This is a genomic window from Ruegeria sp. CDSA077, assembly GCF_059612265.1.
In genome coordinates, this window is the sequence record NZ_JBXWQG010000007.1 from 55251 (window position 1) to 165950 (window position 110700).

Below are 110700 nucleotides of genomic sequence, written 5' to 3' on the forward strand. Positions count from 1 at the left end.
ATCGAGGATACCCGTTGTCAAAAGGCTTGTGGCCCATATGGAAACCACTGTTTCAGAGTTTCCCAAGCGCAAACGATCCGATTCAAATCCCTGATATTATCCCATGTCCGCCCTGTTTCCGCCCAGATTTGACGTAAAGATCAGTTAAAGAACCTACACCTGGGGAACAAGAATGGACCGACTGACCGAAATGGAAGCCTTCGCCAACGTGGTGGACCAAGGCGGTTTCACCGACGCGGCCAAGAAAATGGGCATCTCAAAATCGGCTGTGTCCAAGCACGTTTCCAGCCTGGAAGCACGCCTGGGCGCAAGACTGCTGAACCGCACGACGCGCCGCGTGTCACCAACCGAAATCGGGCTGGCCTATTATGACCGGGCCCGCCGCGTTCTGAATGACGCGGGCGAGGCTGATGCGCTGGTCACCTCGATGCAATCTGCCCCCTCTGGTCTGCTGCGGATCAGTGTGGCGACAGATTTCGGCGTGAATCACCTGTCTCCGGTTCTGTCGGGATTTCTAGCTGCCTATCCCGACATCACGGTGAATATGGTGCTGAACAATCGCTATGTCGAGCTGATCTCGGAAGGGTTCGACGTTGCCGTGCGGATTGGTGAGCTGGAAGACAGCACATTGCGCGCCCGCAAGCTGACCGAAACCGTCAAGCGGATGGTCGCCGCGCCCACCTATATCGAGAAATTCGGGCGTCCGCAAAAGATCGACGACCTGAACGAACACAAGCTGTTACATTATTCCAGCCAGTCTTCGGGCAATGTGTGGAAACTGACTGCACCTTCGGGTGAAAAACGTCAGGTCCGCACCGCCGGGTGGCTCAGCGTGAATGATGGGCAATCCTTGTTGAACGCTGCGGTCTCGGGGCTTGGGATCGCGCATCTGCCCAGCTATCTCTATTCCGACGCGCTGAAGTCGGGCGAAGTTGTCGACGCAATGCCGTCGCTGCCCGATGAAGTGCAAGGCGTTTATGCCGTCTACCCGCCCGGTCGCTTTACGCAGCCCAAGGTGCGGGCATTCATTGATTTCCTCGTCGATGCCTTCAACGAAAAAGGTCCGATGGACTGGTAATTCAAATTTCTCCCGGTGGAAACTGAACGGCCCGCACATGTTGTGTGGGCCATTTTTTTAGTCGCTGATCACGGCCAGCCCCATACTCTGCGCGACCGTACGCAAGGATTGGATCAGGATATTCTGTCCGGGCAGATCAGCTTCTTTTCTGCGGGAAAGAAGCGCGATATCGCGGTTGGCATTTGCGATTGTCAGCGGGCGCAGACGGACCTCATCGCGGTAAATGCCCTGACGCCTTGCATAGAGGTCCGGCAATACTGCGACCCCAACCCCCGAAGCCGCCATCAGCACGATGGAATCAAGCGTGGTGCCCTCGTATTCATCCGACACCACCCCGCCGCATTCCGCCGCAAGCGCATAGACGATCCGGGACAGACGGTGGCTTTGGTCCAGGGTCAGGATCAGCCGGTCTCGCAAATCCTGGGCGGTGACACCTTGCGTATCACCCGCCAGCACATCATCTACAGCGACCCCGATCCACAGGGATTCGTTGAACAGGCGCTGCTGGATTGTGTTCGGATGGTCCTCGGGCGTGGACAGGATCAGATCGAACCGACCGGATTTCAGCCCTTGTTCCAGATCACGGGTGTTTTCCTCGCGCACGACAACGCGCAGACCGGGGCGATCCTGATGGACCTTTTTGATGACCTGAGGCAGCAGATACGGCCCGATTGAGGGCAACACGCCCAGCCTTAACCGTCCCGAAACCGGTGTCTCGCTGCTCATCGCGTGGCGCAGATCCCGGACATCGGCAAGGATCTTCTGGGCGCGTTCGATGAACTCTTGGCCTTTGGCCGTGACCTGAACACCGCCCCGGTTGCGATCAAAGATGCGCAGGCCAAGCTCTTGTTCTACAGACGCAATTTGTGCCGAGAGGCTAGGCTGGCTGACATTCAGAACCTCGGCCGCCAATCCAAACCGGCCCAGTCGGCTAACCGTAACGATATATTCCAGCTGTCTTAATGTTGGGCGCATTTCATAGCTTCTAACTATCCTAAATTTAGAAAGATAGTATTGGGATAACAAAAATAGGCAAGGCACTTAGCCCGCACTACCGGGACAGGAGCCAAAAATGCCCAGCGTGATCGAAACCCTTTCCAGCAACCTGCTGGTGCCGACCATCCTATTCTTCGTCCTCGGGCTGCTCGCGGCTTTTGCCCGCAGCGATCTGTCGATCCCCGGTGGGGCAGCCAAGTTCATGTCGCTGTATCTGCTGCTGGCCATCGGCTTCAAAGGCGGCAGCAGCCTGGCCGAGCATGGCATCCACATGGATCTGTTCCTGACTTTGCTAGGCGGTGTGGCGTTGTCTTTTGTCATCCCCTTTGTGGCATTCGGCCTGCTCCGGGTCATGACGCGGCTGGACGCGTTGAATGCGGCGGCTGTTGCCGGGCATTATGGATCAATCTCAATCGTGACCTTCGTCACCGCAACCAGCCTGCTGGATTTGGTGGGTCTTGATCATGACGGCTTCATGGTTGCTGTCGCCGCCGCGATGGAGGTTCCCGCCATCCTTTCGGCCCTTTGGCTGGCGCATAAAACCAGCAGCAAGGGCGTCAATGACAATGGGCTGTGGCGCGATCTGTTGGCAAACGGGTCGATTGTCCTGTTGACCGGGGCCTTCCTGATCGGCGCTGTTACGGGTGGCGAAGGGATGCAGATGATTGCGCCCTTCATCGTCACGCCCTTCACCGGCATCCTGTGCCTTTTCCTGCTGGATATGGGCATTTCCGCGGGGCGCAGCCTGATCAAGAACCGCGATAAGCTTTCGCTGGGTCTGTTTGCCTTTGGCGTGCTGATGCCCCTGATCGGCGCTGCGATGGCCTGGGTGGTCGGGGCGGTGATCGGTCTGCCCGAAGGCAGCCTGTTCCTGTTCATGGTCCTGTCCGCATCGGCCTCGTATATCGCTGTGCCCGCTGCGATGAAGATCGCGCTGCCAAAGGCAGAGGCTGGGATCTATCTTACCCTGTCGCTGGGCGTGTCCTTCCCGTTCAACATCACGATCGGACTGCCGCTGTACCTGTGGTGGGTGATGTAGGGATCAGTTGATCAGCAGAACCGCCTCGACCCGGCGGTTCAGTTCGCGACCTTCAGGCGTTGCATTCGAGGTGATCGGAGCCAGATAGCCGATCCCCCGCGCCTCGACCCGGTCGGCGGCCACGCCGTATTTCTCGATCAGCCGGGCGCGCACAGTCTGCGCCCGGCCGGTGCTGACCGATATGTTGGCCTCGAGTGCGCCGGTATCATCCGTGTGCCCGACCAGAGCCAGCCGCGTTCCGGGATTGTCCGACAAATACTGCGCAATCTCATTCAGAGAGTCGAAAGGCCCCTCACCCAAGGTTATTTCACCCGTGCGAAAATGCAGATCGCCCAGTATCACGTGGCCCTCTTGGGCAAGCTCTGCCAACAGCCCCTGCGCCTGATCGACCGCTTCTTCGATCACCAGCGGAGGCGCGGCTTCGGCCCCTTCAGGTGACACGCGGATCATCTGCACATAGCCATCGGGCGGGTTTCGGCTGACCAACAGGCTCAGAACTTCGTCGCCCTTGGCAGCGGACAAAAAGCGATAGTCCTGGATGGCCACATACATGTCAGGCGTGGGGACAACTTCGGTTCCAAAGCGAAAATCGAAGCCGCCGCAACTGCGGGCGTCGCAGTCAAAGAGAACCTCATACCCCTGGGCTTTGATCTGTTCCCGCAACGGGGCTAGCAGCTGCAAAGTGGTGCTGGACCCGGCCTGCAGCCGCCAGGTATAGCGCTCGACCCGCCCTTCGACCCGGCGCGCCGGGACTGCTCCGTCGGTATAGGGGCCAGTGGGCAGGTCATAGCTGTCCAACGGGCTCGTGCGGTCGCTGACCAATCGCGTACCCGAAGGAAGCGTCAGCTCCTGCCCGACAACAGGCGATGCCATGAGCAACAGGAATATAACGAGACGGCGGATCATCTTGATTGGGCGTGATACTCGGGGTTGGGGGACATCGCGGTCGCGCTTGCAACACGGTTCGACATGTTGAAAAAGCCGGTCACGTTGGCAATGTCCCAGATATCGCGGTCGCTAAACCCAGCAACCCGAAGAATTTGTCGGTCGGGCTCTTCGATCTTGGTGCTTTCGGTGGTCATTTTGGCCGCGAAATCCAGCATGGCACGCTGCCGCTGATCCAAAGGCGCAACCCGGTAGTTCATGACCAGCATTTCGCCCAGTTGCGGATCACCCGACAACTGCCTGACAGCCGCCCCATGTGCGACAAGGCAATAGAAACACTTGTTTATTGCCGACACGACCACCGCGATCATCTCGCGTTCAAGCTTGGACAACCCACTATCCGCTAGCATCAGATCATTATACATCGCGGTGAACGCGTTCAGCTTGTCGATGTCAAAGGCATAGGCCCGCAGAACGTTGGGCACAAAACCCAGCTTTTCGACGCAAATGTCGAAATATTTCTGCGTCTCCGGCGGCAGCGGATCCACCATCGGAAGGTTCAACGCGGTGGGTGGGGTAAGATCGGTCACTTTGGGTTCTCTCCTTCAGCCAGCTGACGGTAATGGTATTCTCCGGCAAGCTCCATCCCAAGCGCGCGATAAAGGCCATTGGCACCCGCATTCGCCTTGGTGCAAATCACGCTGAGCGTCACGGCGCCCTGATCCTGTGCCCAGAGCGCAGCCGCGCGCATCGCCCATTGGCCCAGGCCCTGACGGCGATGAGCGGGCAAAATCTCAAGTGCGTGGACCATGGCCACGTCCCCGTGCATCGCAACAAACCCGGTACCAGCAGGTTGGTCACTATGGCGAAGCAGCAGGCCGGTCTTTGGACCCGGGGCTCGCTCCATCACGGCCAGCCGCTCTGGTCCAATCCCGCCCTCGGCCCAGATCTCACGCATGATTGCCAGCGGCTCCCATATCGAGAACACCGTTACGCGGGGGAGCGGAAGATCAGTCAGATGCTCAACCGGGCAGGTGTAAATATTGACCGGATCCAACACGGAATAGCCCCGGCCTTCAAGCTGCGTATCCAGCGCCTCGTCCCCTGGCCACAGGCAAAAGATGCGCTTTTGCCCCAGTGCCTGCATCGCGACCTCGGCCGCCGCGATATCCTCATCCGAGGCAGGCCCCAGCGCATTGGCCGCACTTACCCGCGATCCGCCGCCCAGACCCTGACGCACCAGAAACGGCCCCAGCTTTTGGCGCTGCGCAGATGGCCATGTACCCTCGACGACGTCAGGCCAGGTAACGCTCACAGACCAAGCTCTTTCGCCAACCGGGTTGAGGCCGCGTCGATCCGGGCACCTTCGGTTCCGCGAATGACCACATTGGCGCCAAACACACCGTTGATCTGAAACGGATAACACCCGATGGACAGATCCTGAAAATCCGCGGCGAGTGCCGCAAGGGGGGCGGCGATATCGCCTTCGCCGCGATCCACCCGCAAGGTCTGGGACAGCAGAGGCACACCGCCGGTCAGACCCGGCAATACACTCGCCACCATCGCCTGAAAGACCGAGGGCACCCCAGCCATCACATGAACATTGCCGATGGTAAAGCCTGGCGCGGTCGAAACCGGATTGTCGATCAGCGCGGCACCATCAGGGATGCGCGCCATGCGCAAACGGGCAGCGTTCAGTTCCAGCCCGGATTTCTCGTAATGCGCTTCAAGCAAAGCGCGGGCATCGTCGCGGATGTCGATATGCGCGCCAAAGGCACGGGCGATGCAATCGGCGGTGATATCATCATGGGTCGGTCCAATCCCGCCGCTGGTGAAGACATGATCAAAATTTGCCGACAACGCCTGAACGGCGGCTTCGATTGCAGCGGCGTCATCGCTGACCACACGGACCTCTTTCAGGTCGATCCCCTGCTTGGTCAGCTCCTGCGCGAGATAATGCATGTTTGCGTCGCGGGTGCGACCCGACAGGATTTCATCCCCGATCACCAGCATGGCTGCGGTTGGATTTTGCATGGCCTGCGCCCCCTTGATCGACCCTTTCCGCAGGTATAGGCCCTGAAGCATGCGATTTGAAACCCCTCTTGTCCCCGCCCACCTGATCCGCCGCTATAAACGCTTTCTAGCCGATTGCAGGCTTGAGGACGGGCGCGAGGTGACAGCGCATTGCGCCAATCCCGGCTCGATGATGGGACTGGCCGAACCGGGCGAGAAAATATGGTTGGAGCCCAATGACGACCCGAAGAAAAAGCTGAAATACGGATGGCGGCTGGTCGATCACGAAAACGGGCATTTCACCGGCGTGGATACATCCGTCCCGAACCGGGCGTTGCGCGCGGCATTGATCGCGCGGGAGATCCCCGAACTGGCAATCTATGAAACTGTGCGCCCCGAGGTGAAATACGGCGAGAACAGCCGCGTTGATTTCCTGCTGACCCAGCCGGGCCTTCAGGACGCTTATGTCGAGGTCAAATGCGTGACCCTGTCTCGCGAACCCGGTCTGGCCGAATTCCCCGACAGCGTCACAGCGCGCGGAACCAAACATCTAGGGGAACTGACAGCTATGGTGGACGAGGGGCATCGCGCAATCCTGCTGTATCTGGTCCAGCGCACCGATTGTGAGCGAATTGCATTGGCCGCAGATATCGACCCGACCTATGCAGCGGCGTTCGAGGCGGCCCAAGCTAGGGGTGTCGAGAAACTGGTCTACGGCACACGGATATCGCCTGAAGGGGTTTGGGTAAACGTGACCGAAAGCCAATCGTTCATGCAGAAGCGTTGAAAAGGCCCTTTGATCCCATCCTGTGAATTCGACCTTCTAGCAACGTGGGATTCTCTGCGTGAGCAAGAAAACCGGGGCGCTGGCCCTCCCTGATCTGAACACCCATTGTCTGCCGTAAGAAGTGGGATTGCGGCGAATGCGCTGCCTGTTTGCCGCTGGCACATCCGGCAATGACAACAATGTACGATCATTGGGTCAGCAGTCACGACCAGGCAGATATCTTCCATGAGTATCTGAGGAATGCTTCATTACACGCAGTGCTTTTATAATCAGTCCCCAACCTTGATCCAGTCATTGTGGGTCGAGTTGCAGGACCATGAAGGTTAGCCAATCCGCCATTTCCTCGCTGACATCATAATAGGGTTTGATCGGCTTAAAACCGAGCTTTTGATACAATCCTCGTGCCTCGATTTGTTCTGGGCCGGTATCAAGATACATTCTCGAGCACCCAAATTCGCGGGCACGGTGGGTAAGATGCGTTGCAAGAGCCTGACCTACGCCTTGCCCGTGAAATTTCGGAACGACGAACATGCGCTTCATTTCGCAATATTCTGTATCGAGTGCGCGCAGTCCGACACACCCAACGAATTCCTTATCAATGGTTGCGATTAACAGCGTTCCTGTGGGCGCTCCATATATGCAACGCAGGTCTGAGAGCTCTCGTTCAAATTCAACCGGGTCGAACTAGCGAGCGACAAGATCGCGATAGGCGTGATGGCGCACGAACAACCAATCAACCAAGGCGCGCATCATGTTTTGTATGGCGGCGATTTCAGCGGGTGTCTGGGCGGTCTTGACGACCACGCGCTGCAGAGCTGCGGTTTTCATTTGGGTGTTCCTTCGCTGGTTCTGGGTGTCTCTGATCGGCGTGGCGACAGATACCAAAGCACCGCAGCCATAACGATCAGGGCTGGGATATCGCCCACCAAATGACCGATCTCCATATGGTCCCGGCTGACTTGAGCGGCCATAATCGCTGCGTGGACGATACTGGACCAAATGGTAAAACTGATCAGGCTCTTGTGGTTCTGCGGGGCTGAGGATGCCCCGATCAGGAACCATCCCAGAACCGCGTAAATACCGCAGATCATCTGGAAATAGTGCTGACCTCCGCCACCATGCCAGACCCACCCCGAAGGCCAGATAACGGCCAGTGGATAGATCAGAAAACAGATGGTCCCAAACAGGGCCAAGGCGATCTTTAATCCCTTTGCGCGGCTTTCGGGGCTCATGCTGCGTCTGCCTTAGGAGTCCATGCATAGGGCGCAAATTCCGCGTCTAGCGGCAGGTCCAGTAAGTTGGCTGTCATGTTGCTTAGCGTCTTGTTTGCAACGCCTATGATTACCTCCAGCGCCTGCTCTGGGTGATAACCTGCCGCTAAAAATCCCGCGTATTCTTCGGTGCAGTCACGACCACGGTCTGTTGTGAGTTTCCGGGCAAAGCGCGCCAAGGCTCCAAGACGATCATCATCAGGGTCGCACCCTTCACGCATCGCCTGAACGTGGGTGTCACTCAGTTCGGCATCAGCAGCAAAAGCTGTGTGACCCGCGACGCAGTAGCGGCACTTGTTGGCCACGCTAACCGCAAGTTGGATCACCTCGCGTTCGGCGGGCGACAGGCTGCTGTTCCCAAAGGCGCCGGTCAGCCCGGCAAACCCGGTCATCGCATCAGGAAGACCGCCATAGACGGCATAAACGTTAGGAACAAAGCCACGTGCCTGCGTGATCGCGTTGAATATCGGACGTGATTGTGGGGCCGCTGTCTGGGGCGTGTGTATGGATAGGGTCATAAGCACTCTCTGTTTTGCAGATCCGCAGTTGGGCTGCTTGATGTCATGAGATCTATCTGACGGCGTCCCTACGCGATGCTTTACAGATTGGAGCAAAGCACTATACCGATTGGAGTGCCTTACTACACTTTCTGGAGTAACTTTGATGTCGCACAGCTATGGCCAATGGTGCCCCATCGCCAAATCAACTGAAATCTTGGGCGAAAAATGGACCATGCTGATTGTACGCGAACTGTTGATGGGCAGCACACGTTTTTCAGAGCTCCAGCGTGGGTTGGGCGCGATCTCTCCCACGCTTTTGACGCGCAGATTGGTCACGCTCGAGGAGTATGACCTTGTCTATAAGCGTCGTATTCAAGGCGGTCGGGGGCACGAATACCTACCAACCGCAAGCTGCCGGCAGCTGCAGCCAATCCTACTGGCACTTGGAAGTTGGGGCATGGAATGGTCAAAGGCGTTTATGAGCGACGCGGATTACGACGTCGAGCTTTTGATGCTTTATCTTCAACGAAGTATTGTTCCCGAGAACCTGCCCGGCAGCAGAACGATCGTGTTGTTCCAGTTTACGGATTTCGCTGAGCAACCGAAATGGTGGATCACGGTTGAAGGTGGCAATGTTGATGTCTGCACAACCGACCCCGGTCTGGACGTGGACGTATTCATCACAACCAAGGTGCGCGCGATGGCGGATGCCTGGTTGGGTCACACGACTTATAAGGCTGCCAAAGCCTCTGGCGCGATGGAGATCATCGGACCGGCGGCTCTGACACGTAATATATCAAGCTGGCTTTCCGATTGCATTTTTGCAAGCTTGCCGAATGCCGAAGAGATTTTGGCAACACGTTAGGACAATCTTAGCGCAGCGCCGGCCTGTGCCATAATACTGTCGATAATCGTTCCAGCAGGTTCAGTGCTGTTCACCAGGCCAACGCTTTGACCTGCCCACATCGATAACGCTTCAATCTCACCGGTCATCGAATGATGGGGTGTCGTGGATTGATAGGCCTTGATTGGGGTGATGCCTCGCATTGCAACCGTTTCACCGGACCGGTGACGTGCCCGATTGCCGGGGCGACCCTCTGCTAGCCAACGATCCGCTACGGCGTTACGCAGCACGCGATGTGCAGCATTTGACCATCCAACATTATAAAGATCGGTCTCATGGACTGTGTCTGAATGCTGGGCCGCTAAAAGCTGTGCGATGTATTCGGAATGCGCCGCACTTTCTGGGGTTGCCAGAAAACGAGTTCCCATGACAACGCCGCTGGCCCCCAAACAGAGGACCGCAGCCAACCCGCGCCCGTCCGAGATACCTCCGGCCGCCAGAACTGGCACCGATCCTGCCACATCCACGACGGCCGGGATCAGCGGCAGGGTCGCAACGGTCCCACGAACATGCCCTCCTGCTTCCCAACCCTGTGCGACCAATACATCAACGCCCGCATCAACGGCGCATTTAGCCTCATTCGCAGACGAGACGGTTTGGATTACCAATGCCTCGCTGGCATGCACTTGTTTTACGAAGGGCGCTGCATCCCCCCAGAAGAAATGCACAGCATGAGGGCGATGCGATAGGCAAAGCTCTAATCGGGCTTCTTGCGGCATGTCGAGGCAAAGGTTTACGGCAAATGGCGCACCGGTCTTTGCCCGCAGGTTTGTAAGTTCAGCCTCAATAGTCTCTCTGCTGCTCCACGAGAAGGGCATGATCGGATAGCCGCCTGCATTGCCAACAGCAGCAGCCAAGTCGCTTTCCACGGCGCCGGCCATGGGGGCCAGCGCGATAGGGTGATCAACCGCAACCAGATCTGTAAACGCCGTTGAAATTGCGTGGGTTTTGATCGCCTTGTTCATGATTGAACTCCTTCAAGCCGCGTGGCGGTTTCGATTGGCAATAAGGTGATCGGAAAGGGCCTGCGCATCACCGCCCACGCCATCAATCAGCGCCGACTTCCGACGCCGCATGAAGGGCAATCCCAGGACGTATAGACCGGGTGCAACGATGCCCTGATCGTGGACCAAAATGCTTTTCCGGTCGAACACAGGAAGCTTCAGCCAACTGAATTCGGGGGAATAACCCGTTGCCCAGATGATGGTGCAGATCGCTCCGTTTCTCAGATTGGACATGAGGTGTGGCGGGTTGGACAATAACGTCGGGGGCAACAGCTGCGCATCGGGAAGGCCTGTAATGTTCACGCGTTCGGCCCAGTCGTCGAAATGCTTAAGAAGGCGGCCGATCTTCAAGTCCGACATGGCACAGTGATTGGCAACTGAGCCGGAAAACTGCGCCATACCGTTTTGAATGCCGACCAGTCGACCCGTTACTGCAACCCCCATCGCCTGAAGCGTATTCAGGTCAATGGAGCCTATTCCAGAATCACCCATCAGTTGGAACGAGGGCACGCGGCGGGCGCGTTCGATATCGTCCACTTCCTTGACGCGGACGTCCAGAATGCCGCTACGATCCATCCACCATTGAATATCCCGCCCACGATAACGCCGCGGCGCACGGATATGCTCCCCAACGGCAAGGGTCACAGCATGCCCCGCTTTGCAGAGTTCAGCGGCAATCTGCACGCCGCTGGCTGACCCTCCAACCACCAGCACACCGCCCTTTGCAACTTGATCAGGCGATTTATACGTTCCGAGCGACAGCTGCGTGACGCCTTCCGGAACAGCGCCCGCCAACTGAGGCAGTTTAGGCCGTGCGCAAGCCCCACTGGCGACAACGACATGGTCGCAGATCCAATCGCCCTTGTTGGTGCGAACCAAATAGTTGTTCCCATGAAAGGTCACAGAATGAACAGCTGTGTGCTCTTCGACCGGGGCATCGATCGCATGGGCATAGTCACGCAGATAACCAGTGATCTGGGGCATGTTCATATACCCGTCCGGATCAGGTCCTTTATACCCATACCCCGGCAACCTTGACTGCCAATTTGGAGTAAGCAGCCGCAGGCTGTCCCACCTGTCTTTCATCCAGGACTGCGCCACCTCGCCCCGCTCCACCACAACATGCGCAACGGAACGGTCCGAAAGACACTTGCTCATTGCGAGCCCGGCTTGCCCGGCGCCAATGATGACAGTCGAAATATGTCGCATGACGCTCGCTCCTGTAGCAATCGCGGCCTAGGCGACGACCACATGTACGTTGGTCGGATTGGTCATAAGATCAAAAACAGTGGATCGTTTTTGTGACTGTGCGACCAAAGCGCGAATGTCATCGTCGCTTGCGTCCGCATCGATATCAAAGGTCACACGGACTGCGCTGAAGCCGTTGCGAATGTCGGGGTCCATGCCCAATATCCCGCGCATATCCATATCACCCTCGACAACGCATTGTACGTCATGCAGTTGGATGCCCCGATGTTGCGCGACTGCAGCGATGCCACCGGTCAGGCAGCTCGCCAATGCGGACAATGCGATTTCCGGGGGGGTCGGCGCGCTGTCACGAGCAGCGAAAACTTCTGGATGGTCCGAGCAAATTGAAAAAGTTTCTTTGCGTGTGTGTTCTTCACCCAGGCCAAAATAGCCATTGATGGTGTTGCGGCTTTCACTGCCGTCGACCCAGTCGCAAGTGCTGCGGAATGTGAAGGACGCAGCTTTTGGCATCTCGGCAAATGCGCCCCGTGCCCCGATCAGGGCCTCGGTATTTACGCCATTTGAAACGGGCTTGTCTTGGGGTTGCGTGGTCATTGTGTTGTTCCTTTAGAAGTGTGTTGAGCTGTCGGTGCGGCTCGATACGACGACTTCTAGGGAACACGCGCTCTGCGTGATACTTCACGGTCGAAAGCAATCCACTACATATTTGATAGTAAGAAAAAGAAGCTAACGCCGCTAGCATTGCGAAGGATGGATTTGGCGAAATTGGCTATTTGCCTAAGCCGATTTGTTCTGTGCCTTTTTGCCTGTCTTGGTAGGCCGCTCCCCATGTTGTCCGGCAGTACCGTTGAGCGCTTGATGCCAAGCAGGCTTCTTGACAGGGTTTGCACCCGGGCGCCTCGCCTTGGGCTTTTTGGATTTAGGCATTGGGTGTCCTCTCTTGGTTGCAGGCAGGCATATTAGGTTTGCGACCGGATTGATACCACCGAGTTCAGGCTTGGACATGATGTTAGGCAACTGGAATCAAATCAATCCGATCGTACCCTTAAGTAGAAACTCATCAGGGATTGATTTGCCCCAACAACAAAACTGATCCTCTATGAATGCTGCGCCATGTATCAACGGCGGCAATGGCGGGCTGCACCGCAGCATGACAGGGCCGGATCGAGTGGCTGCTCTAGGCCGTCCTCATCCAAGTAAATGTGACTGAACCCCGAATTTCCTTCTGCCTCCGAGGTCTGGTCCAGCCCTACAAAGTCGAAAGCAATTTCTATACTTAAGTTCAACTGGGCAAACCGGCTGCGCGTAGGCCAGCAGCAAGGTGTTCGAAATCATCTGGTTGCCGCCACATCGTCTGAAACCCATGAGCGAGAGTGGAAACGGTTTCTTCATTCAATAGGATATCTCGGCTCATGAGTTCGTCGCGACGTTCGGCTGTAAAATCAACGAGGGCTGCTTCGGCCTCTGCCTGACGATCAAGCTTTGCGTAGGAGGCCGCCACGAATGCAGTCACAAGGAATTGAGCCGAGCCTCTCCCATCAACAAACCGAGTGCCGCTTAGAAGTCTTCGCAGAAGAATTGTATCTGTCCCATAATCCAATCGATGGCCGGGGGGGGGGTGCAAAGGATCCAACTGCATTGCCTCAGATACGACGTCACGCGCCTTCTCATGCCTCCAGAGCAAAAAAAGGCGTATCCACACCAAGCCATGGACTCTGCCTCGTTTTCGATCAAAGACAGCGTTTGTTCAAACTGGGTCTCAGCCTCTTGCCAAAGGCCTGCGCACTAATAGGCGAAACCGAGTTGGTCCTGGATGTAGACATCCCGGTTGTCCGGTGCCGCCCTCTTTTTTGAGCAATGTGCAATACATGGTTGGTCGCTTCGGTAACCGCTAACCCTAGCCAAATATCAATGACATAGGTATCTGAAAGGTACATGAACGATCGCGCTATTGACGAGTCGAGGGCTACCGCCCGTTCTAGCAGGGCCCGTGCCTATGCCGTATCTCGGGCATTCAGGCCCTCGCGAAGGGCTTTGCCCTTTAGCATTAGCTCGTAAGCCTTCATTTCATTTTCTGGCTTTCGGGTCGAACGATCGGCAACATCGTGCTGAACCCGCCCGGGGAGGACCGCCACGATGCTTCGTGTCACATCGTCTTGAACCTCCAAAACATCCTCTAATTCACGATCATTTCGATCCGACCACAACTGCAATCACCAAAATTGCGTCGGAGGACTGCTCCGAAACTCTGACCCGGCTCCCTGCTTTTCGCACACTACCTTCGACAAGATAATCCGCGCCCAAAGTCGCCGCAATTTCAGCTGGATCGGCTTCCTTGCCTCTGAAGCGAAAAGAGGCGTTCCTTGAGACCAACTGAAGCGTGCAAAAGCGCGACAATCCCGTGATGACGTCTTCTGTAATACCATCACTGAAAAAACTGTTCTGGATCATCGCTCAGGTTGTGGAATGGCAAAACGGCGATTGTGGACGAATTGCCATGGCCGCAGATATCGACCCGACCTATGCAGCGTCGTTCGAGGCGGCGCAGCTAGGGGTGCCGAGAAACTGGTCTACGGCACGCGGGTTTCGGCTGAGGGGGTCTGGGTGAACTTAGCCGAAAAACTATCGTTCATGCAGAAGCGTTGAAGGGGTAGTTTGAGCCCTAAGTTACTGCACATCTTTTAGTAAAAATTTGCAAAAAGCGGTGCCTATGAGTCTTTTGAATAGGAACGCAGAAAGTCAGAACCGTGAAGAAATGGGCTCTAATTCCACTCATCATTTTTGGGCTATCTTGGATGTTTTATCCTCGGGTTCACAAGACCTCCGCAACGCCGGAAGAGTATCTTCAGATCACAATGTCGATATGGCCTATGCAAGGGTTTCACAGCGACTGGCACCGAAAAGTTTTGATTACATACAACGGTCAACGGATTTCTAAAGAACTATTCGGAGACACGGGATGGTGGCGCGGTTCCAATTTATATCGCCATATTTCAGGAGCTTATGTAGTGCATGAGGGGCAGGGTTGGTGCTTTGGATTCACCCTTGAACCTTTGGAGTTTAACAGAACCCTCGAAGATTTCTGTATCAAAGGCCAAATCACAAAAGAAAACTTGAATGGACATTCGCGTTACTACCGTGACTTAATCTATTTGGGGCACTTTTATGAAACTTGGCGCGATGAAAAAGGTATAAGAATCCGATACACTACGGCTGATCAGACACCCGAAGTTGAGTTGCCTGACGGGCCATGAACTACATGCCTCAAGCCTAAGAAATTTGGATGTGCTCAATGGCAGCAATGTCCGCCAAGCCGACATTAGCACCCCCTCTGACTGGGCAATGTGCTCAGAAAAAGCACGCGCCCAACAAAGGCGATCCGACCAATCCTTGAAGCCACGGCATTGATCCCCATCTTAACCCGCGACCGTGCGCCCTCTGGTACTTTCTGCACAAGCAGCGTAAAAAGGGTGCTGCGCGAAATATTTGGAGCCTCGCATCGATGAAAGAACATCGTGGCCGTCTGACCAAGGACGGTATCCGTATCTATGAACAGGGTGACTTTGCCGGCATGCAGGCGGCAGGGGCTTTGGCTGCGCGGATATTGGATGATATTGCCGATCATGTGTTCGTCGGCCAGACCACTGGCGCGATTGACGGGCTCATCACGCAGATGGTCGAGGATGCAGGCGCAACTTCGGCCACGATTGGATATAAGGGCTATCAGCATGCCAGCTGTATCAGCGTCAATCATGTGGTCTGCCACGGCATTCCCGGCGACAAAAAGCTGAAGGATGGCGATATCCTGAATATCGACGTGACCGTTATTGTCGACGGCTGGTTCGGGGATACCTCGCGCATGTATGTAGCGGGAAAGCTGCCGCGCAAAGCCGAACGGTTGATCCAGATCACTCATGATGCCCTGTTCAAGGGCATCGAGATGGTCAAACCCGGCAACACGTTCGGCGATATCGGCCACGCGATTCAATCATTTGTCGAGGCACACCGGATGAGCGTAGTCCGCGATTTTTGCGGCCACGGGCTGGGCCGGGTCTTCCATGCACCGCCAAACGTTCTGCACTATGGCCGTCCGGGCACTGGTGCGGTTCTGGAAGAGGGCATGTTCTTTACCATCGAACCGATGGTCAATCTGGGCCGCCCCGAGACCAAGACGCTGGCCGATGACTGGACCGCCGTGACGCGCGACAAGTCACTGTCGGCACAGTTTGAACACTCGGTCGGTGTAACGGCAGATGGGGTCGAGATCTTTACCCTGTCGCCAGGCGGCAAGTACCACCCGACTTATTCTTCCTGATCCGCGGCCTGTTCCCGTAGCAGCTTTAGCAGCAGGGTTTCCGGCCCCCATGGCGTGACCGCATCATGGATGAAAACCGGCGCGCGCAGAGGCGTGCGCTGGGGATCGGTTGCGGTGTCAGCCTCTTGCGGAAGTGACCAATTCGAAGGGGTCAGTGCACGGTCCATACCCCGCAGGGTAACATGACCCGGTCAAATCCCCAAAAGCGCCGGAACCTGCGCCATGTTAGAGAAGACTTCGCCCCCCGCAGCGGCCAGTTTTTTACCGCCACCATGCGGCGCATAGGCCAGACAGCGCATATGCGCGCGGCTTGCTGCGGTCACACCGCTGAGGCTGTCCTCGATCACCACGGGGCTTGCGGCGTTGAACCGGCCTGCCGCGGTTAGAAACAATGTCGGGTCCGGCTTGGCCGTCCCCAGAACATGGGCCGAAAAGGCGACATCGCGAAACCGATCCCATAACCCGTTCTGACCCAAAGTGATCTGCATCTTGTCCGGGCTGCCGTTCGAGGCGACACAGAAGGGCAACCCGTTTGCCTCGAGAACCGCCAGCAGGTCCGCCACGCCGGGCATCAGTTGAACGCCAAGACGGAGCCGGTCATAGGTTTCCGCGTAGACCTCATCAACCCAGCCTGTGGGCAGCTCCGCGCCCAGCGCCCGGGCTTTGTCCCGCACCCCGGTCATGGTGCCCCCGACGAACAGCTTCATACTGTCTTCGATTGTCAAGTTCAGGCCATAACGGGCAAGATTGTCGACCAGTACCTGATTGGACAGCGGCTCACTGTCGACCAGGACTCCGTCGCAATCGAAGATCACCAGATCATGCATCCGGATCGCCATTCCACATCAGGGTGATATGCGTATCGCCATATTTGCGGCTGTTTTGCAGGACGAATCCTTCGGGCGGCTGCATGGGCGCGTTTTCCTCCCAGACCAAAAGGGCACCTTGTGCGAACCAGCCCTCTGACAGGGCAGCAATCGCCTTTTGGCCAAGGGATTTGCCATAGGGCGGGTCTAGGAAGATCAGGTCATAAGGCGTTGCAGGATTGGCCCCCAACCGCGTGGCGTCGCGACGGATCAGCTCGGTACAGTCAGAGCTGCGGGTCAGGTCGATATTCTTGCGGATCAGGCCCTGTGACATGCGGCCATCATCGACAAAGCTCACATGTGCCGCACCGCGCGACAAGGCCTCAAGCCCCAGCGCACCGGTGCCTGCGAACAGGTCCAACACGCGCAGCCCGTCAAAATCAATCTGATGGGCCAGTACGTTGAACAGGCTTTCGCGTACCCGGTCTGTGGTCGGGCGCAGATGCGCGCCGGCGTCCCCCTTGCCGACCGAGGCCAAAGCCCGACCTCGGAAGGCTCCGGCGATGATCCTCACGCTTTGAGCAGCGGTTTCAGGTCCGCATCCGGGTCGGCAACAATAGCAGGATCAGCTGTTTTTCCACTTTCAATCAGACGCTTACCAACCATATAGGCACGCGGATCGTTCATCGCGTCGACCGCGATCAGCTGATCGCCCTTATAGTACCAAAAGGACACGGTCTGCCCGTCACCATTGCGGGTCACCACCCGGTCATACCCGGTGTTCAGGCCCGCGATCTGCAGTTTGACGTCATACTGATCCGACCAGAACCACGGGGTCGCAGTATAATCCTTTGCCGCGCCCAACATGTTCTGGGCAACAATCTCGGCCTGATCAATCGCGTTTGGCACGCTTTCCAGACGGATACGCCCGCCAGCATGCGGGAATGAGGCGCAATCGCCCGCCGCCCAGATCGACGGATCAGAGGTGCGCCCATGCGCATCGGTCTTGATGCCATTGTCCAGCTCAAGCCCGGCCATCTCGGCCAGTTGGGTTGCAGGAGCGATGCCAACGCCGACAACAACGAAATCGACCGCCAGTTCTGTTCCATCGGTCAGCACCGCGCCGGTGACCTTGCCGTTTTCACCCAGCAGTCGCTCCAACCCGACACCTTCGCGGATATCGGCGCCATATTCGGAATGCAGCGTTCTGAAATAGTCACTGGTTTCGGGGGCGGCGACCCGTTGCAAAATGCGGTCGGCCATTTCGACCAGGGTCACCTTGACCCCGCGCTTGGCGCAAACGGCTGCGGCCTCAAGCCCGATGTATCCCCCACCCACGATCAGCGCACGCGCGCCTTCGGACACATAGGGTTCCATTTCGTCCACATGGGACAGATCACGCACCACATGCACCCCGTCCAAATCGCCGCCAATAGCGGCTGGAAGGCGGCGCGGATCCGATCCAGTGGTCAGGGCCAGCTCATCATAAGAAACAACCTCATCACCCAGCGTCACCGTCTTGGCCTGCGGGTCAATACCGGTCACACGCTGACCAAGGCGCAGGGTGATATTGTTATCGGTATAGAAGTTTTCGGGGCGCAGGAAGAGGCGCTCTAGCCCCATCTCACCCAGAAGATAGGCCTTGGACAAAGGCGGTCTCTGATAGGGCAAATGCGGCTCTGCGCCAATCAGAGTAATCTCGCCGTCGAACCCATCTTTGCGCAGCCGGGCGACAAGCGAAGCACCTGCCTGGCCGGCGCCAATCACGACAATATGGCTCATATTCCCCTCACCCTGTCGAATTCCCGTGGTCACTTTTGTTAGCTCACCTATATTGCGGCTAGGCCCGACTCTGCAAATCCAAATGACAGGAGCGAAAAAATGATTTCAACAGGTGACACTCTGCCCGACGCCACATTGACCCAAATGGGGGCAAATGGCCCTGAAGAGGTCCGCGTTTCGGACAAGACCAAAGGGCGCAAGGTTGTCATTTTCGCCGTGCCCGGCGCCTATACCGGCACGTGCACAACGGCGCATGTTCCAAGCTTTATGCGTACCAAAGACCAGTTCGATGCAAAAGGCGTGGAAGAAATCATCTGCATCTCGGTCAACGACCCCTTTGTCATGAGCGCCTGGGGCGAGTCCACCGGCGCAACTGCGACTGGCCTAACCATGTTGGCCGATGCGGCGTCTGAATTCACCAAAGCCATCGGGATGGATTTCGACGCCCCGCCCGTTGGTCTGATCGGCAGGTCCAAGCGCTATGCGATGCTGGTCGAAGACGGCAAAGTGGTCGCCATGAACCTGGAGGAAAACCCCGGCGTCTGCGAGATTTCCGCAGGTGAAGGGCTGTTAGAGGTTATCTGACCTGATCTGGCCCCAGTGCTGCTGGGGCCATTTTCGCAATTTAACTTGCGACACTCTTATGATGGGCGAATACTTGGTACATATTCATCAGGGAGTTTGTTTATGAACCTAAAGACATTTACCTTTCTTTTAGGTCTGACCGGCGCACTTGGCGCTTGTGGACCGGCCCCCACCCAACAGCAACAGGCCGCACGACAGCATGAAATCGCCTGCCTGAGCGGCACAGTGGGTGGTGCCTTGCTGGGCGGCGTCATCGGCAATCAGTTTGGCGGCGGTTCCGGGAAAACCATCCTGACGGCAGCGGGTGCTGCGGTCGGCGGCGTTGAAGGTCAGAGGTTCGCATGTTGAGAGGGATGAAGATGAAAACCGCAATCGTCCTGTCGATGTTGTCCCTGGCGGGTGCCGCTACGGCCGAAACCGTGGCAGAGCTGCATGAGAATGAGCTTAAGGCCATCGACACCAATAAAGACGGCTTCCTGTCGAAAGATGAGTTCGACGCCTTTTCCGACTATGCGTTCCAGACGATGGATGAGGACAAGAACGGCACATTGGGCCTGGATGAAGCCAAGCCGTTTCTGGATATAAAGCAATTCCAAAAGGTTGACCGGGACCGGGATAGTAATATTTCAAGAACGGAATACGATCAGCATATGACCGAAGATTTTATTTCTGCTGATCAGAACAGCAACGGACAACTGGACTAGGCTCTGCGGCCTTGGGCCAGACAGGAGTATGCAATGACCAAATGGAGCGCTCTTTTTGCGTTGGGGTTGCTTGCGGCATGTGATGTGCCGCAGGCCCCTATTGTGACCGGCCCTGATGGCCAACCGAGGATAGAGATCAGTACCAATGGCCTGACTTGCTATGACCGGCATTGTCTCGACATCAACCCCGTAGCACGGTCCGTGCGCATGATCGGCAACAGAACTACCCGGATACCTGCCGAAATCGACGTTAGTGACAACCTGGTCACCCCAGCCGAGTTCAGGCGGCTGGGTCAGGTTGCCAGCCTTGCCGGTGGTGTCGGATCACGCGGTGACAGCGGTTAGACCAGGCTGTCCATCTTGCGGGCCAGTTTGGCGTCCAGCGCCGAAAGCCCGCCGACATCATGGGTGGACAGCGTCACCTCGACCGTGCGGTAGACATTGAACCATTCGGGATGATGGTTCCATTTCTCGGCAAACATAGACACTTGGGTCATCCAACCAAAGGCGTGGACGAAGTCCTCGAACATAAAGGTCTTGGTAATCGCATCCCGGTCCTTGACCATGGTCCAGCCGCTTTTGAACAGCGGGTCCAGCAAGGGGCCACGGGTCTCGGTCGACAGAAGTTCAGTCATTGGTGTTCCTCCGGGTTCGACTTTCTGAACGGGCCATAATCAGTCAGAATCTCGATTTCTTCTCCCACTGCTTGGGCCTCGGCGTCCAGATATTTTTTGATCGCATCGGCAAAGCTGGGGTCATTGACCCAGTGCAGGCTGTGCGTGCGTGTGGGAAGATAGCCGCGCGCCAGCTTGTGTTCGCCCTGCGCCCCTGCCTCGACCCGTGCCAGGCCTTGCGCAATGGCAAAGTCGATTGCCCTATAATAGCACAGTTCGAAATGCAGGCAGGCATGATGTTCGACGCAGCCCCAGTAACGGCCATAAAGCGTCTTGCGCCCGATAAAGTTCAGCGCTCCCGCAATCGGATAGCCGCCGCGCTCGGCCAGAACCAATGCCATGTCATCCGCCATGGTTTCCTGAGCGATATCAAAGAATTGCCGCGTCAGATAGGGCACGCCCCATTTCCGAGCGCCGGTATCCTGATAGAACTCCCAGAACGCGTCCCAATGTTCGGGGCGCAGGTCATCGCCGGTCAACGCGCGGATTTCGCCGCCAAAGGCGCAGGCCTGCGCGCGTTCCTTGCGAATGTTCTTGCGTTTGCGCGAGGATAAAGCGGCCAGAAATCCATCGAAATTCGCATACCCGTCGTTCAGCCAGTGAAATTGCTGGGAATGGCGCAACATCAGGCCCATCTGTTCGCCCGCCAGCGCCTCATCTTCAGTGCAAAAGGTCGCATGGACCGACGATACCTGATTATCCGCGGCCAGCTGCACCGCCCCCTGCACCAAGGCGGACATGCCCACCGCCTGATATCCCGGCCGCAGCAGAAAGCGGCGCCCGGTGGCCGGGGTGAACGGCACGGCAATCTGCAGTTTGGGATAATACCGCCCGCCGGCGTTTTCATAGGCATGCGCCCAGTTGTGGTCGAAGATATATTCGCCCTGACTATGCGATTTTGCGTACATCGGGGCGGCCCCGATCAACATTCCGTCCAGATAAACCATCAGGTATTGCGGCTGCCAACCGGTACCCGGCCCGACCGACCCGCTTTCCTCCAAAGCCAAAAGAAAACGATGAGTGGTAAAGGGATCAAGCGGACGGCCCCCGTCCGCAGCCTCGGGGCAGGCACAGCTGTCCCACTCTACCGCAGTAATCTGCGAGAGCGATCCAAGTACCCGAACCTCGATTTGTGCCTGATCCATGTGCCCTCTGCGTTTGATCATTATCTGTGACGGAAGGGGCGCGGTTCAACCCGGATGCGCGGCTATGTACCCTTCGAAAGTCACATTATCGGCAATCTTGCGAGCCTCGGCCTCTTGCGCGGCCGAGCGAACGGTCCAGCACAGGACCGGAACACCCTGCGCCTTCAGCTCGGCAACCCTTGGGCGGGACAAGTCTTCGGCTTCGTGGCTGATGAAACTGGCCCCGACCCTTGCGAATTCCGGGATGTCCCGCAGGTAATCGCACACCGCCGCAGGCAAAAGTTCGACTTTGGGCTGATACGAACAGGTCGTGATCCCCCTGGGCAAATGCGGCGCCAACCGCGCCAGTTCAGCCACCGAATTGGGGTTGAACGACATCAGCGCCACCGGACCTTCATAACCCTCAAGGGCTCGTACAGTATCGCGCTCGAGCGGGCCCACATTCGGGCCCATCACACCGTCCTGATCCTTAAGCTCGATCAGCAGGGGCACCTTGCCCGCCACGATTTCCAGCACATCATCCAGTGTCGGAATACCGTCATCAGCGTGCAACAGCTGTGTCTCGGACGCTACCTGCGCCGAAATCTGCCGAACTGGCCCCGGTCGCCCGGTCAGTCGCCCCAGGTCATAGTCGTGAAAGACCAAAGCCCGGTTGTCGGCGCTCAACTGCAGATCAATCTCAATCCCGTAACCGGCCTTAACAGCGGCACGAACCGCCGCCCGGCTGTTTTCCGGGCGGTTGTCCAATTTGTCGTGCAGGGCCCGATGCGTGATCGGGGCCTGTAGGAACATAGCGGGCAGTACCGGGGTCATGCGATCTCGAAGATGCCTTCGATCTCAACCGCGACGCCCAACGGCAACGACGCTGCACTCACGGCCGAGCGCGAATGGCGACCAGCCTCGCCCAGCGCCTCGACCAGAAAGTCCGACGCACCATTGATCACCTGCGGCTGGTCGGTGAAATCGGCGGTTGAATTCACAAACCCTGTCAGTTTGATTACACGCACCAGCTTTTCTATATCGCCACCGCAAGCAGCCTTGACCTGCGCCAGAAGATTGATCGCGCAGACCTTGGCAGCCGCAGCACCCGCTGCAACATCCATGTTATCACCCAGCTTGCCGGTGATCAGTTCCGCATCCTTGGAAATCTGTCCTGAAACGTAGACGATATTGCCGACCCGCACGAAAGGCACATAATTGGCGGCGGGCGCCGGCCCGTCCGGCAGACTGATTCCCAGGCTTTCCAGTTTTGCTGCGATACTCATCTGTTGATCCTCACCTGATATAGACTCGGCGGGACGCTATCCGGGATCGTTCGGCTGGAAAAGTGTGAAACCAGTAAAACTGCGGTCAGTGGCGTATTAAGCGTAACTTCTCTTATCCCGAGGTGTTGAACTTGTGTCACTTTACCAGATGCAGTCGGCCGGGTTAAACGCGAACTGTTTCAAAATGGGCCCAAAACCTTTATGTGACGACAGATTGAGCCGCAAAATGGCCGCAGGCATTATTGATTGAGCGTCCAGCCCCACTCACAAAACGGCTGGCGCGTTTGGAGTTGAAATACCGTGTTGAGCAAGATCAGATTCAAGCCCCTGATTGTCGTGACCCTGATGACCGTTCTTGGCGCTTGCGCGTCCCAACCCGCCGATCAGGCCGCGCGCGGCGATACTTTCGATCCCTACGAGAATACAAACCGCGGCATTCACAAGTTCAATCTGGGCGTCGACCGGTTCCTGTTCCGTCCGGCCTCGAAGGGCTATGTGAAAATCGTGCCCGATCCGATGGTGACCAGTTTCAACCATTTTGCCGAAAACCTGACTATGCCGGGTCAGGCTCTGGATTATCTGCTGCAGGGCAATCTGAAGCAGTCGGGCAATGCCCTGCTGCGGTTCCTCATCAATACGACCGTTGGTGGCGCGGGTCTGTCTGACCCGGCCAGCGAATTGAACCTGCCGCCCGTGGATACCGATTTCGGTGAAACCCTGCACGTCTGGGGTTTTGGCGAAGGCGCCTATGTGGAATTGCCCTTCTATGGCCCCTCAACATCCAGGGATGCGGTCGGCGTCGTCGTCAACCTGTTTTCGAACCCGATCAACTTCACACCGGTGCGCCCGGTCGAGAATATTGGCGTCTACGCCGAAATCGTAAGGCGGATGGGCGACCGTGGACGGTTCTCGGACACAGTCGATTCCATCCTCTATGAAAGTGCTGACAGCTATAAGCAGGCACAAACAATTTACCTGCAAAATCGACGTTTCGAACTGGCACGCGATGATGAGGACGCCTATCTGGGATTGTATGACGATCCCTATGCAGAAATCGGGACCGACCCTGTCAGAGACCCCTACCTTGACCCCTACGAGGATCCATATGCCGAGTAATTATTTGAAGAGAAGAGAGTTTATTGCATCTGGCATCGCCGGCCTGGCGCTAGCCACCCTCCCCTTGCCAGGCTTTGCCCAGACAGAGGCCAGTGCAAAAGCGTTGGTCGTTAGCGTTGTGGATGACATCAATCGCGTCATCAGTTCGGGAAAATCCGAAAAGAGCATGATCCGCGATTTTGAGAAGATTTTCGTGCAATATGCCGATGTTCCGATCATGGCGCGCTATGTGTTGGGGGCCGATGGCCGCTCGGCCAGTGCGTCGCAGATCAGGCAGTTCACCGACGCGTTTCAGGGCTATATCTCCAGCAAATACGGGCGTCGCTTTCGCGAGTTTATTGGCGGCCAGGTGACCGTTCGCAATGCGCGCAAGATCAAAGCGGGATACGAGGTCCGCACCTCGGTCAAGTTGCAGGGATCTTCCCCGTTCGAGGTGACCTTCCTGGTGTCCGACAAATCCGGCCGCGACAAATTCTTCAACATGTTTATCGAAGGCGTGAACATGCTGCTGACCGAACGTACCGAGATTGGCGCCATGCTGGACGCGCGCGGCGGTGATCTGAACCGTCTGATCAAGGATATGAAGCGAACCGGGTAAATTCACAGCGATTTACTGCAGTCAAAACTTTCAAATCCGCTCGTAGTTTCGACCAGTTCGGCCTCATAGTGTGCGATCATTGGCATTGCAATGGGTTCGATCTGGTCATTCCAGACCGCCTCGCCATAGAAGCTGTCCTTTATCCTGTCGCGTTCTTCCAACGAAGAGAACGCGCGCATCCAATGCACTTTGTCAGGATTTTCCAGATCTCTGAGCGGCCCAAACACAAGCATTCCTGCATCCCGCAACGCAGCGCGATTGTGTTTCTCAAAGAATTCTATGAACGCTTCTCGGCGGCCCGGTTTTAGTGTGTAATGTCGAATTTCCAGTATCATCGATATTCCCCGGGCAATCTCGTTGGCCTGACATGGCGTCAGTACTTGGCGAAATTGCCCGAGTTTAGCAAGAACAAGTCCTGCGCAGTGCGCTAGTTCAACCGCTCGCCGGTTTCCTTGGCAAAATAGGACACTTTGCTCATGTCAAAGGCCAGGTTCAGCTCTTGTCCGGCCTGGGCGCTGGTTTCCGCGTGCAGGCGCGCAGTGACCTGTTTGCCGCCCAGTTCGGACACAACATAGGTGTCAGCTCCGGCAGGTTCGACCATGTCGACCATGCAAACCGCTTCCTGCACGCCGTCCCCGGCGCGGAAACCGGCTTCGGCGATATCCTCGGGGCGCAGGCCCAGAATGACATCCTGCGGCAGTGACAGATCACGGGCATCCTTCAGGACTAGCGTTTCACCCGATGACCGCTCGATGGCAATTTCGGTGCCTGTGCCGTTCTTGGTTGCCTTTGCAGGGATCAGGTTCATCGCAGGTGAGCCCATGAAATCAGCCACGAACAGGTTGGCAGGGTTGTTATAGATCTCGGCCGGGCTGCCGATCTGCTGCACGATCCCGCCTTTCAGAACCACAATCTTGGTGGCCAGCGTCATCGCCTCGATCTGGTCGTGGGTCACATAAACGATAGAGGCATCCAGAGTCTGGTGCAGCTTCTTGATTTCTGTCCGCATCTCGACCCGCAGCTTGGCGTCGAGATTCGACAGCGGCTCGTCAAACAGGAACAGTTTGGGGTCGCGCACCAGCGCCCGTCCCATCGCCACCCGCTGACGTTGACCACCGGACAGCTGGCTGGGACGGCGGTTCAGCAGCGGTTCGATTTGCAGCAGTGCGGCCACATCCTTTAGCTTAGCGTCCATCGTAGCCTGATCTACGCCGCGCACTTTCATGCCAAAGGTAATGTTCTTGGCCACCGACATGGTTGGGTACAGGGCGTAGGACTGAAACACCATGGCGATGTCCCGGTCCTTAGGGCTGACATGGGTCATGTCTTTGCCACCAATGGCCAGCGTACCGCCGGTGATCGGTTCCAGCCCGGCAATACAGTTCAGCAGGGTGGATTTCCCACAGCCCGATGGGCCGACCAACACCAGAAAGTCGCCCGGTTCGATCGAGATGTTGATATCCTTCAGGATCTCGGTTGCGCCGTAGTTCTTGTACAGCTTGTTGATATCAAGGATGGGAGCCATCATTCTATCCCTTCACAGAGCCAGCGGTCAGGCCGCGGATGAAATACTTACCGGCAACGACATAGACGAGCAGCGTCGGCAGACCCGCGATGATCGCGGCGGCCATGTCGACATTGTATTCTTTGACACCGGTGGTGGAGTTTACGATGTTGTTAAGCGCCACAGTCACAGGCTGTGTGCCCGCCTGGCTGAACGACACGCCGAACAAGAAATCATTCCAGATCTGCGTGAATTGCCAGATCACGGTTACCACGATGATCGGCAGTGACAGTGGCAGGAAGATCGACCAGAAAATCCGCAGGAACCCGGCCCCATCGACGCGAGCGGCCTTGGTCAGCTCGGCCGGGATAGAGACATAATAGTTGCGGAAAAACAGCGTGGTGAAGCCAAGACCATAGATTACGTGGACAAAAATCAGACCCGGAATGGTTCCGGCAATACCCATCATGCCCAGAAGGCGCGCCATCGGCAGCAGGACGACCTGAAACGGAATGAAGCAACCAAACAGCATCAGCGAGAAGATGATGTTAGCCCCTTTGAACCGCCACTGCGCGACAACGTAACCATTCAGAGCACCCAGCAGGGTCGAGATGGCCACCGCAGGCACCGCAATCAGGACCGAGTTCCAGAAGTAAGGCCGCAGACCTTCGCATTGGATACCCGTGCAGGCGCCCGACCAAGCGGTTTTCCAGGCCTCGAAACTCACCTCACGCGGTAACGATATCAGACTACCGGTACGGATTTCCTCAAGACTTTTGAGCGATGTCGTCAACATCACAAATAATGGCATCAGGTAATACAGCGCGAACAGGCACAGCACCACGTAAAGCAGCCAGCGCAGGGCGATTTTGCTCATGTTACTTTGACTGCGGGTTTGGGTGTGGGGCATCGACAGATCAGTCATTTTTAGCCCTCAATTCTGAGTAGAGATAAGGAACCACGATGGCAAAGACGACCAGCATCATGATCATTGCAGAAGACGCCGCCTGACCGATATCGCCGCGCGAAAAGGCCATCGCATACATGTAGGTGGCGGGCAGATCGGTCGCATAGCCCGGACCGCCTCCGGTCAGGGCGATGACAAGGTCAAAGCTCTTGATTGCCAGATGCGCCAACACGATGAAAGCCGACAAGAAAATCGGGGCCATCGACGGGATGATGATCGCGGTATAAATACGCCAGGTTGGAATACCATCGACCTGTGCGGCCTTGATGATCTCGCCATCGACCGAGCGCAGACCGGCCAGAAACAACGCCATCACAAAGCCCGAGCTTTGCCAGAGTGCGGCAATGACGATGGTGTAGATCGCGTAATCGGGATTCACAAGCCAATCGAATTCGAAGTTGGGAAAGCCCCAACCCTGCACCATGGACTCAATCCCCAGACCGGGGTTCAGGATCCACTTCCACGCCGTGCCCGTGACGATCATCGACAGCGCCATGGGGTAGAGATAGATTGTTCGGATCGCTCCTTCGACGCGGATTTTCTGATCCAGCAGGATGGCCAGCAGCAGGCCCAGCAGCATCGCGATCACGATGAACAGAGTACCAAAGATATACAGGTTGCCAATCGCCGTATCCCAGCGCGGAGAGTCGAACAGGCGCTCATACTGGATGAAGCCATGGATCTCGTATTTCGGCAGCAGTTTCGATCGGGTCAGCGACACCCATGCGGTCCATCCGATAAATCCGTAGACAAAGATCAATACGGCGATGAACGACGGTGCCAGCACCACCTTGGGCAGGTGGTTTTCCAGCCATTCGGACATGTTTTCCTCCGGGGAAAGATGCTCTGCCCCACACCTTGGGGGGCAGAGCGTATTGGATCAGTAGCTGTTGGCCACCGCGTCCGCCAGTTGCTGAACCGCGTCAGCCGAGGACATATCCGAGTTGAAATGCGCGGTCACAACATCTGTGATCGCACCAGCCTGCGACCCACGCAGCGCCATGCCATGGGCATAAGATGGCAGCAGCGAACCATTCGCCGATGTCGAGCCCATGTCTTCGGCCGAGATTTGCGCGCAGATGTCAAAGGCATCCAGCGACACATCGGTCCGGGCCGGGATCGAACCCTTGTTCAGGTTGAACACTTCCTGAAAGTTCGGTGCAACAATCAGCTTGGCCAGCAATTCCTGACCGGCGCGATTGTCGTCGCCCTCAACCTCGAACATGGCAAAGCTGTCGACATTGTAAAGATATCCATCGCCGGGGGTCGAGGCGCAGAGGAAATCCTCACCAGGCTTCTTGCCCGCTGCCAGGAATTCGCCCTTGGCCCAGTCACCCATGATCTGAAAGGCCGCTTCGCCGTTCATCACCATCGCGGTGGCAAGGTTCCAGTCGCGACCCGAGAAATTCTCGTCCACATAACCACGCAGGGTGCGCATCTGGTCAAAGACCTGGATCATTGTGTCCGAGGTCAACGCCTCGGGGTCCAGATCGACCAGGGCTTTCTGATAGAATTCCGGTCCGCCAAGACCCAGCGCGACGGCTTCGAAAACCGTAGCGTCCTGCCAGGCCTGACCGCCATGCGCCAGCGGGATCACACCGGCGGCCTGCAGTTTTTCGGCTGCGGCGTTGAACTCGTCCCATGTGGTCGGCATCTCAATTCCGTTTGCGGCCAGCACATCGGCATTGGCCCAAATCCAGTCGATGCGGTGAACGTTCACAGGCGCCGCGCACCAAGTGCCTTCGCACATCATGTGACCGGCGATCGACGCGGGCAGAACCTCGGCCCAGCCTTCGGCGGCGGCCACGTTCGAGATATCGGCCAGAACGCCCTCTTCATACCATTCCTGAATCGCCGGGCCTTTCAGCTGAACCGCTGTCGGCGCGTTGCCTGCCAGAACCCGCGCCCGCAGCGCCGTCATGGCCGCATCACCGCCGCCACCTGCGACCGGCATATCAGTCCATGTGCCCCCGTTCGAGGCAAACTCTTCCTGAAGCACGGCCACCGATTTGGCCTCGCCACCGGATGTCCACCAATGCAAGACCTCCGCCTGTGGTTCGGCCACCACAGATGATCCGGCTGCGACGGCCAATGCGGACACAGTCGCAAAAGAAAATCGTTTCATGTTTTCTCCTCCCTGAGAATTCGGTGCCAGTCAAAATGGCAATGCCGCAATACTGTGCCCCTATCTGAGTCTGACAACGCTTAATCCGGGCCAATACCCGGGAAAGGCGCAAATTTTCACCGCTTTTGTTACAGCGTGTTACGTTAGCATTGAATCTGTTTCCGTTCGTTACAATGGACGAAGTTTGGGGCCAGAGAACAGGAGGAAGAACACTGTGAGCATTCCGCGGCTGTTGGTGGTGGATGACGACCCTGAAATGCGGTCGATGATGACCCAGTTCCTGCAACAGAATGGCTTCATTGCGCTGCCCGCCAGTTCCGAAAGCGAAATCCGCGCGCACCTCAAGTCGGGACGGATCGACTTGATCCTGTTGGATGTGATGCTGGGGGATGAGAACGGCGTTGATATCTGTGCCCGCCTGCGGGCCGAACAGGACGTGCCGATCATTCTGGTCTCGGCCTTGTCCGCCGATCATCAACGCATGGCCGGGTATGAGGTAGGCGCCGACGATTACATCGCCAAGCCTTTTAATCCGCAACTGATGCTGGCTCGCGTTCGCGCCGTCATGCAACGGGCGCGTCGTACACCTTCGCTTGCCTATCGCCGCCGCACCCGCTCCTTTAGGTTTGACGGCTGGCTCTATGACGGCAAACGGGACGAAGTGCATTCGCCGGACGGATATCTGGTATCCCTGTCCCAGCGAGAAACAGCAATGCTAAAGGTTTTTCTGGCCAACCCGCATATTCCCCTGACCCGGGATGAAATCGCCGCGGCCCTGGATGTAACAGGCGCTACTGACAAGAGCGAAGGCCAGGGGCGCGCCATCGACATGCTGGTCGGGCGGCTGCGATCCAAGATCGAGGCCAACCCCAAAGACCCGCAAATGCTGAAGACCGAACGCGGTGTGGGCTATATCTTTGCCGCAGAGGTGTCTGTGGACGAAACCGTATGACCGTCCGCGCCACGCGCCTGCGCAGCCTAGGCTGGATCTGGACCTGCGCCGCTTTTACCTCGGGGTTGCTGGCCTCAGGCCTTTGGTTCGCCTCGGCCCGGGCATGGCAGGAATTCCAGACCCGTGCATATGTTGCCGGGTTCGCTGTTTACGAGGATTTGCGCATCGGTAAATCCCCACCGTCGGGCATCTCCATCGTACCATTGCCGCCCAAAGCAGCCAGCTTGGCGGATGCCGGGCAGTTTGAGCAACTTCCCGGGTTTTCGGATCGCAGCTTTGTCACCAACCTGTCGATCCTGACTGACAGCTCAGCACCCGTTTCAGGCCGAGAGTTGACGCTGGCTGTGATGTCAGACCGGCTGGTTTACCCGGTGTCCGACATCCTCTCCGGCATCGACCAGACCGGCCCCGAGAAAATGGGCAACCTGACCCGGCTTTTGGCGACCTATTGCAGCGAACCCATACTGATCGCCCGCTATGGGCGCGGCGCATGGCAACAGGTGGACGGGACAGATATCTGGGGATGCCGTGCAGCCCCAACTGACCTGCGTCTGCCCACAATTCTGGTCGCCATTGTCGCGCTGGCGGTGATCCTGACTTCGGTCGGCAATGTATCGGACAGTTTCACCCGGTTTTCGACTGCCCTGCGCGACCGCAAAAGGCGGGGCGGGCCGAACAGTTATGAGGCCGATGGCCCGGCCGAACTGCGCGACATCGTCTCGGCTGTGAACGAGCATCTGGACGCAGAGCGCATGCAACTGGAAAAGCGCGCCACTGTTTTATCAGGTGTCAGCCACGATCTGGGCACCCCGGCCACCCGCGTCCGGCTGCGCGCCGCTTTGATCCCAGATGCCGAGCTGCGCGAAAAACTTGAGGCCGATGTCGATCAGATGACCGGCATGATCGAAAGCGTTCTGACCTACACAAGGTCCGAGCTGAGCATTGAGGAACCGCGGCAGATTTCACTGACGTCGCTGGTCGAGGCTTTGGTCGCGGACTATCAGGATATGGGACTGCCAGTGACCCTGAAAAAGCTGGCCCCAGTGGCGGTACAGGGCGGCACGTCAGTTTTCATGTCGCGCCGAGGGCATGGATCCCTGCCCGAGACCCGGAGAATGCTGGTCGTCGGCAGGCCAATTTCGCTGAAGCGCGCCCTGACCAACCTGATCGACAATGCGCTGAAATATGGGCGCCATGCCGAAGTTCAGCTGGAAACCGATGCCAAAATAGCAACCATCACCGTCGAGGACAAAGGGGCCGATCTGTCCGTCTCGGATATCGAAGCCCTGATGGCCCCGTTCCGACGCGGGTCGAACACCGGGTCTTCGGATGGGTTTGGTCTGGGTCTGACAATCGCGGCGACAATCGCGGAACAGCATGGCGGCACCCTCAGCTTCGAAGCCGGAGAGCAAGGCCTGCGCGCACGTCTGCAGATCACCAGGCAGTGACGATTCATGTCATATAGCTACGCACCAGCGCGCTTGCGATCAGCGACCAGCCGTCGGCAATGACAAAGAAGGCTAGTTTGAACGGCAGAGACACTGTTGCAGGCGGAACCATCATCATCCCCATCGACATCAGCACAGCGGCCACCACAAGATCAATGATCAGAAACGGCAAGAAGATCAGAAACCCGATCTGAAACGCCCGCGCGATCTCAGATAGCATGAAAGACGGCATCAAGATCGACAAGGGTGCCTCGGCCGACAAGGAAACCGTATCACCCCCAGGGCGTAGGGCCGCCATGGCATGGAAGGTATCGGGATCAACTCGCCCTGCCATAAAGGCACGAAACGGCTGCAACGCGCGCTCCAACGCTGGTTCGACCTCCATCGTTTCTTCGACCATGGGGCGAATACCTGTGGTCCAGGCCTCCGAAAAGACCGGCTCCATGATGAAATAGGTCAGAAACAGTGCGAGGCTGACGATCAGCATGTTGGGGGGGGATTGCTGCAATCCGATCCCTTGCCGCAAGATGGCCAGAACGGTGATCAGGAACGGGAAACAGGTGATCATGATCGCCAGCCCAGGCGCGAGGCTGAGCACGGTAATAAGCAAAATCAACTGAATGGTGCGCGCGGAAATCGACCCGCCTTCGCCCAGTGACAGCGACACCTCTTGCGCGGCGGCCAGAGACGGCGTCAGCGTCAGCAGCACCGCCACCCAAAACAGGAAACGCATTACCCGATCCCGTTCTGCAGATCCGCGATTTCGGTTAGGCGCACGGCCAGTTGCCCGGCTTGATCACCCTCCATCTCTTCCAGCAGACCGCGCGCCACCAGTTGATCGCCAACATATAGGTCCACAGGATCTTCGATCCGTTTGTCCAGGGTGAGAACAGCGTTTTCCCCCATATTCAGCAGATCTCGGATTAGCGGGCGCGCCCGACCGACTGACACGGTTACCTCGATCGGAACGGAATCAAACGGGCTGGCTTTTTCGGGTTTGGGGGATTGCGGGTCACTCATTGTTCAATGCCTCTTTTGCCTCATACACGTAAGCGTCAAATGCTGAACGGATTGTCTCTAGCAAGGCGCTGCTATCCACCTCTCGCTGCGAGGTACCAACCTGCAGACGTGCCTGACCGGCCCCAAGAGACGGGTCCTCGACAACGCGGGTCGGGGTGGCCAATTCGGGGGGCAACAGCCCTTCGACAACACTCACGAACCCCGAAGGCACAAAGATTTGCATCGGTTGGCCAATCTGTTCTCCGGCCATTTCTGTAAGCTGTTCGACCAGCCGCGTGGACTGCCCCCGATCCAGGGTGTTCGGCAACACCAGATTGACGAGGCTCTGGAACATGGGCTCCAACGACATTGTCATCCGGCTCGTTGCCTCATGATAAGTAAAGGACATATCCTCAAGCGCGCGGGCGAGGTTGGCCGATACCTGTCCACGACCCTGTTCCTGGGCCTGCAGGGCATCGTCCCATCCGGCGCTATAGCCGTGTTCGAAGGCGCCTAGCCGCTGTTCCTCCAGCGCCTCTTCGTCCAGCAAATGAACTTTGCCGCCGCCTGCCTGTACGGTGAAATCCTCAAGAAGATGGGCTATCGACATCACGCACGCTCCTCACTTTCTTCAAGCCAACTGCGCAGAATTTCCACGGTTTCCTCCTGCTTGTCGCCGATCATGGCGCGCAGCCGATCAACCGGATCAGCGCCTGGATTTGCCGCCAATGCCGGCACGTCTGCTGGGGCGTACCCCGGAATGGCGGCGAATTGCCCGCCCTCTTCGGTCGCGATCTCACCGGTCAGAACCGCCTCGGGCTCTGGCGGTGTTCCCGCCGGCAAAAGGGCGGGGGCAAGGGCCGGTTTCATCAGGATCGGGCGGATCACGAACAATCCCAGAACCAGCATCACGATCGCCAGAACGGCCATTTGGACCAGTGACATCGCGTCAAAATGAACCTGCTGCCAGATCGAGGACGAAACCACAGTTCCGCCAGGCTCTACTGCGGGCAGATCCAGCGATTTCAGGGTGATGACGTCGCCACGTTCGGCATCGAACCCAACGGCCGAGGCAACAAGCTCTCCCAATGCGTCAAGCTCGATCTGGGGCAATGGCGCAAAGCTTTCTGCACCCGAGGCATCAACCGAGCGCGTTCCATTCACCAGCACCGCCACTGTCAGGCGCTTGATCGCACCGGGTGCGGTGTGAACCTCTAGCTCCGTCTCGGATACCTCATAGTTGACCCGCTCCCGCGTCTGTGTGGCATTTGAATTGGTTGCGTCCCCGCCCGCGCCGTCGCCATCGGGCAGGTTCGACGCCACCGTGACATCGGACGATTGGTTCCGGGCGCTGTCAGACCGTTCCTCGACATCGGTGCTGATGGCCACGCGCCCCTTAGGATCAAAGCGCCTTTCACGGATGGATTCGGTTTTAGTGACCGTATCAACACTGACCTCAACGACTGCATTTCCGGCCCCCACTCGGGCCTCAATCAGACGCAGGACACGTTCGCGCAGCTGGCGCGACTTGTCATCCGCGGTATCTGCTGCCACCGCAGTCTCTTTTGCGCCAATGACCGCACCATTGGAATCAATCACCGCGACATTTTCGGGCGCGAGGCCACTGACGGCAGAGGAAACCAGAAACCTGATCGCCTTGGCCTGATCCGAAGTGATATCCGCACCCGAGGACACCAGATAAACCGAAGCCGTCGGCGCAACGCTGCGCTGAAACGGATTCGTGGACCCGTTGGCAATATGCACGCGCGCCTGGCTTATATGAGGGCTGCCGACAATCGTGCGCGCAAGCTCACCCTCTTTCGCACGCCAATAGGCCGCATCGAACATTTGCGAGGTGGTGCCAAAGCCGCTGAGTGAATCCAAAAGCTCATACCCGCGGTTTCCGTTCGCAGGCAGGCCTTCGCTGGCCAGCGTCATACGCAATTCGTCCCGCTGCGAGCCGGGCACGTAAATCGAACCGCCTCGAATCTCATACTGTACGCCGCGTTGATCCAGTGATCGAACGATATCCCCCGCCGCGCCGCTTTCCAGCCCGGCATAGAGTAGGGTCATCGACGGCGCCGTCGCCAACCGCGACATCGCAAGGACCCCCAAAAAGACCAGCACGACTGCACCGGCGACAATGATTTGCTTTCGCCTGTCCAAACTTGCCCAGACAGTTCCGATCTGCTGCACGCTCACCTCCGACTCGCCGACATTCTGCCCGGCGCATCCCCTGTTTGGACGATTGCCCTTAACAATCGGTTAGTCCCTGCCGGGTTATGACATCCCCAGACTGAATGAATGAGGACGTCATGACTGACGCGACTGCAGAACAGGCAGAAGCCCCGGAAAAATCGGGGAAAAAGGGACTGATCATAGGGGTGATTCTGGCCGTTGCCGGGGCTGCGGGCGGGTATTTCCTGACCACTTCTGGACTGCTGCCATTTGGCGGCCAACCAGCCGCGGAAGACGCCAAGGAAAAAGACAAAGGGACCGAGGTTAAAACCCTGCCCGAGGTTGGTTTTATCGACCTGCCGGCGGTGATCGTCTCGGTCAATGCCGGCGATTCGCGGCATCTGAAATTCCACGCCCAGCTTGAGGTGAACAGCAACTACGTCTCGGATGTCGAGAAGATGAAGCCTCGAATCATGGATGTTCTGAACGGGTATCTGCGGGCGGTCGAAGTGTCGGATCTGGAGGATTCGCTCGCACTGATGCGCATTCGCGGTCACCTTTTGCGTCGCATTGGAATCGTCGTCGGGGAAGGGCGCGTGCGCGATGTCCTCGTGATGGAATTCGTATTGAATTAGGAGGCCGAGATGGAGCTGATTGCAGATATTTTGCTGGTCGCAGGTGCGCTGGGCGCGGGTCTTTACTGTTTTGTGCTGTCCCGTCGGTTAAAGCGGTTCACTAATCTGGAACAAGGTGTCGGTGGCGCGGTCGCTGTCCTGTCATCCCAGGCGGATGAGCTGAAGAAATCGCTTGATTCGGCACGAACTGCTTCGGACCAGTCGGGCCTTGTACTTGAGGCACTGACCCAAAGGGCGGAATCGGTTGCTCAGCGGCTCGAACTGATGATGGCTTCGATGCATGATGTCATTCCGGCCGAAGAACCCGCCAATGACATCAAGGTTGAAGATCCCAAGCCGCAAGAACCCAAGGCCGAGGAACCAACGACCGATCCTGAGCCTGAAGAGGTTCCAATCGAGGCGGTGGAAAAGCCAGAGGATCCTACGGCGTCCAAATTTGAGGACACTCAGGAAAAACGCCCGGGCGGGCTGATGTTTTTCCGCCACGACCGCAATAGCGGAGAGGCCGCGACATGAGCGGACACATTGAAGAGAAACGACCAAGAAGCGGTGTCCTGACAGTTATTTCACTGTTGATGCTTGGGTCAGCCGCGATTCGGCTGGGGTTTGAGGCTGCACCAGCCCTGGCAAAAGGGGCCGAGCAGGCAGAAGCAAAGTCGAAAGAGACCCCAGCAGAGCTGCCCGGAGCCCGGATACTGCTGACCGAATTGCTGCGGCGCGAAGAAGCGTTGAAAAAACGCGAAGCCACAGCCATTGATCGGGAAAAGGCGCTCGCCATTGCCGATGAGGCCATTGAGACCCGCCTGGCCGCCCTGCAGCAGGCCGAAGAGGCGCTGCGTGAGACGCTGGCCATTGCAGAAAAAGCGGCTGAGACAGACCTGACGCGCCTGACGGATGTCTATCAGAACATGAAGCCGAAAGATGCGGCCGCCCTGTTTGAAACGATGGACCCGGCCTTTGCCGCCGGATTCCTGTCACGGATGCCGCCCGATGCCGCAGCCGGTGTTTTGGCAGGCCTGAACCCCGAGGCTGCCTATACAATCAGCGTGATTATGGCCGGGCGAAACGCTTCGGCTCCGCAGGAGTAGCCCCCATGATTTTCAACCCTGCATCGGAATTCGCCGGAGACCTCTTATGATCGGAATTGTCGGAATTGTTGTTATTTTCGTCATGGTGTTCGGCGGCTATTTGGCGGCTGGCGGGAAAATGACCATCATCATGAAATCCCTGCCGTTTGAAATGATGATGATTGGTGGCGCTGCGGTCGGCGCATTTATGATCAGCAATGACCTGAGCGCCGTAAAGCACACGATCAAGGATATGGCAAAAGTATTCAAAGGGCCGAAATGGAAACCAGATGACTACCGTGACCTGCTGTGCCTGTTGTTTTCGCTGATCCGTATCGCCAAGGCCAACCCGGTCGAGGTTGAACAGCATATCGAAGACCCCGAAAACTCGCCTCTGTTTTCGACTTATCCGAAAATTCAGGCCGACAAAGAAGCCGTCGATTTGATCTGCGACACGATGCGGGCTGCCTCTTTGAATTATGACGATCCCCACCAGGTCGAAGAGGTGCTGGAAAAGCGGATGGAGGCGAATTTTCACCACGCCATGCACTCTAGCCACGCGCTACAGACTGTTGCTGACGGCCTGCCCGCACTTGGAATTGTTGCGGCAGTTCTGGGCGTTATCAAAACGATGGGATCGATTGATCAACCCCCAGAAGTGTTGGGAAAGCTGATCGGTGGCGCTTTGGTCGGGACGTTCCTGGGGGTCTTTCTGGCTTATGGGCTGGTCGGCCCATTTGCAGGAAAACTCAAATCCGTGGTGGAAGAAGACAATCACTTCTATCAGTTGATCAAAGAGGTTCTGGTTGCCAACCTGCACAACCACAACCCAGCCATGTGCATCGAAGTCGGACGGCAGAACACTCCCACCCATAACAGGCCGGGTTTCTCAGAACTTGAAGAGGCCTTGAAAGAGCTAAAGCAGGCAGCGGCATGATCCGATACGCCCTAATGGTTTCAGCGGCGCTTACGGCCGCTGGACAGGCTGGCGCGCGCGACATTTCTGTGCGATCGGGCGAGCATGACGGATATACGCGTCTTGTTGTGCAGGTGCCCCCGGGTACGGAATGGGGTCTGAAGCAAACGAAGAATGGCGCAAGACTCGACATAGCGCTTTTTGATGTCGAATTTCAGACCGGGGCAGTGTTTCAGCGGCTGTCGCAGAACCGTCTGTCTGCGATCTCACAGACCAACCCGGGTGATGCGTTAGAGATGGAATTCGGCTGCGACTGCTTTGCCACCGCATTTCTGCATCAAAACACGATGATCGTTGTGGATATTGCGCCGGGGGCAGCCCTTCCACCGATCAGCAGCGACATTCCACCCCCAACGCTGCCCAAAGCCGCTGTGGTAAACGCCCCGCTGCCCGGGCCACAGGCGCTTGATCCTCTGGTATTGCCGCTTTTGAATCTCAATGCGCAGGTATTTGAGGACCAGCTATCGACGCGATTGTTGCAGGGCGCTGACCGAGATCTGGTTGATCTTGAACTATCTCAGATTGGGCCCAGGAACTCGAATGGCAATCAATCGCTCGACATGCCACCGCGTATGGACCTGAACATCGCAGTTACGTCGGTACTGGACGATCTGGATGGCTTGCTGGGACCATCCATTCCACAACTGGAAAAGAAACCAGCCTGCTTTTCCAGCGCCGAGCTAGGCTTTGACAGCTGGTCCGATGGGCGCCTGTTCCCCGAACAGGTGGCAGAGCTGCGCACTGGCCTGTTTCAGGAGTTCGATCGCGTTGACAAAGAACGGGCCATGAAGCTTGCCAAGCTCTATGCGTATTTCGGCTTCGGTGCCGAGGCGGTTCGCAGCCTTGGCTGGATGGGTGAAGAGACGCCGGAAACGAACCGGATTTCTGCGATTGCCGCTGTTCTGGACAACCGGCCACTGAAAGGGTCAAATCCATTCCGCGACCTACAGCGTTGCGAAAGTGACGCCGCAATCTGGGCCGCTCTGACCGAGGGTAAGCTCGCCGAAGATGCCCAGATAAGGGTTATGGAACAATCGTTTGCGCGACTACCGGATCATCTGCGTCGGCAAGTCGGACCTATGCTGTCCGACATTTTCGTTGCAGCCCAAAAACTTGAAGCCGCGCGGCGCGTCTTGCGGGCTGTTGATCGCATCGAAACCAAACCCAGCCCCGGCGCGATTCAGGCCGAGGCCGGTGTTGCAAAGGCCGAAGGTAATCAGGAAAAATCCGAAACCTTGCTGAAAGACGTGGTGGGCAGCTCGGAAGCGGGGCTCGAAGCGCCTCTGGCACTGGCGCGACTGATTGAACAGCGGTGGGCGGAACGCGGGTCAGCCTCCGCCCGGGAGCTCGAACTTGCCGCATCTTATACGGTCGAATTGCGCCGATCTGAGATCGGCCCACTTATGCAACGTACATATGCGCTGGCGCTGAGTTTGGGCCAAGAGTTCGACCAATCTTTTGATCTGTTAGAAGATATTCCCAATTCAGCTGAAACGCTGGACCGGGCCGTTCAAGTACTGACTGCGCGCGCCGACGACGATACCTTTTTGCGGCGCATCTTCAACCTGCCCGAACCGATGGCACAATCGCTGACAACCGAAACCGCAATCTCCATTGCCGAAAGGTTGGCATCGCTGGGGTTTGCCCGTCCAACGCTATTTTGGTCCAACCGACCTCAGGACACTATCAGGCGAAAGGACCGAGCCCTTTTGCGCGCGCAGGCGGCATTGTTGTCCGGCCAGCCACACAAAGCCTTGCTGGAGTTAGGGGATGACCCCTCGGACAAGGCCATGTCACTGCGGGCCCAGGCCGATCTGGATATAGGTGAGTTTGAAAATGCAGGGCGGGTATTGTTGCAGTTTGACAGGGTGAACGAAGCAGAAAGATTGTTCTGGCTTTCTGATATGGAAGACGTCCCGCAGCCTGAGGCCGACCAAAAATTTGGACAGGTCAGGCGGGCGACTCTGGCATTAGCAGAACCTGTAACCAGGATTGAAGAACGACCATTGGCGGATGCAACTGCCCTGCTTGAAAACAGCGCCAACGCCCGAGAGAAAATCGCTCAGCTTCTCGCACTTGTGAGGGCGGACTGAAACGTCTGGGAAAAACTCAGGGTGGCCACTGAGTCAGGGCTGATCTCCTGACGAACCGCGGCATCCAATGCTCTGTTCCAGAGGGAAAACCCCATGAACAGAGCCTGAATTTTTGGATTTAGTCAGTAAGGTGCCTCGACGTCATTCATCGAGACATAGACCGTTTTCATCTCGCTGAAATGATTGATTGCCAATTTCGAGTTTTCCCGCCCGACCCCAGACATTTTTGACCCTCCAAACGGGGCTTCAACGGGTGCGAGGTTGTAAGTGTTGATATAGCAGGTGCCGGCCTCGAAAGCGGCCACAATACGATGGGCTCGGGTCAGATCTTTGGTGAACACACCGGCTGCCAGACCGAATTCGGTGTTATTGGCGCGGGCCATCACCTCTTCCTCGGTTTCGAAATCCAACACTGACATAACCGGGCCGAAGATTTCCTCGCGCGCGATGGCCATTTCATCGGTCACATCGGCAAAGACGGCGGGCTGAATGTAGAACCCGTCGCCTTCGATACGCGCACCGCCATAGACCAAACGCGCACCTTCTGCCTTGCCTTTTTCAACATAACCCAGAGCGATATTCATCTGGTTTTCGCTAACCATCGGACCGAAATTAACCTCTTCATCCATCGGGTCGCCGATTTTCACATTCGCCAGACGCTGGGACAGGCGATCGAGGAAGGCTTCTTTGATGCCTTTGTGTACAAAAACGCGGGTGCCGTTGGAACAGACCTGACCCGAAGAGTAGAAATTCCCCAAAATGGCGCCAGACACGGCGTTTTCGATATCCGCATCGTCGAACACGATCATGGGGGACTTGCCGCCTAGTTCCATCGTGACATGCTTCATGCCATCGGCTGCTGCGGCATAAACCTTGCGCCCTGTCGGTACCGATCCGGTCAGCGAGACCTTGGCAACACGGGGGTCCGTCACAAGTGATGCGCCCACATCGCCATAACCCTGAATTACGTTATAGACACCCTTTGGTGCCCCGGCCTCGACCAGGATTTCGGCCACTTGCAGAGCAGACAAGGGCGTGGTCTCGGAAGGCTTGAATACCATCGTGTTGCCGCAGGCCAAAGCAGGCGCGCCTTTCCAGCAGGCAATCTGGGTTGGATAATTCCACGCACCGATTCCGACGCAAACCCCAAGCGCCTCACGGATCGTATATACGAAATCCCCACCACCCAGCGGGATATGCTCGCCGGTCAGCGAGGCCGCCAGACCTCCGAAATACTCCAACGCATCGGCTCCGCTAGTAGCGTCGGCAACCAACGTTTCCTGCAGCGGTTTTCCAGTATCGTGGGTTTCGATGATCGACAGATCACGATTGCGTTCGCGCATGATGTCCGCGGCGCGGCGCAGAACACGGCCCCTTTCGGTCCCAGACATCGCGGCCCAGTCTGCCTGTGCCGATTTTGCGCTGTTTAGAGCCTGATCTATGATCTGCGGAGTAGCAGAATGCAGCCGTGCGATCACTTCCCCTGTTGCAGGGTAGATCACGTCTATGGGTGCTCCGGTCGTATCGTCGACATATTCACCGTTGATGAAATGGCTCGCCTTGGGCTGAAATCTCATTGTGGGGATTCCCTGATCAGAAGCTGTTTCCTCCGCATCTATATTTTATTGACTCAGCAGTCAATAAAACTGATCCAGAGCGATTTCCTGCCAATTCCAACAGGCCGCGGCTTGAAATTTTCGGTTAATGTTCTATTTATGTTCTACATAGTCAGAGGATCAACCGATGGCCTATTCATTGCGAAACGCCGCCCCGCACGGCCCGACAAACGACTATCACCTGCTGCCCGCCACCGATCGGCAGATACGCTATGCCCGCGCCATCGCGGAGCAAACTGCACTTGAGATTCCGGTCGAGGCGCAGCGCGACCGTCAGTCTATGTCTGCCTGGATTTCCAAACACAAACCTGATGATCCCTCGCCATTTGCAAATTATCCGACCGGTAAGCAGGTTGCCTTTGCCGAACGTATCTCGCGCAGCAAACGCCGCCCAATCCCGTCGGAGTGTTTTCGCGACAAGCAGATGATGTCGCGTTGGATAGATCAAAACAAATAGACGAAATCAGAGCCTAATCCGGACTATGATTGCGGGCATACAACGCCACCGCCGCCGCGACGAACAGGCCCAGTAGGATATAGCCGGTCACCGCCTCGGCCACGGCCAGGGCGCGGCACAGCCCGGTTGGGGACATATCGCCGTACCCAACGGTGGTGAAGGTAACATAAGAAAAATACAGGATATCAGCGGGCCCTTGCGCCCCGATGACGCAATTATCCTGGTACCCGAATGCGCCATAGGCAGCGGCGAACAGGAACGGAACGACCTGAATAAAGGACACACCCATCAAAAGCAGAATGCGGCGCGGTGATTTCACCTGAGTCATATAAAACCAGGATTGAGACACCATCCATACAACCAGCCCCACAGAGGTGATCGTACCGATCGTGTCACCTGCGGTGCCCTCGCTCAGACGGGACAGACCGAACCATGCGAGGAAACTGGCAACCACCATTGCGGCTGCCGCCAGCAGCGTTGATTTCCATTCTTCCAAAGTCGTGGGTTTTCGGGACATGGAACCTCCAACGCGCTGAAATCTCCGGGATTATCCGGTGGACTGTCCTGCGTGGCAACCAGATTTCAGAAAATCAGTCCGTGCCCAGATGTTCCTGTCCCCGCTGACGTGCCAGCAGGATCTGTTTTTGACGTTCCCGGAACCGGGTTTTGTCGACCTCAGAGGTTTCCTCTATGCATTGATGGCAGGACACGCCGTGTTCGTATTCGGCACGTTTCACATCCTCAGGCAGGATCGGGCGACGGCAGCCATGGCACAGGTTGTGCGGCCCTTCGACCAGCCCATGCCCAACGGATACGCGGTTGTCGAACACAAAGCATTCACCCTGCCAGGTGCTGTTCTCGACGGGCATTTCCTCGAGATACCGCAGGATGCCACCTTTCAGGTGATAGACATCCTCGACCCCCTGACCCAACAGGTAATTGGTGGATTTCTCACACCGGATGCCACCCGTGCAGAACATCGCCACACGCTTATTGTGGAACCGGTCCTTGTTTTCTTCCCACCAGGTGGGGAATTCACGAAAACTGCTTGTTTCAGGGTCTAACGCGCCCTCAAACGTACCGATTGCCACCTCGTAATCATTTCGGGTGTCGATCACCACCACATCATCCGAGCGGATCAGATCATTCCAGTCTTCGGGCTCGACATAATTGCCGACACGGGCGCGCGGATCGATGTCCGGTTGGCCCATGGTCACGATCTCTTTTTTCAGGCGTACCTTGATCTTGCCAAATGGCGGTTGGTCAGACGTGGCCTCTTTCCACTCCAGATCAGCACAGCCGGGCAGCGCACGGATATGGGCCAGAACCGCGTCAATGCCAGCGCGGGGTCCGGCAATAGTGCCATTGATCCCTTCCTGTGCCAGCAAGAGCGTCCCCTTGACCGATTGCGCGCGGCACAGCTTAAGCAAGGGCGCACGAAGGGCTTCGTGGTTGGCGAACCGGGTGAAATGATAGAGAGCAGCGATCGTATACATGCGCGCGGTCTAAACCCGCGCGGACAGAGTCGCAAGAGACCGGATTGACGCCCCTTGTCGCGCCCACTACCGATAACGCAACCGAAGGAGGTCCCCATGACCCATGCCCTTATTGTGATCGATGTTCAGAACGATTTCTGTCCCGGCGGTGCGTTGGCGGTTCCCGGCGGGGATGAGATCGTGGCTCCGATCAACGCGATGATGCCAGATTTTGACACGGTGATCCTGACTCAAGACTGGCACCCTGCGGGGCATTCGTCCTTTGCCAGCAGCGATGCGGGCAAAAACCCCTATGACATGACCGAGATGCCTTATGGGCCTCAGGTTTTGTGGCCAGATCACTGCGTGCAGGGAACAAATGGGGCAGCATTTCATGCGAACCTGCGTACGGATGGCGATCTGATCCTGCGCAAAGGGTTCCGCAGCAACATCGATAGCTATTCGGCGTTCTTTGAGAACGACCAGACCACGCCCACCGGGTTGGAAGGGTATCTGCGCACCCGTGAAATCGAGAGACTGACACTCGTCGGGCTGGCCACGGATTTCTGCGTCTACTACTCTGCGGTTGACGCAGCGCGGCTGGGTTTCGACGTGTCAGTTCAGATGAGAGCCTGCAGGGCAATTAACCTGGATGGGTCATTGGCCTCGGCAGAGACCGCGATGAAAGATGCTGGCGTTCGGCTGATTTAAGGGGTTGCCCCCGCAGCCGCCAGATACTTGAGCAGCGCAAAGATAATCACCGCCAACCCCAAAGCAAACCCAACCCGGCCTGGTACAGTTCGGCGATTTGGTCCGGCCGATTCCGCCTGCTGTGGCCTGGGTTTCCACATCGGAACCTCTTTGGGCAACCCGGCGCGCGGCTTGGCGGCTTTTACATCGTTCATGAACTTCAGGAAATCAAACTCGCCGCAATATTCGCCTTTGACTCCCGTCGTCCGGATATTGTGAAACAAGGCGCGCAGAATGCGATCCCTGTCCGCCGTATCCTGTGGACGGTAATATCCATGGGTAATCTCGCTGCGCGTCGAATCCAGACCAAAACCGGCATCATGAAAAATTTTGCGTATTTTGGGTGACGCTGCCCGCAATGCATCGGCTGTTTTCACATTCCTAAACAGCGCACGCACTTTGCGTCCGTTTTGCGCCCCTGACGGGGTCGTCTCCGGATCGTTTTCCCCCGAAGCGATCGTTACAATATCAAAGTCGTACTCGAGAACCATTCACTAACTAAACCTCGACTATCCATCCCCCTCTTTCCACTAACCGGTGAAAAGACCCCACAATATGCTCGCATTGTGACTTGACCTTGTCATTGTCATCAATTTAGCGACTCTTGCCATTCCACGCACCTATTGATCTAACAACGGAAATCGCAGGAGTTCCCAATGGTCGATATTGCGACGCGAGTATACAATCACAAATGGAAGATTGACCCGATTGTCCGGTCTTTAATCGACACAGACTTCTACAAACTGCTGATGTGCCAGTCAGTGTTTCGAAATAAGCCCCAAACGGATGTGGTGTTTTCACTAATTAACCGGTCGAATCACATTCCATTGGCTGAATTGATTGATGAGGGGGAGCTGCGCGAACAGCTGGACCACATTCGGTCACTCAGCCTGAGCCGGGGGGAAAGCACTTGGCTGCGCGGCAATACCTTTTATGGCAAACGTCAGATGTTCCGTTCGGATTTCATGGGGTGGTTCGAGAACCTGCGACTGCCGCCCTATCACCTTGAACGCAAAGGTGATCAGTACGAATTGACCTTTGAAGGCAAATGGCACGAGGTCATGCTGTGGGAAATTCCCGCATTGGCAGTCCTGATGGAACTGCGATCCCGCTCGGTGCTGAATGCGATGCGGCGGTTCGAGCTACAAATTCTCTATGCTCGTGCGATGACCCGTGTATGGGAGAAAATCGAACATCTACGAGGGATTCAGGGGCTGGGCATCGCCGATTTCGGCACCAGACGGCGGCATTCCTTTCTATGGCAGGACTGGTGCGTCCAAGCCATGATCGAAGGTCTGGGCCCTGCATTTACCGGCACCTCGAACTGCCTGATCGCCATGCGGCGCGAGGTCGAGGCCATCGGCACCAATGCCCACGAGTTGCCCATGGTTTACTCTGCGCTGGCTGATACTGATGAGAAACTGGCGCAGGCACCCTATGACGTGCTTAGCGATTGGCACGAGGAACATGACGGCAACCTACGGATCATCCTGCCTGACACCTATGGCACCAAGGGTTTTCTGGACGACGCGCCAGATTGGTTGGCGGGATGGACCGGCATCAGAATCGACAGCGGTGATCCGGCAACCGGTGCAGAAACTGCGATCAAATGGTGGCAATCGCGCGGTGAGGATCCCAAACAGAAACGCGTGATCTTTTCTGACGGTCTGGATGTCGACAAAATCCGCGAACTGCATAGTCAGTTTGCGGGCCGCACCAAAGTATCCTTCGGCTGGGGCACGCTGCTGACCAATGATTTCAGAGGGCTGGTTCCCGATGACGCGCTGGCACCCTTCTCGTTGGTCTGCAAGGCGGTTTCGGCCAATGGTCGCCCGACGGTCAAACTCTCGGACAACCCGGAAAAAGCGATGGGTCCGGCGGATCAGATCGAGCGCTACAAACGTGTCTTCGGCGTTGGCGTGCAACAGCCAATCGAGGTTATCGTTTAGGCCCTAACCATGGAACGCGGCTACCGTTTTCACCTGTGAGAACCCGTACAGCGCTTCGAACCCTTTTTCGCGACCATGGCCGGATTTCCCGACACCACCAAAGGGCAGCTCCACACCGCCGCCAGCGCCGTAATTGTTGATAAACACCTGCCCCGACCGCAACTTCTTTGCCAGCCGCATCTGCCGCGCACCATCGCGTGTCCAAATGCTGGCAACCAGCCCGTAATCGGTGGAGTTGGCGATCTGCAGGGCCTCTTCCTCGGTCTCAAAGGGGATCAGCACTTGGACTGGGCCGAAAATCTCATCCTGTGCCAAAACATGATCAGGGGGTACGTCGGCAAACAGGGTCGGTTGCACATAGGCGCCAGTCTCGGGTGCGTGACCAACAATCGGCCCCTGTCCCACGATATTCAGATCTGCGCCTTTGTCGATAAATCCGGTCACGATGTCCTTCTGACGTGCTGATATCAGGGGCCCCAAGCGCAAATCTTCGGACGCGGGCCCAACGGTCAACTCGGAATAGGCCGAGGCCATGCGCGATTTGACCTGCTCATACACTCCGCGTTGCACCAGAACGCGGGAGGAGGCCGAACAGGTCTGCCCTGCGTTCTGAACGCCCGCATTCACCAGAAACGGCAGGGCCGCATCCAGATCTGCATCGTCGAACACCAGCTGCGGGGATTTCCCGCCCAGCTCCAGCGTCACTGGCACCACGTTATGCCCAGCGGCCTGTTGCACCAACGCGCCGGTGGCAACGGAGCCGGTGAAGGATACATGCTGAATCCCCGGATGCGCCGACAGCGCCGCCCCGGCCTCGGCCCCCAGCCCCGGAACCACGTTCAAAGCGCCCGCCGGCAACCCGGCCTGCTGCGCCAGATGGGCAAAGGCAAGCGCGGTCAAACAGGCCTCTTCCGCTGGTTTCAGCACACAGGCATTGCCCATCGCCAAAGCCGCCCCGACAGAGCGGCCGATGATCTGCATAGGATAATTCCACGGCACAATGTGGCCCGTCACACCATGCGGTTCACGCAGGGTATAGACGGTATAGCCATCCAGATAAGGGATCGTTTCGCCCATCACCTTATCCGCCGCGCCTCCGTAAAACTCACAATACCGCGCCAGTGCCACCGCATCGGCGCGCGCCTGTGTCAGGGGTTTGCCGACATCCATCGCCTCCAACGCAGCCAGATCATCGACACATTCCAGCACCATCTGGCCCAATCGGGTCAGAATGCGGCCCCTCTCCAGTGCGGTTTTGCGGCCCCAGTCCCCATCCAGCGCCTTTTGCGCCGCGTTCACCGCAGCATCGATGTCATCAGCATCCCCGCGCGCGATCCGACATAGCTCGGACCCGTCCGACGGGTTGATCAGCGGCAAATCGGCCTGAGACGCAGGCCGCTGCCACGCGCCGCCAATCAGGCACAAGCTGGGATCGAACCACAGGGGATTGGTCATGTCAGGCTCCATTTCGTCTCTAACATTGTAGTTTACGCCACATTTTGACCGATATCCGGCAGGGTCGGTGCGGCGGCGATCAGGGTTTGGGTATAGGGGTGCTGCGGGTTGGAAAAGACCTGTTCGGTCTCACCCTGTTCGACAATCTGCCCCGCCTGCATCACCAAAACCCGGTCGGTAATGGTGCGCACGACGCTTAGGTCGTGGCTGATGAACAGATAAGTCAGGTCATAGGCGCCGCAGAGCTCGGCCAGCAGATCAAGGATCTGCGCCCGGACAGAAACATCAAGGGCCGAGACCGCCTCATCAAACAAGATCAGTTCGGGCCGGATGATCAGGGCACGGGCGATGGCGATACGCTGCCTCTGCCCGCCCGAGAATTCGTGAATGTACCGACCCGCGTCATCGGGGCTGAGACCTACGGCCGTCAGAATCTCGGCGATCCGATCCTGCCGCTCGGATCCGGTTGGGGGATGTTCGAGCAGGTGAAACGGCTCGGTGATCAGGCGCGTGACCCGGTGTCGGGGGTTGAAGCTGCCATAGGGGTCCTGGAACACAACCTGCATCTTACGCCGGACGGCCAGATTGGGTTTGTGCCCGGTGAATACTGGCTGCCCGTCCAGCAGAATCTGGCCGCTCTGCACCTCTTCCAGCCCCAGGATAGCCCGTGTTAGGGTCGATTTTCCGCACCCAGACTCTCCGACCAGGCCTAAGCGCTCGCCTTTGTTCAGTGTAAAGCTGACCCCAGCCACAGCCCTGTGGTGTCGCGGCGCATCAAACAAGCCCTTTCGGGGCAAACGGTAATCCCGGACCACCTGTGCAACCTCAAGCAAAGGCTGTGCCGGCTTGGGTTCCGGCAGGTCGACCTGATGGCCCGAAGCCCGGAACAGCATGCGTGTATAAGGGTGCTGCATGTTCCGCAGCAAGGGTTCGGTGGCGCCGGCCTCGACGACTTCGCCATAGCGCATGACGATGATCCGGTCGGCCATATCGGCCACAACCGCCAGATCATGGGTGATCATTAGCAATCCCATGTCGTATTCGCGCACCAACCCCGTGAGCAGGTCTAGAATCTGCGCCTGCGTAGTGACGTCCAGCGCCGTCGTAGGTTCGTCCGCGATCAACAACCTTGGGCGCAACGCGATGGCCATGGCGATCACCACGCGCTGACGCTGACCACCGGACAGCTCATGCGGATACCTGGACAGAGGGAACCTTTCGGGCGGAAGGCCGACGCGCGTCAGCACTTCTTCGGCACGGGACCCGGCCTGTGCAGTAGGCATGGCTTTGTGGATCAGGATTGTCTCCATCACCTGATCCCCGATGGTTTTGACCGGGTTGAGCGCGGTCATGGGTTCCTGAAACACCATCCCGACCGAAGCGCCACGCAGGGCGCACATCTCATCCTCGGAACAGTTCAGCAGGTCCAGCCCGTCCAACCGGATCGCGCCCGCGGCATCCGCACCGTTTGGCAGCAGTTGCATCACCGCCAACGCCGTCATGGACTTGCCCGAACCGCTTTCACCGGTGACGGCGACGATCTCACCCGACGCAACAGACAGGCTGACCTGTTTGAGGATGTCCATGCCATGAATCGACAGGTTGAGATTTTCGATTTCCAGCAAGCTCATGCACGCGCCACCCGTATTCGGGGGTCCAGCCAATCCCGCAAACCGTCGCCCAGCAGGTTCAGCCCCAAAACAGTGACAATGATTGCAAGCCCCGGAATCAGAGCCAAATGCGGGGCAAAACTGACCATCGTCTGCGCATCTGCCAACATCCGGCCCCAACTGGGTGTAGGTGGTTGCGCACCCAACCCGACATAGGACAGGCCTGCCTCGGCCAGAATGCCAAGGCTGAACTGGATGGTGCCCTGTACGATCAGCAAGTTCGCCACATTCGGCAGGATATGTTCCGCCGATATCCGCGCCGCGCCCTTGCCCGAGACCCGGGCGGCCAGGATGAACTCTCGCTCCCACAGGGACAGCGCAGCGCCACGGGTGATACGGGCAAAGACAGGAATGTTGAAGATACCGATGGCAATAATGGCGTTGACCGCCCCGGCACCGAAAACGGCAGTGATCAGGATAGCGATGACCAACGACGGGAAAGCAAAAACCAGATCGTTGCCGCGCATGATCACCTCATCCAGCCACGTGCCTTTGCGCGCCGCTGCCGCCAGACCAAGTGGCACGCCCAATGTCATGCCGATCCCCACCGCCACCAAGGCCACAGCGATTGAAGTGCGCGCACCCACCATGATCATTGAGAACATGTCCCGCCCAAAATGATCGGTGCCAAACCAGTGCTGCGCATTGGGTGGTTGCAGCTTGGCGGGAATATTCAGCGCGGCGTGCGCATAGGGCGTCCAGACAAAGGAAAGTGCCGCCGCCAAGACCACCAGCGAGGAGAGTACTGCACCAAGGATGAGGTTACGGCTCATGTCCTGCTCCTCAGACGGGGGTCAACGGCGGCATAGGCGAGGTCAACTAGAAAATTCACCGTGATCACTGCAAAAACCAGCAACATGACCACCGATTCCACCACGATCAGATCGCGGGCCGAGATCGCCTGAAACACCAACCGCCCGAGGCCGGGCAGGTAAAACACCTGTTCGATAATGATGGACCCGGCCAGAAGAAAGGAAAACTGCAGCCCGATGATAGTCAGCACCGGGATCAGCGCATTGCGCACCCCGTGACGCCACAGCGCCTGTCGGCGGGACAGGCCCTTGGCCCGTGCGGTGCGCATGAAATCCTCACCCAGAATATCCAACAGGGCCGACCGCATGACCCTTGCAAGAATCGCCGCCTGTGGCAGAGCCAGCGCTATGGCTGGCAGGGTCAGCGAGTGCAGACCGGTCCAAAACCCGCCGTCCCAGCCTGCGAACCCTCCAGCGTTGAACCAGCGCAGATTGATGGCAAAGACCAGCACCAGCATCATGGCGAACCAGAAATTGGGCACGGCGATGCCGAGCTGTGTGGCCCCCATGACCGCCACATCGCCCGGCCGCCCCCGGCGCGCAGCAGCGTAAATCCCTGCGGGAAAGGCGATCAGGGTCGATAGGGTCAGTGCATAAAGCGCCAGCGGCAGCGACACCCAAAGTCGGTCCGCAATCATCTGAGACACCGGCGTGCGATAGGTGTATGAAGTGCCGAAATCCCCGACCAGCATTCCGCTGACCCAGTTGAAATATCGCTGCGGTTTGGACACATCCAACCCCAGCTCGACCCGCAGCGCGGCCAGCGTGTCAGCCTGCACGTTGACGCCAAGCATGAAGGATGCCGGATCGCCCGGCGCGACCTCGATCACTGCAAAAATGACCACCGAGGCGATAGCCAGGCTGATCACCAGCGAAATCAGACGTTTGAGGGCATAGCGTAGCATTACAAACAGGTTACGGGTGCGAGCCGCGCCTACGCAACAGCTACTTGTAGGACTGCTGCTCTTGCCGGACCAAATCAGTCGCACAGGTCGAAAGCTTCGCCGCGGGGGCGCTGTCCACCAGCGTTTCCAGATTTGTCTCGGTCCGGGCCAGTGCCGCCCGACGAAGGACCATCAGGCGTGCGCGAGGGCTGTCCAGAAACTGCTCCTGCGGGATCAGCGTTTCCAGCGGGCTGTCGATGCGGATGACCTCGAAATAGCCGCCAAACAGGGCAAGGAAGGCAAAGGCGCAGTTTGGTGCCTCGGCCCCGCATTGGTCAGAACAGAGCTGCGCGATGGGGCGGGTCGACTGGGATGTCATCAACCAGTTTTCCACCGCCGGGCGCCAGCTATTGTCCACTGACAGATCGCCATATCCCAGCCCCAGGGCCAGCAATCCCGCCATGCCCAGCGCCTGATCGGAATTCATGTCAACTGGATCAGGCTGAATGTGGCGCAGCGCGGCCAGACCGTCGCCGCGCGGCTCGGGATCGACCGTCAGATAGCTCAGGTAAGGTTTGAGGTCCTGCATCAGCTGCCCATCCGCCAACAGATCGCCGCGCATTTCTGGATCGCCATAGAGCGCCACAATTCGCGTCGGGTAGTCCGTAGCTTGATGTTCTCCCAACGCATTGAGCTGTGCAATCAGCTTCGGGTCTGGTGTGGGGCGTTTGGCATCCAACAGCGCTTGGGCAAGCTCATTTCCACCTTTCGCCTCGACCAACAGCCAGGATCGGCCAAAGGCCGTCAGGTCTTTTTGACGAAACAGCTTGCGCGAACCCTTTCGACCCAGCGATTGGCGGAACGGAGATGGTCCAAGATCGGCGGTTTCAATTCGCCCCAACAGCAGACGTGCCTGCGCGTCACCATCAGCCGCCAGCTCCGCCAGCAGTGGCAGAGCGCGTTCATCATCGCCTTCCAGCCACAGTGTCACCGCCTGTTCAAGCGGCGTATCCCCTTTGGCGACCGGCGCAATCACGGCTAAAACCGCAATCATCAACGCAACGAGGGTTGATCTTCTCATGCGCCGGTCTCCTCTCTGGAACTGGTCTTATTCCGCCCAACTGATGGCGGTCAGGTCGATGGCCGCTGTGGGTGCGTTTTTCCAAAGGCCCTGAACGCCAGCCTTGGCAACACCAAGCTTGGCCAGCTGGAACAGATACCCGTTGACGTAATCATTTGCGATCAGACGCTGCGCTTCGCCCAACAGGCGCGTACGCTCATCTGGGTCGGTGGTGGCGTTCAACGTCTCCATCAGCGTCTGAAAGTCGATGCTGTCATACTGGAAATAATAGTCGGGTCGCGCATAGATGCCGATATCCATCGGCTCGGTATGGCTGACGATAGTCAAACCAAAATCCTTGCCCTTGAACACCGATTCCAGCCACTGCGCCCATTCGACATTGATGATTTCAGCCTCGATCCCGACCTCGGCCAGTTGCGCGGCGATGATCTCGCCTCCGCGGCGAGCGTAAGAAGGCGGCGGCAGGTGCAGAGTGGTCTTGAACCCTTCGGCATAGCCCGCATCGGCCAGCAACTGCGCGGCTTTCTTGGGGTCATACGCCGAATTGCCGGTCAGATCGACATAGGCCGGGTTATGCGGAGCAAAATGCGTTCCGATGGGCGTGCCATAGCCGAACATCGCGCCGTCAATAATTGCCTGACGGTCGATGGCATGGGCCAGCGCCTGCCGCACCCGGATGTCGTCAAAGGGCGGCTGCTTGTTGTTGGTGGACAGAATCGTCTCACCCTCGGTCGAGCCGACAAGCACCTGAAAGCGCGGATCAGCCTCGAACTGCGGCATGTTCTCCGGCGCCGGGAAAATGTCGAACACATCCACATCCTCGGCCATCATGGCGGCAAAGGCGGCGGTCGGGTCCGAGATGAACTTGAATGTAGCAGACTCTAACGCAGGCTGATCACCCCAATAGTCGGGGTTTCGCGTCAGCGTGATGCTGTCCCCCTGCACCCAGTCCCCAAAGGCAAACGCGCCGGTGCCGACCGGGTTGGTCTTGATCGTCTCTATGCTTTCGGGGGCGACAATCACCGCATCCCCCCAGGCCATATTGAACAGGAAATTCCCGTTTGGTCCTGACAGGGTGACCCTGACGGTCAGCGGATCCACGACCTCTACGCTTTCGATCCCGGCAAACAGGGCCTTTTGTGCATTGGCGCTGTCTTCAGCGCGGGCCCGGTCAAGGCTGAATTTGACGTCCTCGGCATCCATGGTGGTGCCATCGTGGAAGGTCACACCATCGCGCAGCTTAAAGGTATAGACGGTGCCGTCGTCTGAAATCTCCCAGCTTTCCGCCAGCCCGGGCACGACCGATCCGTCGCCCATGAACCGGGTCAGACCTTCGAAGATATTGGTATAGACAACCGAATCGATGGCCTGTGCCGCAGCGCTGGTTGGGTCCAGATGCGGCGGCTCAAGCTGCATTGCGATGGTGATGTCGGATTTGGCCAGGGCCTGGGTGGCTATCAAACTGGCTCCAATCGCCAGCGCCGATGCAAAAGACCGAAACATCTGCTTTGTCATATCGTTGTCTCCCCACTGAAACTGTGTGGTCCTGCATGTCGCGGACCGGTCTGCGGACCAATGTCCCTTTAAACCTTAGGTCAATCAAGGAAATGTTCGCGCAACCGGGCTATCTTTGGCCCGGCCCAATCTGCTATGCCGCACCGCAACATGAACCGCGAGGAGCGAGCATGAGCGCCACCGCCCGCAAAAGAGCCCCGAATGCCGTGGATATTCGCGCCCGAAAAGGTGGCGAGCCACTGGTCAGTCTGACCGCATATACAACTCCGATGGCCCGACTGATGGATGATCATTGCGACTTTGTTCTGGTCGGTGACAGTGTCGGCATGGTGCTACACGGGTTGGAATCCACCCTTGGCGTGACGATGGAGATGATGATCCTGCATGGTCAGGCTGTTGCTCGCGGGCTGGACAAGGCGATGATGGTCATCGACATGCCCTTTGCCAGTTACGAGGAAAGCCCCTCACAGGCGTTCCGCAATGCCGCCCGCCTGATGGCGGAAACCGGTGCCGGTGCGATCAAGCTAGAGGGCGGGGTCGAAATGGCCGAAACCATCCGCTTTCTGGTCAAGCGCGGCATCCCGGTGATGGCGCATATCGGCCTGACCCCACAGTCGATCAACACGCTGGGTGGATATAAGGTGCAGGGCCGTGATGATCAGGCACAGACGGTACTGGCCGATGCCCATGCCGTGGCTGATGCAGGCGCCTTTTCCCTTGTGTTAGAGAAGGTCCCGCAGGGTCTAGCCAACCAAATCACTGCCGAGGTCGCCATCCCTACTATCGGCATTGGCGCGTCCGCCGAATGTGACGGGCAAATACTGGTGGTGGACGACATGGTCGGCTTTTTCACCGCTTTTAAACCGAAATTCGTCAAACGCTATGCCGAGCTGGGGCCACAGGCCGAGGCCGCCATCGCCGAGTACGCCGCCGAAGTGCGCGCACGCGCTTTCCCCGCCGATGAACATGTCTTTGCCGATCAGGCTTCGTCACAGGGCTCAGCTAAATGACCGCTCCGATCCTGCGTCGCTTCTCCGATCTGCGCGCCTTGACCGCCAACTGGCGCAAGAAAGGTGAGGCAATCGGCGTCGTCCCAACTATGGGCGCGTTGCATCCGGGGCATCTGTCTCTGGTTGAGGCGGCCAAAAATGGCACCGTCCGAGTTATCGTGACGATTTTCGTGAACCCAAAGCAGTTTAACAACCCCGAGGATCTGGCCAATTATCCGCGCACCGAAATCGAAGATGCTCAGAAACTGGCGCCCTATGGCGTTGATGCGATTTATGTGCCGGACCCGGACGAGATCTACCCGCAAGGCTTTGCCACCACCGTATCTGTAACTGGCCTGACAAATGTGATGGAGGGCGAATTCCGCCCCGGCCATTTCGATGGCGTCGCCACTGTGGTCGCCAAACTGTTCCTGCAAACCCAGGCAGACAGAGCCTATTTTGGGGAAAAAGACTATCAACAGCTGCTTGTCGTGCACCGCATGGCGCGTGATCTGGATATCCCGATCGAGGTGATCGGCTGCCCCACGGTGCGTGAACCTTCGGGTCTGGCCATGTCCTCACGCAATCAGCGCCTCTCGCCAGAGGGAATGGAGATTGCAGCGCACAAACACCGCATCATGCTGGATCTTGCCAACGCGCTAAAGAACGGCGCCCCGTTCGACACACTGGCAGCACAGGCCAGAACCGATCTTTTGGCCGCAGGTTTTACACAAGTGGAATATATCCAACTGCGCTGTGCGGAATCTCTGAACCCGCTGACACATGCCGACCGACCCGCCCGCCTGTTTGCCGCGGCCTGGGCGGATGGAGTGCGTCTAATCGACAATATTCCCGTCTGAACACTCTGGTACGCAACCGACTGTTTGCGCTAAAGTCTCGCAAAACCAAATGCGAAGGGGGGGCGCAGGCGTGACCTATATTCTTGCCATTGATCAGGGCACCACATCATCACGGGCCATTCTGTTCGACGCGGACATGCAACGGGCAGGCACCGCGCAGCATGAATTTACGCAGTATTTCCCACAAGAAGGCTGGGTCGAACACGATCCCGAGGAAATCTGGGACAGCGTCCTGCGTGTCTGCCGCGAAGTGATGCAGAGCGTTGGCGCAACCCCCGATCAGATCGCCGGTATCGGCATCACCAACCAGCGTGAAACAACCGTGGTCTGGGATAAACAGACCGGCGAGCCGATCCACAACGCAATCGTCTGGCAGGATCGACGCACTGCCGATATCTGCGCCCGCTACAAGCAGGCCGGGTGCGAGGATGACGTGACCCAGCAGACCGGGCTGTTGCTGGACCCGTATTTTTCTGGAACCAAAGTCAAATGGCTACTGGACAATGTCCCCGGCGCCCGCGGCCGCGCCGAGGCAGGCGAGCTACTGTTCGGCACCATCGACAGTTTCCTGATCTGGCGCCTGACCGAAGGCCGCAACCATGTGACAGACGCCACCAACGCTGCCCGCACACTGCTGTTCGACATCCATAAAGGCTGTTGGAGCACCGAGATCTGCGATCTGTTGGATGTGCCCATGTCCATGCTGCCCGAGGTACAGGATTGCGCCTCGGACTTCGGAGAAACGACTCTGATTGGGGGAAATATCCCGATTCTGGGTGTTGCGGGCGATCAGCAGGCCGCGACCATCGGGCAGGCCTGTTTCCAGCCCGGCATGATGAAATCGACCTATGGGACAGGCTGTTTTGCGCTGTTGAATACCGGGCCTCAGCCGGTCGCCTCGAAGAACCGCCTGCTGACAACGATTGCCTATCAGTTGGACGGGCAAAAAACCTATGCGCTTGAGGGGTCGATCTTTGTCGCAGGGGCTGCGGTGCAATGGCTGCGCGATGCGCTGCAGATCATCGAAACCGCCCCGGAAAGTGGCGAGCTGGCGCAGCAGGCCGACCCCAACCAGCATGTTGTGCTGGTGCCCGCATTTACCGGATTGGGCGCGCCCTATTGGAAACCAGATTGTCGGGGCGCGGTCTTTGGCTTGACCCGCAATTCCGGGCGGGCAGAATTTGCCAAGGCAACACTGGAAAGCATCGCCTATCAGACCCGTGACCTTTGGCATGCCATGCAGGGCGACTGGGGTGCAGATACCGATGTCATCTTACGCGTCGACGGCGGTGCCAGCGCATCTGATTGGGCGATGCAAGGCCTGTCGGATTACCTCGGCGCCGAGGTCGACCGACCCGTGATGCAGGAAACCACTGCTCTGGGCGCGGCCTGGCTGGCGGGTATGCGCGCGGGCATCTATCCCGATCAACAGCAATTCGCAGAAACCTGGGCGCTGGATCGCCGGTTCGAACCCAAACTCTCCACAGAGGAACGCGACGCCGCCTATGACCGCTGGCAACGCGCTGTTCAGGCGGCCATGGCGTTCTGATCGGTGCCGCATTTGGGCTCTGCTTTGTTCAAAGTTGGGTTCTTATGGGGCCACCTGTGCGAACGGTGAATTTCTACGGCAAGTCAGTGCTGTGAGTAAGGCTGATGGTCAATGTCGGCTATGCGGACGAAGCAGTCATTGATCTTCGGCTAGCCTCTCCGCTGCAAACTCGGCAACACCCTCAGCGGTCCCATCTGTAAACGAGGCCACAGTGATTGGATCAGTAACGTCAGGAAAATGATAGACTGCGTTTACGCTAAACGGTCCACCACCGGAATGCCCTACCGCCTTACCCACACTATTCAAAGCACCAGACATCAGGCCAAGAGCATATCCACATTCTGTCCATGGACGGTTGGGAATAGCACCGCCAAGGATTTTTGCATCTAACATTTGGCGCATGGTAACTGGCTGCAACAGATGACCAGACATAAGCGCGTGCAGTAGCCGCGCGGCATCTGGCGCGTTTCCGATCAAACACCCATGGTAGACCCATTTTGGGTCGTAGTCAGTCGCGGCCTCCCAATGTACCCTCCGAAATTGTTCGCATGTTTCTGCAAGCTCAATACTGTTCAGGCCCAACGGCTTGCACACCATATCGGCAATAACCTCACGAAGCGGCGTCTCCAGCGTCGCTTCGATTAGCTCGACTACAAACATGTAGCCTATGTTGGAATAAGACCAACCTTGTACCGGCTCAAACAACATTCCTTTTGCAAGCGCCACATCAAGTAGTTTGTTGCGTGTCCAAGGTGTTTCCTTGGCCGCAACGGCTGAGTGATATTCAGAAAACTGCCCGTAATCTGGGAGACCAGAGGTGTGCTTTAGAAGTTGGCGAAGGGTGTAACGTTCGCCCTTCAGCGTGGCGTCCAGGTCGAGTTTCCCGCGTTCAACCAGTTTCAAAGCACAGATTGAAATTACAGTTTTGGTGAAGCTCCAATAGGGAAAGCAGGCCTCAACCGAACCAGAGAATCCTTCTCGGCCAGAGGCTGTTATCCAATAAGAGTGAACTGTTTGAACGGTCATTTTGCATATGTCTGGCATTGCTTTGCCGGTGTCAATTTGGGCTCGAACCGGACTTCTGCCGTATCTGTAGCCCCGGTAGCCTGATTGAGAACGCGAGGATCAAATCCATCTGACAACCGAAGTTCGAGCGCCTTTAGCTGTGATCTTTCAGCAAGCGTTGCTTTTGCCGTGACCAGTCGCGCTTGGCCTGGGTTTCGCGCTTGTCGTGGTTTTTCTTACCCTTGGCGATGCCGATCTTAATCTTGGCCAGGCCCTTGTGGTTGAAATACAGGACCAGCGGCACAAGCGTCATGCCTTTACGTTGGGTCGCGTTCCACAGATTTGACAGCTCTTTGCGCGACACCAACAGCTTACGGCGACGACGTTCTTCGTGTTTGAAGACCTTGGCCTGTTCGTAGGGGGCGACATAGCTGTTGACCAACCACAGCTCTCCGTCATCAACCGTGGCATAGCTTTCGGCGATGTTCGACCCGCCTGCCCGCAGGGATTTGACCTCGGACCCGTGCAGAATGATGCCGCACTCGATATCCTCTTCGATCGCGTAATCGAAGCGGGCGCGCCGGTTTTCGGCAATGACTTTGTAATTCGGGTCTGTCTTCTGCTTGGCCATGACGGGTTGATTTATGCCCCTTGGGCGGACCTTGCAAGCAGGTGCATCAGGATTTGGCCGAGATAATCAGATCGGGGCCGAAAATCGTGTCGGCGTGGTTGTGCAGATAGATTTTCAGCCAAGGCGTAAACCGGTCAGGATGGCGCTGCACCTCGGCCAGCAGATCGTGGTAGTCGATCCAGCGGATATCCATCACTTCATCTGGGTTCGGCTCGATCTTCAGTGGTCCTCGAACATGGGCCAGGAATACGTCTACCACCTCATGCTCGATCAGCGAATTGCCGACATCGGCGTGATATTCCAAACGGTGACGATATTCGGGGTATAACCCGGTGATCCCCAGTTCCTCGCGCAGGCGGCGGACGGCACAGACCGAGGGCATTTCACCCCAGTCAGGATGGGTACAACAGGTATTCGCCCACAGGCCGGGCGTGTGGTATTTGCCCATTGCCCGGCGCTGCAGCAAAATCTCGGTGCCGCGCACAACAAAGACCGACACCGCCTTGTGCCGCAGACCCTTTTCATGGGCCTCAAGCTTTTCAACGGGGGTCAATTCACCATCAACCCAGGCCGGGATCATGATTCCCATTTGTCGTCTCCTGCTGCCGATCCGCCTATGCGACCGGGATTCCGGAAGGGCTGTGACCCGATAGGCGTGGCTGTCTGGTGCAAAGCGTGAAACAGATGAGGTGCCGCACGGTTCCAAATTGGCGTCTATTGATCTGGTTATCAACCGCACGAAAGGCCGCAGGGGCTGCGGCCTTTTCTGATCTTTCCGACTGCCGGACTTCAGGAGTTATTCGCCCGAAACACTGACGATATAGGCGTAAACGTCCTCGGCGCCCTTTTTCAGCTTGAAGGTCATTTTGGACTTGGCCCCGGTCTGATCCAGATAGGATTGCAGGAAGGCTTTGGGGTCTTGGGCATATTCGACAAAAGTTGCCTCGTCCCAGACCAAACCGTTTTCACCAGCTTCGACAATGCTGTCACCGTATTTAAACCCTTCAACCGTCCCAGCAGTACGACCTGCAACCCCATAGAGGTTCGGGCCGGTTTTTCCGCCCTTTACGATCACCTCGCCATCGGGATCAGCGATCAGATGACAGGATTTGCATTTGTTGAAGGCCTTCTTGCCAGCGTCGGCGTCACCTTCTGCGTAAACGGGAAGGGCCAACAGGCCGACGATTGCGGTAGCGAGGATGCGATTCATGGCTTTGCTCCGATATAGGTTTGTTGCGCCGAAAGGACCTTCAGCACCGGTAAGAGTCAATGCGCGGATTGCCGCGCGATGGCACCATGTCACAGATTTGATCCCGCCACGCCTTAACCAAAATCATGTACATCCGACCAGCACGGCAACAAATCGCCCGCTGACGGAGAGGCAGAAAACACCGCGCGCGCGATGGCGCGTGACAGGCACAAAGACGCCGCATGCCCGATCGTGCCCAACTCGGATTCGCTCTGCAGCGGGCGCGCACCTGTGCTGACGGCAAAGACCAGATCACCATCTCCGGGGGTATGGGCGGGCAGAATGGCCCGCGCAATCCCGTCATGCGCCGCCACAGCAACGCGCTGACATTGCGGTTTTGTGAGGCAAGCATCGGTGGCGACAATGGCAAGCGTGGTATTTGTCTGATCGGGTCGGGCGGGGCGCATCGCCAGTGCTTTGCGGCTTGGGCGCACCAGGCTTTGATAGGGCGACATATCCGGGCCCAATCCGCCAAATTCTGCACCCAGTTCGAATGGGGCCGCCCAGAAATGTCGATCTCCGGGCGTTGTCACACTGCCCAGCGGGTTTGCCGCGACAAGCGCTCCGACAGTAATACCGCTGGGCAACACAAATGAGGCCGAGCCAAGCCCGCCCTTATGCATTGCAGCCAATGCCCCGGTGCCCGCCCCGGCGGTGCCAAGTTCGAATTGCGTTGATGCGTTTTGATAAGCGGCACGCCCCAGCGCTCGATAGGGGTTTTCAGCCCAGCCTTTTTCGCCTCCGTTAAGAAGGTCAAACAGGATCGCGCCCGGTATGATCGGAACAATCGCCTGACCGACCGGAAAACCGCGTCCATCGGCCCGCATCGCGTCTGAAACACCCGAGCAGGCATCCAGCCCAAAAGCAGACCCGCCCGAAAGGACGATGGCATCAACACGGTCAACCGATTTGTCGGGGGCCAGCAGGTCGGTTTCCCGTGTTCCGGGTGCGCCACCCATGACGTGAACCGACGCAATGAAAGGAGATTCCGCTGTCAAAACAGTGGCACCGGATTTCAGGGCATCATCTTGCGCGTTGCCGACCTTGAGGCCGGGGATATCAGTGATAAGGTTTCTGGGTCCTGGGGTCATGTCTACCTCAAGCGTTGGGCAGGAGAGCAGGCTGTCGCGCGCTGCCGCAGGCGGAGGTATTTCTGGCCAGATGTAGAACGGATCAGATGCATCGACCACCGTCCACTTCCAAGGCTGTGCCGGTGATCATGCTGGCCTCGTCCGAGCACAGGAAGAGGGCCGCGTTGGCCATGTCTTCGGGTGTTGAAAAGCGGCCAATCGGGATGGTCGACAGGAATTTGGCGCGTATTTCAGGGGTGTCCTGGCCCATGAAGGATTTCAGCAGCGGCGTTTCACCAGCCACAGGGCAGATCGCGTTGACACGCACGCCGGACGGAGCAAGTTCCACCGCCATGGTCTTGGTTGCGGTGATCATCCAGCCCTTGGAGGCGTTATACCAGTTCAGGTTGGGGCGCGGGGACAGCCCGGCGGTTGAGGCGACGTTCAGGATCGCCCCGGTTCCGCGTGCCTTCATCATCGGCACAAAGGCGCGGGCGGTCAGATAGACGGATTTCATGTTCACTTTGAAGACACGGTCGAAATCCTCTTCGGAGACGTCTTCGAGCGGGGTCGGCAGATGGGTCACTCCGGCATTGTTGACCAGGATGTCGAGCCCGCCAAAGGCGTCGTGGGCGGTGTCCGCCATTTCCTGAACCGATGCCGTGCTGGCCACATCAACCTGCTGCGCGATGGCCTGCGCGCCCAGCGTTTCTGCCATTTCGCGGGCCGCAGCGCCGTTGATATCCGCGATCATCACGCGTGCGCCCTCTGCAATGAACTTCTGCGCGATACCGGCACCGAACCCGGACGCGCCGCCTGTTACGATTGCGGTTTTTCCCTCCAACCTCATGGCTTTGCCTCCTTGTCGCCTGTCAGGGCAGAGTAGCAAGGCGCAAAGAAGTTACCAGATCAATCTTCGTCGACCCTGCCGCGCAGAGATTTGACATCCGAACGGGCCTTTTTGGCGGCCAATCGACGTTTGACCGAGCCATAGGTGGGCTTGGTGGCGATACGCCGTTTGGGTTTGACCAGCGCGCGGGTGATCAGTTCGGCCAATCGCCCCCGCGCAATCTCGCGGTTGCGGGCCTGGCTACGCGTTTCCTCGCACTGGATGATGATCGCGCCCTCTTTGGTCCAGCGCCGCCCAGCCAACCGTTTCAGCCGCGCCTTGACCGGATCAGGCAGTGAGGGCGAGCGCGCCGCTTCGAACCGCAACTCGACTGCGGTCGAAACCTTGTTCACGTTCTGCCCGCCAGGGCCGGAAGAGCGCACAAAGCTTTCGGTCATTTCCCAGTCTTGCAGGGTGATATCGTCATTGATCCGCAACATGGGGCGGACCTTACAAGTGCTGCGCGGAAACAAAAAGGGCCGCCCTAGCAGGACGGCCCTTCGAAAGTTCAGGAGGTTGGGTCGGTTAGATCAATCGACCAGCCGGAGCGAGCGCTCCGCCAAGGGCTGCCCTAACGGGCGATCCCCCCGGTTGTTCCAACACCTCTCTCCAATCTCTTTCTCGACACTGGATCACCTCCTTTTCTATCTGTTGCGGTTAACTAGGATGGTGACACAAGCTGTGCCATTCTCAAAGCGTTTTTTACACGGGCTGCGCGGTCAGGCGCGCAACGATCACCTTGAAGGGGATCAGCGCCACCAGCGCCAGCGACAGTTTCACCAGCCAGTCGGCAAAGGCCAGCGTGACCCACAGGGGTGCCATCGGGCCAGACAGCATGAAGGGAACAGGCTCCCACGCCCAGCTGATCGCAGCGTCTGCATTGGCGCCAAAGATCGCGATCGAGGCGGAAAAGGCGATGGTGAAGAACAGCGCGGTGTCCAGTGCGGACCCAACCAGGGTTGAGACCAGCGGCGCGCGCCACCAGCGCCCCCCGCGCATGGCGTTGAACACGGTGACGTCGGTCAGCTGCGCGATCAAGAACGCGGTTCCCGAGGCCACGGCGATCCGCAGCGGGACAGCGGCATAGGTGAACCCATCCCCCTGCAGCATGATCTGGCTGCCGATCAGCGAACAGATGATGCCGGTGACAAACCCGGCCAACACGACCTTGCGGGCGGTGGCCACGCCATAGACGCGGTTCATGATGTCGGTGACCAGAAAGGCCAGCGGATAGGTGAAAGCACCCCAGGTCAACAGGCCGTCAAGGATCAGGAACTGGACCAGAATGTTAGAGGCCACAACGATGGTGGCCATGGCAAGAATGCCGGGAATAAAAGCGCGTTGCATATTTTGATGCCCGTTTTGACAAGGTAGCGGCGACTTGGCCAAGGGACCGTCCCAAGGCAAGCCGTGCGTTTAGACCTTTGTTTCAGGCCTGTCAATCGGGCAGCAGATATTCCACCAGCTCCGTCCGCTGAAGGGCCAGAAAATTGTCATCCGAAATCATCGTAACCCGCAACCTTCCCTGATCGTCACGCCAGACCGACAGGCCTTCGAGGTTGTCATGCGTCCCACGCGCGGTTTGCAGCAAGATCTCTTCGGATTGCGGTGTGTCACCATTCAGCTCCCAACGCCTGAGCTGCGACCGAAAGCCTGTCAGGGACACCGATCGTTCCAGCACATAGAACCGCCCGTCGGGGCCGAAATCCGCGGCCACTGGCAGGAACTTGCCCCGTTGCGGCAGGACAAAAGGTGTCGACCACGACTGACCATCCCAACGATATACCGGTATGTCCCCCGATACGGTACGGCTCTTTTCGGTCAGGGTGTACAGCCGCCCAAGCCCGTCAATGGCCAGCCCCTCGAACGAGCCGTTATGGTCAAGAACCTCAAAGGCTTTGGGGCGTGGCAGAACCTGCGCCGGGCCGGTCGGATCGGAATAATAAGCCACCCGGTGCACCCCCTCGAATGAGATATAGACCCCACCGTCAGGGGCGATTGCCAAGCCTTCGGAATCTCCAGCGATGCCCACCAGAACCTTGCCGGTGCTGGACAGGATGGGCCAGTGCCGCTGGATCTCGATGCCAGTAATCTCATCCTCGTTTCGATCAATACGAGCGTCCAACATCGTTGCACGATCACTCAGCGCGATCATGCGGGTGCCACCGTCAAAGATGTGAATTCCGGAATATCCGCCGAACCAATCCGCCTGATGTCGCCAGACAAAATTGTTCAGCAAAGCGGCAGGCTTTACCCCCTCCGCCCAAACCATACCTGTCAGCAGCAGCGCCGCGATCAGTTGGATTGCAAGACGTTTGTGCATTGCTTGGGCAGATCGGCCATCCGGTATTCGCGTCGCTTCTTGGGTGCTGGCGCGTTTGGATCGGGCGGTGGCGGGTTGAGGATGTTGTTCACCCATTGCTGTGCTTCGGCGCAACCATCACCCTTGGGCGGCGGATCCTGGTTCACGCAGCCGCTTGATCCTCTGGGGCAGGCCAGCCGCACGTGGAAATGATAGTGATGGCCCCACCACGGCCGGATTTTACGCAGGTAAGCGCGGTTTCCCTTTTCGTCATTGCACATCTGCACCTTGGCACCGGGAAAGACGAATATCCGCGCCACGCGCTTGTCTTTTGCCGCTGCACGCAGCACTGCGTGATGCTGTTTGGTCCAGCTGCCGTTGACGAAGGCACCGTTCGAGCGGCGCAGGGAAATCGACGAGAGATTCTCGCGCGCCTTGCGGGAAAGACGCATGTTGTCACCGGGCAGCATCCAGATATCGATGTCCAGACCCAGCTGGTGGCTGCGGTGGCCCGATGTCATCGGCCCGCCGCGCGGCTGGCTGATATCGCCTATATAGAGACCATTCCATCCTGACTGCTTGGCCGCAAACCGGCTCAGATCCTGGACATAGTCGATCGCCTGCGGATGGCCCCAGTTGCGGTTGCGTGACAGGCGCATGGCCTGCCATGTGGGTCCGGTTTCGGGCAGTTGTACCGCCCCCGCCGCACAGCCGCGCGAATAACTGCCGAAAGCGGCCGGTTTTTGTTGTGAACTTTGCTTTTGGCCTCCGAATAACTGCTTGGCCAGCGGCTCGGAACCTGCGGTACCGGCGAATGTTATTGCCGCAATGACCGCGAAAAAACGTAATAAAATCATCTGCTCTGATCCCCTTCCGGTTTGACCCAGCGCATTAGGAACAGTCCCAGAATAAACAACAGAACTATGGGTGACACCCCCAGTCGCGCACTACCGGTCACGGTTGTGGCAATCCCGATCAACAAAGGGGCCGCAAATGCGGTGGCGCGGCCGGACAAGCCATAAAGGCCAAAGCTCTCGACCGGGGCTACGGGATCGGTGTGGCGCACCATCAGAGAACGGCTGGCCGATTGTAGGATACCCCCCATGCCGCCGATCAGAACACCGCAACCAAAGAACACCAGATCCGGCAGGCCCGACCCTTCGGGCAGGGCGATGCCGTAGATCTGGGTCCGGTCCATCATCACGACGGTGATACAGACAAAGATCAGTACCCAGATCGCAACCAGAATGACAGGTTTGGGGCCGTATTTCTTGTCCAGCTTGCCGCCAAGCCAGGCAAAGGCTGCCGCAGCCAGAACGCTGACAATCCCGAATACGCCGATCTTGATCAGATCCCATTCCAGCACCAGCCGCGCATAAACGCCGCCAAATGTATACAGCCCGTTCAACGCGTCACGATAGAACATGGACGAGCCCAGATAGCTGGCGAGGCTAACGCGATTGCGCAGGTTAGAGACTGATTTGACCAGCAGCTGCAGCGCCTCTTTGACGCTGCCTTTCTTTTCGACATCTGGATCGTCGCGCACCCACAGGAAATAGGGGATCATGAACAGAATGAACCACACAGCGGTGAACGGCCCGACAAATCGCGTGCCTTCGCGTGCTGCGGCGTCCAGACCAAAAACAGGGTCCATGCCGATCAGGGTCTTGCCATTACCCTGCTCAACAAACAGGGCCAGCATGATTGCCAGCGAGATAAGCCCGCCGAAATAGCCAAAGGCAAAACCCGAACCCGATATCTCGCCCACCTCACTGTCATCACCCAGATCGGGCAGCTGTGAATTGGCGAAGATCAATGCGTATTCCGCCCCGACAAAGCCCAGACCAAAGGCCGACAGCATCAGCCACATGTTTGACCCGTCCGGCAACGTGTACCACAGCGCAGCAGAGCCCACCGCGTACATGATGGAAAAGCCGAATATCCATGGTATACGACGGCCCGAAACATCCGCCATCGCCCCCATCAGCGGGGCACCGAAGGCGATGATCAGCCCCACGATGGTCATGCAGTTCGCCCACACCGTCTGCGCCCGTGCATCTGCGGCATCGGCACCCAGCCCGGCGTTCAGATAATACTCGGCGGCTACTCCGGCAAAATAGGGCCCAAAAACAAAGGTCACCAACAGCGTGTGATAGGGCTGACTTGCCCAGTCGAAGAACCACCAGCCCCAGATGCGTTTGCGCTTGGAAATCTCTGCCATACCTGCCCCGTTTTTTATTGTTGGCGTCATAAGACGGGGCTTTGGCTCAATTCGCAAGCGTTCTGTTGGCGCGGACTTGCTCTTTTGTGCAGGGGCGCTTAGGTCTCAGCAGATGTGAAATCCGGAGGCCCCATGCTGTCGTTGATCCAAATTCTGCTGCTGATTCTGGACATTGTCTGGTTCATCATTCTGGCCCATGTCATCATGAGCTGGCTGATCAATTTCCAGGTGCTGAACCTGCATCAACAGTTGGTTGCGCAGATCTGGTACGGGCTGAACCGCCTGTTAGAGCCGATTTACGGCCCGATCCGACGCGTTCTGCCTGCAATGGGCGGGCTTGACCTGACGCCCCTGGTGGTTCTGATCGGTGTCTATGCGCTGCGTATTATCCTGATCAACAATATGGTCTATTTTGTCTGACCTCTTGTTCAGTGAATCTTAGTATGTGATTGTCCTGTCTTAAGAGCAGATAAACCTTAAAACAGGGCACCCCCGCACATGTTCGACGCCGCGCCTTTGCTGCGAGATGTCTTTGGATTCGACGATTTCCGACCGGGTCAGGAAGAGATCGTCGATGCCGTCACGCTGGGCGAAAACGTGCTGGCCATCATGCCCACGGGCGGTGGCAAATCCCTGTGTTTCCAACTGCCTGCGCTGATGCGCGATGGGGTCACGGTGGTGATCTCTCCGCTGATTGCCCTGATGCGCGATCAGGTGCGCGGCTTGCAGGAAGCAGGCGTCGAGGCCGGCGCGCTGACCTCCGGCAACACGCCCGAAGAAACCGATGCCGTGTGGGAAGCGTTAGAGGCCGGGCGGCTCAAGCTGCTGTACATGGCCCCCGAACGTCTGGCCGCCGGGTCGGCGCTCGGCATGCTGCGACGGATCAATGTCAGCCTGATCGCGGTGGATGAGGCCCATTGCGTCAGCCAATGGGGCCATGATTTCCGCCCAGACTACCTTCGGATCGGAGAACTGCGACGTGCGCTGAACGTGCCCCTGGCCGCCTTCACCGCCACGGCGGATGCGGAAACCCAGGACGAGATTGTCGAAAAGCTGTTTGACGGTACGGCCCCGCGCAAATTTCTGCGCGGGTTCGACCGGCCCAACATCCACCTGGCCTTTGCCGCCAAGGATGGGCCCCGCAAACAGATCCTGGATTTTGCCGCCGCGCGCAAAACCCAATCCGGCATTGTCTATTGCGGCACCCGTAACAAGACCGAGGTTCTGGCACAGGCCCTGCGTGCCGAAGGCCACACCGCCTGTCACTATCACGGCGGCATGGATCCCGAGGATCGCCGCATCGTCGAGACCCGCTTTGCGCGCGAGGATGGTCTGATCGTGGTGGCCACGGTTGCCTTTGGCATGGGCATCGACAAGCCCGACATCCGCTGGGTCGCCCATGCGGACCTGCCCAAATCCATCGAAGCTTATTATCAGGAAATCGGCCGCGCCGGGCGCGATGGCGCTCCCGCAGAAACCCTGACCCTGTTTGGGGCAGATGACATTCGCCTGCGCCGGTCACAGATAGACGAGGGGCTTGCTCCGTCTGACCGGCGGATGGCCGATCACGCCCGTTTGAACGCTCTGCTTGGCTTGGCCGAGGCGCTGGCCTGCCGCCGTCAGACTTTGCTGGGTTATTTCGATGAACAGACCGAACCCTGTGGCAAATGCGATCTGTGTGACAGCCCGCCGGAAGTGTTCGATGGCACCACCCCGGTTCGTATGGCCCTGTCCGCGATCCTGCGCACCGAGGAATGGTTCGGCGCAGGCCATCTGATCGACATCCTGCTGGGCAACGAGACCGACAAGATCCGCGCCCGCCGCCATGATGCGCTGTCCACCTATGGTATCGGCAAGGACTGGTCGCGCCCGCAATGGCAGGCGATCTTTCGGCAGATGATGGGCCATGATCTGGTCCGTCCTGATCCCGACCGCCACGGCGCGCTGCGCATGACTGAGGCCGCCATGCCGATCCTGAAAGGCGAGGCGCAGATCAACCTGCGTAAGGACACGATCCGCAAAGCAACCCGTCGGCCTGCGGTCAAAGAGATGGTATCCGAAGAAGACGCACCGCTGCTGAGCGCACTGAAGGCGAAACGCCGTGCGCTGGCCGAATCCGCGCGGGTCCCGGCCTATGTTATTTTTCCCGATCGCACCCTGATCGAAATGGCGGAAACCCGCCCTGCAACGCTGGACGATATGGCCCGGATCAGCGGGATCGGTGCTAAGAAACTAGAACGATACGGGGCCACGTTTCTGGAGGTTCTGACCGGCGCGGTCGAAGAACTGCACCCGGCCCGTCGCAAACTGGCCGGGCGCGATCAGGGTGAGATTTACGACCGCCTGCTCGAAGTTCAGTCGCAACTGTCGCGCGGCCCTGATGGAATCGACAAGCCGCTGACCTGTACCGCCTCGCAACTGGCAAAGGTGGCGCAGTTGCGATCAGACGACCCGCGCGCCATCGAACAGGTTCTGGGTGACCGCCGTCACGAAAGGTTTGGCGCCGCCTTTCTGGACGTGCTGCGTATGGCAAGCTAGATACCCATCAACAGGCAAGAAACGAGGGCGACTATGCTGGTAGTGATTTCCCCGGCCAAACGGCTGGATTGGGCAGAACGGAATGTTGAGGTCACGCAACCCGACTTTCAGGATGACGCGATCCGCCTGTCGAAAACCGCCCGCAATCTGACGCTGGGGGACCTGAAAAAGCTGATGGATCTGAGCGATGATCTGGCCCGCCTGAACCGCGACCGTTATCGCGCCTTTTCGGACGCCCCCGATGCTGTGGCGACACGCCCGGCCGCACTGGCCTTTGCCGGAGACACCTATCAGGGGCTCGAAGCGACTTCGCTGGATGCGGAAGAGATGGCCTGGGCCCAGGATCACCTGCGTATCCTGTCCGGACTGTATGGCATATTGCGTCCGCTGGACGCCATTCAACCCTATCGGCTTGAGATGGGCAGTAGGCTGAAGACCCGGCGCGGCAAGAACCTGTACGATTATTGGCGCGACCAACTAAGCAAGGCGCTGAACGCTCAGGCAGCCGGGATCGGTAGCGATGTGCTGTTGAATTGCGCCAGTCAGGAATATTTCGGTGCAGTAGACCCCAAAGCGCTGAAATTACGGGTCATCACGCCGGTCTTCATGGAAGACAAGGGCGGCACGCCAAAGATCGTCAGCTTCTTTGCCAAAAAGGCACGCGGGGCGATGGCACGCTATGTCATTCAACACCGTCTGTCCGATCCCGCCAGCCTGACAGAGTTCGACTCGGGCGGCTATGAATACCGCCCTGACCTGTCAGAGAACGACAAGCCGGTCTTTATCCGGCCCTATCAGGCCTCAGCCATCATCGACGGGTCGTAAGAGACCAGTTCAACTGTGTTGCCTTCCGGGTCTTCGGTGAAAATTCCGCGCCAACCAACCCATCCGAACTGCTCGATGCGATAGGGTTGGCCGATCTTGTCATACCAACTCATGACCGCCGCCTGCTCGTCGAAGGGCAGCGACAATGCGATATGATGCAGCGACGATCCCGCTCCTGTTACGGGACCTTCTGCACCGGCCCGATGTTGCCCCGGTCGTGGCGCGGTGCTGTGGTGAAACAGGGCCAGAACTTGCGTATGGCCGCTAAACCCCTCGGCTATCCGGAAGAAGGTTATAGCGCTGTCATGGTCACCGCTGAGACGCTGCAGGCCGATCACCTGTTCATAGAATTGCACCATAGCGGCCATATCTGCGCAGCGAATGGCAATCTCGCCCAGCGCGCGGGGGTGAAATCCACGGTCATCAATCATGTCGGCAGCCTAGATCGCTCGGGTTTCGTCATCAAGAACCGGTTGCGTCCCGTCTGGCCGATGGTCAAGGATCATCTGGTGGATTTTCTGTTTTTGCAGCGGTTTGGTCAGGTAGTAGTCCAATCCAGCCGATAAAATACCCTGGTCATCTCCGCTCATTGCATGTGCGGTCAGGGCTACGATCGGGACGTGCTGATTGGTTTCAACCTCGCGGCGGCGGATTTCACCTGTGGCCTGTTTACCATCCATTCCGGGCATCGAGATATCCATGAATATCAAATCCGGGTCGAATTCCAGATGGGCGGCGACCGCCTCAAGCCCGTTGCCCGCAAAGCGAAGATCAATGTTCAGATCCTTGACCATCTTGCGCAGGATCAGCTGGTTGGTCTTATTGTCCTCAGCAGCCAGAACCCGCATGAGCCTTTGATCCTCGGCAATCGGTCTGACCTGCGCAACCGTTGGGTTTTGCGTGTCGGAACCATTCGATATCGAATTCGCTGATCGTCCCAGAGCGGTCAGACGTGCATATAATTCTGAACGAGGGATCGGCTTTTGCAACACTCCGTCAATAAGCTCGCAGGCCGGATGAGCATGAATCACGCCGGGATTGGCCGACATGACCACGACAGAGGTATCCGTCCACCCCCGACCCTTTATCGTGGCCGCCAAATCCAGCCCATCCATGTCCGGCAGATCGTGATCGCACAGCACCAGATCTACCGTGTCATCAAGCGTAGCCAGCGCCTCGGTTCCGGTGGTACATTCGGTAACCTTGGCACCTAGGCGACCAAGTTGCTTTGACAGGATCGCTCGATTGACAGCCAGACCTTCAACCACGACCACATGGCGCAGACATCCTTCCAGATTCGGGGGGGCGGGTTGCGGACCTTCGACCGTCGGCAGCGTTATCCGAAATCCAAAACAAGACCCCTGGCCCGGCTCGCTTTCGACCCAGATGGCACCGTCCATCAATTTGATCAGTCGTTTGGTGATGGCCAGACCCAACCCGGTCCCTTCAAACTGTCGGTTTTGTTCATCCTCGACCTGATTGAATTCACCAAAGATATGCGCCGCTTTATCCTCGGCGATACCGATACCCGTATCTTCTATGGCAACATGAATATCACAGGCCTGGGCCTCCGCGCGGGGGACCCCCGTGACGCGGATCAAGACATGCCCTTCCGCCGTGAACTTGACCGCGTTGCCAACCAGATTGGTCAAGACCTGACGCACCCGGCCCGGATCGCCCACGAACAGGGTTGGCAAAAACAGGTCATAGTCGACTAAAAGGCTTAAACCCTTGTCACGAACACTGGGCTGCAGCAGCATCGCCACCTCAAGGATACAGCGTTCGAAATCGAACTGTTCGGGGTGCAGGACCAGCTTATCCGCCTCAATCTTCGAGTAATCCAGAACATCGTTGATGATCACCAGCAAGGCTTCACCGGAATTGCGGATCGTGTTGAGATAGAGCCGTTGTTCTTCATCCAGCGCGGTTTCGGTCATCAACTCGGTCATGCCGACAATACCGTTCATGGGCGTGCGGATTTCATGGCTCATATTGGCCAGGAATGCAGATTTCGCGCGGTTTGCAGCCTCGGCCCGTTCGCGCGCAGCGGTCAGTTCGGCCTGATGCCGGACCGAGGCGGTTATATCAAGCGCAAGGCTGACCACATCGCCACCGCCACCGCGTTGATCAATCAGCTTGATATAGAGCCCGTTCCACAGTTTGACGATTTCTGACGGCGGGTTGGACAACTTCCAACGGGCCAGCATCCTGGCGCGCCAATCATCCTGCGCCTCGTCCACGGTATCAATCAGACCCTCCTGCGTGAGGGTTTCCAGAATTCTGCCATAGCTGATGCCGGGCGCTACTTCATCCAGCCCCTCAAACAGGCTGAAATATGAGGCATTTGCCCCGATCAACCGGCTCTCTTCGTCGAAGAATGCAAACCCGTCCGGGAAGGTCTGGATCGAATGCCATAGCCGCCGTTCGGCCACTTCGATCTTGGCATTGGCCAATGTCAGGTCCGATTTAACTTTTTCATTTTCATCGCGCACCGTCTCAACCTCGGCCCGCGTTTCACCAATGCGTTTAGTCAGAGCCATCGCGTGCAGGCCCAATTTCCGGTTGGCCGCTGATAGCTCGGCCTGTTTCATCTCCAGCAGACGTTCAGCGGCAAGCCGTGCGCGTCTTTCCTGTGCCAGTTTGGTTGCAAGACTCATCAAAGGTGATCCCGGTACAATCTGCCCACAGCATCCCGACAGAGCGTGAAAAAGTGTTTAAGTCGTTGCCTGTTGCAACAGACCAAATGCAGGCTCAGAGGCCGCAAACGTCCAAAACTGCCTGCCTCGCCGGTACCTGCCTTTTCCTACTCAACGCAAAATCTGCGGTATCTGAATGCGCTACAGGCGCTCAGATCAAAGAAATTGTGTGGGATTACACGACAAACCTGACGCAGCAAAGCCGGTTCAAACGGTGCTTTACCAAGACTGATGCTGGCGGTTGGGGCCACAATCAGCGTTGTGGTCGAATGACCTAACGCCGACCTTCACGCAGCCAACCCGCCAGAAGGAACCCACCGGCCAGCAAAAGCACCAGCCAGGGCGGTAGAACACCAGCCTGTGTTACAGAGCTGGTCTGGTAGGCATCGCGCGGGGTCAGCCCGATCCAACCGCGCCCCGATGCTGGCCGCCCAGCGCGGACATTGCGGATCGAAGGCAAACCGTCCTCGACCCGGATCACACCGCCGCGCAATTCGGCCAGAACCGGCTCAAGGATCTGATCGGTAGCAATCGTACGCTCAAATTCTTTGGGGGCCGCAGGGCCCAACCCAATCACCGCCGAATGTTCACCCTCTTGCAGACGATAGAGGCCAATCTCGGGGCCGAAGATCTGAGCTTCGAACCGCCCCGGAGAAACTTCGTTCAGCGTCACCTCAAGTTTTTCGCCATTGGGCTGCGTGATGGTAACTGTTCCGACGTCATCCCCCAGGGTTTGACGGATGACGCGCATGATTTGACCATTTGCTTCGGCCCACAGAGCCTCTTCCTCAAGCTCGGGTTCTTTCATCATCCAATGTGCCAATCGCCGCAGCAGTTCAAGCTGCGGACCACCGCCGTCGAAGCCACGGCTCCAGAGCCAAGCGTGGTCAGAGGCCAGCATTGCCACGCGCCCCTCTCCGACCCGGTCCAGCACCAGCAGCGGCCGGTCATCGACGCCGGTCATCAGCGTTTCACCTGATCGGAACAGGACATCAACCTGGCGCAACCATGCACCCCAATGCTCGGAATCACCCAAATCCGTGGTCACCGGGTGCCGGTGCCCCATATCTGTAACTGTGGGGACAAAGCGTTCTTCGATGACCCGTGCGGTAGGCTGCGCCGGAAGAATCGGCGCCAGCGGCGAGCGGAAGATACTGTCGGCGCTGGCAAAATCAGGACCAGCCGCAATCAGAACCGCACCACCATCATTGATGTAATTGGTGACATTCTCCAGATAGACCGCAGGCAGAATACCGCGCCGCTTATAGCGATCAAAGATGATCAGATCGAAATCGTTGATCTTTTCCAGAAACAGCTCGCGGGTCGGAAAAGCGATCAAAGACAACTCGTCCACAGGCACACCATCCTGCTTTTCAGGCGGTCGCAGGATCGTGAAATGCACCAGATCGACAGAGCTGTCGGATTTCAGAAGGTTCCGCCAGGTCCGTCCACCGGGATGCGGTTCACCCGAAACCAGCAGCACCCGCAGACGGTCGCGCACACCGTTCATCTGAATCAGTGCGGTGTTGTTGCGGTCGGTCAACTCTCCTTCGACGCCGGGTACGGTAAACTGGATGACATTCCGCCCGCCATGGGACAGCTTGACCGGTAGCTCGACATCGACACCGATTGGAATGGTGAAATGCTCTGGCGCATTGCCATCAACCGAAATTTCCAAGGGCGCATTCGCAGCCGCAACAGGAACTGCGCCGCTATCTTCAACCCGCAACGTCAGCGTGACCGGCTCTCCGATAATGGCAAAAGCCGGTGCATTGCGGACGATCAGACGGCGGTCCCAGTCGCTGGCCCGCCCAGTCTGCAACAAGTGCATCGGTGCAGGCAGGTCAGGGGCCTGATCAACGTCATGCACGATCCCATCCGAAACCACGAGGATCCCCGCAATGCGCGCACGGGGTTCCTCGGCCAGGACTTTGTTCAGCGCAGCCATGACCTGTGTGCCCTCATCCCCATCGCTGTCACCCACCCGGATCCGGCGCAGCTCGGTATTGTCGCGCGCGTCGATCTCGGCCGCCAGTTCGGCAGCGGCCTGTGCGGTCTGTTCCGCGCGATCGGACAGGGTCTGGCTGGCGCTTTCATCCTCGATCATCACCACGATGTCGGTCAGCGGAGTGCGATCTTCGATCTGATAGACAGGCCCCGCCATGGCCGCGATCACGACCAGGGCGGCCAACCCGCGCAAGGCCCAGCCAGACAGGCCCCGCCACAGGGCTAGAACAACGCCTGATATGGCAATCGCGGCAACGACCATCAGAACGGGCCACGGAATCAGAGGGTCAAAGATAACGGTTCCGGTCATTGTCCCAACCTGTCCAGCAGCGCAGGCACATGGACCTGATCCGATTTGTAATTCCCGGTCAGCACATGCATCACCAGATTGACGCCAAACCGATTGGCCAATTCCCGCTGCCGCTCACCGGCATATCCGCGCCCGACCGGCAACAGGGCCTGCCCGTTTCGGTCGACGGCCCAGGCTCCGGCCCAGTCATTCCCGCCGATCACTACCGGGGTCACATTGTCGTTTAGGTTGCGGAACGGCATGCCGTCGATTTGTTCCGCATCCGGCGGGGCGGCTTCGACCCAAATCTCGGTACCGGCATATCGGCCCGGGAAATCCTGCAGCAAATAGAAGGCCCGCGTCAGAACATGGTCATCCGGAACAGGCTCTAACGAAGGGATATTCAGCGGGGCGGCCAGTTGTTGCAGCTTGCGGCCATTGGGGCTGGCTGCACCGAAACGCGCCACATCCGCGTCGCGCGTGTCGAACAGGATCATGCCGCCCGAGCGGAGATAGGCATTCAGCTTGGCATAGGCTTCGTCCGAGGGTTGCGGCTGTTCCGGCGTGATCGGCCAGTACAGCAGCGGGAAAAACGCCAGCTCGTCCCGTTCCAGATCAACGCCGATGGGCTCTGCCGGTTCGACCGAAGTGCGGAAGAACAAAGTTTGCGCCAAGCCACGCATCCCGGCGCCCGCGATATCGTCAACCTGCGCGCTTCCAGTCATGACATGAGCCAGTACCAGCTCTTGCGTTGCCATCAGGGCAAAATCGGTTTCCTCGGGCGTCTGTGCCTGAAGGTCAGGTGCAATCAGCAACGCACCCAGCGCCATCGCCGCGTCCCGGGCCAGCCCAAGTCGCCCCGACAACAGAAGTGACGCAATAACGTCCACCGTCAGCAAGATCAGCGCGAGGCTAAGCAAAATGCCCCCGATCGGCGTTTCGGCGCTGATTTCCTGCCCTTTGATGGGCACATCGGATGGCCAGACAGCGGGCATCAGAACCGAGTCCGCGTCCAGCACATTCAGTGCCAGCTTCTGCTTACCGCTTTCATACAGGCCCGGCCGCAGGTCCGGCCCGATAGCGCCGGCGGCAAGATCAACCCCATCGACGCCTGCCAGATTATCTGCATCCGATAAGCCTCCAAATCCGTCCATGACCTGCAGCGGTTCCCAGGTCGTGCCCTGCAACTGCGACTCCTCTCGGGATTTCGCAGCCGAGGCGACGGCCAGCCGATCCAGCATCTCGACAAACAGGCCCGACAGAGGGAGGCTGGACCATTCGGCATCAGCGGTGACATGGAACAGCACCACCTGCCCCAGCCCCAAGGCCTTGCGCGTGACCAGAGGCGTGCCATCCGAGAGCGATGCAATCACCCGATCGGCCAAATTAGGATCTGGTTGCGCCATGACCTGTGTGGTCACGGAAACATCCGGTGGCACGCGCAGCCCGTAGAAGGGTGAGGTTTCGGGGAACGGGGCCAGACCCTTGGCCTCACCCCAGCTCATCGCGCCGCCGACCGAACGGCCACCGCTGCGCAGGCGCACCGGCAGCAAGGTATCCTCGACATCCCGCCCCAGATCGCTGGCGGCCATGCGCGGCCCGGCAAAGCGCAACAGCAGCCCACCCTGTTCGACCCATTCGGTCACCGCCAGTTGTTCCGCTTCGGCCAATTTCGCCACATCCGCCAGAACAATCACATCCGGATTGGCGGGCAACACATCCATCAGGCCGCCCTCGACAAAATCCGCTGTCGGGACCAAAACCTGCGTCAGATAATGCAGCGGCGACAACAGCTCTAACCCTTCACGGTTCAAACTGCCCGCAAGCAGGGCCACCTCACGCCTGCGCAGGCTGTCATCGGTCAGCGTTACGGCACCCGCCGACCGCTGGCCCTGAATCTCGAACCGGGTGATTCTGGCCCGTAGTTCCGAGGGCAGCGCCAACTCCACCTGAGCAAGCGTTTCGCCTTCAACAAAGACGATATTGGCGGATTGCAGAACCCGCATTGCGCCCGCCGGATCGCGCCCCTGTGCCAAAATGGTCAGGATGTTTTCCGGACCAGCAGTGGCGCGTTGGGCCGTCAGTTGAATGACACCATCCTGATAGGCGGCGGGCAGAATCGCATAAACAGGCGAGCCTGACTGGTACACGGTCACTTCCCCGCGCGATTGCAACGCAGCCAGAACCGTTTCCCGACCCGCAAATTCCAGATCGTCGCTGAACCAATATGTATCAAAACCACCATCAAGCTGATCCAGCACATCGAGCACCTGATCCATCTGCAGCTGAGTTGGTTGCCAGGGCATCGGAGTCACCCCCGGAAGCCGACCCCGCCACGCTTCGGCGGCCTGAAAGACTGGGGCTTCTGGCTCCGTCAAGTTGAGCAAGGCCACCGTGCGTCCGGCGCGTCCGGCCTCGGTCAGCTGCGTATCAAGCTGGTCCTGAAGCGATGGCCAGCCGCTTGCACCTGCCCAGCTGGCATCCAGCACCAACAACAGCGGCCCCGAACCCACCTGATCCCGCGAGGGATTCAAAACCGGCCCGGCCAGACCGATAATGATCGCCGCCGCCGCCAGCATTCGCAACAGCAGCAGCCACCATGGTGTCCGATCCGAAACACTCTCGTCGTCCTTCAGCCCCAGCAGCAGCGTTACGGCCGGAAACATTCGCCGGATCGGCGCAGGCGGCACAGCGCGCAGGACCAGCCACAGGATGGGCAGGGTCAACAGTCCCAGCAACACCCAGGGAGCGGTAAAGCCTATCCCAGCCAAAACCGTCATACTCTGCCCCCGTCCAAAGCGCGATACAGCCATAACAGAGCCGCCTGTGCGCTGTCGCCAGTGTGGTGCAGCCCCAGTTGCCATCCCGTCACCCGACACAAGCGCATCAAGGCATCCTTTCGTTCGGCAAGGCGCGCAAGATACCGGTCACGAAGATCAGAAGCCTTGAGCGTTTCATGCCGGGCCGAGCCGCCCACGCTTTCGAAAATGGTGCGCCCGCGATAGGGGAAATTCTCTTCACCGGGATCCAGCACCTGCAGGACCACCCCGCGCACGCCACGATCCGCAGCTTTGGACAGGGCCAGTTCAACCTCTTCCATCGGGCCAAGAAAATCAGAGATGAACACCGCCCGCGCATGGGGGATCATGGCGCGGTGCTCGGGCGGGGCATAATCGGCCTGATCATCCTCGGACCAGGCCTGCGCCAGACGGATGATCTGGGCATTGCCGCGCCGGGGCGGCAGGGTTGTGCCCGTCAGGCCCACACGCTCACCACCGCGCGCCAGCAAGATCGAAGTTGCCAGCCCCAGCAAACGCGCGCGATCCGCCTTGGTGGGCAGCGCAGCGTCCGAGGCAAAGCGCATCGACGCGCCCTGATCCACCCACAGCATCACCGATTGGGCAATCTGCCATTCGCGTTCGCGCACAAATTGTTGATCGCCACGGGCCGAGCGGCGGTGGTCGATCATCCGGCGGCTGTCGCCAACCTGTGCCGGGCGGTATTGCCAGAAATCATCGCCCATCCCGGATCGGCGACGCCCATGGTCACCCAGCAGGACGGTTCCGGCCAGATGTTCCGCCCGCGCCAACAGGGGCGGCAACCGAGATGCCTCAGCCTCGGATCTTTCACGAAGGGTCAGCCCGGCATTCACGCCGCAGCCTCGGTTCGGATCAGCCCAAGCGCGGTCGAGTCAATCAGATCAGCCAGGCTGTCACCACGCGCCCGGGCCGCAAAGTTCAGCGCCATACGATGGCTGAGAACCGGGCGGGCCATCTCAAGTACATCCTCGGCATTGGGGGCCAGTCGCCCCTGCAACATGGCGTTGGCACGCACCGTCATCATCAACGCCTGCGCCGCGCGGGGGCCAGGGCCCCAGGCCACGGTTTCGGCCACACGATCGGACACGCCTGCTTCGCCGGGGCGGAATGCGCGGACCAGATCCAGAATCAGTTCGACCACAGACTCGCCAACCGGCATCCGGCGCAACAGAAGTTGCGCCGCCAGCAATTCCTCTTTGGTGAAAATCTGATGAGCGTCGTCTTCTTCGACACCGGTCGTGGCCAGAAGGATATCCCGCTCGGTCTGACGATCCGGGTATTCGACGTCAATCTGCACCAAAAAGCGGTCCAACTGCGCCTCGGGCAGCGGATAGGTGCCTTCTTGTTCAATCGGGTTCTGCGTGGCCAGCACGTGAAACGGCTCATCCAGTGCACGATCCTCGCCCGCAACGGTGACGGTGCGTTCCTGCATCGCTTGCAGCAAGGCCGACTGTGTGCGCGGGCTGGCGCGGTTGATCTCATCCGCCATCAGCAATTCACAGAAGATCGGGCCGGGAATGAACCGGAAGTGGCGACTGCCATCCTCGGCCGTATCCAGAACCTCGGATCCCAGAATATCAGCCGGCATCAGATCCGGCGTGAACTGGATACGGGTGCCATGCAGGCCCATCACGGTCGACAAAGTCTCAACCAGCCGGGTCTTGCCCAGCCCTGGCAATCCGATCAGCAATGCGTGCCCGCCGCATAACAGCGCGGCCAGCGTCAGGTCCACGACCCGCTCTTGCCCGATAAAGCGTCGGGTGATCGAGGCCTTGGCCTCTTGCAGTTTGGTTTCCAGCGCTTCGATCTCGGATACGAGGTCGGCAGGTTCGCTCATGACTTTCCCTTCCGTGGACGAGTATGGTTGAAGTGTATCGCGCGAAAAGGAAATGGCAAAAGTAATGAGCGGACAAATCCCTGTGACACCTTCTCCTGATGGCATTGCGGCATCAGTCAAAGCCGCGAAAACACGGGATTTACCCCCTGTTCACCTGTGGAATCCCCCGTTTTGTGGCGATCTGGACATAAGGATCGCAAAAGATGGTTCTTGGAGTTATTTAGGCTCGCCCATCGACAGGTTCGAGCTTGTGAAGCTTTTTTCCTCAATTCTTAAGAAAGAAGAAGGCAAATATTACCTGGTGACCCCGGTCGAAAAGGTGGGAATCACGGTCGAGGATGTCCCGTTCGTCGCTGTCGACTTTGATGCCACAGGCTCAGGCGCAGCGCAGATTTTGACTTTCAGCACCCATGTGGGTGACACGGCCAAGGCCGGACCGGATCACCCGATCCGTGTTGAGTTTGATCCGAAGACCCAGGAACCCTCGCCCTATATTCTGATCCGCGCCAATCTTGAGGCGCGCATCGACCGCAAAAGCTTTTACCGGCTGGTCGAGATCGGCACCGATCATGAAGACTGGTTCGGGGTGTGGTCGGGCGGTCAGTTCTTTCCGCTGATCCGCTCAGCCGATCTGGGCTGAGCGCGGCCTGCGATCCTGCGCCAGAACAACGGCGACCGCCACGATGCCCGCGCCCAGCGCGCGGGTTGAATTCCACTCATCTCCCAGCACAATCATGATCAGCATCACGTAAAATGGCGCGATGTTCATATGGAATGAGGCCAGCGCCACGCCCAGCTTTCCAACCGAAGCAACGAACAGGATCTGGCTCAGCCCCAGCGAAATCAGCGCATAGATCCCCAGCATCCCGATCTGCTGCCCGTCAATGGCAACCTCGGGGATCACCTCCATGCCCATCAGGCCAGCGGCAAAGCACAAGATCACAGCCATGGCAAAGCCCCCGATCAACGTGATCGTCGCGCGCCCGGTCTGGCTGAGTTCGGGGAAATCGCGCGCTGTGGTCATGCTGCCCCAGCTGAAAAAGACGACCGACACGACCGCGCATAAGGCCCCAAGGCCCAGCTGCGCCGGGGCGACGGCGCTGGTGGCGATCAGCCCGCCGATAATTGAAACCAGAACGCCTAGGCCAAAATTCCAGCTCAGCCGACGTGTGCCCGCCTTAAGCTCCAGTAGGGTTGCGATTAGTGGCGCGCAAGAGGCGATGATGACGACGGTTACCGGATCGGTCAGCTTTTGCGCCAGGATCAGCAGGAACATCGGGCAGCCAAAGCCAAACGCTCCGACGATCATGGCCCATCCCCATCTGGCCCTTAGAATACGACTGGGACCGTCCAGCATCAGCCAGATCGGCAGCAGCACCAGAACCGCCAGACCCAGACGTGCCGCCAGCAAGCCCACTGGCGACCAGCTTTGCAACAAGACCTCTGCCGCCGGAAAGCCTGCGGCCCATGCCAGCATCGAGGCAACCGCCAACCCGTTGCCAGACAAGGCGGAGTTGCGGTCGGCGGACATAGAAATAGCGGTCCCGCGCACGGGGTCAGGGCTCATTGCCATGGGTCATACCTCTGGTCAAAGCGGCGCCAGAAATGATTCGCCGCATTGTCCCGAACGTCACTGAATTAAACCGGGTGATCTGGCCGATTTTCGACAATCTGTCGTTTTCAGTCCCTTTCGCTGAAATCACCCGACCGATATGGTCCGGCGAACAGACACGCAAAGGCCATCCATGCCCAAATTCGCTGCAAATATCTCATTGCTCTTTGCCGAACTGCCCTATCTCGACCGGTTTCAGGCCGCCGCGCAGGCCGGGTTCAAGGCTGTTGAGGTTCTGTTTCCCTATGATCTGGCTACCAAGGAAACCCACCGTGCTCTGCTGGCTAATGGGCTCGACCTGGTGCTGATCAACGCGCCGCCACCCAACTACACCGGCGGCACTCCCGGATATGCCGCCGTTCCGGGCGGTGAGGCGCGGTTCCAGTCCGACATCCGCCGTGTTCTACGCTATGCTCAGGCGCTACGGCCCGAAAAGATCCACATCATGTCCGGATATTCCTCGGGCGCGGATGCTATGGATTGCTTTGTTCAAAACCTGCAATGGGCCGCAGACCACGCGCCCCAACAGCCGTTCACGATCGAACCGCTCAACCCGGTGTCACAGCCTGAATATTTCCTGAACTCTTACGATCTGGCCGCCGAGGTTTTGGATCGTGTGAACCGGCCCAATGTTGGCCTGCAATATGACAGTTTTCACGCCCAGATGATCCATGGCAACGCGTTGCAGGTCTGGCAGCAGTTCCAAGCCCGCATCGTGCATGCCCAGATCGGAGCGGCACCGGATCGCTCAGAGCCCGGTCGAGGTGAGATGAATTTTGCGGAGCTGTTCCGAGCGATTGATGACAGCGGCTACACCGGCTGGGTCAGTGCTGAATATCAGCCATCGATCCAACGTACCGCCGAGACGCTCGGCTGGATGCACCTTTGATTGTCCGCTGGCACTGGTATTACCCGGAAAAATGGCGCAGATCATTGCCACCTCACACCAAGGATGTCCGGATGATCCCTGCCCGCTATGCCCGCGCCCTGTTCAGCCTGATCATGTCAGGCATGATGTCCTGCATCGTCACCGGTATCGCCACGGCCAAGGCCGTCGGCTTCGGTCCCACGACGCTGGGCGACTGGATGGGCTCATGGGTTTTCTCCTGGCCCATCGCGTTCACAGTTATCCTACTGCTGGGCCCCAGCGTGCAACGGATGGTCAACCGCATGGTCAGACCACAGGGCTGACCCGCCGCGAAGAGGGCCCGCAGGGCTTGATGAACGGCGGCGCTAGTGCGCCTCGGCCCAATTCGCGCCCTGTCCCGCATCAACGCTGAGTTTCACATCCAGTTTCACCGCTGGGTCCGAGGCCTCCTCCATCACGTCGCGCGCCGCGTCGATCAGCGGGTCAACGGCGTCCTCGGATACTTCGAACAGCAATTCGTCATGCACTTGCAGCAACATTTTCGCAGGCAACCCATGGATCGCATCCGGCATCCGCACCATGGCGCGTCGGATCACGTCGGCCGCGGTGCCTTGAATCGGAGCGTTGATCGCCGCCCGACGCGAAAATCCCGCATGCGGCCCCTTGGCATTGATTTCGGGCGTATGGATTTTGCGCCCGAATAGGGTCTGCACATAGCCATTCTCTTTGGCAAAGGCGACGGTGTCGTCCATATAGGTCCGAATGCCGGGGAAGCGTTCGAAATAGCGGTCGATGAAGCCCTGCGCCTCGGCCCGTGGAATGCGCAGGTTGCGCGCCAGACCAAAACCCGAGATGCCATAGATCACACCGAAGTTGATCGCCTTGGCCTGACGGCGAATATCCGGCGTCATCTCATCCAGCGGCACTTCGAACATTTCCGACGCAGTCATGGCGTGAATGTCCAGCCCATCGGTAAACGCCTGCTTCAAGGCCGGAATATCGGCAATATGCGCCAGAATGCGCAGCTCGATCTGGCTATAATCCAGGCTGACCAACACATTTCCCGGTTCGGCAATGAACGCCTCGCGGATGCGACGACCTTCCTCGGTGCGCACGGGGATGTTCTGCAGGTTCGGATCGGTCGAGGCCAAACGACCCGTGTTCGCCCCGGTGATCGAATAGGATGTATGCACCCGGCCCGTATCGGGATTGATATGGGTCTGCAGCGCGTCCGTATAGGTCGATTTCAGTTTCGATAGCTGCCGCCAATCCAGCACCCGACGCGGCAATTCATGCTCGGTCGCCAGATCCTCAAGGATATCGGCCCCGGTTGAATATTTACCGGTCTTGCCCTTCTTGCCGCCTTCCAGACTCATCTTGTCGAACAGAATCTCGCCCAGCTGAGCGGGCGAGCCGACATTGAAGCTTTCACCAGCCAATTCGTGGATTTCAGCCTCTAACCCGGCCATTTTCTGGGCAAACGCGTTGGACATGCGGCTGAGGACATCGCGGTCAACCTTGATGCCATGCATCTCCATTTCGGCCAGGACCGGCACCAGAGGGCGCTCCAGCGTTTCATAGACGGTCGTTACCTGAACCTGATGCAGCTGAGGTTTGAACAGTTTCCACAGCCGCAGGGTGATATCGGCGTCCTCGGCGGCATAGGCCGTGGCCTCGTCAATCGGAACCTTGTCGAAGGTGATCGCGGATTTGCCGGATCCCAGCAGCGGTTTGATCGGAATCGGCTTGTGGTTCAGATAACGCTCGGACAGGGTGTCCATGCCATGCCCATGCTCGCCGCCATGCATCGCATAGGACATCAACATCGTGTCATCAATCGGCGCCACATCCACACCATAGCGGGCAAAAATCTTGGCATCGTATTTCATGTTTTGCCCGATCTTGAGGATCGACGGGTCCTCTAACATCGGTTTTATCAGTGTTAGAGCCTGTTCAATCGGCATTTGCCCCTCGGCCAGCGCGTCCGAGCCGAACAGATCGTCGGTGGCGCTTTGACGATGGATCAATGGGATATAGCAGGCCTCGCCCGCCTCGATGCAGAGCGAAATGCCAACCAAATCTGCGATCATCTCGTTCAGCCCGGTGGTCTCGGTGTCCACTGCAACCCAGCCACGCTCATAGGCCTGGTCTATCCATTTCTGCAAAGCCCCCGCGTCGCGGACGCATTCATACTTCGACGCGTCGAATGGAATGTCTTCAGCCTCGGCCACATCTGCAACGGGCGCAGGCGCGTCTGCAATCACCGGTGCCTCGGCCCCCAGCTTGTCCGCTATGCGCTTGGTGAGGGTGCGGAACTCCATCTCAGCCAGAAAGCCCAGCAGAGTGTCCGGTTCAGGGTCTTGCACCTCAAGATCGTCTAAGGTGAAATCCAGCGGCGTGTTCTCATCCAACTGCACCAGTCTTTTCGACAGCTCAATCTGGTCGCGTTTGTCGATCAGGGTCTGGCGGCGTTTGGGTTGTTTGATCTCTTCGGCGCGGTCCAGCAGGGTTTCCAGATCCCCAAATTCATTGATCAAAAGCGCCGCCGTCTTGATCCCAATGCCCGGGGCCCCCGGCACATTGTCCACGCTGTCCCCGGCCAGCGCCTGCACGTCCACCACACGTTCCGGCCCGACGCCGAATTTCTCGAACACACCATCGCGGTCGATGCGCTTGTTCTTCATCGCATCCAGCATTTCGACCCCATCGCCGACCAGCTGCATCAGGTCCTTGTCGGAACTGACGATCGTGACGCGACCACCGGCCTCACGCGCCTGTATGGCAAGGGTGGCAATGATGTCGTCGGCCTCATAGCCCTCAAGCTCTTTGCAGGCGATATTGAAGGCGCGGGTCGCCTCGCGGGTCAGCGGCATCTGAGGGCGCAGATCCTCGGGCATGGCCTCGCGATTGGCCTTGTAAAGGTCATACATATCGTTGCGGAACGTATGAGAGCCCTTGTCAAAGATCACCGCCACATGGGTCGGCGCGTCTGGCCCAGTGTTCCCCTCGACATATTTCTGCAGCATGTTACAGAACCCAGACACGGCCCCAATCGGCAACCCATCGGACTTCCGCGTCAGCGGCGGCAGCGCGTGATAGGCCCTGAAGATAAAGGCCGATCCGTCAATAAGATGAAGGTGACACCCTTTTCCGAAATTGCTCATGCGCGCGCTCCCTGTCGGTCAGGGATGGTTCTGCCACAGGGGCGCACGGGTGACCAGTACAGAAGGTGAACTATCCGCCGAACAGGCCGCCAAATACATCCGAAAAGCTGTTGAGCAGCGCCATGATGACCAGCACACCGAGGAAAGCGAAAAACGCAAAAGCAAAGAACTGAAACAGGATTGCGCCGATGCCGATTGCGATACCCGCAATGGCCGGGCGCAGTTTTTCGTGGCGCAGAATGCCTATGGCCGACAGGATGACGGCCAATCCTCCCAAAAGGGCTACGCCGATCTGCAGAAAGTCGTCCAGATCACGGACCCGGGCCACCGGCTCGGGTTGGTCCAGCCCGGCGGCCGAGCGCAGGGTGGATTTTCCAAGCTCGGCTGCAAGCTCTCCCAAAGACACGCCAGTCGATTGTTGCGGTGCGAATGGCCCGGCCCAGAACAGGAACAGGGCGCCCAACAGGGCCATCGCGGAAACACTAAAACCAATCCATCCGAAGACCGGTTGGTTGGTATTTTGGATACTGGCGTCCATCAACACACTTCCTCCATTGAGCCGGCGCAAAGCTATCGTCAGAACACGACATTAGTTGGGCAGGTTAGACCTTGCCTGATTGGTTTATCAAGCGGGACAAAGTGATCGAGTAAGGCAATGGAACCCAAGTGCCGAAGTCTTCATTCGCAGCCCACAGCACCTCACCGGCCCAGACATGGCAGGTTCGCAGCGCGTTGAAACGCCCTCTGGCCTTAAAACTGATTGTGGTTGGAAAAACCCGGCAGCCAGGAGGCCTGTAGATCGGCCCGCTGACCAGGCGATTTCGATCGTATCATCGCCCTGCGCCCGATTTCCCGATCCGGTTAGAAGCATTCCGATAGCGGCGGCCAGAAAATAGCCAACAGCTCCAATGATTAGGCAGAGGTAAAACCTACCCGCGGCTTTGCACATTCAGGCGCTGGCCTCGTGCCCTTTTAAGACAAATTTGCAGTCGCAATAGGGGCACTCGACCCAGCCGGTGTCTTCGGGGATCTGTAACCAAACACGTGGGTGGCCCAATGCACCTTCGCCGCCATCACAGGCGACACGAGAGGTTTCGACGATCTTGGTTTCCGGCGCTTCGATTGTCACGGCTGGCGATCCTTCACTGGTTGTCGGCCTCGCGGGCATGCATTAGGTGCGTTTATGAGCGATGAGCAAACCGGGGGCAAGAGCCACATGGACAATGCGGCAATCAGGATCGAAGGGCTGCGCAAGACCTATCGCGGCAGCAAGGGCCAGCCTGAAAAGCAGGCGCTGAAGGGTATCGACCTGACAATCCCGCGTGGTTCAGTCTTTGGATTGCTCGGGCCGAACGGGGCCGGGAAATCGACCCTGATCAACATTCTGGCCGGGCTGGTGGTTAAATCTGCAGGCCATGTGTCGATCTGGGGTCATGACCAAGACCGCAACCCGCGCCAATCTCGCGCTGCCATCGGCGTTATGCCGCAAGAGCTGAACCTGGACCCTTTCTTTACCCCGCGCGGTGCTTTGGAGGTTCAAGCTGGCCTATATGGTGTACCAAAGGCGCAGCGGCGCAGTGATGAAATCCTCGAACTGGCTGGCCTCAGCGACAAGGCCGAGGCCTATGCCCGCACCCTGTCCGGCGGGATGCGGCGCCGGTTGCTGTTGGCCAAGGCTTTGGTGCATAACCCCAAAGTGCTGGTTCTGGACGAACCCACAGCGGGCGTGGATATCGAGCTGCGCCAAATGCTCTGGGCCAACGTGCGCAAGCTGAACCAGCAGGGCATGACCATCATCCTGACGACGCATTACCTGGAAGAAGCACAGGAGATGTGCGACCAGATCGCCATCATCAATCATGGCGAAAAGATCGCACAGGACAGCACGGCAGACCTGCTGAGCCGCATGGATGGCCGGACGATGGTAATTATTCCGGATGGCCCCGTCACTGAACTGCCTGCGACCGAGGGAGTCGAGGCCACACTGCGCGACGATGGCAGCTTGGTGCTGCGCTATCGCAGTGCCCAGACCAGTGCCGAACAGGTTCTGGAATCCGTCAGGGCCGTGGGCATCCGTATCCGGGACGTTCGCACCGAAGAAGCGGATCTTGAGGATGTGTTCCTGGCCCTGACCTCGACCCGGGCGGGCGATGTCCCGGCAGCTGATCTTGATCAGCCGCGCCGGGGATTGCACCGGGTTAAGCTTTAGGCGCGGTCGATCCGCGCGTGATAGCAGTTATTCGACGCGGATCTGATGTGGATATAGGCGACATCCGCGCGGGCAAAGATATCCCCGGCAACGTTTTGCAATTCCGCCTGCGGCGTAATGATCCCGGTGCCGTAAACAATCCTGTCGTCCGATCCGTACCCTTTAATCAGATAAGTGGGTGAGGCGGTCAGCGCCTCGGGCAGGTTGGTGAGATCCTCATAGCGCTGACAAGGCTCTACACAAAGGTAAATCGGCCCGGTTTCAGCAAAAGGTTGTGTCGCTGGAAAGGGCCGGTGGGCCAGCACCAGCATTTCCTTTCCCTTGGGAATATAGGTCAGGCAATGACGGCAGGGGTTTCCTTCCCCGTTCGATATCGCCCGTTCGGGCGGGTTGCCATAACCATCAGGCGCACCTTGGCGATAGGCCTGCACCTGCGCAGTGGGGAGGGCGGATATTTTGTGCATGTTAGGTCTCCTTCTTTGTACAAAAGATGCCTGACCCGGCGAGGGGAACCGACCCGTTTCCTGCGCAAACGCTTCTTTGAGACAGCGCGACATATACGCGCCGTGGCTTGACAGCACGGGCTACAATCCGATCTGAACGGGACGCAATTCAGTTTCGGAACGCCCATGTCCAAACCTACCTCTCCTGCCCGCCCAGGAATTCCTCCGAGGTTTCCCGCCACCGCTGAACAGATCATGTCGCAGGTGAGCGCATTCTACGCCCGCGTCCGGCAGGACGAGGCACTGGCGCCGGTCTTTGCAAACCATGTCAGCGACTGGCCCCCGCACGAGAACAAGATCGCCGCGTTCTGGCGCAACGCCATTCTGCATGAGCGTTGTTATGACGGAAATCCGCAGCGTATTCACATCGAAAGGCCTGATATCAGGCCCGAATTGTTCGATCATTGGCTGGACCTGTTCGAGGAGGTGGCCCATAGCACCCTGCCCGCAGAAACCGCGCTGCCCTGGGTGGCGCTGGCCCGGCGCATCGGCGTAGGGATGAAAGTGGGTGTACAATCCGCGCGCCAGCCAAAGGACGCGCCACCGATCCTGCGATGATCTCAGATCATGGCCGGTAGTCATGTTAGCGGTAAAATAAAGGCTATCAGACTCTGAAAAATGGGTTTATGCAACGGATGAACCCACCATTCCGCTGCCCAAGGTCAAACCCATGAGCACTCAAAACACCACCCTCAGGGGCCTTGGCTATGCGTTTCTGGGCTTTGCTGTCTTCGCCAGCCACGATGCTCTGATCAAGGTGCTGGGCGGAACCTATTCGGTGATGCAAATCATCTTTTTTGCCACGCTGTTTTCCTTTGTGCCGATGGCCGTGACAATCCTGACAGACCGCTCTACCGGCAACTTCCTTCCGCACCATCCCTGGCTGGTCCTGCTGCGGTCGGGGTTGATGGTCACAGGCATGTCCTGCGCATTTTATTCCTTTTCGGTCCTGCCTTTGGCCGAGGTATATTCACTCCTGTTCTCTTTCCCGCTGATCGTCACGGTCCTGTCGATCCCCATATTGGGCGAGGTGGTTCGCGCCCAGCGTTGGGCCGCGGTTGGCGTGGGCCTGATCGGCGTGTTGATCGTTCTGCGTCCGGGTACCACGGACATCACGCTAGGCCATCTGGCGGCGCTGACGGCCGCGTTCTGCAGCGCTTTCGCGTCAGTTCTGGTCCGTAAGATCGGCAATGAGGAACGCTCGGCCGTTCTGATCCTTTATCCGATGCTGCTGGCCATAGTGGTCATGAGCATCGCGCAACCGGCCGTTTATCAACCTCCGTCCCTGTTGCATCTGGCCATGATGGCACTGGTCGGAGTGTTTTCTGTCATTGCCCAACACCTGATTATTCTGGCTTATCGTGCCGCGCCAGCGGGGGTCATCGCCCCCAGCCAATACAGCCAGATCATCTGGGCCACGATCTTTGGCATGGCGTTTTTCGGCGAAAAGCCAGACGGCTGGGTTGCCGTCGGCGCCAGCATCATCATCGCATCTGGTGTCTTCGTCGTCTGGCGCGAGAGCCGGTCGAACACTACCTCAGCCAACACCCCGGTTCTGCGGGTTCGCTCACCGCGTTCGGATACAGGGGCGACGCGACCAGGGGAATGACAAACGGCGCGCCAGGAGCGCGCCGTAACAACTTTTCCGTCTGGATTAGAGCCTTAGTAAACCACAACCGAGCGGATGCTTTCGCCCTTATGCATCAGGTCGAACCCATGGTTGATGTCGTCCAGGCCCATGGTGTGGGTGATCATCGGGTCGATCTCGATCTTACCTTCCATGTACCAATCGACGATCTTGGGCACATCCGTGCGGCCACGGGCGCCGCCAAAGGCAGTACCGCGCCAGGAACGACCAGTGACCAGCTGGAACGGGCGGGTCGAGATCTCGGCCCCTGCAGGTGCCACGCCGATTATGATCGACTCGCCCCAGCCCTTATGTGCAGATTCCAGCGCCGTGCGCATCACGCCAACATTGCCGGTGGCGTCAAAGGTGTAATCCGCGCCGCCTTTGGTCAGGTTGACCAGATAGGGCACCAGATCGCCTTCAACCTCAGCCGGGTTGACGAAATCGGTCATACCGAACCGGGTGGCCATTTCCACCTTGGAGGGGTTCAGGTCGACGCCGACGATCTGGTCGGCCCCTGCCAATCGTAGACCTTGAATGACGTTCAGACCGATGCCACCCAGACCGAATACGATGGCGCGGCTGCCGATCTCGACCTTGGCGGTGTTGATCACGGCGCCGATGCCGGTGGTGACGCCACAGCCGATGTAGCAGATCTTGTCGAAAGGCGCGTCCGGGCGCACTTTGGCAAGCGCGATTTCCGGCAGGACCGTGTGGTTGGCAAAGGTCGAGCAGCCCATGTAATGCAGGATCGGATCACCATCCAGCGTCGAGAACCGCGAGGTGCCATCGGGCATCAACCCTTGGCCCTGCGTCGAACGGATCGCCTGACACAGGTTGGTTTTGGGATGCAGGCAGTATTCACATTCGCGACACTCAGGGGTGTAAAGCGGGATCACGTGATCGCCCGGCTTCAGGCTGGTCACGCCCGGGCCGACATCGACCACCACACCTGCGCCTTCATGGCCCAGAATGGCGGGGAACAGGCCTTCGGGGTCTGCACCCGACAGGGTGAATTCGTCGGTGTGGCAAATGCCGGTCGCCTTGATCTCGACCAGAACCTCGCCCGCCTTGGGGCCTTCGAGGTTCACATCCATCACTTCCAAAGGTTTGCCGGCCTGAACGGCGACGGCGGCACGGGTGCGCATGATGTACTTCTCCCAGTCAAATTTGGCCTGACCCTGCGTTAAATGCAGGGTTTTTTCAACTGCGCTTTGATGGCAGCAATGCTAAATATTTGATATTACAGAAACGACATTGCCAGAAAGAGGAGCGCCAATGCGCCGTTTGACCCCTGTTTTGATTTTGCTGGTCGCATGTACGGAGTCGCCCGCTCCTGAGGACGCGCCACTGCCACTTGAACCCGCCCCGGTCGATTTGGCTTTTTGCAGAGGAGAGCCATTTGCCGATGCGATTGGCAAGCCTGTATCGACCATTCAGTCGCAATTACCCGAACGGTCGCGCGTTTTAGGCCCCGATGACATCGCCACACAGGATTATCGCATCGACCGGTTGAACGTCTTTGTGGACGGCTCGGGGATCATACAGAACCTGACCTGCGGTTAAGCCTGGCAGAAGCTCAAAACCCCATTGTTAGGGCCTATCTTCCGCGATATATCACCCAATCCGGCAAATAGCCTACAAGGCGGATCAGCCATGAAAACGGCGCTGGGAAGTCTGTGCGGAATCTGTGGCGGGACATTGCCCGAACCACATGCTGGGCCGCGCCCTGAGGCGTCATCAGCATCGGCATCTTGAAACTGTTCTTTTCGGTCAGGCGAGTCTTGATGAAGCCGGGATTTACGATCCGAACCGTGACGCCCGAACCCGCCAGATCATGCCGCATGGTTTCTGCCAGTGAAATCAAAGCCGCCTTGCTGGCACCATACCCAACTGCAGATGGCAGGCCATGATAGCCGGACAGCGACCCGATCAGCGTGATCTCCCCCTGCCCGGCCTTAACAAACCCAGGAAGTACTTCGCCCAGAACCCGCAAAGCGCCCTGAAAATTCACATCGGACATCCGAAGAGCAGCCTCAGTGTTCCACTCAGTGCTGCGCATCGGGTCATAAGCCCCGGCATTATAGATAAGGCCATCCACCTTTCCGGCAGCGGAAGCGGCACGTCGAACAGAGTCTAAATCAGCGACATCGCAACGAATGGCTTTTGAATTTGGCAGAATGCTGCAGATTTCATCCAGGCGTTTCGCGTTTCGCGCCGACAGGATCACCCGGGCGCCGCGATTGCTTAGAGCCTGCGCCAATGCACGACCCAGACCTTCGCTTGCGCCAACTATCCAATAAGTTTTCCCGTCAAAGCTGTTCATGCCGACCATTTCTGAATTGTGTTATTTCGATACGGTTACACGGCCAGTTTGGATCACCTTCGGTTGCTCGCGGTGAGGCCGCTAAATTGCAGCCGCACCTGAAAAACCCCTGTCTTGAATGATCCAATCCTGCTCCTACTGCGTATTCATTATCAAAACGTCACGTAACGAGGCTATCATGTTCGACGAAACCCAAAGGGGCAGGAAAAAAATCGCCATAGTTGGCGCAGGCATCTCAGGCCTTTCAGCGGCTTATTATCTTTCCGAAAACAATGACGTGACACTCTTTGAGGCTGAACCCAGGCTTGGCGGGCATGCCCGCACGGTCACGGCGGGAAAAAATGGCGATCAGCCCGTCGATACCGGTTTTATCGTCTTCAACTATGCCACCTACCCTTACCTGACACGGTTGTTCGATACGCTGAACGTGCCTGTCGAAAAATCCGAGATGAGCTTTGGTGCGACCATCGACAACGGGCGCATCGAATACGGGCTGAACAACCTGCGCACTCTTACGGCGCAGAAACGCAACCTTGCGCGGCCGGCCTATTACAAGATGATCGCCGACATCCTGCGTTTTGGCAGAGAGGCCCCGGACGCAGCCAAGGACGATGACACAACGATCGGAGAGCTGGTTGATCAGTTGCAGTTGGGGCACTGGTTCCGGCACAATTACCTGATGCCCATGTGCGGTGCGATCTGGTCGACCCCAGTTGAATTTGTGGATCAATTCCCAGCGCGGTCGCTGGTGCAGTTCTTTAGCAATCACGCTCTGCTGGCCAATGGCCGCGCCAATCAGCACCAATGGTACACGGTAAAGGGTGGCAGCATTGAATATGTCCGCCGGATTGACGCCACCCTGCGTGCCCGCGGGGCCGAAATACGTCTGGCCAGCCCCGTTCAGAGGGTTCAGCGCAATGAGATAGGCGTGACCGTTCACAGCCAAGGCCAGTCGGATCAGTATGATGAGATCATTCTGGCCACCCACTCGGATCAATCCCTTGCCATTCTGGGCCAGGATGCCACCCCAGCCGAAGCAGCCGCGCTTGGCGCGATCCAGTATCAGCCCAACACGGCCATCCTGCATTGCGATCCGTCGCAGATGCCCAAACGCCGGGCCTGCTGGTCCAGCTGGACCTATCGCTCGCAGGCCGGGAATGTCGGGGTGACCTATTGGATGAACAGGCTGCAGAATATTCCCGACAGTGACCCGCTGTTTGTGACGCTGAACGCCTCATCCGAGATCGCCGCCGACAAGATCTATGATGAGGTCGAATTCGCCCATCCGGTTTTTGACAAGGCCGCACTTTGGGCACAGGGGCAAATCCGCGAGATGCAGGGACAGAACCGCACCTGGTTTGCGGGCGCCTATAACCGGCACGGGTTTCACGAAGACGGGATTGCCAGCGCCATGCATGTCGTCGAGCGGATCACTGGCGGCCCGCAAACCATCGGAGCAGACAATGGCACCCCCGAACAGATCGCGGCCATCCCTGTTGCGGCCGATCTTTGAGCTGTTGCGCCAGGCCATACTGGCGCTGGCGATGGTGCTGCCCTGCGGTTTAGCGGCGTCACCTTTGGCTGAACGGTTGGACGATCCAAAAGTTCTGGGCAGCTCTACGTTCCGGTTCCTGGGTTTGCCGGTTTACGATGCCAGGCTTTATACGCCCGGCGGCGCACCGTTTGACTGGAATCAAGAGTTCGGACTGAAACTGACATACCGCAAATCCATCGCGCAGAAGGCTCTGATCAAGTCGACGCTTGACGAAATGGTGCGACAGGGCAACCCGACTCCAACCGCCGATCAGTTGCAGGCCTGTTTTCAGGCCGTCAGCAAAGGCGACAGCTATTTGGCAATCTCGGAGGGGCCGGACAAGATCGGGTTCTGGCGCAATGGCAGCAGAACCTGCACCTTGTCGAGCCCGGGCATCACGCGCGCATTCATGTCGATCTTTCTTGGCAGCAACACCAGATCGGCCAACTTTACCCGGCAGTTGAAGGGTCAGTGATGCTGTATCCCCGGGTCAGTCTCTATGCGTTGATGCTCGCCGCTGCAGGCATCCCGCTTTACATTCACCTGCCGCGTTTTGCGGCGGTCAATCTGGGCATTGGCCTTGGGGTGATCGGCGCCGTCCTGTTGCTGATCCGTTTGGTTGACCTTGTGCAGGATCCCCTGATTGGCTGGGCGATTGACCGGTGGCCTGGTGGCCAGCTTTTGTTTGCTGCCCTCGCCGCACTTGGGCTGGCGGTTGGCTTCCCGCTGCTGTTCACTCTGTCTGAGGGCGCGTCCGTTGCCAGTTTGGTGGCCATCCTTATCCTGCTGTTTTCAGCCTACAGCCTGGGAACCATCCTGCTCTATGGCCGCAGCGCCACGTTGGCCAAAACGCCCACCCCGTCCGAGCTGATGACACTCGCCGCCTATCGCGAGGGCGGGCAGCTAACCGGCGTGATACTTGCCGCAAGTGCCCCCGCGCTGTTTGTAGCCATTGGCGCGCAGGCGCAGGGCTATCCTGCGTTCGGGCTGTTTTTGGGCCTCATCGCCATTCTGGCCCTTGCCCTAACTATCCCGATCTGGCGGCGCGCGCCGATCACCGGACAGGCCCTGACCTTTGCAGGGCTGGGCGATGCCGGAGCCTTACGCCTGCTGGTTCTGGCGCTGATCAACAGCTTGCCGGTCGCCATCACCTCGACCCTGTTTCTATTCTTTGTCGAAGACCGGCTGCAACTGCCGGGCATGGCAGGACCGCTGTTGATCTTGTTCTTCCTCAGCGCGGGGGCAAGCGTGCCCCTTTGGGCGCGACTCAGCAATCGAATTGGCCCGAAACAGACCCTAATGATCGCCATGCCGCTGTCGATTGCGGCCTTTGTCAGCGCCGCGACGCTGTCAACCGGCAGCCTAGCCGGGTTCGCCCTGATCTGCATTGCATCGGGCGCCGCACTTGGGGCGGATATGGTGGTGCTGCCGGCCATGTTCTCGGTCGCTCTGACACGCGCAGGTCTGAACGCATCCGCCGCATTCGGCATCTGGTCATTTGCGGGCAAGCTGGGGCTGGCCCTGGCGGCCTTTTTCACCCTGCCATTGCTGGAACGCAGCGGATTCACTCCGGGACAGGCAAATTTAGCCGAGGCGCTGCAAACGCTCAACCTCGCCTATGCCATTTTGCCCTGCATCCTGAAACTCGGCGCGTTTGGAATGGTCCTGACGCTGCCAACTGAGGTCTCAGCCAAATGAAACTACTTGCTATAGCCCTGCTCATCATCTTCGCCCTGTCCATTGCAAAGGGGCGCTATCTTAGCTTTCGGGCCCAATCGCCTGAGGATTACAGCGGTACCGGCCCCGCCTTTGAGATGAAGGAAAACCTGAACGGGGAGATCCTGTCCGAAGGGCTGATCTATGGCCCCGACGGTAAGATGTCGAACAGCTTTGTCGCCCGTATGGTCGGGGAATGGGACGGCAACACAGGCACCCTGACCGAGAATTTCACCTATTCCAACGGCAAGAAGATGGCCCGCAAATGGTATCTGACTCTGGGCACAGGAAACACATTCATTGCGACAGCAGATGACATCGTGGGCGAAGGGCGCGGCACGGTCTCGGGCTCGACCGTAAAGCTGACCTACAAGATCATCCTGCCCGAGGACGCAGGGGGACACACGCTGGACGTAACCGACTGGATGTACTTGACGGAAAGTGGCGTGATCATGAACCGGTCCGAGATGCGAAAGTTCGGCATCAAAGTCGCCGAGCTGATAGCCACCATGCGCCCGGCGCCCTCCACCAAATCGGCCTATCTGGACCGGGCGAATGGCCATGACACCGCCGCTGAAACACGGGTGCTGCAATGAAACCACGTCGTGTTTTCATCGCTGGCCTTGCTGTTCTGGGGCTGACCGTTCTGGCTGCCTGCTCCGCGAAACCCCGAACCCCCAAGACCTTTTTGTCCGATCGGCAGTTGAACCTGGAAGAGTTCTTTGAGGGTCAGACTGTGGCCTATGGTCAATTTCAGGATGTTCTGGGCAATGTGCCACGCCGGTTCACTGTTGATATCAATGGTACATGGGATGGCGAGACGCTGACCCTGATCGAGGATTTCGTCTATGACGACGGCGCAACCGAGCAGCGCGTCTGGACCCTGACCAAAACCGGCAAGGATAGCTGGACCGGCACAGCCCCCGGCGTGCTGGGCACCGCCAGCGGGATCGAGCGTGGCGATACGTTCAACTGGACCTACAAGATCGACCTGCCCGTCAAGGATGGGACCATGCGGGTCGATTTCGATGACTGGATGTGGATGCTGAGCGATGACCGGCTGCTGAACCGGGCCTATGTCTCGCGCTATGGCATCCGGCTGGGTGAGGTCATTTTGTTCTTTGAAAAGAAATAGTCAGACAGAAAAAGGGCGAACCCGAAGGCCCGCCCTTAGATCAATCTGGTTCAGATCAGCTTAGAAGTTGAACTGAGCACCAAAGTCGGCACGGATCTTGCCGTCGTCGTCGCCGTCTTTGATCTCGCCAACTGCACCACGCAGCGATACACCGCCGCCCAGGTCATAGATGGCGCCAACACCGATGTTGCGGGTGTCGTCGTCAGCCGAACCGTCACCGTAAACCAGCTGCAGCGTGGTTGCCGCACCCAGATCATAGGCGACCGAGAAACCATAAGCGGTGCCGTCTTCGGCGTCGTTGTTGACGTCATCGTCAGCCACGAACAGGGTGCCGTAGAAATCGCCCAGTTCTGCACCCAGGGTCAGAACAGTCAGGCTTTCCTTGTCAACGCCTGCACCTTCATCAGTTTCACCATATGCCAGCGAGGCGGTGAAGTTGTTGAAGGTATAAGATGCGCTTACGTCCCAGCGGTCACGGTCGTCAGTGATGCCTGCGCCCAGGAATTTCGTGTCCTGGTCATAGGATGCCGAGAATGCCAGATCGCCAACGGTGTAGCGGAAGAACACAGCATTCGCGCCCGTGCCGGTTGAGCTGTATTCCAGGAAGGAATAGTTCACGCCCGAATACTGACCCAGGAATTCTTCCAGGCCCGGCTCGGTACCGAAGTAGTCATCCAGGTTGTCGAACGAACCCGAAACGTTACCGGCGTCAACACGCAGGCCGCCATAGATAACCGAGAAACGGGCGCCATTCAGGCCAGCTTCGTTCTGCTCGCCGGTGCTTGAATCGTCATCCGCCTGCAGACGAACACGGCCCTGGAATTCAACGCCGCCATCTGTTTCGGCACTGGCGTCGATGTTCAGACGAAAACGCGACACCAAAATGGTATCGTCGGTCGAGGCGTTGTTTGCATTGACCGCACCAGACGCGGTCGTTGTGGTGGTGGTTGCTGAACGGTCTTCTTCATAGCCCAGACCAAAGCGGCCATAGCCGCTGAATTTGACTTCCGCGGCAGCAACACTGGCGGTTGCAATCAGCGCGGTCGATGCGATGAGTACGTTTTTCATGGTTAATCCATAAGTTTTGAGAGGAGTAGTGCCACCGAAGCGGCGGCTAAATTGGTCGAATAATTTCAGCATGGGCACAATAGCGAGACGGGATTTTCCACGCCCTCTGCCTGCGACGGTGTTGCCACTTTGCACCGGGCAAAAAGGCCGCAGGGCACAGATATTCAAGCTTTTCGAGCACTTTGTTCGCTCATTGGAAACGTTACAAAAATTTGAACGCAAAAAAGCCAGACCACCTCTTTAAACCGGGAATTATTGACAGGTCGCATGATTCAGGGATTCTCGGTCCCTAGCCCTGTTGTGACTGCAGCCCAATTTCAGGTGAGTCGCAATCTGAGAGTCCGCATTCCGGGAATTGCCACGCCCATTCAGACGGCATAATGCCCAGCCGCGCCTCGGGTAATATGCGATCCTGCTACGGCACCATTTGCTAGTTGCTGTTATAGAAAAATGACAGGCTGCGGCTGACACCGCCAGGGGGCAACGGGAAAGGTGACGCCGCACGAACCTGCGCCTTGGCAGCACGGTCGACTTCGGGGGATCCAGAGCTGTCGACCACATCGACAAAGGCCAAGGTGCCATCCGGGTTGATCTGAAAAAAGACCTGAGCGAAACCGCGCGCCGAAACATAGACCAAAGGGGCCCGGTTCAGATGCATGAGCACACGGCCAGCATAGTTGGTTTTGGTGGAATTGCCTGGCCCCCTTCCCCCTGAACCGGCACTGGTGTTGCCGCGTGTGAACGGGTCAATTCCCGCGCGTTTGTACTGCGACAGCGGGGATTCGACTTCTTTCTCAGGGAACCGTAGATCACTGAAATCGTTGGAGCCCGGCAAGACGCCCTGCGGTTTGGAACTAGGCCGTTGATCCGGTAGCTTCGGACGCACCGAAGAGGTCAGTGCCGTCTCTGTCTCTTCCTCCGCCTCAGGTTCGGGTTCGACAAGTGGGATGTCGACCTCGGGCGTCTCAGCTATCAGCGGTATCTCTGGAACCGGTGATGGTTTGGGCGTTGGAACCTCGGCCAGGGGCGGGTCAAGCGCTGCCTGTTCTTCGGCTTGCGCCGGGCTGGTTTCGGGCTCTCCCTCCGTTGTTTCGGCCTGTTCACTGGGTTCGGCCAGAGGCGTGGCATCCGTGTCTTGGCTGGCGGCCTCATTCGTCTCCGAAGGTGTCTCAGACTCGGTTTCAGACGGCTCAACCGTTTCCGTCACCACGGGGCGCACAATTTCGGATTTGCCCAGATCGGGTGAAGGGACCTGCTGAGGGTTATCAGAGGCGACCAATGCTTCGCTGACCGGCACTTCTTCGGGTTCCGGTTCGGGCGCCAGCGGCTCTTCCGGTTCCAGTTCGGATTCTGGGGCAGGCTCGGGCTCAACCGGGTCCGCAACGACATCGGCAATCTCTTCGAACTCATTGCCCAGCGCGATGGCATCGGCCGGGCCTGCAGGTTCCGTGGTTTCAGTCAGACGGGGCGCCGTCACGCTCAACCCGACTAAGTGAATCAACAGCGACACCAGGACCGCAATAGTCGCAATGACAACCGAGCGTCTGATCATTCCAGCGCCTTTTCGGTCACTACAAAGACTGAGGTTGCCCCCAGCCGCCGCAAAGTGCCGGTCACCTCGATCAGCCGGTGGCCCGGTGCTTCACGGTCGGGCACGATGCGCACCGGCGCGGGGTCGCGACCGGCCATATAAACTTCGGGGGTCATCGGGCGGCCCCGAAAGCTGAGCAATCCGTTCTTGTGCAGAACCAATGCGTCGGGAGGCTCACTGCCATCCAGTTCTGACGTATCCACAAGTTGCAGATCCGGATCCAGCGGCGGCGCTATCGTTCCGGTGATCAAAAAGAAGATCAGCATCAGAAACACGACATTGATCAAAGCAATGGTCGAATCGCGTTTGCGGCGGGGTCGAAGATTGCGGATCATCGCCTCACTCCAGCACCAGAACGCTCAACCCGTCACGGCCACGCAACCGCACCAGCAGATCCACCAGCCTTTGCGAAGTTGTATCCGGGTCAAGGCTGACCAATACCTGCCCGGTATCTACCTGCGCGACCAACTCGTCCAGTGTGACCGGCACGCCGTTCAGGATCAGGCGTTCCGACCCCAGCTGGAGAAATACCCGCTGACCCGTAACTTCGTCGGCAGAGGCGCCACCGGTGGCGCTGCTTAACTCGATCTCGGCATATTTCGAGAATGTCGAGGTCAGCATGAAGAAGAGCAACAAGAGGAATATGATGTCGATGAGCGGCGTCATCGACATTGGCCGTCGCACAAATGGTGCAGAATTACGCATGATCTGCTGTCGTTGGGACAGCGGCCACCTGGGCAGAGTCTGACGATCCCCGCCCCGGAACAAGAACGGTCCTCAAGGCCTTGTCGGCAAAAACCCGTTCGCGCGCAGTGCGACTTTCGAACCAGGACAGAACCATCGAGGTCGGCATCGCCACGGCCAGACCAACCGCTGTGGTGACCAGCGCTACCCAGATACCGCCCGCAAGCAGCGAGGGATCAACCGACGATCCGGCAGTCTGAAGGCTCTGGAACGCTTCGATCATGCCAAGGACGGTGCCGAACAGGCCCAGCAGAGGCGCCAGCTGTGCCACGGTGTCCAGCAGGCGAAAGCCGCGTTCAAGGCCCGCCAAGGCCAACCCGGCCTCGGCATCCAGCCTTTGGTCCAACCCGGGCATGATGGGCGCATCCATGGCAGTGCTGACCAGCGGCGCAAGATAGCTGCGGCTTTCCGCCAGCTTGGCCCTTGCGGCTTGCGTGTCACCGGCATCCCAGGCCGCAAGCGCCTGGGACAGGATCTTGTGCCGACCGACACCGGAAACCGTGAACTGCCAAAGCTTGTACAGCGTGACGGCCAGCGTCACGATCGACATGGCGATCAGGACCGCAACCACTGGCCCGCCAAGGGCAACAATTTCACGCAAAGCATCAAGCGGGCTCATCTGAGAAACTCCACATCTGTTCGGTTGTTTAGCGTAAGGGCTTCGTCGCAAAGATCGCTTTCGGCGCCTTCGACCGTACATGTATTGGATCCGTTGATCAGAATCCGGCCAACATCGCCGCAGCTCATGTCCGCGATGCTGAACTGCCGCACCCGCAGACGTCCCGCAGGAATATCGCGGAAATTATACAACGACAGGCTGACAACATTGCCCTCCGCGTTAAAGATAACGGTTTCAAAATTGGCGGCCTCAATCTCGGCACCGGTCTGATTTTGCAACAGAAATGACAGTCGGCAGTTGCCATCGACCTGTTGCAGATTGTTCAGTTCCATCAACAGCCCAGCGCTTGGGTCCTCGGCGGATTGCGCAAGGGACATGGTTGGAATGCCAAGACAAAGGATCGCTAGTTTCGCCAGGCGGAAAGACGTCACAGGTATTCTCCCGGTAATTCAATGAAGACATCGAAGGCCGGCGTTTCGGTGCTGGCGCGTTATTCTTTTATCCAAGAGCTATGGCCCGCGAAAGGGCTCGCGACGCATTTGTGACCAACCGGCATATTTACGGCCATCCGGTCAGGCCACTGGTTTCCGGCCGGATTAACCTGAACCCCTGAGGCCTTGTACCTGGTGCCAATTAACCTCGGACCGACCGAAATTGCCTCTGAGTGGTGCGACCACACCGGGCTGGTTCCGATTTGACAACAAAACCATTCATTTGGGAGGCTTGACCGCAATATCATAGCAATTCGGCCCGACATCTGCCACACTTGTTACCAAATTGGTCTGATACCACGTCAATCTTTTGGATTCGGCGCGATATTGACGCGAATGAGGCATGCAAAGATGTGCCGAAGAAGTACCAGGGGGCAAGCGCTGATCAATGACGACTGTCATCGGGAAATCCACACGCCTTTCAACTATTCTGCAAAACGCCGATCTACATGACTTCAGCGCGCGGTTTCTCGAAGAAGGGATAGACGACGTAATATTGGACGAATTGACAGACCCGGAACTTCGAGATCTGGGTTTGACGGTCGGTCAAAGGAAACGTTTTCGGCAAACACAGGCAGAACTGAAGCTTCAGGAAGCGTCCGACAAACCCGCAATGTCCCGCGTGGCCGAACGGCGACAGCTGACGCTTGTATTCTGCGATCTGGTCGGGTCCACACAATTAGCACAACGGCATGATCCGGAAGAGCTGATGCAGATCATGAATCTGTATCTGGACACCGCCATCGGCACGATGAAACAACACGGATGCCACCTGGCTTATAAGCAGGGCGATGGCATCATGATGTATTTCGGATATCCGAAAGCCACTGAAGATGATACCGAGCGCGCGGTGCGTGCGGTTTTGGAAACCATCGAAGCGGTTCAGAATCTGGAAAACAAGTTCGGTGAAAACCTGGACCTGCGCGCGGGAATCGCAACCGGAGTTGTCGTTGTCGGGGTTGTTTCCTCTGCCAGCCTGGGAACACAGGATTTCATTGTTGGCGAAACGGCCAACCTTGCCTCACGCCTTCAGGGATTGGCCAATCCCGGTGAAGTTGTCGTCTCGTCCGAGACATGGCGCCTGACAAAAGGGGCCTTCAACTTTGAACCGCGCGGCAATCACGAATTGAAGGGATTTGATGGTGAGCGCTCGGTCTTCCGCGTTATTGACGAAAAGATCGCCGCCAGCCGGTTCGACGCGCGCACCGGCAAGTCGACGGTCAAATTGGTTGCCCGCGAAGACGACCTGACCGGCCTGACAGGGCTTTGGGATCATGTGCTGCGCGGATCGGGTCAGGTTGCGCTGGTTGGTGGCCCGGCCGGTATCGGGAAATCGCGCCTGATCAATTCCCTCAGCAAAACGCTGGGACAAAGGCCTATGACCCTGCAATGTGTCCCGCATCTTGCCAGTTTGCCCCTGCACCCGCTGCGTGCCGAGCTTCGGCGGTTTGCAGGGGATGAGACTGATACCGACAAGGTAACCGAGTCGATCAGGGAATACGCGAAAAACGCCTCTCGTTTGACCGAAGAAGATGCTGCGCTGCTATTGGATTTGGCCGGGTTTGAAACTGACGCTCCGGTCGAACCCGATCCGATCAAGAAAGCCCGCAAATCTTTGGATTTGCTGATCCGCTGTGCCGGGAGCATCTGCGATGAACGCGGGTCATTGCTGTTGGTATTCGAAGATGTGCACTGGGCGGACGCAACCACGCTGGATGCCTTGGACGCGCTGATCGACGCCTTGGACCAATTGCCCATCCTTGTGGTTCTGACGCACCGCCCTGAATACGAGCCTCCGGAACATTTTGAAGGCCGCGCGTCAATCGTCGAATTGACACCTCTTTCGGTTCTCGAAGCGTCTGAACTGGTGCGCCGTGTTGCCGTACCGCGCAGCCTGCCGGTCACTTTGGTCAGACAGATTGTCGAAAAAGCCGATGGTGTGCCGCTTTATATCGAGGAAATGACCAAGGCGGTTCTGGATCAGCTGCCGCAGGACGTACCCATCGACGCCGGGGTAATGGGAACCCTCAGTATCCCCGCAACTCTTCATGACTCGCTGATGTCGCGGCTGGACCGGATGGAAAATGCGCGACCTGTAGCGCAGTTGGGATCCGTGATTGGCCGCAGCTTCACGTCGGCGATGATCCATGCGGTAGCGCCCAAGGAAACGGATGTGGAATCGGCATTGATCCAACTGATCGGTGCAGGTCTGGTATCCATCACCAGCGAAGCCGGGGCGCCGACTTACACGTTCCACCATGCGCTGGTGCAGGACACAGCGTACCAGTCGCTTTTACTTGAAGACCGGGAACAGATTCACCTGAAAATCGCCAAAGAATTGCTGGCCGGTCACAAGGCTTTTGGTAACCCGACACCGGATACCGTGGCGCATCACTGCGATCTAGGCGGTCTTAAGGGCGAGGCTGTTACCCACTGGGTTCTGGCGGGTGAACAGGCCCTCAGCCGCCTTGCGAACCTACCGGCGATTGCCGCTTTTCAGGCCGCATTGCGCAATATCGAAACGATGCCCGGCGGTCCCGAACGAGATGGGGTAGAGCTTGGCGTTCAGATGAATGTGTTGCCTGCGTTCATGGCGATACACGGTTGGTCATCCACACAGGTTGGGCAGACCGCAGCCCGTGCGATGCATCTTGCACAGGCGCTGGGTGCGGGCGAAACCCTGTTTGCCGCGACCTTCTGCCGATGGACGCATTTCTTTGTGTCGGGCCAGATGAACCGCGCACTTGAGATGGCGCAGGCCCTTGACGGCATGGCTAGCCTTGCACCGGATCCGGTTACAAACGTCCTTGCTGCTCGAGCGCTCAGCTATACTCATTATTTCCGCGGCGAGTTTGCCGATTGCGAAAGACAGCTTGAACGGGGCCTTGCCCTGATCACGCCCGAGCTTGACATGGCCATGATGCCGATGACCCAGTCCTCGACCAGCGCGTCGTTCTTTGCCATTCAGGGCTGTCTTCTGTGGCAGCTTGGCAAATTCGACGAGGCCGAAGAGGCCCGCCTGAAGTCGATCGAAATCAGCAAGCCGTTCGAACACGCCCCCAACCTTGTTTACATTATGGGCGCGTCGTCGATGTTCCTTCCGTATGCGGGCGAATGGGACTTGCTGGACGATACGATGAACGAAGCGCGTCGGATCGCGGACGAAGAAGGGTTCCTGTATCTTCACGCAATGCAGGATATCTATCTGGGTCTGGCTCAGGCGGGCAAAGGTGACGTGATCGGGGGGGCTGCTCGTGTCGGGACCTATATGGACCTTGTGTCCCAGGCTGGCGGCAACTTTACCTTCCCGCAAAACCAGATTGTCCTGTCCGAGCTGTTGATCGATCAGGGTCATATCGAGGATGCCCTGAACCGGCTTGAACATGTTTGCACGCCCGGGTGGGAGCGTGGAGAGATGTTGAACAAGCCGGAATATCACCGTGTGCGCGCCAAAGCATTGGCCGCCCGTGGCGATCTTGACCAGGCTGTCACTGAGGCAAATCAAGCCCTGCAGCTTGCACGTGACATCGGGGCAGTTGTTCAGGAGAAACGCGCTCTGGATTGCCTGAACAAATTTGCTAAAACGTTATGAAATTAGATAGCTGCCAGATTTAACCGCGCAGTGCCATCCAGAAGGGGGAGACGATGACCGAAGCACTTGAATTGGACCAGCAGCAGTGGGACGCCGTGAACAAGGCCGTCCACGATGAAGCGTTGCGCGCGCGTATTGCTGCCAGTTTTCTGCCGCTCTACGGCCCGCTACCGGCTGATACCCAATCGGTTCCTCTGAACAAGCTTGAACTGGTTCCCGAAGCGACCGGTCCAAAGATGCGCTTTGGCGTGAATGATTTTGATACGACGCGGCTGTCGACAGTGTCCGTGAACGTCCATGTCAAAGGCGCACAGCTTGCAGATCCCGAACTGGCCGCCGCGCTGATCATGTTCCGCCGGGCGGCTGCCATTGTCGCACGGGTCGAGGATGAGATCATTTTTAACGGTCAGGCCGGCACTGGTGAAGGCCCCCAACCCGCGCCCGGCGCACCCGTCACGCTGCCCCCGGTCTATACCGTCAGCGGTGGTGGAAAATACGAAGGCCTGCTGGAAGCGGGGGAGGCACAACCCATTTCCGGCGGTTCCAAGAAAAAGCCTACCGGCCCCGAGGTTTTCGAGGCCGTGGTTGCCGGGATCAGCCAGCTGGAATCCCTGGGACATCTTGGGCCCTATGCCTGTGTGATGGGTAACGGCCTGTTCCAGGCGGTCACGACACCGATGGAAAACTCGATGGTCCTGCCCCGCGACAGCATTCTGCCATTTCTGGACGGGCCGCTGCTGCGGTCTGGCGCATTTCCAGTGAACAAGGCCGTGCTGGTGTCTTTGCAGGGCGCACCGGTTGAGATTGTTGTGCCTTCTGACATTGCTGTCAAATATCTGCAGACCTCGGCAGATGGCGATCATATCTTCCGCGTTCAGCAGAAGTTCCGCCTCAGGATCAAAGAAGCTCAGGCTATCTCGACCATCACGTGCTGACCGGCGCGATGGGTATGCGGGAATTCAGCGACGGCGGGGTCACCCTGCGCTGGTCCGAGGCCGCCTTTCAAGCAGCCACCGGGGTACAGCGGGTTCTGGTTGAGGCCGGGCCTGCGATATCTCCGCATGACACGCTGCGCCTGTTCTATCGCGAAGGGGGCGGACCTGAACGGGCTGTCCGTGGGTGGCCACTGGGTCAGGATCCACAATCGGGGTTGCAACAATTTGCAGCGGCCCTGCCGGTTCCCGCTGTGGGAAAACAGATGACCTGGCGGCCGGTTCTGACCTCGGGCGGGCGCGATTATGACCCCGGAAACGCGGTCGCGCCGAAACCAGAAGATCGCGCGCCAAAACACGAGACATCCAGTCCGGTGCTGGATCATATCGCCCATTTTGAGGTGCCGTTTTCAGGCAACTTCAACCCATCGGGTGAAACTCCCGATGGCATATGGCTGCATTTTGCGATCAAAGAAGGCGGTACCGTGACCGGCCCGAACCTGAACGGAACGATCGAGCCCGTGGGCGGAGACTGGATGCGCGTGCGCCCTGATGGCGTGGGTATTCTGCATGCCAAGGCGCTGATCAATCCGACAACCGGCGGTGCCCCGGTCATGTTCGACGATACCGGGATCTGCGATTTCGGTACGGATGGCTATGCCGCCCTTGCAAAGGGCAAGCTGCCACCCAGTGCCCCGGTTCGGCTGGCACCCCGGTATCTGACCTCGAATCCGCGTTATATGTGGATCAACCGTCTGCAGGGTTTCGGAATCGGAGAGGCCAGCCTGTCCGACATCACCCTGCGATTTGACGTCTATTCCGCGAAAGGAACATCCGATGGCTGAAAAGGTGGTCATATTAGGCGGAGGCGTCGGCGGGATGAGCGCCGCGCATGAGCTGATCGAACGGGGTTTCGAAGTCGAAGTCTACGAGCGTCAGCTTATCGCCGGCGGCAAGGCACGCAGCATTCCCGTGCTTGAAGGTGAAGACGATCACGGTTCGAAAGAGGAACATATCAGAGCGCTGAAAGACTGGATCGGGATGCACGGCTATGACCTGCCACCCGGTGTCAAACGCCCCTGGTTGCCCGGTGAACATGGGTTCCGGTTCTTTCCTAACTTCTACCGGCACATCACCAATACGATGTCGCGCACGCCCTATTATGACAAGGGCACCTGCTACGACAATCTGGTTCCGACAACCCAGGTATTGGTCAGCCAGTTCGACCACCCCGGTATCATCGTACCCGAGCGGTTTCCACAATCGCTAAAAGAGGTCGCCAATGCGCTCAAAACCTTTGCCTATACAATCTCGCCGCGCAACGAAATCGACTTTGAGGATATCGAACATTTCCTTGGTTGCATGTGGCGCATTGCGACCTCGTGCAAAGAGCGCCGGTTCGATGAGTATGAACGTATCGGCTGGTGGGAATTCATCGGCGCCGCGGAGCGGTCCGAAGCCTATCAGAAGTTTCTCGCAATCGGCCTGACCCGGTCACTGGTGGCAGCCAAAGCGACAACCGCAAGCACCAAGACCGTTGGCGATGTCGCCATTCAACTGCAGCTTGGGATCGCAACACCCGAGGCGACCAGCAACAGGCTGCTGAACGGGCCGACCAACCTGGTCTGGATTCAGCCTTGGCTGGAATATCTGAAAAGCCGGGGTGTGGTGTACCATTTCGATTCCAAGGTCACCGGGATTGAATGCCGAAACGGCCGAATTTCCAGCGCCACGGTTGAACAGGATGGCGTGCAAAAGCAGGTCACCGGCGACTGGTTCATCAGCGCCCTGCCCATTGAACGCATTGCACCTTTGGTGACGCCGGCCATGACAAAGGTAGATCCGGGTCTGGCCAAGCTGCCATTGCTTGCCGAAGACGTGCAATGGATGAATGGCATCCAGTTTTACCTGACCAAGGATGTTGAACTGGCCCATGGCCATGTGATCTTTATCGACAGCCCTTGGGCGCTGACGGCTGTTTCGCAAAAACAATTCTGGTCCCAGATAGATTTTGAAAACTGGGCCGATGGTAAGACCAAGGGATTGCTCTCGGTCGATATTTCCGAATGGGACAAGCCGGGCACAAACGGAAAAACCGCGCGCGACAGCTCTCGTGAAGAAATCGCCAAAGAAGTCTGGGAACAGCTCAAACGCAGCCTGAACGTTGATGGCAACATCGTCCTCAGGGATGAAGAACTGCACTATTGGTTCCTGGATCCCGACATCGTTGAGGACCCCGATCATCCTGCCCGAGAAAGCAATGTCGAACCGCTGTTGGTAAACCGCATTAACAGTTGGCGACTGCGGCCCGAAGCGGCGACGCTGATTCCGAACTTTATGCTTGCGTCCGACTACGTCCGGACCAACACCGACCTGGCCACCATGGAAGGCGCAAATGAGGCTGCCCGAAGAGCCGTCAATGCCATCCTGCGGCGCAGTGGTTCTGAGGCGCAGCCCTGTGAAATCTGGGATCTGCATGAGCCTGACATCCTGCAACCCCTGCGGGCCTATGACTATGCCCGATATCAGGCGGGTGAGCCCTGGGATGAACGCTTTGCCATCGCTGTCGAGGCCGCTCTGCGCATGGGACAAGACGCCACCGGCACCAAACGTGGTGGGCAAGGACCGCTGGCCGCGATTGGTCCGCTGACGGCCGAATACTCCAAGCCCGGCGGAATTGTCGAAGACCCTGCGATCTCGGACGCGTTGCGCATGGTCGCGGCACCTCCAGAGCTCTATAATCTGATGGCCGCGCATCTGCCAGGCCGGGACACACCGATCCCCGGCGCGGACTTTGCTGAAGATCTGGCGATCGGCATTGTCGAGGCGACCACACCGCCAACCGACACGTCCGGTCGCAAAGTCATCATCACACAGAAGGGCTGACAGGTGACTGTTCCCAAGGCGCAGCCGGCATCCGCGGCCACGCAAGGCTTCCTTGAGCAACTGACGCGTTATGGCGATCAGGCGCGCAAGGTACTGTTGGACAAAATGCCAACGGGTGAGCCGCAAGCCTATCTCTATGGGCCTATGCGGGACTATATCGAAACCTCGGGCAAAGGGCTTAGACCTGCCCTTCTTCTGGCCACATGTGAAGCATTCGGCGGAAAAGCCGAGGATGCCGAAATTGCTGCTTCGGTCATCGAATTGCTGCACAATGCATTTCTGGTTCATGACGATATCGAAGACCTCAGCGATTTCCGACGGGGTCGGGAATGTATGCACAAACGTCTTGGTGTGCCTTTGGCGATCAATATCGGCGACGGCATGCAATCTCTGGCGCTGAGCCTGCTGCGCCAGAACCTCGGCCCTCTGGGCCCGATGACCGGCGCGCGCGTGGTGGACGAGTTTGATCACCTGCTGAAAGAGTCGATCGAGGGCCAAGCTCTTGAATTGGGATGGATAAAAGACAATCGCCTTGACCTCAGCCCGTCCGACTACCTGACCATGTGTCTGAAGAAAACCTGCTGGTACAGCTTCATTCACCCGATGCGTATAGGTGCCCTGATCGCGCGCCCAGACGATGTCGCCTCCGGAACGCTGAATCTGGATGACTTCAACGCGTTCGGCTTTTTTCTGGGGGCCGCCTTTCAGATCCAGGATGACGTTCTGAATCTTGTGGGAAGCCAGGGGAAATACGGCAAAGAGATCGGCGGGGATATCTACGAAGGCAAACGCACGCTGATGCTGGGCCGTCTTGGGGCGCAGGCGGATCGGCAGGAACAGTCCCGACTGTCAGAGTTTCTGGAAAAGCCAAGAACGGCCCGTTCGGAACAAGAGGTCGAATGGGTATTGGCGCGGATGAACCACTATTCTTGCATTGAATATGCTCAGGCCGCAGCAAATGACCTGCTTGCGGCGGCCCGTCGGGAATTCGATCTTGTATTTGCAAATACCAACGCGGCGCCGCGCGCGTTTCTTGGTCAGTTCATGGATTATCTGGTGGCGCGCCAAGTCTAACACTCGCCCTATTTTTTTGTAGATATTCAATATCTTAAATTTCGAAATTCCGTGAATCCACCGCCGAATCCAATACGCATTCCTTTCAAGTTTGTCATTTACTAAACGCTGTAGGCTGTGCACATTAAGCTATGCCTTATTTCGAGCGAAAACCATTTGTCAGCGCTCTCTGCACGGCCACCAAGGCCGTTCCGGAGCAGGATACACTTCCGATATCTCAGATCGCACGGGGCATTCTGAATGCGGAAAACAGCACCACACAACAGCTGGACGGACCCTTTCACTGCCGCAAGCCCTGCAGGCCCGGTGATACAGGAACCATTCTGTTATCCTTTGCTGCACCTGCCGGAGCAGACGTTGTCGACTTGCAGTTCGAACCTGGCGACATGATCAGCCGCGACGGCAACGTGTTGCCAACCGACAAGATGAGCATCCAACCTTCCGCAGTCCGTATTCCCCCGGGACAGGCCGTCGACGTTGCCGTAAGCCTCACCATTCATGATCTGGCAGAACCCGGCCAGTATCAGGGGCGCGTATACTCCCGAGGCACTGAAAACACCGCCATCGTTGTCACCTTTGAGGTTGTGGCTGACTAAAGTGATCCTGCCCCGAAGGTACGGTGCAGTACTGCCCGTGGTCGGAGTTTTCTATTTCGATTGCACATATGCAGAAAAATAGCTTCGAAAAATATTTCGAATCGTAATCATGTGCCTCATACGGAGCTGGCACCGGGCGAGGCTAAACATGCGCCTCATAGATAACTTAACTATTCCTGCCATTGGGCTTTTAGGTGCCACAGCCAACGTGAATGCCGAGCAAGAACAAACAGCTTCTTAAATCGGGTGAGATGGGTCGGCTTGGCACAAAAATCGACCAAAAGATTACCGGGAAAACGATATAAACTGCTGAACAACATCGACGCGCGAAGCGAAATGACCAGCCAGGATTGTCCCCTGTCTCTCGCATACGGAATCGAAGGCGGTCAGGCATCGCGCTTTGCTTCAGCCACCTCACGCAGCCAAAAAAATAACGATGCCCTGAACCCAAATTCCGCGCACTCGGAATTGCCGCGATTGTCCGATTTGATAACGCGCTTCTGTTCGATACTCAACCGCTCAAATCATCTACGGCTTGGCGCACAGCAGCGATCATCTGCGGCGCCAACCCGTTGTGACCCAGTCTCTCAATCTCCTCAAATTGAAGCTTTCCAGCTTGGGCAAAGGCACGGGCAGGTTCAATCGGGCATATTAGGTCATCCTCTCCATGGATCAAACGATGTGGGAGTACGGCGATTGTATTTGGATCTCCGGGGCCGGTAGCAGGTAGGAAGAAATTATTAAGCCAGTACCAAAGGTACACGCGGGTGCGATTTATGTCGCTTTGGGTGACGGCTGCCGGAAGCCGCACAGTGCCAGGTTGCGGTCCATGAAACGCATCTTCAAGAGCCATCACACGGCGGGCTGCCTCACGTGCTTGCGCGTCATTGTCTTCCATACGGGCAAACCATGCTATGGCAGGATGGAGCTGTTCAGTCTCATCGAGAGGATCGAGAAACAGGCCGCGCGCAAGCTGCCCGGCTTCGAAACGCTTTGCCCTATCGCGCAACATCCACTGGTCCATTGAAGGACGGCAGATATGCGTGCTGCGCACGATCAATGCGCGTACCCGATCAGGATGAGCGGATGCGTAGGCCAATGCCAGTGCGCCACCCCATGAACCACCCAGCACTATCCAATCTTCATATCCCAGGGCCATCCGGATGGCCTCGGCATCGCGTAGGGTGTGCTGGGTCGTGTTTGCTGTGACCCGACCAGCTCTGCCCGACAACCCCGTTCCGCGTTGGTCAAAAAGAACTACCCGATGGCGGTCGGCGTCGAAATAGGCTGTGTGCTGCGGGTTGAGACCCGACCCTGGCCCCCCATGGAAAATGAGCGCGGGCGTATCACCAT

General features: G+C 58.0%; 118 protein-coding genes and 1 pseudogene (1 of these 119 cut by a window edge). 47 read left to right on the plus strand and 72 right to left on the minus strand.

Annotation, left to right across the window (positions count from 1 at the left end; translation table 11 throughout):
* Window positions 1–172: 172 nt before the first annotated feature.
* Window positions 173–1078 (plus strand): LysR family transcriptional regulator, encoded by a 906-nt coding sequence (locus AC2FLE_RS14175; RefSeq protein ID WP_142639975.1) that lies wholly within the window; start codon window positions 173–175, stop codon window positions 1076–1078.
* Between the two features lie 57 nt (window positions 1079–1135).
* Here the strand turns inward: AC2FLE_RS14175 and AC2FLE_RS14180 are convergent, their stop codons facing one another.
* Entirely contained in the window at window positions 1136–2053 is a 918-nt protein-coding gene (locus AC2FLE_RS14180; RefSeq protein WP_496697788.1) for a hydrogen peroxide-inducible genes activator, read from the minus strand.
* 97 nt (window positions 2054–2150) lie between these two features.
* Between AC2FLE_RS14180 and AC2FLE_RS14185 the strand changes: the two genes are divergently transcribed.
* Window positions 2151–3113, plus strand: coding sequence for a sodium-dependent bicarbonate transport family permease (locus AC2FLE_RS14185; RefSeq protein WP_496697790.1), 963 nt, complete (start codon window positions 2151–2153; stop codon window positions 3111–3113).
* A 3-nt stretch (window positions 3114–3116) separates the two neighbouring features.
* Here AC2FLE_RS14185 and AC2FLE_RS14190 read toward each other — a convergent pair whose 3' ends face one another.
* From AC2FLE_RS14190 to AC2FLE_RS14205, 4 genes are read right to left on the minus strand one after another with little or no spacing between them, the layout of a single operon-like run.
* Window positions 3117–4019: an OmpA family protein gene (locus tag AC2FLE_RS14190; RefSeq protein WP_496697792.1), complete on the minus strand. Its 903-nt coding sequence runs from the start codon at window positions 4017–4019 to the stop codon at window positions 3117–3119.
* The gene (locus AC2FLE_RS14195; protein WP_496697794.1) at window positions 4016–4588 is read right to left on the minus strand and encodes a peroxidase-related enzyme; all 573 of its coding nucleotides are present in this window, start codon (window positions 4586–4588) and stop codon (window positions 4016–4018) included. Before AC2FLE_RS14195 ends, AC2FLE_RS14190 begins: the two co-directional genes overlap by 4 nt.
* On the minus strand, window positions 4585–5313 hold the full coding sequence (locus tag AC2FLE_RS14200) for a GNAT family N-acetyltransferase (protein WP_496697796.1): 729 nt from the start codon (window positions 5311–5313) through the stop codon (window positions 4585–4587). The genes AC2FLE_RS14195 and AC2FLE_RS14200 overlap by 4 nt, the downstream gene beginning before the upstream one ends.
* Complete coding sequence (locus AC2FLE_RS14205; RefSeq protein WP_496697798.1) at window positions 5310–6032, minus strand: competence/damage-inducible protein A; 723 nt, start codon at window positions 6030–6032, stop codon at window positions 5310–5312. Before AC2FLE_RS14205 ends, AC2FLE_RS14200 begins: the two co-directional genes overlap by 4 nt.
* Window positions 6033–6081: 49 nt before the next feature.
* On the opposite strand from AC2FLE_RS14205, the gene sfsA reads away from it, so the two are divergent.
* Complete coding sequence (gene sfsA, locus AC2FLE_RS14210) at window positions 6082–6798, plus strand: DNA/RNA nuclease SfsA (RefSeq protein ID WP_496697800.1); 717 nt, start codon at window positions 6082–6084, stop codon at window positions 6796–6798.
* Here sfsA and AC2FLE_RS14215 read toward each other — a convergent pair.
* The 5 genes and pseudogenes from AC2FLE_RS14215 to AC2FLE_RS14235 all read right to left on the minus strand — a co-directional run bounded on the left by AC2FLE_RS14215 (window position 6723) and on the right by AC2FLE_RS14235 (window position 8587).
* The gene (locus AC2FLE_RS14215; RefSeq protein ID WP_496697802.1) at window positions 6723–7025 is read right to left on the minus strand and encodes a GFA family protein; all 303 of its coding nucleotides are present in this window, start codon (window positions 7023–7025) and stop codon (window positions 6723–6725) included. The genes sfsA and AC2FLE_RS14215 overlap by 76 nt on opposite strands.
* Window positions 7026–7089: 64 nt before the next feature.
* Window positions 7090–7449 (minus strand): annotated as a pseudogene (locus AC2FLE_RS14220) (GNAT family N-acetyltransferase); the annotation flags it as partial.
* 33 nt (window positions 7450–7482) lie between these two features.
* A complete protein-coding gene (locus tag AC2FLE_RS14225) occupies window positions 7483–7626 on the minus strand; it encodes a hypothetical protein (RefSeq protein WP_496697804.1) in 144 nt (47 codons plus the stop codon).
* Window positions 7623–8030: a DUF6632 domain-containing protein gene (locus tag AC2FLE_RS14230; RefSeq protein ID WP_496697805.1), complete on the minus strand. Its 408-nt coding sequence runs from the start codon at window positions 8028–8030 to the stop codon at window positions 7623–7625. The genes AC2FLE_RS14225 and AC2FLE_RS14230 overlap by 4 nt, the downstream gene beginning before the upstream one ends.
* A complete protein-coding gene (locus AC2FLE_RS14235) occupies window positions 8027–8587 on the minus strand; it encodes a carboxymuconolactone decarboxylase family protein (protein WP_496697807.1) in 561 nt (186 codons plus the stop codon). The genes AC2FLE_RS14230 and AC2FLE_RS14235 overlap by 4 nt, the downstream gene beginning before the upstream one ends.
* Before the next feature lie 145 nt (window positions 8588–8732).
* On the opposite strand from AC2FLE_RS14235, the gene AC2FLE_RS14240 reads away from it, so the two are divergent.
* Window positions 8733–9434, plus strand: a complete 702-nt coding sequence (locus AC2FLE_RS14240) for a winged helix-turn-helix transcriptional regulator (protein WP_496697809.1) — start codon at window positions 8733–8735, stop codon at window positions 9432–9434.
* Here the strand turns inward: AC2FLE_RS14240 and AC2FLE_RS14245 are convergent.
* The 4 genes from AC2FLE_RS14245 to AC2FLE_RS14260 all read right to left on the minus strand — a co-directional run bounded on the left by AC2FLE_RS14245 (window position 9431) and on the right by AC2FLE_RS14260 (window position 13187).
* Window positions 9431–10438 (minus strand): NAD(P)H-dependent flavin oxidoreductase, encoded by a 1008-nt coding sequence (locus AC2FLE_RS14245; protein WP_496697811.1) that lies wholly within the window; start codon window positions 10436–10438, stop codon window positions 9431–9433. The two genes, AC2FLE_RS14240 and AC2FLE_RS14245, sit on opposite strands and share 4 nt — an antisense overlap.
* A gap of 12 nt (window positions 10439–10450) precedes the next feature.
* On the minus strand, window positions 10451–11686 hold the full coding sequence (locus tag AC2FLE_RS14250; RefSeq protein WP_496697813.1) for an NAD(P)-binding domain-containing protein: 1236 nt from the start codon (window positions 11684–11686) through the stop codon (window positions 10451–10453).
* A 27-nt stretch (window positions 11687–11713) separates the two neighbouring features.
* Entirely contained in the window at window positions 11714–12280 is a 567-nt protein-coding gene (locus AC2FLE_RS14255) for an OsmC family protein (protein WP_496692757.1), read from the minus strand.
* Window positions 12281–12968: 688 nt separating this feature from the next.
* Window positions 12969–13187 (minus strand): hypothetical protein, encoded by a 219-nt coding sequence (locus AC2FLE_RS14260; RefSeq protein WP_496697815.1) that lies wholly within the window; start codon window positions 13185–13187, stop codon window positions 12969–12971.
* Window positions 13188–14090: 903 nt separating this feature from the next.
* On the opposite strand from AC2FLE_RS14260, the gene AC2FLE_RS14265 reads away from it, so the two are divergent.
* From AC2FLE_RS14265 to map, 3 genes are all read left to right on the plus strand, one after another.
* Window positions 14091–14294 carry a hypothetical protein gene (locus AC2FLE_RS14265; RefSeq protein ID WP_496697817.1) on the plus strand — a complete coding sequence of 68 codons (204 nt, stop codon included), beginning with the start codon at window positions 14091–14093 and terminating at the stop codon, window positions 14292–14294.
* A 187-nt stretch (window positions 14295–14481) separates the two neighbouring features.
* Window positions 14482–14940, plus strand: coding sequence for a hypothetical protein (locus tag AC2FLE_RS14270; RefSeq protein ID WP_496697819.1), 459 nt, complete (start codon window positions 14482–14484; stop codon window positions 14938–14940).
* 248 nt (window positions 14941–15188) lie between these two features.
* Window positions 15189–16001: a type I methionyl aminopeptidase gene (gene map, locus AC2FLE_RS14275; protein ID WP_271952408.1), complete on the plus strand. Its 813-nt coding sequence runs from the start codon at window positions 15189–15191 to the stop codon at window positions 15999–16001.
* On the opposite strand, the gene AC2FLE_RS14280 is transcribed toward map, so the two are convergent.
* The 4 genes from AC2FLE_RS14280 to AC2FLE_RS14295 are packed head-to-tail and all read right to left on the minus strand — an operon-like array spanning window position 15989 to window position 18589.
* Window positions 15989–16168 carry a hypothetical protein gene (locus AC2FLE_RS14280; RefSeq protein ID WP_496697820.1) on the minus strand — a complete coding sequence of 60 codons (180 nt, stop codon included), beginning with the start codon at window positions 16166–16168 and terminating at the stop codon, window positions 15989–15991. The genes map and AC2FLE_RS14280 overlap by 13 nt on opposite strands.
* 24 nt (window positions 16169–16192) lie before the next feature.
* Complete coding sequence (locus AC2FLE_RS14285) at window positions 16193–16840, minus strand: HAD family hydrolase (RefSeq protein ID WP_496697822.1); 648 nt, start codon at window positions 16838–16840, stop codon at window positions 16193–16195.
* Complete coding sequence (rsmD, locus tag AC2FLE_RS14290) at window positions 16821–17381, minus strand: 16S rRNA (guanine(966)-N(2))-methyltransferase RsmD (RefSeq protein WP_496697824.1); 561 nt, start codon at window positions 17379–17381, stop codon at window positions 16821–16823. The genes AC2FLE_RS14285 and rsmD overlap by 20 nt, the downstream gene beginning before the upstream one ends.
* On the minus strand, window positions 17378–18589 hold the full coding sequence (locus AC2FLE_RS14295) for an NAD(P)/FAD-dependent oxidoreductase (protein ID WP_496697826.1): 1212 nt from the start codon (window positions 18587–18589) through the stop codon (window positions 17378–17380). Before AC2FLE_RS14295 ends, rsmD begins: the two co-directional genes overlap by 4 nt.
* Before the next feature lie 99 nt (window positions 18590–18688).
* On the opposite strand from AC2FLE_RS14295, the gene AC2FLE_RS14300 reads away from it, so the two are divergent.
* The 4 genes from AC2FLE_RS14300 (at window position 18689) to AC2FLE_RS14315 (ending at window position 20223) form a co-directional block, all read left to right on the plus strand.
* Window positions 18689–19174, plus strand: coding sequence for a peroxiredoxin (locus tag AC2FLE_RS14300; protein ID WP_142638675.1), 486 nt, complete (start codon window positions 18689–18691; stop codon window positions 19172–19174).
* A gap of 102 nt (window positions 19175–19276) precedes the next feature.
* Window positions 19277–19522: a glycine zipper 2TM domain-containing protein gene (locus AC2FLE_RS14305; RefSeq protein ID WP_496697828.1), complete on the plus strand. Its 246-nt coding sequence runs from the start codon at window positions 19277–19279 to the stop codon at window positions 19520–19522.
* Between the two features lie 11 nt (window positions 19523–19533).
* On the plus strand, window positions 19534–19878 hold the full coding sequence (locus AC2FLE_RS14310) for an EF-hand domain-containing protein (protein ID WP_496697830.1): 345 nt from the start codon (window positions 19534–19536) through the stop codon (window positions 19876–19878).
* A gap of 33 nt (window positions 19879–19911) precedes the next feature.
* Entirely contained in the window at window positions 19912–20223 is a 312-nt protein-coding gene (locus AC2FLE_RS14315; protein WP_496697832.1) for a hypothetical protein, read from the plus strand.
* Here the strand turns inward: AC2FLE_RS14315 and AC2FLE_RS14320 are convergent.
* From AC2FLE_RS14320 to AC2FLE_RS14335, 4 genes are read right to left on the minus strand one after another with little or no spacing between them, the layout of a single operon-like run.
* Window positions 20220–20513, minus strand: coding sequence for a 4a-hydroxytetrahydrobiopterin dehydratase (locus AC2FLE_RS14320; protein ID WP_142638667.1), 294 nt, complete (start codon window positions 20511–20513; stop codon window positions 20220–20222). The two genes, AC2FLE_RS14315 and AC2FLE_RS14320, sit on opposite strands and share 4 nt — an antisense overlap.
* Window positions 20510–21697: a GNAT family N-acetyltransferase gene (locus AC2FLE_RS14325; protein ID WP_496697833.1), complete on the minus strand. Its 1188-nt coding sequence runs from the start codon at window positions 21695–21697 to the stop codon at window positions 20510–20512. Before AC2FLE_RS14325 ends, AC2FLE_RS14320 begins: the two co-directional genes overlap by 4 nt.
* A gap of 45 nt (window positions 21698–21742) precedes the next feature.
* Window positions 21743–22510: a glycerophosphodiester phosphodiesterase family protein gene (locus AC2FLE_RS14330; protein WP_496697834.1), complete on the minus strand. Its 768-nt coding sequence runs from the start codon at window positions 22508–22510 to the stop codon at window positions 21743–21745.
* A complete protein-coding gene (locus AC2FLE_RS14335; protein ID WP_142638661.1) occupies window positions 22507–22962 on the minus strand; it encodes a RidA family protein in 456 nt (151 codons plus the stop codon). The genes AC2FLE_RS14330 and AC2FLE_RS14335 overlap by 4 nt, the downstream gene beginning before the upstream one ends.
* 345 nt (window positions 22963–23307) lie before the next feature.
* Between AC2FLE_RS14335 and AC2FLE_RS14340 the strand changes: the two genes are divergently transcribed.
* On the plus strand, window positions 23308–24078 hold the full coding sequence (locus AC2FLE_RS14340; RefSeq protein WP_496697975.1) for an MlaA family lipoprotein: 771 nt from the start codon (window positions 23308–23310) through the stop codon (window positions 24076–24078).
* Window positions 24068–24676: an MlaC/ttg2D family ABC transporter substrate-binding protein gene (locus AC2FLE_RS14345; RefSeq protein ID WP_496692767.1), complete on the plus strand. Its 609-nt coding sequence runs from the start codon at window positions 24068–24070 to the stop codon at window positions 24674–24676. The genes AC2FLE_RS14340 and AC2FLE_RS14345 overlap by 11 nt, the downstream gene beginning before the upstream one ends.
* Before the next feature lie 2 nt (window positions 24677–24678).
* On the opposite strand, the gene AC2FLE_RS14350 is transcribed toward AC2FLE_RS14345, so the two are convergent.
* The 5 genes from AC2FLE_RS14350 to AC2FLE_RS14370 all read right to left on the minus strand — a co-directional run bounded on the left by AC2FLE_RS14350 (window position 24679) and on the right by AC2FLE_RS14370 (window position 29272).
* Window positions 24679–25011, minus strand: coding sequence for a putative quinol monooxygenase (locus AC2FLE_RS14350; RefSeq protein ID WP_271952393.1), 333 nt, complete (start codon window positions 25009–25011; stop codon window positions 24679–24681).
* A 92-nt stretch (window positions 25012–25103) separates the two neighbouring features.
* Complete coding sequence (locus AC2FLE_RS14355; RefSeq protein ID WP_142638656.1) at window positions 25104–26201, minus strand: ABC transporter ATP-binding protein; 1098 nt, start codon at window positions 26199–26201, stop codon at window positions 25104–25106.
* Window positions 26202–26205: 4 nt separating this feature from the next.
* Window positions 26206–27105 (minus strand): carbohydrate ABC transporter permease, encoded by a 900-nt coding sequence (locus AC2FLE_RS14360; protein ID WP_271952391.1) that lies wholly within the window; start codon window positions 27103–27105, stop codon window positions 26206–26208.
* Window positions 27098–27970, minus strand: coding sequence for a carbohydrate ABC transporter permease (locus AC2FLE_RS14365; protein ID WP_142638652.1), 873 nt, complete (start codon window positions 27968–27970; stop codon window positions 27098–27100). The genes AC2FLE_RS14360 and AC2FLE_RS14365 overlap by 8 nt, the downstream gene beginning before the upstream one ends.
* Before the next feature lie 57 nt (window positions 27971–28027).
* Window positions 28028–29272 carry an ABC transporter substrate-binding protein gene (locus tag AC2FLE_RS14370; RefSeq protein ID WP_281973294.1) on the minus strand — a complete coding sequence of 415 codons (1245 nt, stop codon included), beginning with the start codon at window positions 29270–29272 and terminating at the stop codon, window positions 28028–28030.
* Between the two features lie 214 nt (window positions 29273–29486).
* Between AC2FLE_RS14370 and AC2FLE_RS14375 the strand changes: the two genes are divergently transcribed.
* Both AC2FLE_RS14375 and AC2FLE_RS14380 read left to right on the plus strand, forming a co-directional pair.
* Complete coding sequence (locus AC2FLE_RS14375; protein WP_496697838.1) at window positions 29487–30224, plus strand: response regulator transcription factor; 738 nt, start codon at window positions 29487–29489, stop codon at window positions 30222–30224.
* Window positions 30221–31672, plus strand: coding sequence for a sensor histidine kinase (locus tag AC2FLE_RS14380; protein WP_496697840.1), 1452 nt, complete (start codon window positions 30221–30223; stop codon window positions 31670–31672). The genes AC2FLE_RS14375 and AC2FLE_RS14380 overlap by 4 nt, the downstream gene beginning before the upstream one ends.
* Before the next feature lie 4 nt (window positions 31673–31676).
* On the opposite strand, the gene fliP is transcribed toward AC2FLE_RS14380, so the two are convergent.
* The 4 genes from fliP to fliF are packed head-to-tail and all read right to left on the minus strand — an operon-like array spanning window position 31677 to window position 34867.
* Window positions 31677–32405: a flagellar type III secretion system pore protein FliP gene (gene fliP / locus AC2FLE_RS14385; protein WP_496692770.1), complete on the minus strand. Its 729-nt coding sequence runs from the start codon at window positions 32403–32405 to the stop codon at window positions 31677–31679.
* Window positions 32405–32692 carry a FliM/FliN family flagellar motor switch protein gene (locus AC2FLE_RS14390; protein WP_271952383.1) on the minus strand — a complete coding sequence of 96 codons (288 nt, stop codon included), beginning with the start codon at window positions 32690–32692 and terminating at the stop codon, window positions 32405–32407. Before AC2FLE_RS14390 ends, fliP begins: the two co-directional genes overlap by 1 nt.
* Window positions 32685–33281 (minus strand): FliH/SctL family protein, encoded by a 597-nt coding sequence (locus AC2FLE_RS14395; RefSeq protein WP_496697842.1) that lies wholly within the window; start codon window positions 33279–33281, stop codon window positions 32685–32687. Before AC2FLE_RS14395 ends, AC2FLE_RS14390 begins: the two co-directional genes overlap by 8 nt.
* Window positions 33281–34867, minus strand: a complete 1587-nt coding sequence (fliF, locus tag AC2FLE_RS14400; protein ID WP_496697844.1) for a flagellar basal-body MS-ring/collar protein FliF — start codon at window positions 34865–34867, stop codon at window positions 33281–33283. The genes AC2FLE_RS14395 and fliF overlap by 1 nt, the downstream gene beginning before the upstream one ends.
* A 119-nt stretch (window positions 34868–34986) precedes the next feature.
* On the opposite strand from fliF, the gene AC2FLE_RS14405 reads away from it, so the two are divergent.
* Genes AC2FLE_RS14405 through AC2FLE_RS14425 form a run of 5 tightly spaced genes read left to right on the plus strand, consistent with a single transcriptional unit; the run spans window position 34987 to window position 39620 of the window.
* A complete protein-coding gene (locus AC2FLE_RS14405; protein ID WP_496697845.1) occupies window positions 34987–35484 on the plus strand; it encodes a flagellar basal body-associated FliL family protein in 498 nt (165 codons plus the stop codon).
* A 9-nt stretch (window positions 35485–35493) separates the two neighbouring features.
* Window positions 35494–36000 carry a hypothetical protein gene (locus tag AC2FLE_RS14410; protein ID WP_496697847.1) on the plus strand — a complete coding sequence of 169 codons (507 nt, stop codon included), beginning with the start codon at window positions 35494–35496 and terminating at the stop codon, window positions 35998–36000.
* Window positions 35997–36572, plus strand: a complete 576-nt coding sequence (locus tag AC2FLE_RS14415; RefSeq protein WP_496697848.1) for a MotE family protein — start codon at window positions 35997–35999, stop codon at window positions 36570–36572. The genes AC2FLE_RS14410 and AC2FLE_RS14415 overlap by 4 nt, the downstream gene beginning before the upstream one ends.
* Window positions 36573–36618: 46 nt before the next feature.
* Window positions 36619–37488 carry a flagellar motor stator protein MotA gene (motA, locus tag AC2FLE_RS14420; RefSeq protein ID WP_496678419.1) on the plus strand — a complete coding sequence of 290 codons (870 nt, stop codon included), beginning with the start codon at window positions 36619–36621 and terminating at the stop codon, window positions 37486–37488.
* Window positions 37485–39620: a hypothetical protein gene (locus tag AC2FLE_RS14425; protein WP_496697850.1), complete on the plus strand. Its 2136-nt coding sequence runs from the start codon at window positions 37485–37487 to the stop codon at window positions 39618–39620. Before motA ends, AC2FLE_RS14425 begins: the two co-directional genes overlap by 4 nt.
* 122 nt (window positions 39621–39742) lie before the next feature.
* Here the strand turns inward: AC2FLE_RS14425 and betB are convergent, their stop codons facing one another.
* The gene (betB, locus tag AC2FLE_RS14430) at window positions 39743–41197 is read right to left on the minus strand and encodes a betaine-aldehyde dehydrogenase (RefSeq protein WP_496697851.1); all 1455 of its coding nucleotides are present in this window, start codon (window positions 41195–41197) and stop codon (window positions 39743–39745) included.
* A 166-nt stretch (window positions 41198–41363) separates the two neighbouring features.
* On the opposite strand from betB, the gene AC2FLE_RS14435 reads away from it, so the two are divergent.
* The gene (locus AC2FLE_RS14435) at window positions 41364–41693 is read left to right on the plus strand and encodes a hypothetical protein (RefSeq protein ID WP_496697853.1); all 330 of its coding nucleotides are present in this window, start codon (window positions 41364–41366) and stop codon (window positions 41691–41693) included.
* A gap of 13 nt (window positions 41694–41706) precedes the next feature.
* Here the strand turns inward: AC2FLE_RS14435 and AC2FLE_RS14440 are convergent, their stop codons facing one another.
* Window positions 41707–42210, minus strand: a complete 504-nt coding sequence (locus AC2FLE_RS14440; protein ID WP_496697855.1) for a potassium channel family protein — start codon at window positions 42208–42210, stop codon at window positions 41707–41709.
* A 73-nt stretch (window positions 42211–42283) separates the two neighbouring features.
* Window positions 42284–43189: an oxygen-dependent tRNA uridine(34) hydroxylase TrhO gene (trhO, locus tag AC2FLE_RS14445; RefSeq protein WP_282022092.1), complete on the minus strand. Its 906-nt coding sequence runs from the start codon at window positions 43187–43189 to the stop codon at window positions 42284–42286.
* 96 nt (window positions 43190–43285) lie between these two features.
* Here trhO and pncA point away from each other — a divergent pair, with 96 nt between their 5' ends.
* Entirely contained in the window at window positions 43286–43879 is a 594-nt protein-coding gene (gene pncA, locus AC2FLE_RS14450; RefSeq protein ID WP_496697857.1) for a bifunctional nicotinamidase/pyrazinamidase, read from the plus strand.
* Here the strand turns inward: pncA and AC2FLE_RS14455 are convergent.
* On the minus strand, window positions 43876–44409 hold the full coding sequence (locus tag AC2FLE_RS14455; protein WP_496692779.1) for a hypothetical protein: 534 nt from the start codon (window positions 44407–44409) through the stop codon (window positions 43876–43878). The genes pncA and AC2FLE_RS14455 overlap by 4 nt on opposite strands.
* Before the next feature lie 165 nt (window positions 44410–44574).
* On the opposite strand from AC2FLE_RS14455, the gene pncB reads away from it, so the two are divergent.
* Window positions 44575–45867, plus strand: a complete 1293-nt coding sequence (gene pncB / locus AC2FLE_RS14460) for a nicotinate phosphoribosyltransferase (RefSeq protein ID WP_282022090.1) — start codon at window positions 44575–44577, stop codon at window positions 45865–45867.
* Window positions 45868–45870: 3 nt separating this feature from the next.
* Here the strand turns inward: pncB and AC2FLE_RS14465 are convergent, their stop codons facing one another.
* The 6 genes from AC2FLE_RS14465 to AC2FLE_RS14490 are packed head-to-tail and all read right to left on the minus strand — an operon-like array spanning window position 45871 to window position 53284.
* On the minus strand, window positions 45871–47322 hold the full coding sequence (locus tag AC2FLE_RS14465) for an aldehyde dehydrogenase family protein (protein ID WP_496697859.1): 1452 nt from the start codon (window positions 47320–47322) through the stop codon (window positions 45871–45873).
* 32 nt (window positions 47323–47354) lie between these two features.
* Window positions 47355–48953: an ABC transporter ATP-binding protein gene (locus AC2FLE_RS14470; RefSeq protein ID WP_496697861.1), complete on the minus strand. Its 1599-nt coding sequence runs from the start codon at window positions 48951–48953 to the stop codon at window positions 47355–47357.
* A complete protein-coding gene (locus AC2FLE_RS14475; protein ID WP_496690260.1) occupies window positions 48950–49765 on the minus strand; it encodes an ABC transporter permease in 816 nt (271 codons plus the stop codon). The genes AC2FLE_RS14470 and AC2FLE_RS14475 overlap by 4 nt, the downstream gene beginning before the upstream one ends.
* Entirely contained in the window at window positions 49762–50709 is a 948-nt protein-coding gene (locus AC2FLE_RS14480) for an ABC transporter permease (protein WP_496697863.1), read from the minus strand. Before AC2FLE_RS14480 ends, AC2FLE_RS14475 begins: the two co-directional genes overlap by 4 nt.
* A gap of 40 nt (window positions 50710–50749) precedes the next feature.
* Window positions 50750–51769: a hypothetical protein gene (locus AC2FLE_RS14485; RefSeq protein ID WP_281973313.1), complete on the minus strand. Its 1020-nt coding sequence runs from the start codon at window positions 51767–51769 to the stop codon at window positions 50750–50752.
* A 27-nt stretch (window positions 51770–51796) separates the two neighbouring features.
* Window positions 51797–53284: an ABC transporter substrate-binding protein gene (locus tag AC2FLE_RS14490; RefSeq protein ID WP_496697865.1), complete on the minus strand. Its 1488-nt coding sequence runs from the start codon at window positions 53282–53284 to the stop codon at window positions 51797–51799.
* A 170-nt stretch (window positions 53285–53454) separates the two neighbouring features.
* Between AC2FLE_RS14490 and panB the strand changes: the two genes are divergently transcribed.
* The 3 genes from panB to glpK all read left to right on the plus strand — a co-directional run bounded on the left by panB (window position 53455) and on the right by glpK (window position 56682).
* Window positions 53455–54294, plus strand: a complete 840-nt coding sequence (gene panB, locus AC2FLE_RS14495; RefSeq protein WP_496697867.1) for a 3-methyl-2-oxobutanoate hydroxymethyltransferase — start codon at window positions 53455–53457, stop codon at window positions 54292–54294.
* Window positions 54291–55133 carry a pantoate--beta-alanine ligase gene (gene panC, locus AC2FLE_RS14500; protein ID WP_496697869.1) on the plus strand — a complete coding sequence of 281 codons (843 nt, stop codon included), beginning with the start codon at window positions 54291–54293 and terminating at the stop codon, window positions 55131–55133. The genes panB and panC overlap by 4 nt, the downstream gene beginning before the upstream one ends.
* Before the next feature lie 70 nt (window positions 55134–55203).
* Entirely contained in the window at window positions 55204–56682 is a 1479-nt protein-coding gene (gene glpK, locus AC2FLE_RS14505; protein ID WP_496697871.1) for a glycerol kinase GlpK, read from the plus strand.
* A 135-nt stretch (window positions 56683–56817) separates the two neighbouring features.
* Here the strand turns inward: glpK and AC2FLE_RS14510 are convergent, their stop codons facing one another.
* The 11 genes from AC2FLE_RS14510 to AC2FLE_RS14560 form a co-directional block, all read right to left on the minus strand.
* Window positions 56818–57708, minus strand: a complete 891-nt coding sequence (locus AC2FLE_RS14510; RefSeq protein ID WP_496697873.1) for a serine hydrolase domain-containing protein — start codon at window positions 57706–57708, stop codon at window positions 56818–56820.
* Window positions 57709–57841: 133 nt separating this feature from the next.
* Window positions 57842–58318: an SsrA-binding protein SmpB gene (gene smpB, locus AC2FLE_RS14515; protein WP_271951849.1), complete on the minus strand. Its 477-nt coding sequence runs from the start codon at window positions 58316–58318 to the stop codon at window positions 57842–57844.
* A gap of 46 nt (window positions 58319–58364) precedes the next feature.
* Window positions 58365–58907: an isopentenyl-diphosphate Delta-isomerase gene (gene idi, locus AC2FLE_RS14520; protein ID WP_496697875.1), complete on the minus strand. Its 543-nt coding sequence runs from the start codon at window positions 58905–58907 to the stop codon at window positions 58365–58367.
* A 207-nt stretch (window positions 58908–59114) separates the two neighbouring features.
* Window positions 59115–59528 (minus strand): c-type cytochrome, encoded by a 414-nt coding sequence (locus AC2FLE_RS14525; RefSeq protein WP_496697877.1) that lies wholly within the window; start codon window positions 59526–59528, stop codon window positions 59115–59117.
* 113 nt (window positions 59529–59641) lie between these two features.
* Window positions 59642–60658, minus strand: a complete 1017-nt coding sequence (locus AC2FLE_RS14530) for a P1 family peptidase (protein ID WP_496697976.1) — start codon at window positions 60656–60658, stop codon at window positions 59642–59644.
* A gap of 82 nt (window positions 60659–60740) precedes the next feature.
* Window positions 60741–61487 carry an SDR family oxidoreductase gene (locus tag AC2FLE_RS14535; RefSeq protein ID WP_496697879.1) on the minus strand — a complete coding sequence of 249 codons (747 nt, stop codon included), beginning with the start codon at window positions 61485–61487 and terminating at the stop codon, window positions 60741–60743.
* A 59-nt stretch (window positions 61488–61546) separates the two neighbouring features.
* A complete protein-coding gene (arfB, locus tag AC2FLE_RS14540) occupies window positions 61547–61966 on the minus strand; it encodes an alternative ribosome rescue aminoacyl-tRNA hydrolase ArfB (RefSeq protein WP_496697881.1) in 420 nt (139 codons plus the stop codon).
* 262 nt (window positions 61967–62228) lie between these two features.
* The gene (locus tag AC2FLE_RS14545) at window positions 62229–62873 is read right to left on the minus strand and encodes a queuosine precursor transporter (RefSeq protein WP_496697882.1); all 645 of its coding nucleotides are present in this window, start codon (window positions 62871–62873) and stop codon (window positions 62229–62231) included.
* 91 nt (window positions 62874–62964) lie between these two features.
* Window positions 62965–63849, minus strand: coding sequence for an esterase-like activity of phytase family protein (locus AC2FLE_RS14550; RefSeq protein ID WP_496697884.1), 885 nt, complete (start codon window positions 63847–63849; stop codon window positions 62965–62967).
* Window positions 63822–64685, minus strand: a complete 864-nt coding sequence (gene mepA / locus AC2FLE_RS14555) for a penicillin-insensitive murein endopeptidase (RefSeq protein WP_496697886.1) — start codon at window positions 64683–64685, stop codon at window positions 63822–63824. Before mepA ends, AC2FLE_RS14550 begins: the two co-directional genes overlap by 28 nt.
* On the minus strand, window positions 64682–66049 hold the full coding sequence (locus tag AC2FLE_RS14560; RefSeq protein WP_496697888.1) for an MFS transporter: 1368 nt from the start codon (window positions 66047–66049) through the stop codon (window positions 64682–64684). The genes mepA and AC2FLE_RS14560 overlap by 4 nt, the downstream gene beginning before the upstream one ends.
* Window positions 66050–66181: 132 nt before the next feature.
* On the opposite strand from AC2FLE_RS14560, the gene AC2FLE_RS14565 reads away from it, so the two are divergent.
* The 3 genes from AC2FLE_RS14565 (at window position 66182) to yaaA (ending at window position 69412) form a co-directional block, all read left to right on the plus strand.
* Window positions 66182–66469 carry a YggT family protein gene (locus AC2FLE_RS14565; RefSeq protein ID WP_271951835.1) on the plus strand — a complete coding sequence of 96 codons (288 nt, stop codon included), beginning with the start codon at window positions 66182–66184 and terminating at the stop codon, window positions 66467–66469.
* Between the two features lie 78 nt (window positions 66470–66547).
* Window positions 66548–68587, plus strand: a complete 2040-nt coding sequence (recQ, locus tag AC2FLE_RS14570; protein WP_496697890.1) for a DNA helicase RecQ — start codon at window positions 66548–66550, stop codon at window positions 68585–68587.
* A 33-nt stretch (window positions 68588–68620) separates the two neighbouring features.
* Entirely contained in the window at window positions 68621–69412 is a 792-nt protein-coding gene (gene yaaA / locus AC2FLE_RS14575) for a peroxide stress protein YaaA (RefSeq protein WP_496697892.1), read from the plus strand.
* On the opposite strand, the gene AC2FLE_RS14580 is transcribed toward yaaA, so the two are convergent.
* The 6 genes from AC2FLE_RS14580 to AC2FLE_RS14605 all read right to left on the minus strand — a co-directional run bounded on the left by AC2FLE_RS14580 (window position 69382) and on the right by AC2FLE_RS14605 (window position 79060).
* The gene (locus tag AC2FLE_RS14580) at window positions 69382–69843 is read right to left on the minus strand and encodes a VOC family protein (protein WP_496697894.1); all 462 of its coding nucleotides are present in this window, start codon (window positions 69841–69843) and stop codon (window positions 69382–69384) included. The two genes, yaaA and AC2FLE_RS14580, sit on opposite strands and share 31 nt — an antisense overlap.
* 9 nt (window positions 69844–69852) lie before the next feature.
* Window positions 69853–72069 (minus strand): response regulator, encoded by a 2217-nt coding sequence (locus AC2FLE_RS14585; protein WP_496697896.1) that lies wholly within the window; start codon window positions 72067–72069, stop codon window positions 69853–69855.
* 313 nt (window positions 72070–72382) lie between these two features.
* A complete protein-coding gene (locus AC2FLE_RS14590) occupies window positions 72383–74425 on the minus strand; it encodes a hypothetical protein (protein WP_496697898.1) in 2043 nt (680 codons plus the stop codon).
* A complete protein-coding gene (locus AC2FLE_RS14595) occupies window positions 74422–77184 on the minus strand; it encodes a DUF4159 domain-containing protein (protein ID WP_496697900.1) in 2763 nt (920 codons plus the stop codon). Before AC2FLE_RS14595 ends, AC2FLE_RS14590 begins: the two co-directional genes overlap by 4 nt.
* Window positions 77181–78056: a DUF58 domain-containing protein gene (locus tag AC2FLE_RS14600; protein ID WP_496697902.1), complete on the minus strand. Its 876-nt coding sequence runs from the start codon at window positions 78054–78056 to the stop codon at window positions 77181–77183. Before AC2FLE_RS14600 ends, AC2FLE_RS14595 begins: the two co-directional genes overlap by 4 nt.
* Window positions 78053–79060, minus strand: coding sequence for an AAA family ATPase (locus tag AC2FLE_RS14605; protein ID WP_496697904.1), 1008 nt, complete (start codon window positions 79058–79060; stop codon window positions 78053–78055). The genes AC2FLE_RS14600 and AC2FLE_RS14605 overlap by 4 nt, the downstream gene beginning before the upstream one ends.
* Before the next feature lie 64 nt (window positions 79061–79124).
* Here AC2FLE_RS14605 and AC2FLE_RS14610 point away from each other — a divergent pair, with 64 nt between their 5' ends.
* Complete coding sequence (locus tag AC2FLE_RS14610) at window positions 79125–79700, plus strand: DUF1285 domain-containing protein (RefSeq protein WP_496697906.1); 576 nt, start codon at window positions 79125–79127, stop codon at window positions 79698–79700.
* On the opposite strand, the gene AC2FLE_RS14615 is transcribed toward AC2FLE_RS14610, so the two are convergent.
* Window positions 79683–80627: a DMT family transporter gene (locus tag AC2FLE_RS14615; RefSeq protein WP_496697908.1), complete on the minus strand. Its 945-nt coding sequence runs from the start codon at window positions 80625–80627 to the stop codon at window positions 79683–79685. The two genes, AC2FLE_RS14610 and AC2FLE_RS14615, sit on opposite strands and share 18 nt — an antisense overlap.
* A 178-nt stretch (window positions 80628–80805) precedes the next feature.
* Here AC2FLE_RS14615 and AC2FLE_RS14620 point away from each other — a divergent pair, with 178 nt between their 5' ends.
* Window positions 80806–81561, plus strand: coding sequence for a hydroxypyruvate isomerase family protein (locus AC2FLE_RS14620; protein WP_496697910.1), 756 nt, complete (start codon window positions 80806–80808; stop codon window positions 81559–81561).
* 71 nt (window positions 81562–81632) lie between these two features.
* Window positions 81633–81863 carry a DUF2798 domain-containing protein gene (locus AC2FLE_RS14625; protein ID WP_496697912.1) on the plus strand — a complete coding sequence of 77 codons (231 nt, stop codon included), beginning with the start codon at window positions 81633–81635 and terminating at the stop codon, window positions 81861–81863.
* Window positions 81864–81905: 42 nt separating this feature from the next.
* Here the strand turns inward: AC2FLE_RS14625 and polA are convergent, their stop codons facing one another.
* From polA to AC2FLE_RS14640, 3 genes are all read right to left on the minus strand, one after another.
* The gene (gene polA, locus AC2FLE_RS14630) at window positions 81906–84704 is read right to left on the minus strand and encodes a DNA polymerase I (RefSeq protein WP_496697913.1); all 2799 of its coding nucleotides are present in this window, start codon (window positions 84702–84704) and stop codon (window positions 81906–81908) included.
* A 70-nt stretch (window positions 84705–84774) separates the two neighbouring features.
* Window positions 84775–85242: a hypothetical protein gene (locus AC2FLE_RS14635; protein ID WP_281973333.1), complete on the minus strand. Its 468-nt coding sequence runs from the start codon at window positions 85240–85242 to the stop codon at window positions 84775–84777.
* A 411-nt stretch (window positions 85243–85653) separates the two neighbouring features.
* Window positions 85654–85833: a zinc-finger domain-containing protein gene (locus AC2FLE_RS14640; protein ID WP_142638543.1), complete on the minus strand. Its 180-nt coding sequence runs from the start codon at window positions 85831–85833 to the stop codon at window positions 85654–85656.
* Window positions 85834–85920: 87 nt separating this feature from the next.
* Here AC2FLE_RS14640 and AC2FLE_RS14645 point away from each other — a divergent pair, with 87 nt between their 5' ends.
* The gene (locus AC2FLE_RS14645) at window positions 85921–86913 is read left to right on the plus strand and encodes an ABC transporter ATP-binding protein (RefSeq protein ID WP_496697978.1); all 993 of its coding nucleotides are present in this window, start codon (window positions 85921–85923) and stop codon (window positions 86911–86913) included.
* Here the strand turns inward: AC2FLE_RS14645 and AC2FLE_RS14650 are convergent.
* Window positions 86910–87377 (minus strand): DUF1203 domain-containing protein, encoded by a 468-nt coding sequence (locus tag AC2FLE_RS14650; RefSeq protein WP_496697916.1) that lies wholly within the window; start codon window positions 87375–87377, stop codon window positions 86910–86912. The genes AC2FLE_RS14645 and AC2FLE_RS14650 overlap by 4 nt on opposite strands.
* Window positions 87378–87542: 165 nt before the next feature.
* On the opposite strand from AC2FLE_RS14650, the gene AC2FLE_RS14655 reads away from it, so the two are divergent.
* Together AC2FLE_RS14655 and AC2FLE_RS14660 are read left to right on the plus strand one after the other, a co-directional pair.
* Window positions 87543–87974 carry a group III truncated hemoglobin gene (locus tag AC2FLE_RS14655; protein WP_142638539.1) on the plus strand — a complete coding sequence of 144 codons (432 nt, stop codon included), beginning with the start codon at window positions 87543–87545 and terminating at the stop codon, window positions 87972–87974.
* Between the two features lie 112 nt (window positions 87975–88086).
* Window positions 88087–89025 carry a DMT family transporter gene (locus tag AC2FLE_RS14660; RefSeq protein ID WP_496690284.1) on the plus strand — a complete coding sequence of 313 codons (939 nt, stop codon included), beginning with the start codon at window positions 88087–88089 and terminating at the stop codon, window positions 89023–89025.
* A 53-nt stretch (window positions 89026–89078) separates the two neighbouring features.
* On the opposite strand, the gene AC2FLE_RS14665 is transcribed toward AC2FLE_RS14660, so the two are convergent.
* Window positions 89079–90191: an S-(hydroxymethyl)glutathione dehydrogenase/class III alcohol dehydrogenase gene (locus AC2FLE_RS14665; protein ID WP_496697919.1), complete on the minus strand. Its 1113-nt coding sequence runs from the start codon at window positions 90189–90191 to the stop codon at window positions 89079–89081.
* 130 nt (window positions 90192–90321) lie between these two features.
* Here AC2FLE_RS14665 and AC2FLE_RS14670 point away from each other — a divergent pair, with 130 nt between their 5' ends.
* A complete protein-coding gene (locus tag AC2FLE_RS14670; protein ID WP_496678465.1) occupies window positions 90322–90609 on the plus strand; it encodes an I78 family peptidase inhibitor in 288 nt (95 codons plus the stop codon).
* Window positions 90610–90643: 34 nt separating this feature from the next.
* Here AC2FLE_RS14670 and AC2FLE_RS14675 read toward each other — a convergent pair whose 3' ends face one another.
* Window positions 90644–91369: an SDR family NAD(P)-dependent oxidoreductase gene (locus AC2FLE_RS14675; protein WP_496697921.1), complete on the minus strand. Its 726-nt coding sequence runs from the start codon at window positions 91367–91369 to the stop codon at window positions 90644–90646.
* A gap of 178 nt (window positions 91370–91547) precedes the next feature.
* Here AC2FLE_RS14675 and AC2FLE_RS14680 point away from each other — a divergent pair, with 178 nt between their 5' ends.
* From AC2FLE_RS14680 to AC2FLE_RS14700, 5 genes are read left to right on the plus strand one after another with little or no spacing between them, the layout of a single operon-like run.
* Window positions 91548–92882 carry an NAD(P)/FAD-dependent oxidoreductase gene (locus tag AC2FLE_RS14680; protein ID WP_496697923.1) on the plus strand — a complete coding sequence of 445 codons (1335 nt, stop codon included), beginning with the start codon at window positions 91548–91550 and terminating at the stop codon, window positions 92880–92882.
* The gene (locus tag AC2FLE_RS14685) at window positions 92833–93378 is read left to right on the plus strand and encodes a hypothetical protein (protein WP_281995737.1); all 546 of its coding nucleotides are present in this window, start codon (window positions 92833–92835) and stop codon (window positions 93376–93378) included. The genes AC2FLE_RS14680 and AC2FLE_RS14685 overlap by 50 nt, the downstream gene beginning before the upstream one ends.
* A complete protein-coding gene (locus AC2FLE_RS14690) occupies window positions 93378–94601 on the plus strand; it encodes an MFS transporter (protein ID WP_496697925.1) in 1224 nt (407 codons plus the stop codon). The genes AC2FLE_RS14685 and AC2FLE_RS14690 overlap by 1 nt, the downstream gene beginning before the upstream one ends.
* Window positions 94598–95215, plus strand: coding sequence for a DUF3833 domain-containing protein (locus tag AC2FLE_RS14695; protein ID WP_496692817.1), 618 nt, complete (start codon window positions 94598–94600; stop codon window positions 95213–95215). The genes AC2FLE_RS14690 and AC2FLE_RS14695 overlap by 4 nt, the downstream gene beginning before the upstream one ends.
* Entirely contained in the window at window positions 95212–95754 is a 543-nt protein-coding gene (locus AC2FLE_RS14700) for a DUF3833 domain-containing protein (protein WP_496697927.1), read from the plus strand. The genes AC2FLE_RS14695 and AC2FLE_RS14700 overlap by 4 nt, the downstream gene beginning before the upstream one ends.
* A gap of 60 nt (window positions 95755–95814) precedes the next feature.
* On the opposite strand, the gene AC2FLE_RS14705 is transcribed toward AC2FLE_RS14700, so the two are convergent.
* From AC2FLE_RS14705 to AC2FLE_RS14730, 6 genes are all read right to left on the minus strand, one after another.
* Window positions 95815–96822 (minus strand): porin, encoded by a 1008-nt coding sequence (locus AC2FLE_RS14705; RefSeq protein ID WP_496697929.1) that lies wholly within the window; start codon window positions 96820–96822, stop codon window positions 95815–95817.
* Window positions 96823–97252: 430 nt separating this feature from the next.
* Complete coding sequence (locus AC2FLE_RS14710; RefSeq protein WP_496697931.1) at window positions 97253–98374, minus strand: energy transducer TonB family protein; 1122 nt, start codon at window positions 98372–98374, stop codon at window positions 97253–97255.
* Complete coding sequence (locus tag AC2FLE_RS14715; RefSeq protein WP_496697933.1) at window positions 98371–98748, minus strand: ExbD/TolR family protein; 378 nt, start codon at window positions 98746–98748, stop codon at window positions 98371–98373. Before AC2FLE_RS14715 ends, AC2FLE_RS14710 begins: the two co-directional genes overlap by 4 nt.
* A gap of 4 nt (window positions 98749–98752) precedes the next feature.
* Window positions 98753–99118, minus strand: a complete 366-nt coding sequence (locus AC2FLE_RS14720; protein WP_496697935.1) for a biopolymer transporter ExbD — start codon at window positions 99116–99118, stop codon at window positions 98753–98755.
* Window positions 99111–99776 (minus strand): MotA/TolQ/ExbB proton channel family protein, encoded by a 666-nt coding sequence (locus tag AC2FLE_RS14725; RefSeq protein ID WP_496697937.1) that lies wholly within the window; start codon window positions 99774–99776, stop codon window positions 99111–99113. The genes AC2FLE_RS14720 and AC2FLE_RS14725 overlap by 8 nt, the downstream gene beginning before the upstream one ends.
* Window positions 99773–100207, minus strand: a complete 435-nt coding sequence (locus tag AC2FLE_RS14730; protein WP_496697939.1) for a hypothetical protein — start codon at window positions 100205–100207, stop codon at window positions 99773–99775. The genes AC2FLE_RS14725 and AC2FLE_RS14730 overlap by 4 nt, the downstream gene beginning before the upstream one ends.
* Window positions 100208–100655: 448 nt before the next feature.
* On the opposite strand from AC2FLE_RS14730, the gene AC2FLE_RS14735 reads away from it, so the two are divergent.
* From AC2FLE_RS14735 to AC2FLE_RS14760, 6 genes are all read left to right on the plus strand, one after another.
* Window positions 100656–103859, plus strand: coding sequence for an adenylate/guanylate cyclase domain-containing protein (locus AC2FLE_RS14735; protein WP_496697941.1), 3204 nt, complete (start codon window positions 100656–100658; stop codon window positions 103857–103859).
* Between the two features lie 53 nt (window positions 103860–103912).
* Window positions 103913–104794 (plus strand): encapsulin, encoded by an 882-nt coding sequence (locus AC2FLE_RS14740; protein ID WP_496697942.1) that lies wholly within the window; start codon window positions 103913–103915, stop codon window positions 104792–104794.
* Window positions 104795–104808: 14 nt separating this feature from the next.
* Window positions 104809–105636: a DUF3237 domain-containing protein gene (locus AC2FLE_RS14745; protein WP_281995742.1), complete on the plus strand. Its 828-nt coding sequence runs from the start codon at window positions 104809–104811 to the stop codon at window positions 105634–105636.
* The gene (locus AC2FLE_RS14750) at window positions 105629–107677 is read left to right on the plus strand and encodes a hydroxysqualene dehydroxylase (protein WP_496697945.1); all 2049 of its coding nucleotides are present in this window, start codon (window positions 105629–105631) and stop codon (window positions 107675–107677) included. Before AC2FLE_RS14745 ends, AC2FLE_RS14750 begins: the two co-directional genes overlap by 8 nt.
* Before the next feature lie 3 nt (window positions 107678–107680).
* Window positions 107681–108751, plus strand: a complete 1071-nt coding sequence (locus AC2FLE_RS14755; protein ID WP_496697947.1) for a polyprenyl synthetase family protein — start codon at window positions 107681–107683, stop codon at window positions 108749–108751.
* A gap of 131 nt (window positions 108752–108882) precedes the next feature.
* Window positions 108883–109347, plus strand: a complete 465-nt coding sequence (locus AC2FLE_RS14760) for a hypothetical protein (RefSeq protein ID WP_496697948.1) — start codon at window positions 108883–108885, stop codon at window positions 109345–109347.
* A 511-nt stretch (window positions 109348–109858) separates the two neighbouring features.
* Here the strand turns inward: AC2FLE_RS14760 and AC2FLE_RS14765 are convergent.
* A protein-coding gene (locus tag AC2FLE_RS14765) for an alpha/beta fold hydrolase (protein ID WP_496697950.1) crosses the window boundary here: on the minus strand, window positions 109859–110700 show its 3' portion. It continues 55 nt past the right edge of the window; the window shows 842 of its 897 coding nt (coding positions 56–897); its start codon lies off the right edge, out of view; the stop codon is at window positions 109859–109861.

Excerpts from the sequence above, each read along its gene's own strand:
- AC2FLE_RS14535 (WP_496697879.1), bottom strand. The coding sequence starts at position 61,487 with ATGAGGTTGGAGGGAAAAACCGCAATCGTAACAGGCGGCGCGTCCGGG.
- AC2FLE_RS14615 (WP_496697908.1), bottom strand. The coding sequence starts at position 80,627 with ATGAGCCCTGACCCCGTGCGCGGGACCGCTATTTCTATGTCCGCCGAC.
- AC2FLE_RS14700 (WP_496697927.1), top strand. The coding sequence starts at position 95,212 with ATGAAACCACGTCGTGTTTTCATCGCTGGCCTTGCTGTTCTGGGGCTG.
- AC2FLE_RS14250 (WP_496697813.1), bottom strand. The coding sequence starts at position 11,686 with ATGCGACATATTTCGACTGTCATCATTGGCGCCGGGCAAGCCGGGCTC.
- AC2FLE_RS14745 (WP_281995742.1), top strand. The coding sequence starts at position 104,809 with ATGCGGGAATTCAGCGACGGCGGGGTCACCCTGCGCTGGTCCGAGGCC.
- arfB (WP_496697881.1), bottom strand. The coding sequence starts at position 61,966 with ATGTTGCGGATCAATGACGATATCACCCTGCAAGACTGGGAAATGACC.
- AC2FLE_RS14585 (WP_496697896.1), bottom strand. The coding sequence starts at position 72,069 with ATGAGTCTTGCAACCAAACTGGCACAGGAAAGACGCGCACGGCTTGCC.
- AC2FLE_RS14715 (WP_496697933.1), bottom strand. The coding sequence starts at position 98,748 with ATGATCCGCAATCTTCGACCCCGCCGCAAACGCGATTCGACCATTGCT.
- AC2FLE_RS14665 (WP_496697919.1), bottom strand. The coding sequence starts at position 90,191 with ATGCGCACCCGTGCCGCCGTCGCCGTTCAGGCCGGCAAACCTTTGGAA.
- AC2FLE_RS14370 (WP_281973294.1), bottom strand. The coding sequence starts at position 29,272 with ATGAAACGATTTTCTTTTGCGACTGTGTCCGCATTGGCCGTCGCAGCC.
- betB (WP_496697851.1), bottom strand. The coding sequence starts at position 41,197 with ATGAGATTTCAGCCCAAGGCGAGCCATTTCATCAACGGTGAATATGTC.
- AC2FLE_RS14355 (WP_142638656.1), bottom strand. The coding sequence starts at position 26,201 with ATGGCTCCCATCCTTGATATCAACAAGCTGTACAAGAACTACGGCGCA.
- idi (WP_496697875.1), bottom strand. The coding sequence starts at position 58,907 with ATGGGAATCATGATCCCGGCCTGGGTTGATGGTGAATTGACCCCCGTT.
- AC2FLE_RS14305 (WP_496697828.1), top strand. The coding sequence starts at position 19,277 with ATGAACCTAAAGACATTTACCTTTCTTTTAGGTCTGACCGGCGCACTT.
- AC2FLE_RS14565 (WP_271951835.1), top strand. The coding sequence starts at position 66,182 with ATGCTGTCGTTGATCCAAATTCTGCTGCTGATTCTGGACATTGTCTGG.
- AC2FLE_RS14425 (WP_496697850.1), top strand. The coding sequence starts at position 37,485 with ATGATCCGATACGCCCTAATGGTTTCAGCGGCGCTTACGGCCGCTGGA.
- AC2FLE_RS14365 (WP_142638652.1), bottom strand. The coding sequence starts at position 27,970 with ATGTCCGAATGGCTGGAAAACCACCTGCCCAAGGTGGTGCTGGCACCG.
- AC2FLE_RS14340 (WP_496697975.1), top strand. The coding sequence starts at position 23,308 with ATGACCGTTCTTGGCGCTTGCGCGTCCCAACCCGCCGATCAGGCCGCG.
- AC2FLE_RS14405 (WP_496697845.1), top strand. The coding sequence starts at position 34,987 with ATGACTGACGCGACTGCAGAACAGGCAGAAGCCCCGGAAAAATCGGGG.
- AC2FLE_RS14215 (WP_496697802.1), bottom strand. The coding sequence starts at position 7,025 with ATGGAAGATATCTGCCTGGTCGTGACTGCTGACCCAATGATCGTACAT.
- AC2FLE_RS14735 (WP_496697941.1), top strand. The coding sequence starts at position 100,656 with ATGACGACTGTCATCGGGAAATCCACACGCCTTTCAACTATTCTGCAA.
- AC2FLE_RS14685 (WP_281995737.1), top strand. The coding sequence starts at position 92,833 with ATGGCACCCCCGAACAGATCGCGGCCATCCCTGTTGCGGCCGATCTTT.
- AC2FLE_RS14490 (WP_496697865.1), bottom strand. The coding sequence starts at position 53,284 with ATGACAAAGCAGATGTTTCGGTCTTTTGCATCGGCGCTGGCGATTGGA.
- AC2FLE_RS14550 (WP_496697884.1), bottom strand. The coding sequence starts at position 63,849 with ATGCACAAACGTCTTGCAATCCAACTGATCGCGGCGCTGCTGCTGACA.
- AC2FLE_RS14710 (WP_496697931.1), bottom strand. The coding sequence starts at position 98,374 with ATGATCAGACGCTCGGTTGTCATTGCGACTATTGCGGTCCTGGTGTCG.
- AC2FLE_RS14410 (WP_496697847.1), top strand. The coding sequence starts at position 35,494 with ATGGAGCTGATTGCAGATATTTTGCTGGTCGCAGGTGCGCTGGGCGCG.
- AC2FLE_RS14620 (WP_496697910.1), top strand. The coding sequence starts at position 80,806 with ATGCCCAAATTCGCTGCAAATATCTCATTGCTCTTTGCCGAACTGCCC.
- AC2FLE_RS14625 (WP_496697912.1), top strand. The coding sequence starts at position 81,633 with ATGATCCCTGCCCGCTATGCCCGCGCCCTGTTCAGCCTGATCATGTCA.
- AC2FLE_RS14675 (WP_496697921.1), bottom strand. The coding sequence starts at position 91,369 with ATGAACAGCTTTGACGGGAAAACTTATTGGATAGTTGGCGCAAGCGAA.
- AC2FLE_RS14345 (WP_496692767.1), top strand. The coding sequence starts at position 24,068 with ATGCCGAGTAATTATTTGAAGAGAAGAGAGTTTATTGCATCTGGCATC.
- AC2FLE_RS14610 (WP_496697906.1), top strand. The coding sequence starts at position 79,125 with ATGAGCGGACAAATCCCTGTGACACCTTCTCCTGATGGCATTGCGGCA.
- recQ (WP_496697890.1), top strand. The coding sequence starts at position 66,548 with ATGTTCGACGCCGCGCCTTTGCTGCGAGATGTCTTTGGATTCGACGAT.
- AC2FLE_RS14300 (WP_142638675.1), top strand. The coding sequence starts at position 18,689 with ATGATTTCAACAGGTGACACTCTGCCCGACGCCACATTGACCCAAATG.
- map (WP_271952408.1), top strand. The coding sequence starts at position 15,189 with ATGAAAGAACATCGTGGCCGTCTGACCAAGGACGGTATCCGTATCTAT.
- AC2FLE_RS14240 (WP_496697809.1), top strand. The coding sequence starts at position 8,733 with ATGTCGCACAGCTATGGCCAATGGTGCCCCATCGCCAAATCAACTGAA.
- AC2FLE_RS14330 (WP_496697834.1), bottom strand. The coding sequence starts at position 22,510 with ATGACCCCGGTACTGCCCGCTATGTTCCTACAGGCCCCGATCACGCAT.
- AC2FLE_RS14670 (WP_496678465.1), top strand. The coding sequence starts at position 90,322 with ATGCGCCGTTTGACCCCTGTTTTGATTTTGCTGGTCGCATGTACGGAG.
- AC2FLE_RS14680 (WP_496697923.1), top strand. The coding sequence starts at position 91,548 with ATGTTCGACGAAACCCAAAGGGGCAGGAAAAAAATCGCCATAGTTGGC.
- AC2FLE_RS14390 (WP_271952383.1), bottom strand. The coding sequence starts at position 32,692 with ATGAGTGACCCGCAATCCCCCAAACCCGAAAAAGCCAGCCCGTTTGAT.
- polA (WP_496697913.1), bottom strand. The coding sequence starts at position 84,704 with ATGAGCAATTTCGGAAAAGGGTGTCACCTTCATCTTATTGACGGATCG.
- AC2FLE_RS14415 (WP_496697848.1), top strand. The coding sequence starts at position 35,997 with ATGAGCGGACACATTGAAGAGAAACGACCAAGAAGCGGTGTCCTGACA.
- AC2FLE_RS14395 (WP_496697842.1), bottom strand. The coding sequence starts at position 33,281 with ATGTCGATAGCCCATCTTCTTGAGGATTTCACCGTACAGGCAGGCGGC.
- AC2FLE_RS14760 (WP_496697948.1), top strand. The coding sequence starts at position 108,883 with ATGCCTTATTTCGAGCGAAAACCATTTGTCAGCGCTCTCTGCACGGCC.
- AC2FLE_RS14205 (WP_496697798.1), bottom strand. The coding sequence starts at position 6,032 with ATGCAAAATCCAACCGCAGCCATGCTGGTGATCGGGGATGAAATCCTG.
- motA (WP_496678419.1), top strand. The coding sequence starts at position 36,619 with ATGATCGGAATTGTCGGAATTGTTGTTATTTTCGTCATGGTGTTCGGC.
- AC2FLE_RS14525 (WP_496697877.1), bottom strand. The coding sequence starts at position 59,528 with ATGAATCGCATCCTCGCTACCGCAATCGTCGGCCTGTTGGCCCTTCCC.
- AC2FLE_RS14335 (WP_142638661.1), bottom strand. The coding sequence starts at position 22,962 with ATGAGTATCGCAGCAAAACTGGAAAGCCTGGGAATCAGTCTGCCGGAC.
- AC2FLE_RS14255 (WP_496692757.1), bottom strand. The coding sequence starts at position 12,280 with ATGACCACGCAACCCCAAGACAAGCCCGTTTCAAATGGCGTAAATACC.
- AC2FLE_RS14480 (WP_496697863.1), bottom strand. The coding sequence starts at position 50,709 with ATGCTACGCTATGCCCTCAAACGTCTGATTTCGCTGGTGATCAGCCTG.
- yaaA (WP_496697892.1), top strand. The coding sequence starts at position 68,621 with ATGCTGGTAGTGATTTCCCCGGCCAAACGGCTGGATTGGGCAGAACGG.
- AC2FLE_RS14320 (WP_142638667.1), bottom strand. The coding sequence starts at position 20,513 with ATGACTGAACTTCTGTCGACCGAGACCCGTGGCCCCTTGCTGGACCCG.
- AC2FLE_RS14230 (WP_496697805.1), bottom strand. The coding sequence starts at position 8,030 with ATGAGCCCCGAAAGCCGCGCAAAGGGATTAAAGATCGCCTTGGCCCTG.
- AC2FLE_RS14605 (WP_496697904.1), bottom strand. The coding sequence starts at position 79,060 with ATGAGCGAACCTGCCGACCTCGTATCCGAGATCGAAGCGCTGGAAACC.
- AC2FLE_RS14720 (WP_496697935.1), bottom strand. The coding sequence starts at position 99,118 with ATGCGTAATTCTGCACCATTTGTGCGACGGCCAATGTCGATGACGCCG.
- AC2FLE_RS14435 (WP_496697853.1), top strand. The coding sequence starts at position 41,364 with ATGGCCTATTCATTGCGAAACGCCGCCCCGCACGGCCCGACAAACGAC.
- AC2FLE_RS14655 (WP_142638539.1), top strand. The coding sequence starts at position 87,543 with ATGTCCAAACCTACCTCTCCTGCCCGCCCAGGAATTCCTCCGAGGTTT.
- AC2FLE_RS14595 (WP_496697900.1), bottom strand. The coding sequence starts at position 77,184 with ATGACGGTTTTGGCTGGGATAGGCTTTACCGCTCCCTGGGTGTTGCTG.
- smpB (WP_271951849.1), bottom strand. The coding sequence starts at position 58,318 with ATGGCCAAGCAGAAGACAGACCCGAATTACAAAGTCATTGCCGAAAAC.
- AC2FLE_RS14245 (WP_496697811.1), bottom strand. The coding sequence starts at position 10,438 with ATGAACAAGGCGATCAAAACCCACGCAATTTCAACGGCGTTTACAGAT.
- AC2FLE_RS14180 (WP_496697788.1), bottom strand. The coding sequence starts at position 2,053 with ATGCGCCCAACATTAAGACAGCTGGAATATATCGTTACGGTTAGCCGA.
- AC2FLE_RS14285 (WP_496697822.1), bottom strand. The coding sequence starts at position 16,840 with ATGGCGATCCGGATGCATGATCTGGTGATCTTCGATTGCGACGGAGTC.
- AC2FLE_RS14695 (WP_496692817.1), top strand. The coding sequence starts at position 94,598 with ATGAAACTACTTGCTATAGCCCTGCTCATCATCTTCGCCCTGTCCATT.
- pncB (WP_282022090.1), top strand. The coding sequence starts at position 44,575 with ATGGTCGATATTGCGACGCGAGTATACAATCACAAATGGAAGATTGAC.
- AC2FLE_RS14650 (WP_496697916.1), bottom strand. The coding sequence starts at position 87,377 with ATGCACAAAATATCCGCCCTCCCCACTGCGCAGGTGCAGGCCTATCGC.
- AC2FLE_RS14590 (WP_496697898.1), bottom strand. The coding sequence starts at position 74,425 with ATGACCGGAACCGTTATCTTTGACCCTCTGATTCCGTGGCCCGTTCTG.
- AC2FLE_RS14225 (WP_496697804.1), bottom strand. The coding sequence starts at position 7,626 with ATGAAAACCGCAGCTCTGCAGCGCGTGGTCGTCAAGACCGCCCAGACA.
- AC2FLE_RS14475 (WP_496690260.1), bottom strand. The coding sequence starts at position 49,765 with ATGAGCCGTAACCTCATCCTTGGTGCAGTACTCTCCTCGCTGGTGGTC.
- AC2FLE_RS14690 (WP_496697925.1), top strand. The coding sequence starts at position 93,378 with ATGCTGTATCCCCGGGTCAGTCTCTATGCGTTGATGCTCGCCGCTGCA.
- AC2FLE_RS14545 (WP_496697882.1), bottom strand. The coding sequence starts at position 62,873 with ATGCAACGCGCTTTTATTCCCGGCATTCTTGCCATGGCCACCATCGTT.
- panB (WP_496697867.1), top strand. The coding sequence starts at position 53,455 with ATGAGCGCCACCGCCCGCAAAAGAGCCCCGAATGCCGTGGATATTCGC.
- AC2FLE_RS14485 (WP_281973313.1), bottom strand. The coding sequence starts at position 51,769 with ATGAGAAGATCAACCCTCGTTGCGTTGATGATTGCGGTTTTAGCCGTG.
- AC2FLE_RS14265 (WP_496697817.1), top strand. The coding sequence starts at position 14,091 with ATGACGTCTTCTGTAATACCATCACTGAAAAAACTGTTCTGGATCATC.
- AC2FLE_RS14280 (WP_496697820.1), bottom strand. The coding sequence starts at position 16,168 with ATGGACCGTGCACTGACCCCTTCGAATTGGTCACTTCCGCAAGAGGCT.
- AC2FLE_RS14530 (WP_496697976.1), bottom strand. The coding sequence starts at position 60,658 with ATGACCCCAGGACCCAGAAACCTTATCACTGATATCCCCGGCCTCAAG.
- mepA (WP_496697886.1), bottom strand. The coding sequence starts at position 64,685 with ATGATTTTATTACGTTTTTTCGCGGTCATTGCGGCAATAACATTCGCC.
- AC2FLE_RS14185 (WP_496697790.1), top strand. The coding sequence starts at position 2,151 with ATGCCCAGCGTGATCGAAACCCTTTCCAGCAACCTGCTGGTGCCGACC.
- AC2FLE_RS14360 (WP_271952391.1), bottom strand. The coding sequence starts at position 27,105 with ATGACTGATCTGTCGATGCCCCACACCCAAACCCGCAGTCAAAGTAAC.
- AC2FLE_RS14295 (WP_496697826.1), bottom strand. The coding sequence starts at position 18,589 with ATGAGCCATATTGTCGTGATTGGCGCCGGCCAGGCAGGTGCTTCGCTT.
- AC2FLE_RS14270 (WP_496697819.1), top strand. The coding sequence starts at position 14,482 with ATGTTTTATCCTCGGGTTCACAAGACCTCCGCAACGCCGGAAGAGTAT.
- AC2FLE_RS14645 (WP_496697978.1), top strand. The coding sequence starts at position 85,921 with ATGGACAATGCGGCAATCAGGATCGAAGGGCTGCGCAAGACCTATCGC.
- fliP (WP_496692770.1), bottom strand. The coding sequence starts at position 32,405 with ATGCGTTTCCTGTTTTGGGTGGCGGTGCTGCTGACGCTGACGCCGTCT.
- AC2FLE_RS14560 (WP_496697888.1), bottom strand. The coding sequence starts at position 66,049 with ATGGCAGAGATTTCCAAGCGCAAACGCATCTGGGGCTGGTGGTTCTTC.
- AC2FLE_RS14725 (WP_496697937.1), bottom strand. The coding sequence starts at position 99,776 with ATGAGCCCGCTTGATGCTTTGCGTGAAATTGTTGCCCTTGGCGGGCCA.
- AC2FLE_RS14310 (WP_496697830.1), top strand. The coding sequence starts at position 19,534 with ATGAAAACCGCAATCGTCCTGTCGATGTTGTCCCTGGCGGGTGCCGCT.
- trhO (WP_282022092.1), bottom strand. The coding sequence starts at position 43,189 with ATGTATACGATCGCTGCTCTCTATCATTTCACCCGGTTCGCCAACCAC.
- AC2FLE_RS14635 (WP_281973333.1), bottom strand. The coding sequence starts at position 85,242 with ATGGACGCCAGTATCCAAAATACCAACCAACCGGTCTTCGGATGGATT.
- AC2FLE_RS14325 (WP_496697833.1), bottom strand. The coding sequence starts at position 21,697 with ATGGATCAGGCACAAATCGAGGTTCGGGTACTTGGATCGCTCTCGCAG.
- AC2FLE_RS14750 (WP_496697945.1), top strand. The coding sequence starts at position 105,629 with ATGGCTGAAAAGGTGGTCATATTAGGCGGAGGCGTCGGCGGGATGAGC.
- AC2FLE_RS14660 (WP_496690284.1), top strand. The coding sequence starts at position 88,087 with ATGAGCACTCAAAACACCACCCTCAGGGGCCTTGGCTATGCGTTTCTG.
- AC2FLE_RS14175 (WP_142639975.1), top strand. The coding sequence starts at position 173 with ATGGACCGACTGACCGAAATGGAAGCCTTCGCCAACGTGGTGGACCAA.
- AC2FLE_RS14705 (WP_496697929.1), bottom strand. The coding sequence starts at position 96,822 with ATGAAAAACGTACTCATCGCATCGACCGCGCTGATTGCAACCGCCAGT.
- pncA (WP_496697857.1), top strand. The coding sequence starts at position 43,286 with ATGACCCATGCCCTTATTGTGATCGATGTTCAGAACGATTTCTGTCCC.
- AC2FLE_RS14315 (WP_496697832.1), top strand. The coding sequence starts at position 19,912 with ATGACCAAATGGAGCGCTCTTTTTGCGTTGGGGTTGCTTGCGGCATGT.
- AC2FLE_RS14580 (WP_496697894.1), bottom strand. The coding sequence starts at position 69,843 with ATGATTGATGACCGTGGATTTCACCCCCGCGCGCTGGGCGAGATTGCC.
- panC (WP_496697869.1), top strand. The coding sequence starts at position 54,291 with ATGACCGCTCCGATCCTGCGTCGCTTCTCCGATCTGCGCGCCTTGACC.
- AC2FLE_RS14470 (WP_496697861.1), bottom strand. The coding sequence starts at position 48,953 with ATGAGCTTGCTGGAAATCGAAAATCTCAACCTGTCGATTCATGGCATG.
- AC2FLE_RS14455 (WP_496692779.1), bottom strand. The coding sequence starts at position 44,409 with ATGGTTCTCGAGTACGACTTTGATATTGTAACGATCGCTTCGGGGGAA.
- AC2FLE_RS14740 (WP_496697942.1), top strand. The coding sequence starts at position 103,913 with ATGACCGAAGCACTTGAATTGGACCAGCAGCAGTGGGACGCCGTGAAC.
- AC2FLE_RS14350 (WP_271952393.1), bottom strand. The coding sequence starts at position 25,011 with ATGATACTGGAAATTCGACATTACACACTAAAACCGGGCCGCCGAGAA.
- AC2FLE_RS14440 (WP_496697855.1), bottom strand. The coding sequence starts at position 42,210 with ATGTCCCGAAAACCCACGACTTTGGAAGAATGGAAATCAACGCTGCTG.
- AC2FLE_RS14190 (WP_496697792.1), bottom strand. The coding sequence starts at position 4,019 with ATGATCCGCCGTCTCGTTATATTCCTGTTGCTCATGGCATCGCCTGTT.
- AC2FLE_RS14465 (WP_496697859.1), bottom strand. The coding sequence starts at position 47,322 with ATGACCAATCCCCTGTGGTTCGATCCCAGCTTGTGCCTGATTGGCGGC.
- AC2FLE_RS14510 (WP_496697873.1), bottom strand. The coding sequence starts at position 57,708 with ATGACCGTTCAAACAGTTCACTCTTATTGGATAACAGCCTCTGGCCGA.
- AC2FLE_RS14380 (WP_496697840.1), top strand. The coding sequence starts at position 30,221 with ATGACCGTCCGCGCCACGCGCCTGCGCAGCCTAGGCTGGATCTGGACC.
- sfsA (WP_496697800.1), top strand. The coding sequence starts at position 6,082 with ATGCGATTTGAAACCCCTCTTGTCCCCGCCCACCTGATCCGCCGCTAT.
- AC2FLE_RS14235 (WP_496697807.1), bottom strand. The coding sequence starts at position 8,587 with ATGACCCTATCCATACACACGCCCCAGACAGCGGCCCCACAATCACGT.